Below are 93363 nucleotides of genomic sequence, written 5' to 3'. Positions count from 1 at the left end.
CGTGGGGGGGGGGGGGGGTGGTGCGCGGGGCGGGGGGGCCCCCGGGGGGGGGGGGGGGGGGGGGGGGGGGGGCCCCCCCCCCCCCCCCCCCCCCCCCCGGCCGCCGTCGTTCGTACCGTCGTCGCCCGCCCGTCATCCGGCGCCGGGGAGCCGGGCCTCCAGGTGGCCGGCGAGCACCCGGGTCTCGAACACGGGCTGCCGGGCGGTGGCGGGCCCGCACACGACCTCGCCGTCCCGCAGCCGGAACCGGCTGCCGTGCCAGGGGCAGCGCAGGGACCCGTCGACCACCGAGCCCTGGGAGAGCGGACCGGAGAGGTGGGCGCAGCGCTCGGCGAGCACCGCGAACGAGTCGCCGGTCCGGACCACCACGACGGCCAGCTCGCCGACCGTCCGGCAGGCCGGAACGCCTTCGGTGTAGCCGTCCACCGGCCCGAGGTCGAACCAGTCGGGCGGAGCCAGCCGGTTTACCGCGGCCGTACGGTTCGGTCCGGCCGCCTGGTGGTAGGCGAGGTGGCCGCCGAGCGCCGCGGCGGCGGAGACGGCGGTCAGCCCGGCCCAGCCGAGCAGCCGGCCGCTCTGCGGGTGCCCCCGGCAGCGGCACGCCAGCGACCCCGCGTACAGCAGCACGCCGGCGATGTTCGCCGTGGCGTGGACGAGGCCCGTCCGGCGGCGCGGTGGGTCGAGCTCGGCCCAGTCGGTCCAGCCGGCCAGTGCGGCGGGGCCGACGGTGACCAGACCGGCCGCGACCAGCGTGCCGGCCGCCCGCCGGTGGCAGGTCGCGTCGAGCAGTCCGGCCGACACCCAGCAGCCGAGCGGCAGCTGGGCGAGCGCGGGGTGGAGCGGGTGCCCGAGCGGGACGCCGTGCAGGATGTCGCGGTACCGGCCCAGCGGTAGCGCCTCGAAGACGTTGCGCAGGGACCCTGCGGGTGCGTCCAGGAAGTCCCAGTCGGACGGCGCGTCCAGGGCGTCGCGCAGCCGTCGGGACCGGAGGGGGATGTGCGCGATGGTGTCCATGCCTGGCGACTAGCCCCAGCCCGCACACTCAAACATCGGCTCGCCGCCTTCCCGGCCCCGCCGCAGGAGAGGCGGTCGCGGTCACGGTCGCGGCGCGACCCGGGCCGCCGCCGCCCGGACCGCCGCCACGTGCGGGTCGGTGCGCGGGTCGTAGCGCCAGAGGGCCGGCAGCGCGGCCGCGAGCACGCCGGTGGAGGCGACGCAGAGCAGGCCGCCCGAGCGGAGTGCCGCGCGCACGCCGTAGCGGGCGGCCAGGCTCCCGGCGCGGACGTCGCCGAGGGCGGGCCCGGCGGACCCGGTCAGCAGCTCCAGGCCGGCCGCACGGCCGCGCAGCTCGTCCGGGATGGACTGGTTCCAGATCGCGGTGCGGAAGGTGTCGCCGACCCAGTTGGCGGCGCCCGCGACCGCCAGGCAGACCAGCACCGACCGGATGCCGCCGGGGCAGACGGCGGCCGCGGCGGTGGCGGCGCCGACCAGCGCGGCGGAGAGCAGGACCAGCCGCCCGTGCCGGTGCACGCGCTCGGTCCACCCGCCGGTGGCCGCGGCGAGCAGGCTGCCCGCGGCCGCGGCCGAGTAGAGCAGCCCGAGCGCCCAGAGCGCGTCCGACTCGGCGGCCAGGAACGGGAACAGCACCGTGGGCAGGGCGAAGACGGTGGCGGCCAGGTCGGCCAGGTAGGTCCCGGCCAGCTCGGGCCGCCGCAGGACGTAGCGGACGCCCACGGCGAGCTCGCGCAGCTGCGGTGCCTCGGCGTCCCGCTCCGAGGGGAGGGGCCGGACCTGGGCGAGCAGCGCGATCGAGACCAGGAAGGTGGCGAGGTCGACCAGGTAGGCGGCCGGGACGCCGGCGGTGGCGATGACCAGCCCGGCGGTGGCCGGCGCCGCGACCCCGGCCACGCTCCACCGCAGCGACAGCAGCGCACCGGCCGCGACCAGCTGGTCGTGCGGCACCAGCCGCGGGATCATCGCCTCCACCGACGGCTGCTGCAGCCCTTGCAGCGCGGCCGCGCACCCGGCCGCCGCGTAGAGCGGCCAGAGCGCCGGCGTACCGAGCACTGCGTTGACCAGCAGTAATGCGCTCAGGACGGCCAGTGCCGCCTCCGTGGCCAGGGCGACGGTACGCCGGTCGGCGCGGTCGGCCAGCACCCCGCCGTAGAGGCCCAGCAGGACGGTCGGCACCAGCTCGACCGCCCCGACCGCTCCCACCGCGAGCGGCGATCCGGTCAGGTCGGCGACCTGCAGCGGGATCGCGGTCATGGTGAAGACCGAGCCGAGCAGGGTGACCGTGCCCGAGGTCCAGGTCAGCCGGAAGTCGCGGGAGGACCGCCACGGTGCGGTGTTCGGCAGCAGCCGGGACCACGGACGGCCCGTTCGGGCGCTCATGGGTGGCATCGCCTCCGTCCTTATCGCTGATAAATTCCAGTGCCGGAACTTATCAGCGATAAGGTTGGGCGCCAAGCGATTAGGACCGGACAGGGCCTGACGATGGAAACGGACGGACGCGGACAGGAGGCCGGGAGGCATGGCGCTGCAACGCGACGAGGTGGTCCGAACGGCGCTGAGGCTGCTCGACGAGGTCGGCATCGACGGGCTGACCACCCGCCGCCTCGCGCGTGAACTCGGTGTCCAGTCACCCGCGTTGTACTGGCACTTCAAGAGCAAGCGCGAGCTGCTCGACCTGATGGCCGAGGCCATGCTCGCCGAGGCCCTGCCGCCCGACCGTGAGCCCTCGCCCGAGGACTGGCCCGGCTGGCTCGCCGAGGACGCCCGGGCCAAGCGCCGCGCCCTGCTCGCCTACCGTGACGGCGCCCGCGTGCACGCCGGCACCCTGCCCACGGTGGCCGAACTCCCTGCCGTGGAGGCCCAGGTGGCCGCCCTCTGCCGGGCCGGCCTGCGTCCGCGCACCGCCCTGCGGCTGCTGCTCACCGTCGACCGCTACGTGATGGGCTGGGTCGCCGAGGAGCAGGCCTGGCGGCAGGACGCCGACGCGCGGCCCCGACCGGCCTTCCCCGACGAGGCGTTGGCCGACCTCCCACTGCTGCGCGAGGCCGCCGACGTCCTGCGGATGACCGATCACGACGCCGACTTCGAGTACGGGCTGCGCGTCCTGATCGAGGGCTTCCGGAGCGCGATCGAGCAGGAGTCACGGGAGAACCCGGTCGGCGAGGACGGCGCGGACGGTTAGGCCGGCCAGGGCCCAGCGCGGCCGTGTAGCCCGGCGCGCCCATCGGGGCGACAGCCCCACCGGCGCGGGTGCCCAGGCGCGGCCACCAGCAGTGCACCTTCGAGGCCAGGTGGGCGACCTCGAAGGGTTTCTGACGTCCTGCTAGGGTCCGAGTCCGTGACGGACAGGGCGACGAAGCAGTACGAGACCATGCAGGCGCACTTCCGGCGGGCCGCCGAGCAGCGCGGCTTCGTCGTGGATCCGGCGCAGCGGCCGGCCGTGGAGCGGTTGTCGCGGCTGGCCGGGGAGCTCGCCCGGGTGGGCCTGCTCCACCGTCGCCCGCCGCGACACGTCTACCTGTGGGGCCCGGTGGGCCGGGGCAAGAGCTGGTTGGTCGACACCTTCCTCGACGGGCTCGCCACCCCCCACGCGCGGCGGCTGCACTTCCACGACTTCTTCCGCCGCCTGCACGAGGGCGTCGCCCAGCACACCGCCGACCCGCACCGGGATGCGGCCGGCGAGCGGGTGGCCGCGGTCGACCGGGCCGTGGACGAGCTGCTCGGTGACTGCCGGGTCCTGGTCTTCGACGAGTTCCACGCCCACGACGCCGGGGACGCGATGCTGGTGGCCCGGCTCTTCCGCACTCTGCTGGACCGGCGGATCACCCTGGTCACCACGTCCAACTACCCGCCCGCCGGGCTGATGCCCAACCCGCTGTACCACCACCTCTTCGAGCCGACGATCCGGCTGATCGAGGAGCGGATGGACGTGGTGGAGATCGCGGGCCCGGTGGACTTCCGGCGGGAGCGGCGGTCGTCGGCGGACGGCGGTCAGCAGCGCTTCACGCAGGGCGCACGGCTGCGGCCCGGTGACGACAGCGGCCTCGGCGCGCTCGGTCTCGGCGCGCCGACCGCCGGCGAGGCGGCCGAGGTGGTGGTGCACGGCCGTCCGCTGCGAGCGGAGGCGGTCCGCGACGGGGAGGTGTGGTTCGGCTTCGCCGAGCTGTGCGAGGGACTGACCTCGGCCGCCGACCAGTTGGCGCTCGCAGAACGCTTCCCCACCTTGGTGCTCACCGGCGTGCCGGCGCTGGAGGACGCGACCGCGGACGGGCGTCGGCGCTTCGCCGACCTGGTGGACGTCTGCTGCGACCGGGACGTCCGCCTGGTGCTGATCGGCGCCGATCCGATCGCCGGCCCGGCTCCCGACGAGAGCCTCTTCCGCGACCTGGACCGGACGGCCAGCCGGCTCGCCCTGCTCAGGTCCACCTGACGCACCGAGGCCCTACCCGCAGGGCAGGCGCCCCGCAGGACAGGCGCCCCGCAGGGCAGGCCCTACCCCGGGCCGTCGCCGTGGCCGAGGGGGTCGGGGACGGGGGCGAGCAGGTCGGCGCCGTTGTTGCGGACGCTGTTGACGGTGGTGGAGACCGGCCGCAGGAGCAGTTCGCCGCCGGCCGGCGTGTGGAGCAGGCCGCGCAGCCCGGCCGGGTCCGTGTGCTCGGGGTCGAGCCAGGCGTCCAGGTCGTCCGGGCCGATGGTGAGCGGCATGCGGTCGTGGACGCGGCCGGCCGCGTCGGTGGCATCGGTGGTGATGATCGTGGCCGTGGTCAGCCAGGCGGCCGGGTCGTCCTCGGGTACCGAACGGTCGCGCCAGAACTCGTAGAGCCCGGCCATCACCATCGGCCCGCCCTCCGCAGGGTGGAGGAAGTACGGCTGCTTGTACGCCTTGCGGCCGTCGCCGGCGGGCACCTGCACCCACTCGTAGTAGCCGTCGGCGGGCAGGACGCAGCGCCGCTTGGCGAAGGCAGAGCGGAAGGCGGGCTTCTCGTGCACCGTCTCGGACCGGGCGTTGATCATGCGGGCGCCGCCGTTCGGGTCCTTCGACCAGGACGGGACGAGGCCCCAGCGCACCGGGCGGAGCTGTCGGGCGAGCTCGCCGGTGTCGTGGTCGACCCGTTCCAGCACCGTCCAGACCGGGTCGGTGGGCGCCACGTTCCAGCTCGGGGCCAGGGTCTCGACCGGGGTCCACCTGGTCACCCCGAGCAGCTCGACCAGGTCCTGCGGGGTCGTGGTGGAGACAAAGCGTCCGCACATGCCCACCACTCTGCCACCCGCGGCGGGCCGATCGCCCGCAGGACCGCCCGGGTCGGCTCCGGCCCGCGCGGTGCGGCCGGCTCGAACGGCGGGTTCGGGCGCGGCTTCGGCGGGTTCAGCCGTTGCGCTCCGCAGTCGCCGACAGGTGCCGCTCCGCGGGCTGGTGATGCGAGCCGGCGGACAGCATCGGCGCGGTGTGCCGCTCCGGCCGGTGCGCGGCAGGCTCGGCGATGCGGCTGCGTGGCGTGGTCTCCTCGTCGGGGATCAGCGGCACCAGCCGGCGCGCGGCCAGGTGCCCGACCCAGTGCCGGTGGCACTCGGGGCAGGCCTGCGCGCCGTCGGGGGAGTAGGGGGACGCGACCGGGATGCCGTTGAGGGAGAAGTACTCCCAGTCGGTGCCGTCCTCGTCCCGGACGTGCTGGAGGTCGAAGTCCGCGCTCCACTGGTGCCAGCAGTGACCGCAGATGAACTCGACCCGCTCCACGGCCAGTTCGGTGATCATCTCCTGCTCCTCTCCGGTCTCGCGGTTCCGGGGCCTGCGGCAGGACGCCGTGCGGGGCCGGCCGCAGCCGGATCCCACCCACTGCTTCGTATACGCCTGTGCGCCTCCGATGGCAAGGGGGGGCCGGTGGCGAGGGGGTGCGGTGGCGGGCCCGGCGTGTGCCGGCGGGGGCGTCAGCGCTTCGGCGGCGCCGATTCCAGTGCCTCGCGCAGCCGCCCGTCCGAGGCGGCGAGGAGCGCGGCCGCCGCCGGCGCGTCCACCCCGGCGAGGACGACCAGGACGGCGTCCTTGGCCCGGCCGCCGGTCGCCGCCAGCGCGGCGCGCACGGTGGCCCCGTCCGCGCCGGTCGCCTCGGCGACGATCCGCTGCGCCCGGTCGCGCAGCTTCTCGTTGACCGCTCTCAGGTCGACCATCAGATTGCCGTACGTCTTCCCGAGCCGGACCATGACGGCCGTCGAGAGCAGGTTCAGCACCAGCTTCTGCGCCGTCCCGGCCTTGAGACGCGTCGAGCCCGCCACCACCTCGGGGCCGACCTCCACCTCGATCGCCAGCTCGGCCGCGGCCGCCAGTGTCGAGCCCCGGGCGCAGGCCAGCCCCACGGTCAGCGCCCCGGCGGCGCGTGCCCGGCGGACGGCGGCCACCGTGTACGGCGTCCGGCCGGAGGCCGAGATGCACACCAGCGTGTCGGTCGGTGTGAGCGCCAGCGCCGCCAGATCGGCGGCGGCGAGGTCGGGCCGGTCCTCGGCGCCCTCGACGGCGCTCACCAGGGCCGCCGGCCCGCCCGCGATCACGCCCAGCACCTGGTCGGGGCCGGTACCGAAGGTCGGGGGGCACTCGCTCGCGTCCAGCACCCCGAGCCGCCCCGCCGTCCCCGCGCCCGCGTAGACCAGCCGGCCGCCCGCGCCCATCCGGGCCGCGACGGCGTCGACCACGGCCGCGATCGGCTCCAGCTGGGCGGCGACCGCCTCGGCGACGGTGCGGTCCTCGGCGTTCATCAGCCGGAGCAGGTCGATCGTCGGCAGCAGGTCGATCCCGGACCATTCCGGCCGTACCGCCTCGGTCACCGCGGGCCCGGCCGCCGGGGCGGGCGGGCCATGGGGCGCCGGGGGCCCCGGGGGCTCAGGGGGCGCCGTCGGGGCCGGTTCGGTCGGCTGCTCGCTCTTCACGAGGCTTCTTCTCCCCATGGCGGGGCGGAGCCAACCAGCTCGGCTCCGCCGGGGCGGGCCCTGCGGCGGGCGCACGCATGGGCGGAGCAGATCGGGGCAGGTGCCGGGAGAGGGAGGCCTGCAATGAACCGGGACCGGACCGTCGCCGCCCTGATGGAGCAGTACGGGCGGACCTACGCCGACGAGGCGGGGATCACGCTGCGCGACACCCCTGCACCGCTCTACCAACTGCTCGTGCTGACGGCGCTCTGCTCGATCCGGATCAGCGCCGCCACGGCCGTCGCCGCCGCCCGGGAGCTCTTCGCGGACGGGCTGCGGACGCCGCGCGCCATGACCGGATCGACCTGGCAGGCGCGGGTGGACGCGCTCGGGCGCGCCCACTACGTGCGGTACGACGAGAGCACCGCGACCGCCCTCGGCCGCGGCGCCGATCTGCTGCTCGACCGCTGGCACGGCGACCTCCGGCGGCTGCGGGACGAGGCCGGCGGATCACCCGAACGGGTGCACGGCCTGCTCCAGGAGTTCCCGCGGATCGGTCCCGTCGGGGCGGGGATCTTCTGCCGCGAGGCCCAGGAGGTCTGGCCCGAGCTGCGGCCCTTCTTCGACGACCGGGTGCGCCGCGTCGCCGCGGACCTCGGCCTGCCGCACTCGGCCGAGGGCCTGGCGGAGCTGGTCGGGGACGGTGAACTTGCCCGGCTGGCCGCCGCGCTGACCCGGGTCGGTCTGGCGCACGGGGAGCCGAGCGAGCTGCTGGAGGCCTCGGCGGCCGGGGCACACCGCTGACCGGGCCGATCCGTGCCCGGCCCCACACCCGTCGGCTCGGGCCGCCCGCCGGCTCAGGCCATCCAGAAGAAGACCGCCGTCATCCGCCGCTCCTCCAGCGTGACGCCCGCGTACGCGGTGGCGCTGTGGATCAGGTTGGCGTGGTACAGCAGGAGCCGGTTGTACCGGTTGGGGACGCGGACGTCCTCGGTGAACGCGTCCCCGGGGACGTGCCGGGTGCCCAGGGCCTCGACCAGGTTGGTGTGGGGCGCGTTGACCAGGTTGCCGCCGAGCCGGCCGCCCGGGAACTGCTGGCGGTAGAAGCTGGTGCCGGCGTCCTTGGGGGCGTCGGGGGAGAGGTAGAGCACCGCGGCGTAGCGGCAGAGCGCCCGCGAGTCGGTGTGCGGGCGCGAGTCCGACTCGCCGGCGCCGACGAGCTGGACGCAGTTGTGGTTGAGCGTGCCGCCGCCGGGCGTGCTCTGCACCCAGAGCCCGGAGGCGCCGGTCGACTTGCGGACCAGGCCCTCCACCCGGGCCAGCTCGTCCGGCTCCAGGCCGGGCATGGTCCGCAGGCCGGGCCAGGCCTCGGGCCGGTAGGGGTAGCCCTGGGTCCAGTCGCCGCGGGCCAGCACCCGCTCGCGGACGGCGTCGGGGTCCGGCAGGACGTTGTCCAGGACCCAGTAGTCCCGGCCGGGAGTGGGCTTGCGGTAGGGCAGGACGGGCAGCGCCGTCCGCCCGGGAGGCTGTGGGGGCATGCGCCGACCATAGGGGTGGAGATCGCCAACGTTCTGCCGTGAGCAGGTCAACCTTTCGTCAACTGCCCGGAGCCCGTGGTTCTGGGGAGCAGACCCGGCCCGGATCCAGGGGTGCGCGGCTTCGGGAACCTTTCCGAGGGTGAAATCGTCCGGTCCGGATACATGTGTGTTTCTTGATCACAAGGGGTGGGACATGCCCGTCACGCTGGGCGAAGAGATCATGCTGCTGTCGCTGGACGACGAGAGCGGCCAGGCGAAGGACCGGTGGGCGGCCGGCTGGACCGTCACCAGCGGTCTGCTGCTGGAGCTGGCACTGGCCGAACGCGTCCGGGTCGACGGCGGAGCCCTGGAGGTGGTCGATTCCTCGCCGACCGGCAGCACGCTGCTCGACAGCGTTCTGGAGCGGATCGAGGCCTGGACCCGGACCGGCAAGTCGCCCACCGTGGAGGGCTGGCTGAGGAAGGATCAGGGCAAGAGCGTCGAGGCGAGCCTGGCGAGCCTGTGCGAGCAGGGCATCGTCACCGAGGAACGGCACCGGGTGCTCGGGCTCTTCCCGGTCCGCCGCTACCCGGAGGCGGACGGCACCGTCGAGCGGGAGCTGCGCAGCCGGCTCGCCGCGGTGGTGCTGGAGGGCGCGGAGCCGGACGACCGTACGAGCGGACTGATCGCGCTGCTCCACGGCGCGCGACTGCACCGGCTGGCCTTCCCGGACCTGCCTCGGGGCAAGGTGGAGCCGAGGATGGCCGAGATCGCCGACGGCCAGTGGGCCGGGGACGTCGTCCGGGACGGCATCCGTGCCACCCAGGCCGCGCTGGGGGTCCTCGCCGCGACTGCAGCGGTCGCAGCGGTCTCCTGACGCCGGCCCGGTCCGAATCCCCGCCGCGCCGCTGCGCCACCGCGCCGCCGCGCCGATGCACCGCCGCGCCGATGCACCGCCGCGCCATCCCTCACCGGCCGGCGCCCGGCGCACCCCGCAGAGCCCGGCCGGCGTCGGTCAGCCGAGTGCCGGCCGCTTCAGCACTGGCCGTCGGCGAGGACGAAGTAGCCGGGGGCGGTCTGCCGCAGGGTGTGGGTGGTGAAGGTGTTCCACAGGCCCATGGACTGGCCGGAGCCGAGTGCGTAGGTGAGGCCGCCGTTCTGGGTGGCGCGGCCGGCCTTCACCTGGTTGTAGTTGTTGTCGGTGAAGCAGAGCTGCGCACCCCCGGCGGTGGTCGCGGTCACCGCTGCCGAGCGCTCGCCCTCGGTGCCCGTGGCGTCCACGGCGGCGACGCGGTAGCTGTACGACGTGCCCGCGCTCAGGCCGGTGTCCGTGTACGAGGTGGTCGTCGGGCCGGCCACCTCGGCGCCGTCCCGGTACACCGCGTACGAGGCCGCTCCGGTGACGGCCTGCCAGGTGAGCGCCACCGAGCCGGTCCCCGCGGCGGTCGCGGTGAGGGCGGCGGGCGCGGGCAGCGAGGGGGTGGTGGTGCCGCCGCCGTCCAGGCCCCAGAACAGCGCGGTGTAGTAGCTGGAGCAGATCGTGTTGAGGAAGTAGCTGCCGGTGGCCCCGCACTGGTCGGTGCCGGTGCCCGGGTTGACCGCGAGTCCGTGTCCCATCCCGGCGATCGAGTAGAGCGCCACGGCGGGCCGGCCGTACGGGTCGTGGTAGACCGATTCGGTGGTGCCGCCGGGCAGGCTCCGGGTGGCGGACGTGCTCTGACCGATGCCCCACACGTCCGTCCACTGGTCGCGCAGTTCGGTGGCGTTCACCGGCTTCACGGTGGTGTCGGCGCTGCCCTGCCAGATCGCCACCCGCGGCCACGGCCCGCCGTACCCCGGGTACGCCCGGCGGACCTTGTCCCCCCACTGGGCGGGGGTGAGCCGCTGGTCGGAGTTCTGGCAGCCGGACGCGGCGCTCTGGGTGGTGGCACAGTGGGCGGGCAGTCCCGAGTCGATCGCCCCGCCGGCGAACACGTCCGGGTAGTCGGCCAGCAGGTCCGCGGCCATGCCGCCGCCCGCCGAGAGTCCGGTGACGAACACCCGGTGGCTGTCCGAGCCGTACAGGGACTCGGCCTTGGTGACCATCTCGACCACCGACTTCGCCTCACCCGAGCCCCGGCTGTCCTTGGCGGCGTCGAACCAGCTGAAGCAGGAGAGGCTGTTGTTGGTGGAGTTGGTCTGCGGGAAGACCACCGCGAAGCCGTAGAGGTCGGCGAACTTGGTCCAACCGGAGTTCCGGTAGTAGTCGTTGGCGGTCTGGACGCAGCCGTGCATCGCGACCACCAGTGGGGCACCGGCCGGAAGGCCCGCCGGAACGTAGCTGTACATGGCCAGGTTGCCCGGGTTGGTGCCGAAGCCGGTGATCTGCTGGAACGTCCCGCTCGCAGCGGCATTCGCGGCATTCGCGGCATTCGCGGCGGAGCCGGCGGCGAGCGCGGCCGCCGCCAGCACGGCGGCGGCCGCACAGCGGGCGAGCCGACCGCCCCGCCTCCCCGGTGCGGCGGACGAGCGGACAGCGGGACGGCGGGCGGGAGGGGGAGCGGGCAGCGCGGCCATGGGGTGACTCCTGGGTGGGGGAAGGAGCGCGGGTGGGATGCCCAGCAGCGTGGCGCGTCGGACCGCCTTGAGGTATGGGACGGTCAGACGGCCTCCCGTGGCCCGTCATGGCGGGCGGCGCCATGGCAGCGCAACCACCCACCGCCGTCCGGTTCGGACCCCGGCCGTCGACGCGGCGGGGTGAACGCGTAGGGCCCCGGCCGCCTACGCGGCCGGGGCCCGATGGCCGGGGGAGGACGGTGGATCAGAGGGCGGCGAGCAGTCCGCAGAGCGCGAGGAAGCCGCAGATCCCGAAGTTGACCAGCTTGTGGGAGAGGAAGACCGCCGCGAATTCGCGGATCGTCGCACTCGGCCAGTAGTACGCGGCGGTCGGCGAGCCGAACACCTGCCCGTTGACACCGGTCTTCCGGGCCATCAGTGCGGCCCGGAAGGCGTGGAAGTTGTTGGTGACGATGACGCAGCGGTAGCCGGGCTTGGCCTGCTCCATGATCACCTTGCTGAACTGCAGGTTCTCCTCGGTGGTCCGGGAGCGGTCCTCGCGGGTGATCCGCTCCTCCGGGAACCCCTGCGCGACCAGGAAGTCGGCCATCGCGTGGGACTCCGGCAGCTTCTCGTCCGGCCCCTGGCCGCCCGAGGTGATCAGCACCGGCGGGTTGCCGCGCGCGGCCTGCTTCTCGTAGACCTCGCGGCCGCGGTTCAGCCGGCTGGCCAGCAGCGGCGGCACCCGCTCGCCGCCGATCAGACCGGAGCCGAGCACCACGACGAAGTCCACGTCCCCGCGCGGCCGGTGGCGGCCGTACAGGAAGGCGTAGCCGACGAAGCAGACGAACAGGAAGGAGATGTAGCCGACCACCAGGGTGGCGGTGCCCGCGATGATGCCCAGCCGCAGCGAGTCGGTCACCGCGGCGGCGACGAGCAGGGCGATCACCCCGAGGATGCCGAGGCCGGCGAGCAGCGAGAGCAGGTTGGCGGGCCGCAGGCCCTCCTTCCGGATCATGGTCAGGCCGTTGGAGATCAGGAAGCCGATCAGGGCCAGCGTGCCGATCGCGGGCAGCAGGATGATCGCGGCGGCCGCCAGCTCCACCACCAGGGTCGGCGCCTTGCGCAGCTCGGCGAGCAGGGCCACGGCGAGCAGGGAGACGGCGATGCCGAGCAGCACGGCATTGCTGAACCGGCGGCGGTCGCGCAGGACCCCGATCCCGCACAGGACGAAGAACAGGGCCGCTGGGGCGTAGGCGATCATGCCCGTATCGTAGGTTGTTCAGATGTACGGTCCGCCGTGGTCGCGGAACCCCAGCGTCGGTGGCCCGGCGTCACGGCGGATGCGGGGGCGGGCACTTCGGCGGGCGGACCGGCTCCGTGCCCACCCGCTGGTCCGATCCCGCACGGGGCATTCCGGCGCTCTGCCGGTCCAGCGGCCCAGCGGTCCGGCGATCGGCGGTCAACGGCCGTCTCCTGTCAGCAGCTCCGCCACCCGCCGCCCCGTCCGCTGCCCGGCCCGTTGCCGGATGAGCCCCTCCTTCGCCGCCGCCCGCAGGTGGACGAGCGTGCTGCCGGGGTCCGGCTCCGGCTCGGACTCGGTGCCGCCCACGGTGGTGAGGCGGACCGTCACCAGGACCGGGTTCAGCCCCCAGGCCCCTCCGCCGGCCATCACCCGGAACGTCCGCGTGCCCCGCGACACCGGAGGGACCCGCCGGCCGAGGCCGCGCAGCACGGCTCTCACCCGGGCCACGGCCTCGGCGTACGGCAGCGGCAGTTCCAGCTCCTCCTCGTGGACGTCCTTCGGCAGCCGGCGCGCCACCCACTCCACGCCGCGCCGGCCACTCACGGCCCAGGCGCCGATCGCCTGGGCGAGCAGCGCGTCCTCGTCGTCCCGGCCCATGTGCCCGCGCCTCCCTTCCCTCGCCGAGCATGCCACCCGCCTACGACAACGCGCCCTGCCGGAGAAGGAGGTGACGCCCGGCAGGGCGCGGTGCCAGCGGCGGCGACCGCCGTCCAGGAGGCCTAGGAGCCGCCGGCAGCGGCCTTCGCGGGCGTGGCCGAGGTGGCGGTCGTGCCCGCCTTGTCCGCCTCTTCCGCTGCCTCCGCCTCCGCCTCTGCCACGCGTCCGATCCGGCGCACGCCGGGTACCAGCGCCGTGCCGGCGCAGCTCACCCCGACCAGGGCGGCGGTGACCAGCAGGGGCGCGGGGGCGCCCCAGGCGTCGGCCGCCGCCGGGGCGAGCGCGTAGCCGAGCGGTGCGGCCGCCAGGGAGAACAGCCAGTCGTAGGAGGTGACCCGGGCCAGGACGTGGGCGGGGAACTCCTGCTGGACGACGGTCTGCCAGACCGGGCTGAGGTAGCCGACCCCGGCCATGGCCAGCCCGTACACGGGGACGGTGACCGGCGCCGGGAGCGGACCGGCGAGGGCGAGCAGGGGCAGCGCGAGGAGTGCGAGGCCGAGGTTGGCGGCGAGCACCGGGCGGCGCGGACGGAGGCGTCCGGCGAGCAGCGAGCCTGCCAGGACCCCGACCGCGCCGGCCTGGGTCATGGCCACCCAGACGCCTTCGCCGCCCAGGTCGCGGGTGGCGATCAGCGGGCCGAGGGTGAGTAGCACCGCGCTGGCGCCGTTCCACATGCCGTGCGCGATCAGGCTGGTCCAGTACCAGTCGCGCGAGCGCACCTCGGTCCAGCCCTTGGTGAGATCGGCGAGGAGGGCGCGGCGCGGGGCGGGGGTGGGCCGGACGGTGAGGTTGGCGAGCAGGGCGGCGGAGACGAGGAAGGAGAGGCCGTCCAGGACGAAGGCCGAGCCGGCGTCCGTCGTGTACACCAGCAGGCCGGCCAGTGCGGGGCCGCCGAGCCGGGCCGCGTTGGCGGTGGAGGCCAGCAGTGCGTTGGCCTGCATGCGCTGCGGGCCGTCGACGGTCGCGGCGACGAGGGGCGTGGCGGTGGGCATGGCGAAGGCGGAGGCGGCGCCGCCGATCGCCTCGGCCACCGCGACGGCGGCCAGGTGCGGTTCCCCGCCGAGCAGTTCGACGCCGACGGCCACCTGTGCGGCGGCCCGGACCAGGTCGGTCACCAGGGCGGCGGTCCGCGGGTTGAAGCGGTCCCCGACGACGCCGCCGAGGGGGAGGAGCAGCAGCCGGGGCACCATCGCGCAGCCGAGGACGAGGGCGAGGGCGCCGGACGAGCCGGTCGCCTGGGTGATGGCGATGGCCAGGGCGGTGGGGACGACGGCGTCGCCGAGGGTGGAGACGGTCCGCCCGATGTAGAGCAGCCGGAAGCCGGGAAGTCTCAGAGGATGGGTCACGGGCCGGACTATATTTCGGCGCCGAAGTTTCGGCAACGAAATATTCGGCGAGTTGATCGACTCCACCTAGACTCGTGCCATGGACCACGCCGCGCGACGATCCGACCCGCCGGGCGACCGGCCGCCCCGCCAGCCGGTGGGCGGCCCGCGCGGCTGCCCCGGCGACCGGCCGGGCGACTGGACGGACGGGCACGTCGAGCGCTGGCAGCCGGTCCTGCCGGAGCTCGACCCGGACATCGAGGGCGCCGTCACGCGGATGAACAAGCTCACCAAGCACCTGGGCCGGGTGCGCGAGCAGGGCGTCGCCGACTACGGACTGCAGAAGCACGAGTTCGACACCCTGCACGAGCTCGCCGGCCGCGGCGGCCGGGCCACCCCCTCCGAGCTGCGCGCCGACCTCAACCTCGCCCCGGCCTCGGTGACTGGCCGCCTGGAGACCCTGGAACGCCGGGGCTTCATCGTCCGCACCCCCTCCAACGAGGACCGCCGCCGGGTCGACGTCGAACTGACCGATGCCGGCCGGGAGGCCTGGCACGAGGCGCTGGACGTGGTCGGCCGGGAGGAGCGCCGCGTGCTCGGCGTCCTGGCACCGGACGAGCGGCGCCTGCTCTCCGACCTGCTGCGCCGCGTCCTCCTGGCCGTCGAGACCCCCGCCGCCCCGGAGCGCCGGCCGTCCGAGCAGGTTTGATCGAACGCCGGGCCGGCGGCGGAGGAGCGGCGAGGAGGTCCGGTGCGCTCCGCCGTCAGCGCTTCTCTGCGGGCAGGAGGGCGGCCAGGCCGTCGAGGATGCGCTCGACGCCGAAGGTGAAGCGGGTGTCGAGGTCGGGCTCGGTGAGGTCGCCCGCGAGCGCCGTGAGATTGGGGAACTCCTCCGGCGGCAGTGCGCGCAGCTGGTCGGCGGCCGCGTCGACGGCCTCGCGCCGGCTGGCCCCCATGGCCTCCGAGGCCGAGAGGGGCGACTGCTCCTGGAGGACGAAGCCCTGGACGTAGGTGCCGAGCAGGTAGGTGACCATGGCGGCGTCGGCGTCGGCGAAGCCGGCCTCGCGCAGCCGGTCGAGCTGCTCCTCCTGGAGGCGCAGCAGGTTCGGGCCGGGGGCCAGGCGACCGGCGACCACCTTGGCGGCATCGCGCCGGCCGAGCAGGTGGCGGCGGTGGCGGTGGCAGTACTCGCGGAGCTGGCTGCGCCAGTCGCCGACCCGCGGCGGGGCCTCGGCGCCCGCCATGATCGCGTCGTTGAGGAGATCGAGCAGCTCCTCCTTGTTGCGCACGTGCCAGTAGAGCGAAGCCGCTTTGACGCCGACCTCGGCGGCGACCTTGCGCATCGAGAGGCCGGCGAGGCCGTCCCGTTCAAGTACCCGCAGCGCGGCCAGGCCGAGGGCCTCCCTGGTGAGCGGGGGCTGAGTGTCGTCGTCGTTCGGCATGGGCCTCGCCTCTGTCGGGTCGGTGGGTCGCGTCCGGCCGGTACCGGTCGGCTCCGGATCCGGGGAATCCGACTTGCCGTCTAACAGTGTTAGGGGCATTCTATCCGTGCCAGGCGATCCCTAACACCGTTAGGGGCATGGATCGGGGTTGTGGAACGGAGGCCTCCCGATGGGGGAGACAGGGGTGCCGAGCGCTCGGCACAAGCGGCTCGCACTGGTGACGCTCTGCGTCACGATGTTCATGTCGATGCTCGACAACGTCATTGTCGGCAACGCGCTGCCCCGGATCGGGCAGGACCTGCAGGCCGGCATCACCGGCCTGCAGTGGGTGGCCGAGGGGTACAGCCTGGTCTACGCCGCCCTGTTGCTCACCGGCGGCACGCTCGGCGACCGGTTCGGCCGCACCCGGGTCTTCCGGCTCGGCCTCGGCCTGTTCACCGCGGGCTCGGCCGCCGCCGGGCTCGCCGGCACCACCGGCTGGCTGATCGCCGCACGGATGCTCCAGGGCGTCGGTGCTGCGCTGCTCACGCCGGGGAGCCTGGCGATCCTGCGGCACGTCTTCACCGACGAGCGCGAGCGCGCCCGGGCGATCGGCCTCTGGTCGGGCGTCTCGGCGCTCGGCCTCTCCGTCGGACCAGTGATCGGCGGGCCCATGGTCGAGACCTTCGGTTGGTCGAGCGTGTTCTGGATCAACGTCCCGATCGGGCTGGGCGGCCTGCTGCTGGCCGGCCGGGTGCTGCCGGCCATCGCCCCGCGCGCCCGTCGGATCGACCTCGCCGGGCTCGCGCTCTCGGCCGCGGGCCTCGGCGGGCTCGTCTACGCGCTGGTCGAGGGGCCGTCCCGGGGCTGGAGCGACGGGCTGGTGCTCGGCTGCGCGGGCGCGGCGGTGCTGCTGCTCACCGCGTTCGTCCTGCTCGAATTGCGCATACCGGAGCCGATGCTGGACCTCCGGCTGTTCCGTGACGGCGTCCTCGGCGGTGCCCTGCTCGGCGGGTTCATGATCAGCTTCGGGATGTTCGGTGCGCTGTTCTTCCTGCCGCTGCTGATGCAGGGCGTCCTGGACTGGTCGCCGACCGCGGCCGGGCTCGCCGGGCTGCCGATGACCGCGACGATCGTCGTGGCGGGCCCGATCTCAGCCCGGCTGGCCGGCCGTCACGGCCCGGGACTGCCGGTGGTGCTGGGGCTGGCGCTCTGCGCGGCCGGACTCGGCGGCCTCTCCTGCTACGGCCAGGACGCCCGGTACCCGGCGTACGTGTGGACGCTGCTCACACTGGGCCTCGGGATGGGGTTGACCTTCGCGCCGGTCTCCATTGCGGTGCTCCAGCGGGTCGCTCCGGCCCGGACCGGGATGGCCTCGGCGACCGTCAACACCCTGCGCGAGCTCGGCGGTGTGATCGGCATCGCCGTCCTCGGCGCCGTCCTGACCCACCGGATGACCGAGAGCCTGACCGGCTCCTTGACGCGGCTCGGCCTCCCGGACGGGACGGTCGGGCAAGTCACCGACTCGGCGACCGGTTCGCTCTCCGGGCTCGGTGGCGGCCGGGCCGTGGACGCACCGCTCCCGGTGCTGACCGCCGTGGAGGGCGCCTTCACCGACGGCGTACAGCTCGCGCTGCGCTGCGGCTCCGGCGCCCTGGCCGTCACGGCGGTGGTGGTGGCCGTGCTGATGCGGTCCGTGGGCAGTACGCCACTGACCGCCGGGGCGACGGGTCCGGGTGCCGGGCCCTCGGCCGACGCGGGCACGCCCGTCGGGCCCACGGCGCGCCCGGAGACCCTGGTCGACGCCCGGACGGAGTGACGACCGCGACCGGCCGCCGACCGCGACCGGCCGCCGACCGCGGCCGGGGCCGCCGACCGCGGCCGGGGCCGCCGACCGCGACCGCGGCCGGGGCCGCCGGAGACCGTCAGGTCCGTCGAAGACCGCCGGTGCCGGCCGGCGGCTCACCGACCGTTCAGCGCACGCCCTCGACGGCGGCCTGCGCGGCGCGCGCCAGCTCCCGGCGCGGGCCCCGGCGAGTGGCGTGCGAGGTTGGGACAGGGGCCGGGATCGCGGGCAGGAAGGTCAGCTCGGCGACCAGCCCGCGTACCGCGACCACCCGGGAGAGCGAGGCGAGCAGGCCGTCCTCGCCGACGAAGGCGGCCGCGCTGGTCGCCCGGCCGTCCGCCAGCCGGTAGCGGATCGTCACCGGCTGGACGGGGGCCCCGGCCTGGACGGCGGCCTCGAACAGCGCCGGGCGGAACCGCCCGCTCTCCCGCCCGCACCAGGTCGACCCCTCCGGGAAGACGATCATCGGCCGGCCCGCCCGGAGCTGGGCAGCGACGGCGCAGACCGTGTCCGGGAGGGTGCGGAGCCGGTCGCGGTCCAGGTAGACCGTGCCGCCCCAGGCCGTGATCGGTCCGAGCACGGGCCAGTGCCGCACCTCGGTCTTGGCGATCGAGCGGCCGGGCAGCGCGGTCGCGATCAGCGGGATGTCCAGCCAGGACACGTGGTTGGCGACGACCAGGACTCCGGGCTCCCGTTCGCCGGTCGGACGGCCCGCGGCGGCGCCCGCCGCGCGCTCGGCAGTGCCGCCCGCCGCACCGGCGGTGGGGGGCGGCGTGGAGTGGACGGTCACGCCCAGCGCCCCGAGCAGGGTGCGGGTCCAGAACCGGACCAGCCGGGTGCGCGCCCCGCCGGGAAGGGCGCGCACCGGCAGGGTGAGGGCGATCCCGACCAGCAGGACCGTCAGACAGGCGGTCAGCCGGAGGACCCGCTGGGGCAGGGCCACCACCGGGGCCCGCTCGGTCAGGCAGGCCTCCGGTGTGCAGGTCGCCGTCGGCAGCCAGACGCTCATGCCGACAGTTCCCGTGAGGCTGCGGCCGCCGGGGCGCCCGCGACGGTCCCGTCGCCGCCACCCGTGGCTCCACCGCCGCCCGGGACGGCGCTCATCCCGGAGAGGAAGTGCCGCAGGTAGCGCGGGTCGGTGCGCTCCAGGGAGAGCAGCACGTACAGGTCGGCGGTGGCGAAGTCCGGGTCGTGCGCCGGGGCGCCGCAGACCCAGGCGCCGAGCCGCAGGTAGCCGCGGAGCAGGGCCGGCAGCGGGGCGCGGTCGGCCCGCTGCACGCCGGTGGCGTCCCAGAGCCGGTGCGGGGTGACCCGGTACTCCTCGGGGGCGAGGTGCTTGGCGCTGACGGTGTCCCAGACGCGGGCGGCGGTGGCGCCGCCGTCGTCCAGCGGGATGGAGCAGCAGCCGCCCACCCAGGTGTTGCCGGTGTCGGCGAGGTAGCGGGCGATGCCGCCCCACATCAGGTTGATCACGGCGCCGTTGCCCCGGTGGTCGGGGTGGATGCAGGAGCGGCCCAGCTCGACCAGGCCGTCGCGCAGCGGGGTCAGGTTCCTCAGGTCGAACTCGCCGTCGGAGTAGAGCCGGCCGGCCCGCCGCGCGGCTTCCGGCGGGAGCAGCCGGTAGGTGCCGACCACCGGGCCGTCCTCGCCCTCGCGGACCAGCAGGTGGTCGCAGTACTCGTCGAACGGGTCGACGTCCAGGCCCGCCGTCGGGCTGTGCAGGACGGCGCCGAGTTCGGCGGCGAACACCTCGTGGCGCAGCCGCTGGGCGGCGCGGACGTCGTCCTCGTCGCGGGCCAGCGCCACCGTGTACGCCGGGGCGGGCGCGACGGCGGGCTGGACGGCGGGCGCGGCGGCGAGCCGGGAGGCGGGGCTCTGGGCGGGCTGGGCGGTGAACGCCGACCGGGCCGTGCGCGGGGCGGGGACCGCGGCGGCGTGGTCGGGGGCGACTGCGGGAGGAGTGTACGTGGGGACGATGGTCATGGCGGACCCTCCAGGGCAGCACGGACGACGGCGGCCACGTGGGCCGTGGCACCGACCGGTCCGCTCGGTCGTGGGTGCGAACCGGTCACCGTATGTTTTTCCGAGCCGGCTGGCGTCCACGTTGTCGTTCGGTGGAGTGCAGATGTGCACCTGCTGAATGGGGCCACTCGGTGTCTGCCGTCCACCTGCCGGGTGCCGGGGCGCCGCCGGATGCTCCGCTCCCGGGGGTGGAAGCCACGGCCGAGCCACCCACTGCACCGGCGCACGCCGGGCGTGCGCAGCGGCCCTCCGAGTACCCGGGCGGACGGCCTGAACACCCCGGCAACGCCCCGGCCAAAGCACCGGCCCCCGGCGTCGAAACGCCGGGGGCCGGTTCTGTCGTCGGGACGACCGCGTCGTGAGGCCGGGTGGGGGGCGGCGGGGTGGGGCGCCGGGCGCCCGGGGCGTCAGAAGGCCCGCCACCCCTGTGGGTCGATCCCGCCGGGGACGGCGTTCGCCGGTCCGTACGGCTCGCGGGTGAGGACGAAGGAGTTGAGGTCGAGGTGGCTGACCGAGCCGTCGGCGGCCCGCACCACCTGCAGCGTCTCGCCCGCGTAGTAGTTGTCCAGCCCCGTCCAGGTACCGTCCGGCTCAGCGCGGAACCGGGAGGCGCGCGTACCGGCGGCCAGCGGGGCCAACTCCAGGCCGCGGTCGGCCCTCAGCCGCAGGACGTGGGCCGTGGCGCCCCAGTACCAGGGGCCGGTGAGCGCCAACAGCTCCTCGTCGACGGACGGCGCCGGGCGCCAGGGCTCGGGCAGCCGCGGCTCGTGTTCGGCGGTGATGGCGATCAGGTCCGCGGCGACGAGCGGGGTGTTGGGGCCGCTGGTCGCGTTGGAGAGGGCGACGGCGGCCAGGCCGTCCTCCGCGCTGATCCAGAGCCCGGCGGTGAAGCCTGGCATCGAACCGCTGTGCCCGAATAGCACGCGGCCGTCGCGGCGCAGCAGTTGGAGGCCGAGCCCGTAGGCGCCGGACCAGTCGGCGTTGTCCGGGCCGACGGCCGGGCGGCGCATCTCGGCGAGCGTCTCGGCGGCGAGCAGCTTCTCGTCGCCGTGGGCCAGGAAGGCTGCCCAGCGGGCCAGGTCGGCGGTGGTCGACCAGAGCTGGCCGGCCGGGCCCATCAGCCCGGTGTCGGTGAGCGGCTCCGGCAGCATGACATCGGCCCACGGGTGGACGGCGAAGCCGCCGGCGTGCGGGTGCTGCGGGAGCAGGGTGGTGCGGTCCATCCCGAGCGGCTCCAGCAGCTCGCGGCGGAGCACCTCGCCCCACGGCTCACCGCGCAGCCGCTCGACCAGGGCGCCGAGCAGCGCGTAGCCGGGGTTGGAGTAGTGGTAGCGGCGACCGGCGGGGTGCCGGAGCGGGCGGTCGTCCTCCAGGATGTCGGCGAGCTCCGGCCGCAGCGCCCCCTCGGTCCGCTCCCACCAGGGCCCCGGCGTCTCGGCGGTCAGCCCGGACGCGTGGGAGAGCAGCTGGGCGACGGTGGATTCGTCGGCCGGGGTGCCGGGCAGGTGGCGCCCGACCGGGTCGGCCAGGTCGAGCAGGCCCTCGTCGCGCAGCCGGAGCACCAGGACGGCGACGAAGGTCTTGGTGAGCGAACCGATCCGGTACTGCACGTCGACGGTGGGCGCGTGGTCGTCGATCATGCTGCGGGCGCCGCTCCAGACCACCTTTCCGTCCCGCACCACCGCGGCGACGAACGAGGGGGTGCGGCCCTCGGCCTGGGCGACCGCGACACGGTGCAGCAGGGCGCGGCGGGTGGCGGGGAGGAGCTCGTCGTGCAGGTCGGGCATCTGATCCTCTGGAGAGTCGGACGGCTCGGACGCACCCGCGGTCGGGCGGGCGGCGCGCTCAACCTAGCCCGGGCGTTCGCCGGGATCCACTCGATATAACGGGTCCGTGTCGGATCGTCAGCGCGAAGACAGTGCACAGAGGACCGGTGGAGCAGGATCAGTCGGACCGCCTGAGGTTGTCCATCAGTGCGGCGATGACGGCGTGCTCTCGCTCCGGATCGCCGAACGAACACATCGTCCACGTGGCCGGGTCGCGTCTCGTCGTGGATGCCTGGCGAGCTTGGTGCGTGGACAGTAGGCGGGTCATCATGGCCTCGACGACCGGATAGTCCTCCACCTCGTCGATCCCGGGGCAGTGATCGCTGACGAATGCGAGCAACTCATTGACCGCGATGCCGCGCCAGACGTCACCGATGGCCTCGGAATCCACAGCGATCCGATGGAGTTCCTCCAAGGCCAGTTCCACGAGGCGTTCGAGGAGTTCGTCGTCCCTCGCATCGGCCAGGCCACAGGGCAGGTCGACCAGGTGCTGGTAGCACGTGATGGCCAGCTCGGTGAACTCGCCCTCTAGGTAGTCGGCCAGGTTGTGGCGGAGGGACTCGGCGACCTTCGTACCGAAAGCGTGCGCGCACGTCCGCGGTGTCAGCGGGCTGTGGTGGAGCGCCACGACCAGGCTCAGCAGCATCCACTCCTCACTTCCACGGACGAGGCTGTCGTCGAGTTGTTCGCCGACGATCGCCGCGAGCAATGCGGAGTTCAGCGACTCGGCGGTCTCCAGGATCCATTGGAGATGTCCCGCTCGCGTTTGGGCCCCGTCATCGAGGCGCGACCGGGGGCCGGGGATGGTCCCGAGCGTGTTGCGGACCGCGTTGGCGAGCTCGATGGGAGCCGCCTTGAGGGCCTCGGTGATCCCGCGGCCGTCAGCCAGACGACTTGCCGCGACCAACCGGCGCAGCTGGTCGGCATGATTGGCCACGGTGAGCAATGCGCTGATGTCGCCGCGGCCGGCAGAGAGATGGAATCGGAGGTAGTCGGCGATCGACGGATTGTGGAACGCGACCGTCCTGCCGTTGACGGCCAACATCGTTCCGTCGAGGATCTGCACCGCCCGCCGGAAGAGCCGTCCGTCGGAGTCTCGGCCGTGCTTCTGACGATATCCCGACCACGCCGCCCTCACAGCGTTCAGTTCCGCATCCCCCAGGAGGAAGAGCACTTCGAGCAGGTGGACAGCCTCGTCGGTGAGCTCGTGCTCGACGATCCGCTCCCAGATCCGCTGCGGATCGTCGAGGTTCGCCAGCACGGCCGCGGGGACGTCCTGCTCCCGCCGGGCGGCCAGTCGCAGCGTCTCCTCGATCAGCCGGGGATTGAAGTTCCGGTGCGTGACGACCGGCTGCCAGACCGCCCGGTCGGCGAAGCGGTGCTTCTGTACCGCGGGCACCGCCGAATTGTGGACGTGGTTGTAGAGGATCTGCCCGCGGATCCGCGGCCCCAGGTCGTTCAGGCGGATCACGCTCAGGGCCTCGGTGACGTCCGGCGCTGCCAGGCGGTCGTGCCGCAGCCGGGCGTGTTCCAGGATGTAGTCGCGGGTGGTCAGGACGAGGGCCTTGCCGGGCGTCTCCCGGATCTGGCGGACGACGGCGAGCAGCCGGGAGTCCTCGTTCTTGTTGAGCTGCGACTCCAGCGTCGTCTGGCCGAGGAAGTCGTCGTACAGGAAGACCTGCGGGGTGTCGTCGAGCCAGAGCCCGCCGACCTCGTCGATGTCCTGCGAGACTTCGTGCAGCTCGTAGCCGTTGCCCATGAGCCACGCCGAGAGCATGAGCGCGACCGTGGTCTTCCCCACCCCCGGGATGCCGGCGACGACGCAGACCCGCTGCTCGTCCAGGACCAGCTTCGCCCGCTCGAAGCCCTCGTGCGGGACGAACGTCTCCGCGACCCGGGGCAGCCGCTTGCGGAGCCAGGAGGACCGCAGGTGCCGCTCCTGGTGGAGGACCGTCCGGAGCACGGTGGTGCTGCTCAGCCAGAGCCGGAAGTGCCGCCGGACCAGCTCCGGCCGGCCGCGCAGCTCCGCGACGATCTCGTCCACCCCGTGGATGTCTCCGGTGCTCCGGACGAAGGGGGCGAAGGCGTCGCGGAGCCGCTCCTTGCCGTCGACGGTCAGGCCCACCGTGGTGGCGATGACGTACCGGTCGGGCCTGAGCTGCGCGACCTTCGGCAGTTCCTCCCGGACCAGGCGCCGGATCAGCCCGTTCTGGTCGCCGCGCGGCCAGTGCTTGCACTGCACGACGGTGGACGCGCCGGCGGCGTCGGTGTGCCGGAGGTCGATCCCGCGGTCCCGGCCGCGCGGGAAGAGCTCCAGCGGAACGCCGAGGAGTTCGCCGAAGAGATCGCGGCAGACCACCTCGAAGTCGTGGTCCGTCAGCCGCCCCAGATCGAAGGAGTCCATCCACCGCCTCCCGCAGAGCCACCGCCGGGACGGGGTCGTCCCGGCGGTGGCATTCTCCCGCAGGGGTCGGACAGCCGGGGACGGCTCAGAGAACCGGCGGCCGCAGCGAGGACGGGAACGCGGGCAGCATCGGGTCGTGCAGCCAGGCGGCGAACAGGCCGTCCAGCGGGCCTCCCGCGTACCGGGCGCAGTGCGCGCGGAAGTCCGCCGTGGAGACCACGCCGTGCCGGTTGAGGACGGTCCAGTCCTTGAGCAGACGGAAGAAGGCCCGGTCCCCGACCGCGCAGCGCAGCGCGTGGACGGTGAGGCCGCCGCGCTGGTAGAGGCGGTCGTCGAACATCAGCTTGCGGCCCGGGTCGCCGAGCCGGAGGTCCTGCGGGAGCCCGGCCAGCAGGGTGTGGGCGGCGGCGGCGCGCTTCGCGGCGGTCGGGCCGCCGCTGTACTCGGACCAGAGCCACTCGGCGTACTTGGCGAGGCCCTCGTTGAGCCAGATGTGGCTCCAGTCGGCGATCGACAGGCTGTTGCCGAACCACTGGTGGGCCAGCTCGTGGGCGATCAGGCGCTCGCGCTCCCAGCCGCCGCCCAGGTGGTTGGCGCCGAAGGTCGCGACGCCCTGGGCCTCCACCGGGACGTCCAGCTCCTCGTCCGCCACCACCACCGTGTACTCGCCGAACGGGTACGGCCCGAAGGCCTCCTCGAAGAAGGTCATCATCTGCGGCTGCCGCCCGAAGTCCACGGCGAAGCCGCCGGCCAGCCGCTCCGGCACGTAGCCGGTCTGCGGCACCGCCGGGCGCTCGGCGAGCTGCACCGGCTGGTACTGGCCGATCGAGACGGTCACCAGGTACGTGGAGGTCGGCGCGCTCTGCTCGTACACCCAGGTCGTGCTGGACGCCCGGGTGGTGCGGGTGAGCAGCCGGCCGCCGATCGCCACCGTGTACGGCGACGGCGTGGTCACGGCTATCTGGTAGGTGGCCTTGTCGGCCGGCCGGTCGTTGCACGGGAACCAGGACGGCGCGCCCACCGGCTGGCTGGCCACCAGCGCGCCGTCGGTGAGCTCCTCCCAGCCGAGGCCGCCCCACGGGCTGCGCACCGGGCGCGGGTTCCCGGTGTAGTGCACCTCGACGGTGAAGGCGGCGCCCGCGGCGAGTGCCTTGGCCGGGCGCACCCGCAGCTTGCCGCCCCGGTGGGTGTACCGGGCGGCCTTGCCGTCCACCAGCACCCGGCCGATCCGGAACTCGGCCAGGTCGAGCGCGAACTCCGGCAGCGCCGTGCCCGCGACGGCGCTCAGCCGCGCCGTCCCGCCGAGCCGGTTGGGCCCCGGCCGGTAGTCGAGCGCGAGCTCGTAGCGGTGCACCCGGTAGCGGGGGTCGCCGCTGTTCGGGAAGTACGGGTCCGGGCCGGCGATGGGGGACGCCGGGCTGTGCTGGTGGTTCACCGGGCGGGATTTCACCGGGTCGTGCGCTCCCTGCGAGTACGAGCTGGGGGACAGGCGGGACGTGGCAGGCGTGGCGTGGCTGGTGGATGCGGACGGGACGGATCCGGCGGGTGCCGGGGCGGCCGGGCCGGTCACGAGGTGGTCTGCCACACCTCGATCGGATTGCCCAGCCACCGGGTGTCCGCGGGAACGGACTCGGCGCGCATCACCAGCGAGGCCGGGCCCAGCGTGCTGCGTGCGCCCACCGTACTGCCAGGCAGCACGATGCCGCCCGGGCCCAGGGTGGCGCCCTCGCGGAGGACCACAGTATCCATCCGCATGATCCGGTCGTGGAAGAGGTGGGTCTGCACCACACAGCCCCGGTTGATGCTCACCCCGTCGCCGAGGGTGACCAGGTCGGCCTCGGGCAGCCAGTAGCTCTCGCACCAGACGCCCCGGCCGACGCCGGCGCCGAGCGCCCGCAGCCAGAGGTTGAGCACCGGGGTGCCCGGCACCGCGCCGACCAGCCACGGCACCGCCAGCACCTCGACGAAGGTGTCGGCTAGCTCGTTGCGCCAGACGAAGCCGCTCCACAGCGGGTGCTCGACCGCCCGGAACCTGCCGACCAGCAGCCACTTCGCGGCCACCGCGACCAGGCAGGCCGCACCGCCGGCGGCCAGCAGCACGAGGCCGGAGAGCAGCACCGCCGCCACCGGCGACCAGGCCGTCGTCAGCCAGGAGAGCGCCGCGAGGGTCAGCGCGCCGAGCGCACCCGAGGCCAGCACCGGCAGCAGCCGGCCGAGCTCCACCAGCCCGCGGGCCCAGAGCAGCCGCGCCGGCGGCTCGTAGGTGAGGCTCTGGTCGGCCTCGTCGGCCGCCCGCGGCAGCTTCATCGGCGGCATGCCCAGGTAGGAGCTGCCCTTCTTGGCCTTCGCCGGCGTCGCGGAGAGCACGCCGACCAGGCCGCGCTTGGGCACCGCCCGGCCCGGCGCGGTCATCCCGGAGTTGCCGAGAAAGGCCCGCTCGCCGACCTTCGCCTCGCCGAGGCGCACCCAGCCGCCGCCCAGCTCGTACGGGGCGATCAGGGTGTCGTCGGCCAGGAAGGCGTGGTCGCCGACGGTGGTCAGGCTCGGCAGCGCCAGCACCGTGGAGACCTCGGCGCCGCGGCCGACCTTCATGCCGAGCGCCCGTAGCCACAGCGGCGTGACCAGACCGGCGTACAGCGGGAACAGGACCTCGCGGGCCTGGTCCATCAGCTGCGTCACCGTCCAGGCCTGCCAGCCGATCCGCCCGTGCAGCGGGTGCGTCCCCGGCGCCAGCCCGATGCTCAGCAGCCGGACGGCCGCGACGAGCTGCGCCGAGTAGACCGCGCCGTAGGCCAGGGTGGCCGGCAGCAGGCCGAGCAGGGCGCCGCCGAGCGCGGCGGCGAGCCCCTCGCCGGGGTGGACGAAGCGGCTCAGCACGGCCAGCCCGGCGATCGCCGGGAGCATCGGCAGCAGGCTCAGCACGGTGCCGCTGGCGCCGTAGAGCGCGGCCCAGCGGGCCCGGCGGTGCGGGCGGTCCTTGGGCCAGGTGCGCTCGGCGCGGCCCAGCTTGACGGCGGGCGCGCCGCCCCAGCGCTGGCCGGTCGGGACGTGCCCGGTGACGCTGGAGCCGGCCACCACCTGGGCCCGCTTGCCGATCCGGGCGCCGGGAAGCAGCGTCGACCGGGTGCCGACCAGGGCGCCGGAGCCGACCTTGACCTGGCCGACCTCCAGCCGGTCGCCGTCCAGCCAGTAGCCGCAGAGGTCGACCTCGGCCTCCACTGCGCAGCCCCGGCCGAGCTTGAGCATGCCGGTCACCGGCGGCAGGGAGTGCAGGTCCACCTCCGGGCCGACCTTGGCGCCGAGCGCCCGCGCGTAGCGGGTCAGCCACGCGCCGGAGAGCGACGTGGCCCCACTGGCCTCGGCGAGCCGCTCGGCCGCCCAGAGCCGCAGGTGGGTGGAGCCGCCGCGCGGGTAGCTGCCGGGGCGCAGGCCGCGCAGCAGCAGCCGGGCGCCGCCGGCCCCGATCGCGAGGCGGCCCGCCGGGGTGAAGAGCGCCAGCGCGCCCGCGCCGACCGCCCACCAGGAGGCGGTGGGCGCCCACGGGTAGTCGCCGAACCAGGAGAGCACGTTGCCGAGCGCCAGCAGCGCGACGCTCCACCGCAGTCCGACCACGGTGAAGAGCGGGACCAGGAGGAGCAGCTGGAGCAGCTTGGCCCGGGTGGGCACCGGCGCGACCGTACGCGCCTCGCCGCCCTGCGCGGCGGTGCGCTCCAGGTGGCGGGCCAGCTTGCGCAGCGTCGGCTGCTGGTAGAGGTCCAGCACGGCGACGTTCGGGTAGCGGGTGCGCAGCAGGGTGGTGAGCCGGGCGGCCGCCAGGCTGCCGCCGCCGATGGCGAAGAAGTCCTCGCGCGGCCCGCTCACCGGCACCCCGAGGATTTCGGTCCACTGCTCGGCCAGCCAGGCCTCGGTGCCATAGAGCTGCTCGGTCGGGCCGGCGGTGTCCAGATCGGGCAGCGGCCAGGGCAGGGCGTTGCGGTCGACCTTGCCGGAGGTGCGGGTGGGCAGCGAGTCGACCGGGGCGAGCAGCGGCACCAGGGCGGCGGGCAGCTCGGCGCGCAGCTGCGCGACGGCGGCCTCGCGGTCCCAGCCGTCCTTGGTGACCAGGTAGCCGACCAGCAGCTGGTTGCCGCCGCGCGCCGTCCGGACGGCGGCGGCCGCGCCGGCGACGCCGGGCAGCGCCTGCAGGGCGGCGTCGACCTCGCCGAGCTCGATCCGGCGCCCGCCGAGCTTGATCTGCTCGTCGGCGCGCCCGAGGAAGAGCAGGCCGGCCGGGTCGGCCTGGACGAGGTCGCCGCTGCGGTAGGCGCGCTCCCAGCCGAGCGAGGGCAGCGGGGCGTACTTCTCGGCGTCCTTCTCCGGGTCCAGGTAGCGGGCCAGGCCGACGCCGCCGATCACCAGCTGGCCGGTGGCGCCCGCGGCGACCGGCTCGCCGGCCTCGTCGACCACTGCGAGGTCCCAGCCGTCCAACGGCAGACCGATCCGCACCGGGCCGTCGCCGGTCAGCAGCGCTGCGCAGGCGACCACAGTGGCCTCGGTCGGCCCGTAGGTGTTCCAGACCTCGCGGCCCTCGGTGACCAGGCGCTGCACCAGCTCGGGCGGGCAGGCCTCGCCGCCGAAGATCAGCAGCCGGACCTCGTTCAGCGCCTCGGCCGGCCAGAGCGCGGCCAGCGTGGGCACGGTGGAGACGACGGTGATCTCCTGCTCGGCCAGCCACGGGCCGAGGTCGGCGCCGCTGCGCACCTGGGAGCGGGGGACGGGCACCAGGCAGGCGCCGTAGCGCCAGGCCAGCCACATCTCCTCGCAGGAGGCGTCGAAGGCGACGGAGAGGCCGGCCATGACGCGGTCGCCGGGGCCGATCGGCTCGTCCTGGAGGAAGAGCGCGGCCTCGGCGTCGACGAAGGCGGCCGCGTTGCGGTGGGTGACGGCGACGCCCTTGGGGCGGCCGGTGGAGCCGGAGGTGAAGATGATCCAGGCGTCGTCCGCCGGGGCCGGCCGGCCGGCGGTGGCGGCGGGGCGGGACTCGCCGGTGACGGTGAGCGCGCGGTCGGCGCCGAGCACGGCGGCGACGGCGGCCTCCTCGAAGACCAGCTGGGCGCGCTCGTCCGGGTCCTCGGCGTCCACCGGGACGTAGGCCGCGCCGGCGGCCAGCACGGCGAGGATGGCCACGTAGAGGTCGTTGGTGCCGGAGGGGACGCGGATGCCGACCCGGTCGCCGCTGCCGATCCCGGCGGCGGCGAGCCGGCGGCGCAGCTGCTCGACCTCGGCGGCGAGCGCCCGGTAGCTGAGCACGGTGCGGCCGTCGTCCAGCGCCGCCTCGTGGGGGTGGCTGCGGACGGTGGCGTCCAGGATGTCGACCAGGGTGCGCGGGCCGGGGGCCTGCCGGCCGGGGAACAGCGCCCGCGCGGGCTCGGCGGGCGCCTCGGCCCCGGCCGGGGCCGCGCCTGCCGGGGGTGCCGCCGACTCCGCCGGGGCCGCGGCCGGCCCGGCGTCGGGGGCCTGCGGTGCCAGTTCCGTTTGGCTCGGTTCAGCTGTCATGGCAGCCCGTGTGCTCCTCGTCCTGGCCCCTTGGTTCCGACCGGTTTCGGGTCCGACCGGTTTCCGGCCCTTGGGGGCGGTGGGAGCACTCGCCTGGTTCACCTGGTCGGGTGGTCCCACTCCGGGGCCGGAGCAGACAACCCAACCGATGGTACCTCGGGGCGGTGAACCGGGAAGTGCCCGACACTCCGCTCAACTCGCCCAAGGATGGCCGAATCTGACGACACGTCAGGTAACAACTGAGCTTTCGTGAGTCGATGGTGACGGAGTGTCAGTTGTTTTGACGGATCGTCAGATGCGATTTCCGATTGTGGTCCACGCCACACCGGATCGGTACTCCGTCCGGGTGGCGGCCGCCCGGATCGGCCCGGTTTCGGGGCCTCCGGGCGGCTGCCGGCGCGCCGCTGCGGATCAGCGGAAACGCGCGAGGTGCTCGCGCAGGAATGCTTCCAGGGTACGCGGAGCGCGTCCGAGGAGTCGGGTGGCCGAGTCGTCGGGGCGCTCCGGGCGCTCCACCGCGAGCTGCTGGATCTCCACCACGTGGGCGGCCAGCCATTCGGGCATCCCGGCCCGGTGGACCAGGTGCGCGTGCAGTTCCGCGGGCGGCAGGTCGACGTACCGGACCGGCCGCCCGAGCAGCGAGCCCAGCAGTGCGGCGAGCTCCGGGTAGCTGTACGCACGCCCGCCGGTCAGCTCGTACGTCCGGCCGGCGTGCTCGGGCCTGGTCAGGACGGCGGCCGCGGCGTCGCCGATGTCCCGGCAGTCGATGTAGTTGCAGGGTGCGGTGCCCATCGCGCCGTGGATCAGCCCGGCCACGGCGATCCCCGGGGCGAGCAGCAGGAGCTTCTGCATGAACGCGTACGGCCGCAGCACGGTCGCGGTGACGCCCGAGGCGCGCAGGTGCTGCTCGACCAGGTGGTGGCCGCGCGAGACGGCGACCGGCGAGTCCGGCTCGGCCGCCGGTGCGGAGATCTTGGCGATGTGCTCGACGCCGGCGGCCACCGCCGCGTCGATGGCTCGCAGCTCGTGTTCGACCTGCTGCGGACCGTTGGCCATGGTGAGGAGGAGCCCGCGGGCGCCGCGGAAGGCCGCCCGCAGCGAGTCCGGGTCGCCGGCGTCGGCGTACATCGGCTCGACCAGGGTGCGGGTGTGCTCGTCGAGCCCGGCCAGGAGCCGGTCGGGATCGCGGCTGAGGGCGCGGGCCGGGACGCCGAGCCGGGTCAGGCTGCTGAGGGTGGCACCGCCGGTGGCGCCGCCGGCGCCCATGATGACGATCATGTCGTCTGCCTTTCTGGTTCTGGTTCTGTTCTGGCTTGCTGGTGGGTGGGTCTGTGGGTCTGGTAGGTGGGTCTCGTGGGTGGTGGACGGGCTCTGTTCGTCGGATCCGGGGGTGGGGGTTGGGGTCGGTCGGGTCAGTGCTGGCGGTGGCGGCGGGGGCGGCTGCCGCGCCAGCGCCAGGTGGTCACGGTGGCGGCGATGGCCGCGGAGACCGGGAGGTCGATCCGAAGCCGGGCGGGCCACGGGCTGTCCGCCAGGGTCGGTATCCGCGGGAGCCAGTGCGCGCCGGACCAGCCGGCCAGCAGTGCGAGGGCGGCGGCGGTGATGCCGAACCCGGCGGCCAGCAGGGCGCGCGGCGGCCGGAGCGTCCAGGAGCGGTCCGGGCGACGGAGCAGCCGGGCGCCGAGCAGCGTGGCGACCACGGCGGAGGTGCCGCCGATGGTGGTGGCCGCCGCGATCATCAGCTCGGACTGCCCGGTCGCGGCGCCGCCGATGCCGGCCATGACGGCGGGCATCGCATAGGCGACCAGGACCTCGCGCCAGAGCACGAACGGCGGCGGCTTGGCGGGAGAGGCGGTCTTCCTGGGCATGGTGGCTCCTTCTGCGACTTTTGATTAGGTGGCTAAGTATTAATGCTTAGCTGGCTAACTATGTGGGTGTGGTGAACGGCGCGGGAGGTCGATCGGGTCGCCGGTGCGATGGAGAGCGGGGGTCCGGTGGCGGGTCGGGCTCGGGGGCCGGCGGTGGGCTCGGTCGGTCAGTCGGCGGTGAGGGCGGACATGCCCTCGACCAGCCGGGCCAGCAGGTCCAGGAACACCGTGCGCTCCTCGACCGTGAGGCCGCCGACCATGGCCTCCATACGGGCGAAGTGCTCGGGCGCCAGCTCGCGCAGGCGCTCGGCACCGACTGCGGTCAGGACGACCACGTTGCCGCGACCGTCCTCGGCGGACGGCCGCCGGGCGACGAGGCCCTCGCGTTCGAGTCCGTCGACCAGGCCGGTCACGGTCGCCCGCGACACGCCGAGGCTCGCGGCCAGCTGGGACGGCGACTTCTCGCCGCCGTGGTCCTCCAGGTCGGCCAGCAGTCGGTAGCGGCCGGTGGAGAGTCCGAAGCGGGCGAAGTGCGCCTCCCCGGCCTGCCCGAGCCGTGCGCCGGCCGCCATCAGTCGCGCAGCGACCAGGACGGCCTGCGGGTCGGCCGAGAGGCCGTACCGGTTGAGCTGGCGGCGGGCCTGGTCGAGCGTGGGTGCGCCGTGGTCGGCGCCCTGGGCGGAGTCGTGCACGGGGCGGTGCCGGGTCATGAAAGTAATATGGCGGCTAATCACTTCGCTCGTCAAGCGCGGCGATCCCGGCCGCGGCCCCGGCCGGCCCCCGCCTGGGGTCGGTCGGCGCCGGCAGCGCCGGGATTGGGTCGCGCCGGTCGGCGAAGCACCGGTGCAGCTCGGCCGGCGGATCCCGGTGGCCTGCGCGGTGGAGAGCGTGCGCGCCCCGGAGCTTCGCGAGAGCCCCGTCCCGGGGAGAACGCCGGCCGGGCCGTCGTCCGCGCCTTCGTCGCCGGCCGGGGCGTGCCGGACCCGGAGGGGCGCACCCTCACTCCGCTGGCCGGTATCGACGGGCTGGTCTTCGACCGCCTGGTCTGCGGGGGCAGCGTCCGGCAGGACGAGACCGAAGGGCTGGTCGCCGCGGCCGTGCGCGACCCTGCGCGGCCCGGGCGTCGGCGCTCCGGAGCCGCCGTCCAGGGGCGTCCGTCTGCGGGGCGCCCGTCTGCGGGGCGACCGGGGGCGTGAGCGCGGACGCCGGAGTCGACGGGTGCCACGGCTGGTGCTGTGACCGCATAGGTACACCGGGTTCGGCCTTGCCCTAGGATCCGATGGCTATGGGGGGATCTGTTCGTGGCCGCTGGCGCCCGACTCGTACCGTCGCTGTAGCGTCGGCCGCACTTGCCGTGCTCGCCGTGCTGGCGGTTGTGCTGCTGATCCTTCCGGGTCTGGTGGTCGACCACGACCTCTCGGGTGCCCAGCTCGCTGCAGCTGACCGGCTGAACGCGGTGAACAACGTGCGAACCACACTGCTGCAAGCGGTCGGTGGCGCGGTCGTCCTGTTCGGCGCCTACGCCACCTGGCGGCAACTGCGCGTCAGCCAGGACGGGCTGAACGCAACCCGGGAGGGGCACGTCACCGATCGCTTCAGCCGGGCCGTGGACCAGCTCGGCAGCGACAAACTGGACGTGCGGATCGGCGGCCTCTACGCACTCTGGCGGATCGCGGATCATTCCGCTCGTGACCGCGAGGCGGTCATATCGATCATGGCTGCGTATCTGCGGACCCACCTTCCCTGGCCGCCGCAAGAGCCGGAAGCCCCGGCGGCGGAGGTGTCCATCAACATGGTGCGCCCGCTCGAATCCCGAGCCGCGGACGCTCAGGTGGCGCTCACCGGGCTCGGCGTCCTGGGGCAGGAACGCCGACCTGAGTGGCTCAACGTCAGCTTCACCGACCTGCGTCGGGCCGACTGTGACGGACTGTGGCTGAACGGGGTCAATCTCGATGGCGCGTGCCTGGAAGCGGCAAGCGTGTACCAGGTCAACCTGAGCGGGGCGTCACTGATCGCGGCCAACCTGCGGCATGCCGAACTCGGCACCTCGATTCTTCGCCAGGTCCGCTGTACCGAAGCCGACCTGCGCGGCGCACGTCTGGTCAGGGCCGACCTGCGCGAGGCGGACTTCTCCGGTGCGGACCTGCGGGAAGCGAATCTACGTAAGGCCCGTGCCCATCGCACCGTGTTCACCGGCGCGGACCTGCGGATGGCCGACCTCCGGGGCTGCGACCTCAGCGGCGCCGACCTGCGGCAGACGAAACTGGAAAGCGCCTTGGCGAGCGACCTCACGATCTGGCCGACAGGCTTCGACGCTCGGACGGCTGGTGTCGTCGTCACTGAGGACCCTGGCGCGGAACCGGACAATCTGTTGCCGGCCGCCGCGATCACGCGGCAAGCCCCGCCTCTGCGGTCGACCTGATGTCCGGTCCGAAGTGCGCCTCGATCGGGTTCGCCCAGGAGACGTTGGTCGGCGTGAAGCGCAGGTGGACGTCGTAGCGCTCGGCGGCGCATTCCGCGATGCCATTTCGGAAAGGGCGTACAGTCACATTACTTCGTGCAGGGAGTGCTTTCCCGGGTGGCTCGGAAGGCCCGTGCTAGCGTGCGGCTGCCAGCTTCTCCGTGCCGACGAAGTGGGTTCTGACCATGCGCCATGAATTCTCCCGACGCGGATTTCTCGGTACCGCCGGAATGGCGGCCGCCGGGGTGTCCGCCGGGTCCGCGGGCCTGGCCGCCGGTGCGGGTCCGGCGCGGGCCGAGCCGGCCGCCGTGCCGGAGGGGCAGTTCGTGCTCCCGGGCGATTCGCGCTACCAGACGCTCAGTCAGGGCTTCAACCAGCGGTGGTCGAGCACGCCGGCCTACATCCGGCTGGTGGGGAACGAGGCCGACGCGGTGGCCGGGCTGAAGACCGCCCTCGACAAGGGGCTGCGGCCGACGATCCGGGCCGGCGGGCACTGCTACGAGGGCTTCGTCGACAACGACAAGGGCGTCATCCTCGACCTCAGTACCATGCGCGGGGTCCGCACGGCGACGGACAAGTACGGCGCGACCACCTACGCCGTGGACGGCGGCGCCACCAACTGGGACGTCTACACGACGCTCTTCCGCCGGTTCGGCGTGACGATCCCGGCCGGCTCCTGCTACTCGGTCGGCGCCGGCGGGCACATCTGCGGCGGCGGGTACGGGCTGCTCTCCCGGCGGCACGGGCTGACGGTGGACCACCTGGCGCAGGTCGACGTGGCGACCGTCCGCGGCGGCCGGGTCGAGGTCACCCGGGCCCACCGCGACGACCCCGAGGGCTCGCCGGAGCGGGACCTCTTCTGGGCGCACACCGGCGGAGGCGGCGGGAACTTCGGCGTCGTGCTGCGCTACCACTTCCGCAAGGACATTCCGAAGCCGCCGCCGCGGGTCTGGCTGAGCAGCATCGCCTGGCCGTGGGCCGACCTGATCAAGGAGCCCGAGGACTTCCGCCGCCTGGTGGACAACTTCGCGGCCTTCTTCGCCCAGCACAGCAGCGCCACGGAGACCGCCTACCAGGGTCTGTTCGCCATTCTCAAGCTGACCCACCACACGAACGGGAACGTCGTCCTGGTCAGCCAGTGGGACCAGGACGACCCGACGCCCCTGGAGGAGTTCCTGGCCGCCGTCGAGGCCGGGATGAAGACCCCCTCCACCGTCCAGACGTACAGCGCCGGCGGCCTGTTCCTGCCGTACCCGGACAAGAGCCGGCAGATGCCGTGGTTCCAGGCGACGATGACGCTCAACCCCTCGGGGGACAACCAGCGCGGCAAGTACAAGTCGGCCTACCACCGCACGCCGTTCACCAAGGCGCACGTCGACGCCTTCTGGGCGTGGCTGACCAAGGACGTGCCCGACGTCGACCTCACCCAGACGCTGGTCCAGATCGACTCGTACGGCTGCCGGATCAACGCGCACAGGCCCGCGGAGACGGCCGTCCCGCAGCGCGACTCGATCATGAAGCTGCAGTACCAGACCTACTGGACCGACCCGGCCGAGGACGCGGCCCACCTCGCCTACCTCTCCGGCCTGTACCGCGACGTCTACCGGGCGACCGGCGGCATCCCGGAGATCGACACCGACACCGACGGCGCCTACGTCAACTACCCGGACACCGACCTCGGCGTGGCCGGCCAGCCCCACCCGCCGTACCAGCGGCTGTACTACAAGCAGAACTACAGCCGCCTGCAGAGGGCCAAGAAGACCTGGGACCCCAAGAACGTCTTCCACCATGCCCAGTCGATCACGTTGCCGTCCTGACCGGGCACACAGGGCCACGACCACCATCCGGTAAACGGATGATATCGGGGCGAATAGTGCGAGTAAAGAGGTTGGCGGGGCGTACTGGCCCGGTCCCGGGCGGGCTGCCGGACCTCCTCGCAGGGACAGCGAAGGTTCGACACACTGTGGGCCGAGCTCTCAGGTGTGCACGTATCTGTGCGGGTGTACTCGGACTGATGCTGACTTTTGCTGACCTGAGCTGACGGAACGTCATGCCTGCTGGCTGGGGGTGGCTGCTGCTCGCACAGTAGGCGGCCCGAGGGGTCGTCGGATCGGATGGGCGCTCCGGCTTGCCTCTGCATGACCACGTGCGGACGCGGCCTGGCCGCTGATCGACACCCGGCTTGGCGTGCGAGGGGCGGCTGTCCCTCGCACGTGCTGAGAGGAGCCGTCACGTCGTCACCTAGGCACGCCAGAGGAAGGACAGTGCGCCACGCCAGACGAAGTCCAACACGAACAGCAGGCGCTGTTCGTCCATCGACTCGAAGCCGTGGTGCCGCCCCGTGGAGACGACCACGCGGTCGCCGACCGTGACCTCGCGGACGGCCCCGCCGGTCTCGCGGACCAGGCCCATCGCCGCCTCGGGCCCAGGATGTCGCCCTTCTCCAGGAATGCGTCGAGGACCTCGTAGAGGTGCAGGTCGGATCCGCAGAGGCCGGTGGTGGTGACCTCGACGGGGATCTCGGTGGGCTCCCGGATCACCGGGGCGGGGGCGGAGTCGACGCGGACGTCACGGCGCCCGTGCCAGGCCACGGCTTTCACGGCTTCTCCTTGCAGACGGCACACAGGTCCTGGTGCGGTTGGGTCTGGTCAGCCTCGCCACCCCTTGGGCCTGGAACACGCCGAATTCGCCCGCGGCAGGCATGCCGCCCGCCGGGGGAGCTCTCTGTCAACCCCGCGACACGAAGCGTCCCCAGCAGGCGGATCGTGGCCCATGCGCGACTACGCTGAGGTATGACCGCAGGCGGGCCACTGATCGGAATCCGCGCGCTGCGGGATGTGGACGCGGTGCTCTCCTGCCTGCCCGCCGACTCCCTTGACCAGGAGGTCGTCGGTGCGCGGGATGCGCTCTGTTGGGCGCTCGGCCGACAGCACCACGCACCCGTCACAAACGCGGAATCCTTGAGTCCGCAGCCGACTCGCGTCCAGCTGGACGGCGAACGAGGGGCTGCCTGGGAAATCGTGGAGGATTTCTCCGCCGACCGGCGTAGCCGACGTCGGGCCCTGGGTGCCGCCCGCGCCCTCACCTGGCTTCTAGAGAAGGCCGCCACCCCGCCGTAGAACCGCCAGGGCGGCTCCGAAGGTGGGCCGGCGGCCTGCCGGACAGCGTCGGGGTATGCCGGTTCCACGATCCGGGGCCGTGCCTACCGAACGGCGGTGTTCTCGCCTTCCAGGTGATCCAGGAGTTGCGCCCGGTGCAGGGCGGCGACCGGGTCGAGCAGATCGGGGTGGCGCAGGAGGGGGCCGCCTGCAGTTCGTGCTCCCCGGGGCGGACGAGGCCGCTTTACAAGGATCGGCGTCGGTCACTCGGGCTGACCCGCGGATGGCCAGGCCTGGGCATTCTAGGGCTCCCCACCGTTGTCGACGGCGCGTATACCGCCCGATCTGGCACGGCTGTGGCACGCTCGCGACCCGTTGCTTCAGGCTGCGGGGGCAGCGTCGCGCCGCTCCCCCGCGAGCAGTGGCGCGCTGCCACTGTCGACTACCTGAACCGCCAGGTGGAGCTGCGCGACCACCGGGAAGTGCTCCACCAGGCGGGATTCGGGGAGGTCCGCCGACTGCTCCTGCCGCGGATCGTCCAGGCCGACGCCGTCGACGAGGGTCACGGTCTGGCTGTGAGCCTCACCGGTGAGCTGTCCGCCGTAGTCGTGTTGCGCATAGACGGGGACGTGTCGGCTGCCGTACAACCGGGCCAGTTTCGGTCCTGGGGCGTCTCCGAGGACGAGGTGTGGGCCGCGGCCCTTGCCAACCTGCGCGAAGAACCCGTCACGCTGGACAATGACGGCAAGTCGAACCCCCATCGTGTCCGTCGAGAGCGAGTCCGGCTTCACCTGTACTCACCTTCTGCGGGCAGCCGGGGTGCTCGGCCGCCCTGCACCCCTCGGCATCCTCGCCATGATCCCGTTCGAGGGCTTCTTCTACCTCCAGGCGGTGGACGGCCCCGAACTCCACCACCAACTCATCGGCTACTCCTCGGTGGTCCGGGACAACTGGGAGAAGGCCCGGGCCGAACAGCGACTGAGTTGACGGGTGCTTTGGGTCCACGAGGGCGAGATTAAATCCGTCGGCGTGGAACCCGCCCCGCCAGGCAGCAGTCGCCCCGGCGTCATCAGCCGCACCGAACGCTTCCTCACCATGCTCGCCACGTTCCGACCGCCGGACCCCGAGTGTTGATTCCCCGCAGTTGCGGCCGTTCATTGTGCCTGGTGGCCACGTATGCCGGTATCGCATTATGGCGGACATGTCTGCTTCAAGCCGGGGAGACGTGGCGCCGCATGGGACGCCACGTCTCGTGGACCGGCTGAGGGCCTGGGTGGGGCGGTGGCTCGCCGCTCGGTCAACGACGCGATGATGAGGGAGCTCGGTAGTCCGCCGGATCCCGGCGTGGCTCCGGCCTGGGTGGGACTCCGCCCCGCCCAGCCCGGGTGATTACGTGCGGCCGGGGAGCGCGAGGCGTTCGATGCGGGTGGCCAGGTCGGGGTCGCTCTCGGTGCGGCCGAGCCGGCACGTGGTGGTGGTGCGGACCGTGGCGGCCTTGACGCCGCGCATGCTCATGCACAGGTGCTCGCCGACGGTGAAGACGGCGACGTCGTCGGTGCCGACGGCCTTGGCGAGGTCGTGGGCGACGTCGTGGGTGATGCGTTCCTGGATTTGGAGGGCGTGGGTGTGGACCTCCAGGTGCCGCACCAGCTTGGACAGGCCGAGGACGGCGGTGTCCGGGACGTAGGCGATGGAGACGTCGAGGCGGAAGGGGAGCAGGTGGTGCTCGCAGACGCTCCACGCTTCGATGCCGGTCAGCAGGACGAAGTCGCCGTACTGGCTCGCCTCGAAGCTGGTGTCGAGTCTGTCGGGCTCGTGGTCGAGGAACTCGCCCCACCAGTCGGCGAACCGGCGGGGCGTGTCCTTGAGACCGTCGCGGTCGGGGTCTTCTCCGAGGGCGAGCAGGAGCTGGCGGGTGAGTGCTTCGACTCGCGGACGGTCGACGGGGCGGCGCCGGGATCGCATGGGTATGGACGTCATGATCATCCCCTTGGGGTGAGTTGACGCTGGATGGGCTGCGGAAAGCAGCGCGTCAGAGGTGGGTGGCGCCGGGCAGGCAGCCGAGGATCGGCACGGCGGTGAACGCCTCCGCGTACCGGGTGCCGATGCGGGCGCCCCAGAGCCGGCCGAGGGCTTCGGCCATGGGGCCGAAGTGCTGCTCGATCGGCTGGCTCGCGTGCTCGCGCAGCGCGGACATCTTGGTGTCGAAGGTCGCGGTGGCGTCCACGATCACGTCGGCGCGGACCGGTCCGTCGAGGGCGAGGGAGTTGTAGGTGTCGCAGCTGTAGAAGCGGTTCGGACGGCCGGTGGCGATCCGAGGCTCGGGGACGGCCGCGAGCACGGTGGCGGCGACGGCCCGGTGCTCGGGGTGGACGTCGTTGAGCGGGTGGGTGATGACGATCTCCGGACGCTTCTCCAGCAGCAGCCGTTGCAGCAGAGCATGGTCGAGTCTGGGAACCTGGTGTAGGTCGGCGCCGAGGACTGCGGCGCCCCTGCGTGCCTCGTCGTCGCGGACGTTGTCGCGGTGCGGGACCGCGAGGGTGACGGTGGAGTGCCTGGCGTGGAGTGCGAGGGTGGCGCCGGCCCACAGTTCGCCGTCGTCGGGGTGCGCGAAGACGGCCAGGACCGAGCCCGGTGCCGGACCGGTCACCACAGTCCCAGCTTCTCGACGACGTCGGCGGGCTTCGGCAGCTGGGGGCTGGCCAGGCCGCTGAGGGCGACGGGCACGTCCAGGTCGCGGCGTACCGTGATCATCGCCTCCCAGCGGAGCACGTCGGCCCAGGCGGTGGTGATCGCCGTGCCCTTGGCGCCGGTCAGCCTCTCGGAACCGGCCAGCTCGCGCAGCTGCATGCCGTCGCGCAGAAGGGCGGCGGCGACCTTCGGGCCAACACCCCGCACCCCGGGGATGTTGTCGGACTTGTCCCCGGTCAGCGCGCGGAAGGCCGGCCACTGGTCGGGGGTGACGCCGAACCGGGCGACGACCTCGTCGGCGGTGATGATTCGTTGGGACGACTTCCGGGAGCGGTTGAGGATGCGGACGCGTCCGCCGAGGAGCTGGTAGTAGTCCATGTCCCGCGACATGATCAGGACCGGTCGGGAGGCCGAGGCCCGGGTGGCGAGGGTGGCGATGACGTCGTCGGCTTCGGCGTCGTCGACCTCGACCCACCGGATCCCGTGCGCGTCCAGTCCGTCCTTGACCGCCGTGAGGAACTGCAGCGGCTTGAGAGCCTCCGGCGTCGCCTCGCGGTTCGCCTTGTACTCCTGATCGGTGGCAGCGCGGTCGGCGGAGCCGTGTTCGCCGTCGAAGACGACCAGGACCTCGGGCTCCACGACGTCGAGGTCGTCACGGATCGCGGCGCGCAGCAGGGCGAAGAACGCGAACAGCCCGGTCAACTCGCGGGTCTTGTCGCGGGAGTGGATCGGCGCGGGGAACCCGAAGGTGCCTGCCCACAGAAGGTTGAACCCGTCGACGAGCAGCAACGGCGCAGGGGCTGCTGTGGTTTCGGGCATCACGACACCGCCTCCAAGAAGAAGTCAGCGATTCGGCGGGACTCGAACGCGGTCGCCCGCCGATACACGGTCTGTGTAGTCGCGGCGTACAGTATGTCATCTTCCAGAAGGGTTTGTGCCGCCTTGTGGAGGGCGGCCGGGCCCTCGTCGTGGTCGACGAGCAGGTGGTCGCCGTGGCCCGTCGGGCCGATCAGCTCCGGCAGGTTGCCGACACGATAGGCGACGACCGGAGTGCCGATGCTCATCGCCTCCAGCGCCACCAGACCGAAGGTCTCCTTGTGGCTGGGGACGATCACGACGGCGGCCCCGGCGAGCCAGGGCAACACCTCGTCCCAGGCCAGCGCCCCCCGCAGGTGGACGCCCGGGGTGCGGGCCGCCACCTCGCGGCAGCGGTCGAGGAGCTCGGACTGCGAGCCCTCGCCAGCCTCGAACCCGGCTTCGGCGAGCGCCACCTCGACCGGTCGGTCCCAGTCGGAGGCGGCCTCCAGGAGGTCGAGCACGCCCTTCTCCGGCCCGAGCCGGGCGAGGACGCGCACCGGGCCGCTGCAGCGCAGGCGTTCGCGGCGGGACGGCGGGGGCGGGACCACCAGGGTGCCGGGAAGCAGCGCGTTGGGGACGACGCGGATTTTGCGCGGGCCCCAGTCGGTCAGCTCGCCGCGGACGACGGGGGAGGGCACGAGCACGCGGGTGGCGCGGGCGAACGCCGGCCCGGCGTCGAGGGCGTGCGGCTTGACGTGGGCGGCGAGCGCGCGGCGGACATGGCCGGGGATGTCGCCGCGCAGGCGGCCGAGCCCCCACAGCGCGTCGGTGAACACGACGGTGTCGATGCGGTGCTGGGTGATCAGGTCCCGGATCTGCTGGGTGAGCCCGGCGTCCTGGTGGGTGATGGCACGCCGCAGCGCGTCGTCGCCGCATGGGAAGTTCACGTCGTCGAGGCGCAGGCGGGCGATCGGAACGCCGGGAAGGCCGGGGCCGTCGGGCTGGGGAGCGGCGGTGGCGATGACGGGCCGGTGGCCGTTTTTGGCCAGACCGACGGCCAGGGCGGCCGTCGCACGTTCGATGCCGGCGGGCGCGTCACGGGTCCAGGACACGAGGACCAGCAGGACACCGCGGGAGACGAGGCTGGTGGTCACGGGGCGCTCACCCGCCGAAGGGGCGGAAGCGGCTGGGTCAGGCCGTGGTGCGGACGCTCCCAGGGGAATACGACCCAGTCGTCGACGGTCCAGGCCCACCGGTCCGGCGGGCGCGCGCATCCCCGGTTGCGGAACAGTGCCGCCGACATGATCGCGGCACCGTCGTCGAGTCGACCGGTCAGCGCGGCGGTGACGGCGGAGAACGTCGCCCCGGTGCCGGCGATGTCGTCGACCAGGAGTACCGTCCCGCCGAAGCGGTCGGGCAGGGTGTCGTCGACCAGGACCTCGACGTCGCCGGTGGCCTGCTGCCACGGAGCGTCGCACCTGTTGTGCTTGGCGGTGACGGAGTGGAAGGGTGCCTTGAGGTAGTCGGCCATGGGGCGGGCCGGTTCGATCCCGCCGGAGGCGATGCCGATCACGCAGGAGACCTCCGGCTCGGACCCGAGGACGGACTCGGCGATCAGCCTTGCCGCGTCGAAGCACTGGGAGCGCGTGGGCGCGAACGGTACGTGCTGGGCGAAGAGCCGGCTCGCGGCGTCCGGGGTGCTGGTCATGAGGCGCTCCCGGAGGCGGGCAGGCGCAGGTCGGCCGGGCCGGTGACGGAGGTGAACGCCGAGATGCCGGTGGCGCCCCGGGTGTTGCGCCAGGCGTAGCCGTCGGCGCGCAGGACGGTGAATTCGCTCGCGCTGCGTCGGGTGCGCAGGCGGACCCGCACATCGTCGGGGACGGTGAGCGGTGCGACGGTTTCCTGGGCCTGCTCGTCGGTGAGCATCTGCTCGGCGGCGAGTGCGGCACCGGAGCCGATGGGGAGCATCTGGAGGAAGGTCACCCCGCCGGCGCCGAGGCGGGCGGCGAGGTCCAGCAGCGCCTGGGCCTCGTGCTTGTTGGATTGCATGAGGACCATCTGGAGCTGGACGAACAGGCCTGCGTCCACGGCGGCGCGGATGCCCGTGATGGCACGGCGGTGACTGTCCTCACCGCGCCAGGTGTCGTGGGTGGCTCCGGTGGCACCGTCGAGCGAGACCCGGACCGCGTCGAGGGCGTCGGCGAGTTCCCCTGCGCGGCGGGCGAGGTGCCAGCCGTTGGTGGTGCAGCTGACCACACTGGTGCCCTGGAGGCGGATCGCGCGGGCGAGTTCGGGCAGGTCACGCAGCAGAAGTGGCTCGCCGCCGGAGATGTCGACGCCCAGAACGCCGGACGCTGCGATGTGGCCGGCGAGGATGCGCCGCTCGGCCGCGGTGGACTCGCGCACGCTCTTGTCGTCGAGGCAGTGCGGGCAGTCCAGGTTGCAGCGCACGATCGGGGACCAGCACATGCTCAGCGGGTAGTCGAGCGCCAGGTCGGCCGGGTCGGGCTGGGGCCAGGCTGCGACCTGCTGGTCGTCGAGAGCGACGCAGCCGGCGGGAAGCGGTTGGGGCGGAAGGTGGTTGGTGCCGACGGCCGGGTCGTGCACGACGGTGGTGCTACCGATCGCGGCGGCGGCGAACGTACGGATCATCGGGTGATCACCTCGGCGTTGGTCAGGTGCCTGTCAGCAGTGGTGACGAAGGTGTGGCTGCGCCCGGAGGGCGCGGGCAAGGACAGCAGGTGGCGATAGTGGGCGAGCGTCGCTGGCCAGGTGGCGAGCTTGGTCCGCCACTGGGCGGCGGCGTCCGGGGGGTCGAGGTGGTAGCCGACGGCCTGCCGCAGCGGGATGACCAGGCAACCGGCGGCAATCAGGGCCGCGCCGAGATGGGTGTCTTCCATGCCCCAGCCCAGCACCCCGAACTCCTCGTCGAAGCCGCCGACGTCCAGCAGTTGCTCGCGCGGAACGGAGAGCAACGCGGTGACGGCCATCCTGGGCAGGTCCCAGTCGTAGTAGGACCGCCCGCACCCGAGGTTCTGGAAGTCGTCGGTGGCGTCGAGCGGGCGTCCGTCCAGCTCGTCGGTGAGGGTGATGCCCGAGTACGGCAGGACCTTGCCCACCGGGGGCTTCCAGGTGACGCGGTGGTCGGCAGTGAGGCACGGTGGGCTGTCGGGAAGCACCGGCCCGCCGCCGGGCGACGCCTGATAGGTGACGTTGTGCCGGAAGCCGGTCAGCACCGTGTCGGCCGCGGCACGGGTGACGACGTCGGCGAACACGTGCGAGGACAGCACCATGTCGGCGTCGACGAACAGCACGGTCGGGGACTGGGCGAGACGGGCACCGACGTTGCGGGCCGTGGCCGAGCCGCGCCGCTCGGCGAGGCGCACCGCGGTGGTGAGCGCCGGGTGCCGACGGGCGATGTCGAACGTCGCGTCCGTGGAGGCGTCGTCGACCAGGATCACCTCCACATCGGCGGCGTGCTGCTGGGCGATGAGCGCGTCCAGTACCGCCGGCAGGGCGTAGGCGGTGTTGCGGGCCGGGATCACGACCGACAGCGCATGGCCGCCGCCGGCGCCCGCCGGGGTGGGCTGGTGCCAGCCGAGACCGGTGCGCTCGGTGAACCCCGTCGTGAAGTACCGGTGGGTGTTGGGCTGGGACTTGAGCGTGTCCGCGAGGCTGGTGTGCATCACGGCCACCTCCATTCGTCGAGCACGGCGGCGGCCTGGGGCCAGCCGTGCGGGTCGGAGATCCAGTGCAGAACCGGTCGTTCCGGCAGAGCCAGGAGATCGGTGAGCAGAACCAGGTAGTCGGGTTCGAGGACCAGCAGCACCCGCCGCGGGGCGCCGTTGGCGGCGAAGTCGCGCCGCAGCTGCCCGTTCACGATCAGGCGCAGCCCCTCGGCCCGGTCGGCGTCGAGCCGCTGGTCGTACGCGGCGATCAAGTGGTCCGCACCCACCAGGCCGTAGGCCGCGGACAGGAAGCGGATCCGGCTGCGGGCGTGCGGGACGTCGGCGAAGCGGGCCCGCAGCTGTGGGGCGATGCCTCCGGCATACCGCTCCAGGGCGGGCAGGAGACCGGTCTCGGGCGCCTTGCGGTGCGAGCAGCCCGCGATCACGAGGTCGCCGATCACGCCGGTCTCACCACCCGGAAGCCGATGCCCGCCGAGGAAGACTCGGCCGGCGCGGCGTTCAGGAACGTGCACCTGGCGTACAGCGGGAGGGAGTTGTAGGAGCCGCCGCGGATGACGAAGCCGCCGCCGATCGTCTTCGACGCGGTCCACTCCCAGCAGTTGCCCGCCATGTCCCACAGCCCGCTCGGCGTCCGCCCGCGCGGATGCGAGTCGACAAGGGTCAGCCGTCCGCAGATGTCGCGCAGATTCGCCCGGCTCTCGTCCGGCTCCTCGTCGCCCCACGGGTACGGACGGCGCTCGGCTCCCGAGGCCGCCCACTCCCACTCCTTCGACAGCGGCAGCCGTCCGCCCAGATCGGCCGCGATCCGGGCCGCCTGTATCTGGTCCAACCCGACCAGCGGCCGGTGGTCCGGGCCGAGGCCGAGCTGAGCGGGCGTGACCGGAGTCGCCGTCCACTCCAGGTCGGCCACCCGCAGCGGCCTCTGCCGGTCGCCGAACAGGCACACGCCGCCCGGTACCGGCACCCAGGTGAGCGGGAGTCCGGCCAGGTTCGTCGTCATCGCTCCCCCTTTCATCCGGCGATCAGGAACAGGTCTTCGGCGTTCGCCCCGGCCCAGACCTTCGACTTGGCCAAGTTGGGTCGCAGCCCGCAGCGGGCCAACGCCTTGGTGACGGCTTCGAGGGCCTCGCCGGCCTGCTCGGCGCCGTCGCAGAAGACGCAGTAGTTGTCCGCGAACCGCACCGCGCGGTGCCCCGCGAGCCGGGCGTCGACACGCGACAAGCGCAGGTTGATCAGCAGGGGCGCCAGCGCCGTGCCCGGGACCAGCGGAAACGGCAAGGCCTCCAGGGCCCGTTCGAACAGGCGGAGGAACGAGCCGTCCGCCACGTGCTCGGCCAGCCAGTCGGTGACCTCGGTCGCGTTCGACCCCTCCGACACCCTCCGCACGTCCACGTCCGCCACCCACCGGTACCCCTTCCGCAGGTGCCGGTCGGAGTCGCGCAGAGCGGTGATCCGGTTCCGCCCGGCCCGGTAGCCCGAGACCCAGTCGGCGAACGCCCGTTGCTCCAGCACCGGTTCGATCGCGCTTCGCATCGCCCGCTGGACGACCCGGTCGCTCACTGTCGGGATCACCGAGGGGAAGGTCTTGCCGGTGTAGGCGGTGATCCCCACCTCGCGCAGCGGACCGGGGGTCCAGGAGCCCGTCCGCAGTTGCTCGGCCAGGACCTCCAGCCGGCCGTCCATGCCCTGCCGGAACTGCGCCCAGCTCATCCCGTCGGCACCCGGCGCTCCGGCCCGGCGCATGCAGGCCCGCGCGGCCGCCTTGAGATGCCGAGGATCGACGAGGAACGACATCAGCGAATGGGCGCGCGGAGGGCGGGAGTTGGTTATAGTGGGTAATGCCTGAACGGCATGCAGGATCCCGCTCCCCTCCACACCGATTGCTTGGCCGCTACCCAACACGCGCGGCCTCGGGGAGTCGGAACGACCGCGCCGTTCAGGCACTTTGCTGTCCTCACCGGCCACGCTCGTCCTCCCAGAGCAGCGTGTGCAGCCGCGGCGTGAGGTTCCAGCCCCGGCCCAGGACCTCATCGGCCAACCCCCGCATCCCACTGAGGACCGCTCCGCTGCTCGTTCCCTCCGGCATGACCCAGACCTCGGGAAGCGAGAACCTCTCCACCAGGGAAGCGACCTCGTCGAGCTGGGCGGCTTCCTGGACGACGAACTTGAACCGGGCCCTGCCGCAGGCCGCGAACGCCGACAGCGCCTCCGAGACGATCCGCCGGTCCCTGGGGCCCGCGAAGGCCTGCAGCTTCGGCGATACGTTGAACGCAGTGACCGACTCGATCAGCTCCGGCTGCGGGACGACGGTGCCGTTGGTCTCCACCTCCACACGCCGCCCCGACAGCAGCCGGACCAGGTCGACGAGCGGGGACTGCTGGAGCAGCGGCTCACCACCGGTGACCACCACCAGCCTGGGCGCGCGGGCCATCACCCACGCCGCCAGGTCCTCGACGCTGTGCCGCGTGGACACCTCGCGCGGGTTGAACCGGGACCAGTCCCAGGTCTGCGGGGTGTCACATCCCGGGCAGTGGAGGTTGCACCGCGAAAGCCGGACGAACAAGGACTGCTGCCCGGCGCTCGGTCCCTCGCCCTGGAACGTCGGGCCAAAGCACTCCGCCACCAGCAGGCCCCTGTCGGCGCCAGCATCACCTCCCAACAGGCTCACCGCTCCTCCAGCACGAACTCGGCCCAACTGCTCTGCGTCTCCGAGACCCGCACCGACACGAGCCGCCCCGGCAACGGCGGCTCGACGTGCTCCACGAACCAGCCGGCCAGCCACGCGGCGACGTTCTCCGACGTCGGCGCGACCGGCAGGACGTCGTTCAGCACCCGGTGGTCGAGCGCGCTGTCGATCAGCTGCTTCACCGGGGCGAGATCGCCGAAGTCCGTGACGAACCCCGGCGGCACCAACCGATCGGCGGTGAGGACGAACTCCACGGCGTAGGAGTGGCCGTGCATCCGCGCGCACTGGTGGCCCGCCGACAGGCCGGGCAGGAAGTGGGCCGCCTCGAACCGGAACGACTTCCCGATCCGGAACCGGCCGGACACGCTGGTGCCGTTCATCGGGCCGCCCCGGTGGCCGTGGTGGCGTACTCGGTGGGGTCCTCGACCTCGGCGAGTACGAACGCCTCGATCCGCTCGGTGCACGTCCCGCAGGTGCCGCAGTGCAGCTCGCCGCCGCGGTAGCAGGACCAGGTGTCCGCGAACGGCACGCCGACTTGCCGGCCGACCGCGACGATGTCGGCCTTCGTCTGGTCGATGAACGGCGCCAGCAGCCGGAAGCCCTCGGGGATCAACCCCTCGTTGCCGACCCGCGCCGTCTCGGCGAAGAGGTCGAAGAACCCGGTGCGGCAGTCCGGGTAGACGGCGTGGTCGCCGGCGTGGGCGCCGAACGCCACCGCGTCCGCCCCTGCCGCGACCGCCACGGCTACGGCGATCGAGAGCATGATCGCGTTGCGGTTGGGCACCACCGTGCTGCGCATGCTCTCGGCGGTGCAGTGGCCGTCGGGCACCGCGATCGCCGGGTCCGTCAGCGCGGAGCCCGACAGCAGGCGGCCGAGCCCGCTCAGGTCGACGATCTCGTGGCGCGCGCCGAGGAGGTCGGCGCTCCGTCGCGCGTAGTCGAGTTCCTTCCGGTGCCGCTGTCCGTAGTCGAAGGAGAGCAGCGTGAGTCGGCTGCCGCTGTTGGCGAGCCAGTAGGCGACGGTGGTGCTGTCGAGCCCACCGGAGGCGATCACCACCGCGTGCTGCGGGGGCGTGTGTTCGGTCATCTCCATACGTCTTCCTCGTAGTCCTCCGCTGCCGGAGGCTGGAGTGAGTCCGGTCGTCGTACGTCCGGGATGGGCCCGGTAGGTGGGCCGGCAGCGTGCGGACGGACTTCGGCCGGTGTGGATGTGAGAACCTCGCGCCTAACGACCCGAGGCGGAGCTGCCGTTGGGCGGGTGGGGCAGAGGAGCCGATTTGCTGCGGATGCGAAGCATGCGCGAAAGGGACTGTCGTTCTCGTGTCCGGCGGCCGCGTGGCTAGGTGTCCCCGGCGTCGGGCACGGATCGGGTGGGGGCCTGCCCGAGCGCGACGTCCTGGTGGTCGAGCTCCTGGCTGACGAGTACTCCCAGGAGGGCGATCACGAGGACGTGGCCCATCAGCCAGAGCGTCCACATCAGCGCCTCCACAGGATCGCCGGCCTCTGTGGTCCGGGCTCCCGTGCGGGGCGGCGGTCGGTGCGAGTTCGGGGCCGGTACGTGGGCGGCAGGGCGCGCGCCGGCCAAGCCGGCGGCGCCGGGAACAGGGCTGATGCTGGGGACGGCGGCGAAGTGGTCCGCCGGTGTCCGCAGCGGTGAGGCGGGTGGGGGAGCAGGTGTGGGATCGGCCGGGGGCGCGAGGATCGTGGCCATCGGTCTCCTTGTCTGGACAGGTGCTGGGCCTGGTCGGCCGTAGGGCCGGACACGTCGGGAACGCGATGCCAAAGGACGTCCGTCTGCACGGCGGGCCCGATCCGAGGTGAGAAATCCTCGGAGGTCATACGGAACACCTGCCAAGCTCGTTGTGACAGTGCAGACTTGTTGCACCGCTTGGCAGTGATGTTGAAAATCCACCGGTGACCTGCGCAGTTGTGGACCGAGGAAAGTCCGGGGTGAACGCGATGACGCGATGGGGACGGCTTGCAGCGCAGCGCAGGGCCGCCGGCTACACCCAGGAGCAGCTGGCGGAGCTGATGGCCGTCGACCGCACCACAGTCCATCGTTGGGAGAAGGGCACAGCGACGCCGCAGCCCTGGCAGATGCCGAAGCTCGCCAGGTTGCTGAAGGTCTCTGCGGCCGAGCTGTCTTCCCTTCTCCCCGGAAATCCGGATGTCGTTGATGCTTCGGCAGTCGCGGAAAGGGATGGTGGATGCCGATCGGAGACGTTGCACCAGGGCCGGCAGGGCGAGCAGGTGACGGAGCCCGTAGCGTCATCGTTGGCGCAGCTGGGCGGTCTCGTCACAGACTGGCTGTCGGTCAGGTCGGCCACCAGCAGCATCGCGGCATCGCTCCCGGTGACAGAAGCCGACATCGGCGCTGCCGAGGGAATGCTCGACCTGTTCCGTCAGCTCGACCACACGCACGGCGCTCGGCAGTACCGTCGGCAGGTCAGCTCCTACATCGACAATGAACTCGAAGCCCTTCTCCGTCGCCCAGCCTCGGACGAGCGGGTCGCTCGTCGACGGGCGAGACTCACGGCCGGGTTCTGCGAACTCGCCGGGTACCAGGCTGTCGACACCGGCAACCCGGACGAGGCCCAGGCGTACTACCAGCGCGCCCTCACCCTGACGGCGGTGAACAACGACCAGGCGTACAGCGCCTACCTCGTGGCGGTGAACCTCGGCCACCTCGCGCTGCACTGCGGAGAGCCGGAGACCGCCCTGCGGTGGGCGGCCTCGGCCAAGGCAGTGGCCGGCACTGTGGTGAGCCCGGCGACCCGGGCGGCCATCACCGCGGTTGTGGCCCGCGCCAACGCCAGGCTGCGCAGGGAGAGCGAGGCAACAAAGCTGATCATCCAGGCCGAGAAGCTGCTCGACGCTGCCGACCACCAGGACGAACCCACCTGGATCCGCTACTTCAATCAGGCCTATCTCGCCGACGAGGTCGCCCACTGCCTCCATGACCTCGGTCGGGCCCCGGCAGCAAGGAGTCAGCTCGTCGAGGCCCTCAGCGGGGTGGGCGAGGACAGGGTTCGCAGACGCGCGATCGACGCGGCGCTGCTCGCCGCGACCTGGCTGCGCAGCGGAGAGGTCGACCAGGCGTGCGCGGCCGGCCGGGACGCCGTGGCCTACGCCGCCAGGACCGGGTCAGGTCGGTGCATCGAGCGGGTAGCCGGCGTCCTGGCGGACCTGCGGGCCCATGCCGACTATGCCCCGGCCCGGGAGCTGCGCGAGTTCGCCCGGGCGGTGCTGCCGGAAGCCGACGGCGTGGCTGTCACACTGTCGAGCGGCTCATGATGCTCTGGTAGAAGTCGAGTTCGGCGCGGAGCGCCTGCTCCCGGTCCGCAGGTGCTGACAGGTAGTGGTCGCCGTCCTCCAGGAGGACGCTGTCGTGGCCGTCTCCCAGCGCGGCCAGCTCCTGGGCGAAATGCATGGCCTCCTTGGCGGACGTGATGGTGTCGGCGGTCCCGTGGATCACCAGCACGGGGCAACGGATCCGTTCGGGTGCCACCGCGCCGGCAGACCCCCGCAGCACGGCCGCGTGGGGCCGCTGGAACTCGGGTACGGACAGCTCCCACCGCGTGGGGTCGATGATCGCCGAGGTGGCCGTCGCGCCGGCGAACGGTCCCTGGCGAGTTGCCGCCTGCAACGCCGTGTACCCTCCGGCACTCGCGCCGGTGATGAACATCGCGTCGGACAGCGCCACACCGGTCGAGCGCAGGTGCTCGGCCACCGCCGAGCAGTCGTCGACGTCGTAATCGCCCCAGTGACCGTGCAGCGCTTGGCGGAATGTCCGGCCCTGGCCCGTGCTGCCCCGGTAGAGGACCTCGGCGACGGCGAAGCCGTGACTGACGAAGAACTGGGTCGTCCAGTCCAGCCGCAGTGGAACGTCGTCCGTCGGACCGGGGTGTGCCCGCACGACCAGCGGCACCGGCCCCGCTGCCGCTGGTGGCCGGTGCAGTAGGAAGCGGACCCTCCCGCCGGGACCCGGCGCGGTTTCGACCGACGGCGGGACGGGCGTCCAGAAGAGAGCCGAATCGGCTGTCGCACTCACCGGGAGAGCCGGGGCACCCGAGCCCGCGGCCAGATCGACCGACCAGACGCTCGGAGCGGACGACGGAGTGGAGCCGATCACGGCGAGCCGCCCGTTCTCGACGGCGATGTAGGGCTTCACGGAGGTGAGGTTCGGGCCGAGGCGACGTCGGTTCCCTAGGGCATCGACGGCCACGAGTTCGGCGGAGAACCCGTTCAGGACGGTCAGGACGACGGTGCCGTCGGGGGCGAACCCGTACGACTGGTAGCCCCCTTCCCACGGGGCCGGCGCGCAGTCAGCGTCGATCGGCGCGACGGCCTTCGTCGCGCCGTCCCGGAGTCGGTACAGGTTCCACCAACCCGTGCGGTCGGACATGAAGTACAACGACCCGCCCGGTCCCCAGGACGGCTGGACCACCGCCTCCGAGGGGCCGCCCGCCACCGGCCGACCCGGCCGGAGTTTGCCGGAACGGAGGTCGGCCAGCAGAAGACGGCAACCGTCCCAGGGCATCTGGTACCGGCTCCACTCCAAATAGGCCAGGGTGTCACCCGCGAGCCTCGGGCAGCCGAGGAACTCGGACGAGCGGACCAGCACCTGAACGGCTCCGGCCGGAGAAACCGCGACGACCTCGTCCGCGGCGCCGTCGCCGCGGACCGCGAGCACACCACCATCCGGGCCCGGAACGAGGTCCCCGAACTGCTCGGAGCCACGGATGGGCAGGATCCTGTCCGGTGGGCAGCCGAAGCGTTGGTGGAAGAGGGAACCGTCATTGCCGGTGAACCACACCCCATCCCGCACCACGGCGAAGCTGCCGCCACCGTAGGCGTGGAACTGGCTGCCGATCGAGCAGTCGGAAGGTGTCACCGGGAGGGCCGTACCAGCGCGATCCGAACACATCACCCGCCGAACCCCACCGTGATCGGGATCGGACTGCAGCCACCACAGCGAGCCTGCCGCTGCCTGGAGTTCGTCGTAGGTGACGACCTTCCGCGCAACCCACGCGGGTGACAGCCCGCTGTCCTGAGACCTCATGGAACGGATCCTGCCGAATCGCGCGGGTAAGTGCCACTACCGAAGGACGGGCTCATACTCGGGCGGTGCGTGCTCGGTCCGGCATCGGTGGACGCCGATGCGCTCGTGTGGGTTGCGGCGCTGTCGCCCGGTATCGGGCACGGCGGCAGCGCCGAGCCTTCTCAACTGCTACGGGCTAAAGGGCGGCCGAGAGCGGGCTGGTGGTCAGTTCGCTGATGCTCTCGGCGGCCTTGAGCGTGTGGAAGATCAGGGGGCGCAGGTCGGGCGGCATCTCGGTGGAGCGCTTGAGGAGGAGGACGGCGCCCATGATGGAGTCGTGCCACAGGACGGGTGCGGCGACGGAGTCCCAGCCGGGCATGCACTCCTGGCGGCCGACCCCGAAGCCGAGCTGTCGGATCTCGACGAGGGTCTCGGTGAGCGCGTCATTGTCGCGGATGACACCCGGGCCGGCGGTCGGCGGTACCTCTTCAGCGAGGACGAGGTCCTGGATGGTCTGGGGCAGGTAGGCGAGGATGACCCGTCCGGAGGCGCCGGTGCGCAGGGAACGGGACACCGAGACGACATCCTCGGCGGACATGCCGACTTCGGCCGGGTCCATGTCGCCGATGACGTAGTCGGTACAAAGTCGCTTCGCGCCGCCGAAGGGGGAGAGGACGTAGAGCAGAGCGAGGCCGCCAGTGGCCTGGTGGAGGCGTTCGAGGATGCCGTGGGTCGAGGCAGCTCCGGGGGAGTGGGCCACGGCCTGGACGCCGGCCCGGGCGGTGCCGGTGCCGAGGCGGTAGCGGCCCCGGCCGACCTGCTCGAAGACGCCGTCACCGACGCCGGTCTGCAGGATGCGGTGGGTGGTGGCGTCGTCGAGGCCGGCGGCGCCTGCGATCGCGCGCAGCGAGTGCACGTCGCCGGGCAGGCGGGTGAAGGCCTGCTGGACGGCGAAGGCGCGGGCGGCGAGCGATGAGGGCGGCTTGATCGGAGCGCCCTTCTGTCGTTGCTCGAGGACGGTCCTGGCTGGTGGCGCGGTGGTGATCTTCATGAGGGGTCCGGGAGATTCGTCGCGCCGTTCGGCGTCATGAGGGTGGTGTTCCGCGATAGCCCATCAGGCGGGGCACGCGTAAAGGGTGGGCGGGCGAACGGTCAGCGGCCGACGTCAAGGACGACCTTGCCGGTAGTGAGGCGGGCGGCGAGGTCGTGGTGGGCTTGGCGGGCTTGGCCGAGCTTGTAGACCGGGCCGTTGAGCGGCTTGAGCCAGCCGTCGGAGACCGCCGCGAACAGCGCGGACATCGAGTCCTTGAGGTGGGTGCGCGAGGGGTAGAGGTTGGGGAGCCAGAAGCCGCTGACGGCCTTCGACCCGGCGAGCAGGCTGGTGATGGGCACGAGGCCCTCAACCCCGGTGACGGCACCGAAGACGGACATCCGGCCGCGGGGGGTGAGCGCGGCGAGCGTGGCGTGGAAGACGTCGCCGCCGGTCATTTCCAGCGCGGCGGACACCGGTCCGCCTGCGGCGTCGAGGATCCTTTCGGTGAGGCCATCGGTGGTGGAGGAGTCGACGGTGACGTCCGCGCCCAGCTCCAGGGCGGAGCGGCGCTTCTCCTCACTGGAGGCCATGGCGACGACCTTCGCCCCGGCGTGCTTGGCGAGCTGGACGGCGAGGGAACCGACGCCGCCCGCGGCGGCTGGGACCAGGACAGTGTCCTCGCAAGTCACACGGAGGTCGGTGAAGAGCAGGTGCCATGCGGTGTTGCCCTGGAGGGTGAGGGCGACCGCGTCGTGATCGGCGACCCCGTCCGGTACCTCGAAGGCGAGCTTCCGGTGGACGACCGTGGTCTCGGCGTAGCCGCCTCCGCGGCTGAGCGCGACATAGCGGCGCCCGTCGTCGGTGAGGCCCAGGACCTCGTTCCCCGGGATGAACGGGGCGGGCATGGGGGCCGGGTAGGTGCCTTCGCGAAGGTGGATGTCGGCGTAGTTGACGCCGGCCAGGCGGGTACGGAGTCGAAGGTGGCCGGGGCGGCCGTCCGGCTCGGGCATCTCGGTCGGCTCCAGAACCTCGGGGCCGCCGAACTCCCGCACGGCTATTGCGCGCATCATGTTCAACCCTAAATATTTCTTGCTTGCGTCTGAGTGAGGCGTTTTTGTCAGCCCTCGGGCAGCGAATATACCTGCCGCGAGAATGCCGGTTTCAGCCGTGCATATAGGGGTGCGACTGCGGCGGACGATGGCGAGTGGTATCGGTCACGTCACGCTGAGTTGTTGAAATCGCTTGATCGCTCACGGTGAGAAGTCGAGGTGGCGGGCCTGTCGGGCTGGGGTGGCGCACTTGCGGAGCGTCGCACGCTCCGCTTGGAAGATCGTTTCTCAGTCTCCGAAAAGGAGTCGCATCTACTCGCGTAGATGCCTTGATTCTGTTGACCGATATCAAGGTCGATCTTTAATGTCATCCTCGCGGAACAAACCTCGGAAGTCCGCTTGATGGGGAATCACATAATGAGGATTCAGTCGAATTGGAACCCGGTCGGAAGCTGGTCGGCCAGGCCTTGCCAGGGCGGACGGGGGTCACCCTGAGTGAGAGCACGCTCGCTCTCGTGCCCGCGACATCCATGGTTGCGGAGGGGGCTGGATCTGTGAGCCGCGGTGGCCCTATGGTGCTGCTCCCGCCACGAAGATCGCCGGCGGACGGAAGGGGCAGGCGGCACGACGACTGGTCGTCCGAGCCCTGAAATGAGACCGGCGTCCTGGAGCTACCAACTCCGGACGCCGGGCCCGACGCCCCGGAAGGCGTCGATTCACTACCACGCGCGCAGTGGGACTTCTTCGCACGAGGACCGCCGCGCGCGCCTACGAAGCACGGAGTATTGCATGCCCGCCATACCCAGCGGAACCCTGGCCTGCCCGGATACGGGCGTACGGCTCCGCCTTGCCGCCAAGCTCGCGGACATGATCCCGGGGGCCGCCGCGATCACCGTCGGCTTCACGGACCCGGCGTCGCCGTGGCCCCACGCGCACGCCCGTGCGACCGATGACGGCGGCCGCCCAATCCGGCTGAGCCCCGTGGCCAGAAGGGTTGTCGCGCGGTGGGTCGTCCGTGCCCACCCCGACGCTGACTGGGCGCGACCGCACACCCTCGACCTGGCCGACGGGCACCTTGCCGTCCGTCCGGACGCTGCGGCCCGGGGCCGCTGACATGGCGCGAATCCGCTCCGTTAAGCCGGAGACCTGGGTGAGCGAGACGCTCTCCGAGGTCTCCATCCCGGCGATGGTCACCTTCCTCGGGATGACCAACCACGCCGACGACCACGGCCGTCACCGAGACGTCGCGGCGATCGTCTACGGCCTCGTGTGGCCGATGCGCGAGGAGATCACCCGCGCCGACGTCGAGGACCACCTCCAGCAGCTCGCCGCTGCTGGAGCGATCTGCCGGTACACCGGCTGCGACGGCCGCCGGTACTTCCACTACCCGACTTGGCGTAACCACCAGAAGATCGACAAGCCCTCGCTCAGCCGCCTTCCCGCCTGCCCGCACTGCGAGCCCGATCGGTGTGGCGTCTGCAAGGGCCCGTGCATCCAGCGGTCCGCCCTCGCGGCCGCAGCGGGCTCCCACTCCGAGGACAGCGCGAGCGCTCCCGGAGTGTTCGCCGAAACCTCGGCGAACGCTCCGGTGGCTGTCGACCAGCAGCCGGAGCCCTCGGCGCCGGCGGCCAAGGCGGGCATCGGTATCGCCTCCCCGCAGGCTGGACCTGGCCATGTGCCGAGTCCGGCAGGAAAGAAAGCCGCAGGTCAGGCGGCATTCACCGAAGACTCCCCGAAGGCTCGCCGACACCTCCCGGAGCCCTCGGCGCCTGGATCTAGGATCTTGGATCCTGGATCTTCTTTCCCTACGGGGCGCCAGGCGCCCGACGCGGACACCGTCTCGGCCAACCAGCTGATCGGCGAGTACGTCACCGCCTGCGCCGAGCGCCCACCGGGCAGCGTGATCGGCCACCTCGGCAAGGTCACCAAGGCGCTGCTCGCCGAGGGCATCGCGCCGGAGCACGTCCGGGCCGGGCTGCGGCGGTTCGCCGAGATCCAGGGTCATCCGTCCCGGCTGCCGAGCCTGGTCAACGACGCCATGAACGCAGGAAGCGCCAGGTTGGCGCAGCCGGGATTCCGGCCTACCGTGCCCGCTCATCAAGCGTGGACCAACCCGGTCGACGCCGTCGCCGCCTACGCCGAGGAGCTGTGATGCGCACCCACCGCGACCCGCAGGCCCTCGCCGACGGCCCGTCGGTGCTCGACCGGATGGCCCGGATCCTTGCCGCCCGGGGCATCGACCGCGCGATGGTCGACGCCCTCCCGGACGAGGCGGAGCCCTTCTCCGCGGAACAGGCCCTCTCTGTCGGGATGCCGCCGCGCTACCGCGACGCGGTGGCCGGGCATCAGCTGGTCCTGGCCTGGACCCGGCAGGTCGCCGCCCAGGCCGTCGCCCCGAGCACGGGCGCCCGACGGCAGGTGGCCACCGGCCCCAGCCTGCTGATGGCCGGAGTCACCGGTGCGGGCAAGACCCACGAGGCCTACGGCGCGGTGCGGGTACTGGTACAGGCCGGCATCGGCGTGCGCTGGCGCGCTACCACCGCGGCCGACCTCTACGCCGAGCTGCGGCCGCGTTCCGGCACCGACCCCGAGCGGGTGCTCGCCGCCTACAGCCGGGTACCGCTGTTGCTCCTCGACGACCTCGGCGCCGCCAAGAGCTCCGAGTTCGTCGAGGAGCAGACGTACCGGCTGATCAACCGCCGCTACAACCACTGCCTGCCGACCCTGATCACCACGAACCTGCAGATCAGAGACCTCAAGGCCTACCTCGGTGACCGCGTCACCTCCCGGCTCGCCGAGATGACCACCCGGGTCGAGTTCGAGCCGGTCGACCGCAGACGCTTCCAGCGCGCTGCCTGAGCCGCCGCTGCCCGGCCGCGCCGTCGACGCGCCGCCTCGCCCTTCACCGACCCAGCGCACCCTCTCCGCCGACGCCGCCCCGCGCGGAGAGCGATCGGAGCAACCCCCATGACCACCACGACCACCCCTGAGCGCCACCGCTCGCTCGGCGACCACACCTGGCAGGACCAGGCCGTCTGCCACCCGAGCGAGTGCAACCCCGTCGATCCCGAGGTGTTCTTCCCCGGGCCCGACGAGACCGAGAAGATCACCACTGCCCTGTCGCTGTGCGGCCAGTGCCCGGTCCGCCTCGCCTGCCTCGATGCCGCACTGGAAGGCGGAGAGACCCACGGCATACGCGGAGGCCTGACCCAGGAGGAGCGCGCACCCCTGCACGAGAAGATCGCCAAGCGCCTGGACTACGCCCGCGTCAACGCCACCCTGGCCGGACGCGACATCCACCTCACATCGGCCGAGCGCCGCGCCGTCGTCCTCGCCGGGTACCGGCAGGGCGTCACAGTCGAGCGCCTGGCATGGCTGCTGAAGATCACCGAGGAGCACGCGCTGAAGCTGTATCGCGAGACCCGCCGCGCCATCCGCAACCGGGACCTGCAGCAGTCAGCGCGCACCGGGCAGACGTCCGGCGCGGTCGGGGACCGCCTGGAGCGCATCGACTTCGGGACGGCGGCATGAGCACCGCCACCGTCACCGCACCGACCACCGTTCACGTCACGGGCTGGGACCGGGGCGTCGTGATCGCCCTCGGCGCCGCCGGCTGCGCCCTCAGCTACGACGCACTTCAGCAGATGGCCGTCGCGATCCACGTCCGCGGATTTCTCACCTACCTGTTCCCGCTGGTCATCGACGGGTTCATCGCCTACGGGGTGCGGGCCCTGCTGGTGATGCGCGACGCCCCGTATCGGGCACGGGCCTACTGCTGGACGCTCTTCGGTGCGGCGACCACCGCCAGCCTGTGGGCGAACGCCCTCCACGCGGTCAGGCTGAACCAGCAGAGCACGGCCGCCGATGGCCTTCGCCTGGGCGACACGGTGGTGGCGGTCCTGTCCACCATCGCTCCGCTCGCTCTGGCCGGCGCCGTCCACCTCTACATCCTCATTGCCCGGGGATCGGACACCCCGGCAGACCGGAACAGCCGAGCTGGCCGGAACGGCTCCGGCGACCTCGGTCAGGCCACCGCAGCCGCTGACCGAAGCGAGCGGGTGACCGCGCTGACCGGCGGGGCGGACAGCAATCAGGTGACCGCCGGTCACCTCGGTGCCGGTCGGTCGGTCGGCCGTCCGATGACTGACCGGGCTGACCGGCCGAGGCTGACCTCGGCCGGGCCGGTCACGGCGACCGACCGGGCTGACCTGGGCGGTCAGCCGGACAACGCTCGGTCGGTCAGTGACCGACCGACCGAGGACGCCCTTGCCACCGCTGCATCGGTCAGCCCGGTCACTGCGTCGTCGGTCACCGACCGCGCTGCCCGGGAGGTCGGAGACCGATCGGCTGACCGAGACACCGAGGAGCTGCTGAAGATCGCGAACAAGGCGGTCGAAGCCGCGAACAACAAGTTGACCCGCCAGATAGTCGCCCAGGCGATACGCGGTGAGAAGCGCACGCTGTCCAGCGACACGCTGACCCAGCTGATGGCACAGCTCCGCGAACAGCAGCGCCAGCGCCAGCTCGCCCCCGCCAGCCGGGACTGACCGCAGCCGAGCGGCCGGGGTAACCGGGCCGGTCACCCCGGCCGGTCACCTGACCACCTTGACACCGCACTCCACCGAAAGGGAGCACACGCCATGCGTACCACCCCCGCGACCTGGACCGAGGCGGACTCCTGGCTGACCGTCCTGCACCAACGCGGACATCTCCTCCGCGTCGAGACCGGCCCCGACGACACCCGGACCCTCCAACGAGGCCGGCACTCCCGCCCCTGGACACTCCACCACCCCGTCCTGGCCATCGACTGGATCGAGGGCCTCGTCCGCGAGATCCGCTGGCGTGACACCGAGGTCAGCCGGTGACCGCTACCCATCGGAACGGCACCACCCCAGGAGCGGGAAGTGACCGTGATCAGGCTCCTGGCGGAGCAAGTTGTGGGGTAAGGAGTCCTTACCCCACCCCGGCCCCGAAGGGGGTGGAGGCTCCCCGGTCGTCGGCAGACCCAGGGGGGCCAACCGACGACCGGGGAGTCGGCCCGGGGGTGCCGACGAAGGGGGAGGAGCAGCAGAACCCGCCGCCCGTCGATGCCGTCCGCGCCGCGACCCGCCGTCGCCTGCGCAGGAGCGTGCCGCGCACCAACCGCGTCTGCCCCCGCTTCAGCGACTCCGAGTGGTCCGTCCTCCAGCACGCCGCGGAGCAGGCCGGCCTCGCCCCCGGCGGCTACACAGCCGCCGCTGCTCTCGCCGCCGCCGCGAGCACCGACCCGAACGCCGCTGTCGCCGACTACCGCCGCGGCATCCAGGAACTCATGGAGTCCAACCGCCAGCTCGGCGCCGTCGGCAACAACCTCAACCAGGTCGCCCATTTCCTCAACGCGGGCGGCCAGCCCGTCGCCGATCTGCGCCAGCTCCTGCAGCGCGTCGAAGCCTCCATCGGCGCGGTCGACGACGCGGTCGCCCGGATGGTCCGCCGGTGATCCCGAAGATCCGAACCGGCACGGGAGGCACGTACGGCCTGGTCCGGTACCTGTTCGGGCCAGGCCAGCGCGACGAGCACACCGACCAGCACGTCGTCGCCTCGTGGAACGACTTCGCCCCCGACCCCGGCCGCAACCCCCACCACGCCATTGCCCAGCTCGCCGCCCAGCTCGACCAGCCCGTCAAGGCCATCGGCGATCGTGCTCCGGCCACCACCATTTGGCACTGCTCGGTGCGTGCCGACCCCGGCGACCGCCACCTCGCCGACAACGACTGGGCGAACATCGCCCGCCGCATCGTCCACGCCACCGGCATCGCCCCCGAAGGCGACACCACCGCCTGCCGCTGGGTCGCCGTCCGCCACGCCGACGACCACATCCACATCGCCGCCACTCTGGTCCGCCAGGACGGCCGCCTCGCCGGCCTCTCCTTCGACCGCCGGAAGGCCCAGGCCGAGGCCCGCCGCATAGAAAAGGACTACGGCCTGCGCCAGCTCACGCCCGGCGACGGCACCGCCGCCAAGACCCCTACCAGTCAGGAACGGTGGAAGACCGAGCGAACCGGCCGCACCGAGACCCCGCGCGAGACCCTGCGTGAAGCCGTCCGCCAAGCCGTGGCCGGAGCCGCGAGCGAGGAGGAGTTCTTCACCCGGCTGCGCGAAGCCGGCCTCCGCGTGAAGCTCCGCCACGCCCCCAGCGGCGACGTCCTCGGCTACAACGTCGCCCTCCCCGGCGACCGCAACCGGGACAGTGAGCCCATCTGGTTCGCCGGCAGCACCCTCGCCCCCGACCTCTCCCTGCCGCGCATCCGCCGCCGCCTCGACGCCGGACCTGCTACCGACACCGCCCAGAAGCCAGACAGGGGGCTGGCGTGGCCCGGCAGGTCTGCACCGGCACGCTGCCGCAGGGACGCCGCCCGCATCACCGAGCGCTCCGTCGACCTCCTCGACCAGGACGACGACGAAGCCGCCGCCCAGCTCGTCGGAGCCGGCGAACTTCTCGATGCCCTCGCCCAGACCTCCCCGGCCGCCGGCCGGGCCGAACTACGAGACGCTGCCCGTGCCTTCGAGCGCGCCACCCGCAGCCGTGTCCGCGCCGAGAACGCCGACATCCGCGCCCTGCGCTCCGCCGCCCGCGGAATCGTCCACGCCGGCGGCGCACTCGGCCGAGGCGAAGACGGCGGCGCCACCGCCATGGTCCTGTCCACCCTTGTCCTCGTCACCCTGGCCGCCGCCCGCTGGCACTCCGCCCGAGGCCACGCCCAGCAGGCCGCCGCCTCCCGCCAGGCGGCCGACCACCTGCGCGCCGCCTACCGGCAGGCCGCCGCCACCTCGATGCGCACGATGCGAGAAGCAGGCCGTGCCCTGCCGGAGACCGACCGCCGCCGCCACGACACCACCATCCGCACCGTCCTCGGCAGCCACCAGCCGCCACCGTCGGCACCGGCTCCCGAACTCGATGCCCTTGCCGCGGTCCTGGCCGAAGCCGAGAAGGTCGGCCACGACCCACGGGCCCTCCTGGAAGAAGCCTCGTCCTGGCGCGAACTCGACACCGCCCGCAACCGCGATGACGTCCTGGTCTGGCGCATCCGCTGCCTCGCCGACCTGCCGGCCAACCCCCAACCGCCACGCACCACAGCGGCGCCGTCCACTCGCACCAGCACCACGCCGGAACGAACCGCACCGCGCGTCACGCCGCCGGCACCGACGGAGCCGGCGACCGAGCCACACCGCTCCGCCCCGCGCCGATGACCTACTGGCCCGGCGCGCACAAACCGGCTCGCCGGGCGGCGCGGCCCCAACCCCCTCGAGACCCGTCCCACCACGTGTTGCGCAGAGACGCTCGCCCGCAGGACCCATGACCAGAACCGACGGACGCACCATCCGGACCACGCCGCCCCCGGCCAAAACCCCCGCTCCGGCGCCGTCTGTCCCGCGCGTAGCAGTCCGACGACCAGGAGCGCGTGACTGGAGCCTGGCCGTCATCGGGATCGGTGGTGTGTCGCCAGCCGGTCACGATCCTTCGCGCGGGCGGCGACACGGCAGTGGAGATCGACGGCTTGGCCATGGCCCTCGGGCAGCGTCTCCAGGCAGCGGAGCCCATGGTTGATCACGTTTTCCTCGCGGGCCTGCTTGCGCTCCACGACCACGGGGAACCGTCCTCGTCCAGCTCCAGTGCGTTGATCCGGCTCGTGTGCACTGGTCGGAGGTGCCTCCCTCACGTGTTCGTCGGCAGGTCGCCGCCGTACCGCGCCCGTGGCTGTCCGAATCACCCGGACGAGCGAGTATCTGCCGTGGGTGCACCGATATCCCGGCGGCATGGTTGACGCTACTGTTCGTGATCTCTACTGAGCATTTGAAAGACCGTGCCGTCCGACAGTTCGTCGAGGCCCTCAACGCCCGGGACGAGCGGGCGTTCGCCAAGGCCGTCGTGGACGACTTCACGTACACCTGCGGCGAGGAAACTGGGGGTGCCGCCGACTTCTTCACGGGTCACACCGAGTTCGTAGCGGCCGAGGAGAGCCGCGAAGGGGACACGCTCACCGGATTCGTGATCCGGTCCGGCAGGGGCGACAAGGTGCAGTGGGCGTTCCGAGCGATGCCGGGAATCGGGGTGATCAAGCTGGACGTCACCACAGGCGTGGAGATCCCGGCAGACTCCTTCAGCCGCATCATGAGGCAGCTCGGCACCGACCGGCGCCGGCCCCCCGAGGGCACCCTTCGCCGCCTGGAACTGGGAGACCACTACTTCGTGCACAAGTGGGAGCGGGGACTGGGCGACACCTACGACTGGATCAACACCGGGGAGAAAGCGGTCGACCCGGATGTCTACCGGACGTTCGACAGCCCCGCGAAGGGTGATCAGGACGACTGCAGCCGCAACAAGGTCAGCAGGGTGACCTCACGACTGACGGTGCAGGTGGGCTGGGGCGACACCTACCAGAAGGCAACCGTCCGCTTCCACGCCAAGCCGTACTACGCGGAACCGCTCGTCTGGCGCGAGGAACACATGCGCTTGGTCGACGAGTCCGTCCCGACACTCGCCGCGACGCTGACGCTGACCGCGCCGCCCACGCTGACCGCGCCCGAGCCGAAAGTGGTCAGCACCGAGGAGATCAAGGTCATCGGCACCAAGCCGCCGTACCCGCTCGATTTCACCCGCGAGTTCACCTTCACCGACCTGCCGCTCGGCACCTACACGCTCGCCCTGACCGATGCCCGCAAGAACGGCGGCTACTGGAGCAGTTCGCGGGACACCACCGTCATGATCGAGGACCGCGCCCTCACCTTCACCATCGGCGACTGATCACCTCCCTGCCCGGGGCCGCGGCCGGCTGCACCGCCTTTCCTCCTCAGGAGCCGCCGCGGCACGGCAAGGACATCGCCCGAGCACCCACAGTCCCGTGGAGCGGAACAAGACGCGATGCCGCGGGTTCATATCGGAGTGCTTTCACCCGTACGTGGGGCGGCGGGTCCATAGGGGAGTGAGCTACCGGCCCGGGATGACTAGCGTGCGTCGTGGCAGTGCAGTCGGCATGTCCGCAGATTCCGCAGAGGGGTTCCGGCGCGCCCAGGTACGAACCCGTCCGGAAGCTGGTGGCCGACGGAGCTGTTCCCGGCAGCCCTACGGGCCCGGGACAGGGTGCTGGCGAGGCCGGTCGACGCGGTCGGCCCGGACGGGGCAGTGCGTTCCCCGTGCCACAGCCGGATCCTGGAGTCGGTGCTGGCGCTGCGGTTGCTCGATGCCACCGGCACGGCGCCGCACGCCGCCCGCCGCGTGCTGGAGTTCCTGGCGAGCAGCGCGGGGGCAGCGGCCGGGCCGGATCGCTTGCTGGCCGCTGCTGCGCTCGGCGGCCGTCCTGTCGGCGAAACGATCCTCCCCGCCCAGATCGCCTCCCTGGCGCCGGGGTTCACCGGTACTCGTAAGCGCGCCCTGGTCCACGCTCTGGCGGTGATCGTCGACGGCACCGATGTGTCGGCCGCCGGAGGCTGGGAGGAGGCTGCGTTCGACCTGTCCGGGTTGCACAGCTGGGCGCGGGTCCAGGTCACCGCGGTCAAGGTGGTCCTCGCCCATGCTGGCGGACGGGCGGAGGCGGTGGGCGACGAGGACGTGCGGCTGCTGCAGGACACCCAACAGGCCGCGCACGTGTGGGAGGGCAACGTCCTGATCCACCTGTGCGTCCTGCACGCCCTGGACCGCCTGCCCGGTACGGGCACCGTGGTCGAAGCCGGCGTGCGGAGAGCCCTGGCGCTGCAACGCGAGGACGGCGGTTGGCCGTTCGTGACCGACACCGACACCTGGTGCACCGTCACCGCCGGCCTCGCCCTCGCCGCCAACCGGGCACCCACCAACGTGCTGGAGCGCGTCGTCGGCCACGTCAGCCGCAGCCAGCAACCCGGCGGCGGCTGGTCCTACACCGATCTGGCCCACCAGACCGATGCCGACGACACCTCCGTCGCCGTCCAATTCCTCCACCTCACCGACCCTGAGCGCCATGCCGCCGCGATCGACCGCGGCCTGCACTCCCTGCGCACTATCGCCTGCCCGGACGGCGGCTTCCCCACCTACCTTGCCGGCGCACCCACCGAGGCGTGCATGACCGCTGCCGCCATCGACGCACTCACCCTGTGCGCGGCCGCACACCAGTCGCTGATCGACAGTGCCCTGCGTCACCTGGCCGACCAGCAGGCCGACGACGGCTCGTTCCCGCCGGACTGGAGCAGTAGCCGCCTGCACACCCTCTTCCGGGCGCTGCTCGCCGCCACCCGCTCCGGCCACTCCCCGCACACGGCTCGTCTGATCGCCCGCGCCACCCACCTGCTGCGCCAGGCGCAGAACGGGGACGGCGGGTTCGGCCAGCAGCCTGGTGACGCCAGCGACCCAATCAGCACTGCCTACGGCCTCATTGCCCTGTGCCAAGGAGACGATCCCGCACCCGCGGCCCGGGCCGCCGCCCACCTCGCGGCTGCCGTCCGCGACGACGGCACCGTCCCTTCCCGCCCCGACTCCATCGGGCCGCGTCCATTCGTCTTCACCGTCCCCGCTCTCGCCGAGATCTTCACCCTCCTCGCCTTCGGCCACCTCACCCAGCGCCTCACCAGCCCCGAACCCAGGGCCGCCCATGACCCGTCCGTGTCCTCGGCGCACGCCCGATGAAGCCTGCCGTGCCATCTGCAGCCGGTGTGCGCGTCGCCGCCCTCGACGTCGACGGCACCCTCGTCGAGGGCACCCTCGGCTGGGCCCTGCCCCACGACCTCGTCGCCGCCGGCGTCGTCACCGCCGACCGGCTGCGTCCCTTCCTCACCTACCTCGACCACGTCGGCCGCGGTGGTCTGGAGGACCACGCCGCGGCCGAACGTGCCTGGCACCTCTACGCCACGGCCATGGCCGGTGTCCCCGCCGCGGAGGTCGACGCCGTCACCCGACACACCTGGATGAACAAGCAGGGCGACATCCACCCCTTCGCCTGCCCGCTCCTGACCATGCTGCGCGAGGCCGGCCTGCGACCGGTCCTCGTCTCCTTGGGCCCGCACGACCTGCTCGGCCACATCGCCGACCATCTCGGCATCACCCACTACAGCGGAACCGTCCTGGAACAGAACCAAGGCACCTACACCGGCCGGTACACCGGAGTCCCGGTCTTCGGGAAGCCGGCTGCCGTCCACGCCGCGGTCGGCGGACCCGCCGTCGACTGGGCCGGGTCCCTTGCGATGGGCAACTCCCTGCTCGACCTCGGGCTCCTTCAACGCGTCGCCTGGCCCGTCGCGTTCGAACCAACCCCGGGCCTGCGACGTCATGCCGCACACCACGGCTGGGTTACCACCGACCGCCACACCGTCCTGCGTCGGATGGCACGACATCCTCGGCCCACGGCATGAGACCGAGGCCACGGTGATGCGGAGGAGCGATTGCGGCCCCGCCATTAGTGGCGCGTCGCCGTGCGACTGTTTCGTCCACGGTGTGCAGCGCCGCGGGTCGGTCCGATCCTGACTCGGTGCTACAGCCCTGACCTCACCGGCGCGGAGTGGGTCTTGATCCGGTGCCCCTGCCTCTGAGCAGGCGGTTACGCCCAGGTGTGTGACGTAGTACGCGGCCGTTCACTCGATGTGGCGAACGGGCGTGTGCGATGTCTTCGCAGGCGAACTTCATGGCGAGGATGGGGCACTGGAGCGCCGAATCCTGCTCCTCTGTCATGCCGTCAGGCGGGCCGGCTGCGTGTCCGGAAGCCCTGGACCCGGTGTCTCGCCATGCCCGGACGGATTCTCGAACTCGAAGGTGAGGAAGCGTTGTCTGCTGACACGTCCCGTACCAAGGTCTACAGCGACCGCAGGTACCTGCACACCACGCTGGTGCGCCACGCGGGCACCACGGTGGCGCTGGCGCTGGCGGCGGACCGCCGGATCTACTACAGCGTCCTGGATCTGGACGGCAGGCCCGCCGCTGCCGTCAACGGGATGACGGACCCGAGGGCCGCGCCGAGTCAACTCGACGTGCTGCGATGGGCGGACGACCCCAGCGAACTGCGCTTCCCGAGCGAGATCGCCCGGGTCGGATTCGCCGTGCTCGGCGCCACCCGGCTGCCGGCGGTACGCCGGGGCACTCGGACGGAGGCTCCGGCGGACGAGCTGCTGGGCGAGGCGGAGACGGACACCTTCCTCTCCAGCACCGCCCGCCTCACCGCCGAGGCGCCGTTCCAGGCGCTCTCTGATGGCAGGTACCTCTACGTCTTCCGCCAGTCGGTGGGGTTCCGGCACCAAGACGCGCTGCTGCGCACCAGCGACGGGACGTACACCGCAGATCCGGAGAGCCCCCGACTCCAGCTGGTGAACGGCCAGAAGGTCACCTTGGCGGCCGACGCGCTGCTCTGCGACCGGTTTATCGTGGCTGGCCCGCAGCTGCTGCCGGTGCCCGAGGTGCGGTACCGGCGCAGCCGCCACCGCACGATGCCGGACTCCGCCAAGGACAGCCTGGGCACCAGTGACATGGACGGGCGAGCCTTCCACGAGCCCACGCTCGAGCTGGGGTTCCTCGGCAAGGTGACCGACGGCCGGTTCGCCACGGTGCTGCTGCCGACCGAGGTCGGTGACTTGCGTCGCTGGCAGTTCTTCGTCGACAAGCCCGAAGCCGGGGTGATCGACGCGGTCAACGTCGAGCAGGGCACCGACGGGCTCTTCCACACCCAGGGCTCCCGGCTCTACACCAGTCCCGACGCCACGTACCGCAACGCGGTGCTGGAGCGCTCGCCCGGCAAGTGCCCTTTCACGGGCCAGGACCTGGTCCCCGCCGAGCGCGGGGACGGGTTCGCCGAGACGGCGCTCTCCTTCGACGGCGAGGACGGTCTGTTCGCGGTGGACGCCAAGGCGCCGCTGCCGCTCGGCGCGGGCCCGTACACCGTGGAGCTGTGGCTCAGCCCGCAGGCCTGGGGAGGCACGCTGCTGTCCGCCTCGGGCACGACGGGTACCGCGTACGGGCGCTGGCGGCTGGAGCTGACGGCCGAGGGCAAGGTGGCCGTGCAGCACGACGCGGACGGCGCGGAGACGGCGGTGACCTCCACGGTCGAGGTTCCGACGGGCGACGGGGTCTACACCCACGTGGCCGTGGTGTACGACGGAACCAGCGCCACGGTGTACGTGAACGGCCTGCCGGGCAAGGCGGCCAAGCTCCCACTCGGCGAGGGTGCGCGGACACGGTTGGTGGCCGGCGCGGAGGAGGCCTGCGGCGAGGCATCAGGCTGCTACCACGGGGTGATCGACGAGATCCGGATCTGGGACCGCGCCCGCACGGCGGCCGAACTGACCGAGGACCGCTCCTACCGGCTGGTCGGGGACGAGCCTGGCCTCGCCGCCTACTACCGCTTCGACGCGGGCTCGGGCAGCCGGGTGTTCGACGCGACCCAGCGGGCTGCGCACGGCGCGCTGACCGGCGGGGTGAGCTGGGTGACCTCCGAGGCGCCGATCGGCGACCACCCGGGAATGCGGCGGGAGAGCTTTGCGCTGTCCGGTCGTACCGTCGCCTCCGGGCTCTCCGCGCTGCTCTACCACCAGCAGGAGGACGTGCCCACCGGGCACGCCCAGCAGCCCGCGCCCGCGAAGAAGCAGGCCCGGGTGCTGGTGGCCTGGGCAGCCACCCAGGACGGCAAGTCGGCCCCCGCGGTGGCCACCTTGGACCTCGCCGTGGCCCGGGACGGGCGCCTCGCTCAACTTCCCGATGCCCTGGAGCTCGTGGAACTCGGCATCGCTGCCAAGCCCGTGGATGCCCAGCAGGTCAACATCCTGACGGCCGAGGCCTCCGAGCTGAGGAAGGCGGAGAAGCAGGAGAAGGCCAAGCTGCGCCGGTTCCAGACGGACAAGGGCAATGAGAAGAAGCTGACAGCGGAGGCGGTCGCGGCGGACAAGGCCTGGTGGGCGGTGAAGGAGCAGATTGCGCGGGCGCAAAAGCTCGGTCCTGCAGCCGACGGCGGCCGTTTCCTGATCCGCTTCGCCTCGGACAGCGACAAGGACGGCACCACACTGGGAAGCCTCGTCGCAGCCGCGCCGATCCCCAGGGAGACACGGGGGGCGACTTTCGCCGCTGGGAAGACCGATGAGACCGCCCAGTGGGAGCTCGTGCCGTCGAGCGAATCGGCTGACGGAACCCGGCTCGCCGGAAAGCTGAAGCACGTGGGCACTCAGCTGTGGGTCAGGCTGGACAGGGTCTGGAAGTCGGTGAGTGACTACCTCACCGTATCCCTGGTGGCCGAAAAGGACTCGGCCACGCCTCTGGCTCTCGCGTGGGAGAACGACGCGTACTCCCTGTTTACCTCCGAGGGGCGGACGGCAGGCATCTCGCCGGAGGCGAAGGCGGGCGACCGCGTGAATCTGCGCATTGACTCGGACACGTCGCTCACCGTCGTCAAAGCCGTGCCTGTGGTCGACCTGGCCAAAAGGAGGAATGAGTACCACGCCAAGGTCATGACCCTGAACAACCGCATCCTCGCGGCCCGAGACCAGAGCAAGGAGGCGGCGCTCCGAGGCGCCCACGACGAGGCCAAGCGCAGGCTGGACGCCAAGGAGGCCGAGCTCGGTGAGGCCACCGGTGGCGCCTCAGGCCGCAGCACGCTCAGCCTGGCGATGCCGGGCCTGGGCCGCGACCGGTTCGGTCTCGGCCGGGCGGGCGCCCTGCTGGCCTTCGCCACCACCACGGTCACGCCGCACCTGCTGGACAGTGGTTCCGGGCAGATCGGGCTCTACTTCCGTGACGGCGACGGCAAGTTCACCGCCGCCTACTACGACACCTCGGTGGGCCGCGCGGTCAAGCAGCTGGCAGCCGGCGACACCGGGCAACTGCTCCTGGCGGCCGCTGACCCGAGCACCGACCTGGCCCGGGTGACCGCCACGGTGGAGGCCACCAGCGACCCGGACCGGTGCAGGCTCACCCTGATCGAGACCGCTGCCGACGGCACCACGGTGACCGACAAGGAGATCTGGGATCTGCTGCCACGGGACGTGAACCGGGCCGCCGACGCGCTCAACGGTGTGCGGGAGGTTCCGCGGGCCGTCGGTTCGGTCCAGACGCTGGAGGGTGGCACGCTGACCCTGACGGACGGAGCGAAGCGGGAGTTGGCCGCGGGCGCCCTGTTGCTGGTCGGCCGTCGGCCGTACCTGGTGACCGAGCCGGCGGAGGCCGGAGCCACCGAGATCACCGTCGGGTACGGCGTGAAGGACGCCCCGGACGCGGCCGGGCGGGCCGTCACGACGGTGAGTCACACGCCCGAGCTGGTCACACTCAGTCGGGCCGGGGCGCCCAAGGCCTTCGGCTCCCGGCTGGTGGACGCCGCACCGACCGGCCGCACCGGCTCGCTGGCGGACGGCACCGCGACCGACCTGGTGGGCGTCAAGCCCAGCCGCTGGTGGGGCGACACCCCGGGTCGGGCCTGGGAGTTCAAGACCGGGGCCGAGCCGCTGGACTGCCCGCACTACCTGGTGGCGGGAGCCGCCGCGGCGGACGACCTCACCCTGGAGGCCTGGGTCAAGCCCACCGTGACCACGGAACTGGCCCGGGTCATCAACTTCCGCCACCCGAGCTTCGGCTCGTACGCACTGGCGCTCGGCAAGAGCACCGGCGGCCGCCGCCCGGTGCTGGTCGGCGTCGGCAAGCAGTCGGTGGTCACCGAGGAGACGGTGCAAGACGGCCAGTGGACGCACCTCGCCGCCGGCTTCGAGCAGTCCTGGGCGCTCCGCTTTGCCGGGCACTCCTCGGCACTGGCCGAGCACGGTGACGCGCTCAACCTCACGGGCGACTGCACGATCGAGGCGCACGTCCAGGTCGACAGCTTCTCGGGCTACCAGGGCCTGGTCTCCAAGGGTCGGCTGAAGAGCGGCAGGCATCCCGGCGTGCCCTTCCAGCTCGGGATCGACGGGGACGGTCACCTGGTGCACTCCGTCGAGCTCGCCGACGGCACCGTGCGCACCCACGTCTCCACCGGCACCCTCACCAAGGGCACGGCGCACCGCGTCACGGTGATCCGCAAGGCCGGGCAGCAACTCGTGGAGAGCAAGGGCAAGAAGACCATCACCTACACCGAGGACGGCCAGCAGGTCAGCCGCGAGGTCGACGTGGTCGACTCGATGCTGCTGGACAAGTGGTACGACATCGCCTTCTTCATCGACGGCGAGGCGGCCGGCGAGCTTCGCGACCACGATCTGGTGCCGGCCAAGTCCAGCGCCCCGCTGGAGCTCGGCTGCGGCTGGTCGGGCGCCGATCCGCGCCACCTGACCGGCACGGTCGGTGAGGTGCGGCTGTGGAACCTGGCCCGGGACAGGGCCCGGCTCGGCAGCGGCACGCGTGGTGACGAGGGCCTGGTCGCGCACTGGCGGTTCGAGGAGAACGAGGGCAACACCGCTGCCGACGAGACCGGCTCGCACCCGTTGCGCCTGCACGGCGCGTCCTGGACGAAGAACCCCGACCCGCTGGGATCGACCTTCCGCGTCTACCTGAACGGCCGCCCGGTGGTGGCGAACCGGCGCGCGGCGGACCCGGAAGGGCTCTGGAACTACGGCGACTCGCTGCAGTTCTGCCTCGGAGGCCGCTTCCCTCAGAAGGACGGCACGTGGCTGGCCCCCGAGCAGCTGTACCAGGGCGAGCTGGAGGAGGTACGGGTCTGGCGCACCGTTCGGACGGAGGAGAACATCCTCGACAACCTCTACGGACGGCTGTCCGGCGGGCGCGGGGACCTGATCGCGGCGTACTCCTTCGACGACGCCTCCACCGAGGCAGACGCCCCGCGGATCACCGACAGCGGTCCGCGGGGCCTGCACCTCAAGCTCGCCAAGGACCCCGCCAAGCACCCCACCCCCGTGCTCTCCACCGCGCCCGTCTCCAGCGACGTCGCCGAGGTGCAGCCGGTCTTCGTGAAGACGCCCAGCTCCTACGTGGCCACCATCGAGTCCACCCCCGCCGTGCAGGAGTACGCCGACCTCCAGCGGGACCACTACGGACGCAGCAGCGGCGCACTCAAGCGGGTGTACGGCTACGTCAAGGACGGCGCCTGGCACCTGGTGACCGGGTACAAGGTCGGCGACCTGGTCTCGGAATGGGTCTCCCAGGTGCAGTTCGACCCGCAGATCACCGGGTACATCGAGGGCGCGCCGCCGGTGCCCTCGGAGAACCTGATCGCCACCAAGAGCCCCAAGATGTTCAGCTACATCGACGCCACCAAGGTGGAGTTCGAGCGGACCGACAGCGTCGTCAACACGCTCTCCTCCAGCCGCGAGCGCAGCGCCGGCGCGGCGCTGGAGCTGGCGGTGACCAACGAGGTCTCCGCCGACATGCTGCTGATCCAGGCACCGCTGGGCTTCGGCATCGCCAAACCGATCTCCGAGGGCGGCATCGACTGGGGTGTCCGCGCGAAGACGGAGTTCGCCAACGCCTGGGGCGACGAGACGGAGGTCTCCCAGGGCTGGCAGACCGGGCGGCTGACCGCCGTCGGCCTGTCCGGCGGCTGGGAAGCCGATAAGTCCAAATTCCAGCTGAACTCCCACAACGGGCGCCGCTTCGCGCCCTCCAACACCGGCTACGCCCTCGTCCAGTCCGAGACCGCCGATGTCTTCGCGCTGCGGCTCGCGCACAGCCGGGCGCTGGTCTGCTACCGGATGGTGCCCAACCCCGACATCCCCCGTGACTGGAACCTCATCCCCTTCCCGATCAACCCCCGCTACACCAAGCAGGGCAGCCTCGACGGCTCGGTCGGCCAGGACGAGAACGGCAACCGGGTGATGGAGGAGGAGTACCGGGGGCTGGCATCCGGCGGAGAGCTGAGCTACTTCAAGCCGCGCGAGGCGTACGCGCTCAAGCGGCGGATCATCGAGGACCAGCAGCGCCTGCAGACCTTCTACGACGCCGTCTCCACCGAGACCCTGGCGGCCGACCCGACGGCCGAGCGGGCCCGGCAGGTCCTGTCCGGCTTCGTCGGCCCGATTAAGGACCCGGCGCGGCGGGACGGTGCCAAGCCGACCGCCGCCCAGGCCAAGCGCAGCCTGGTCAACACCTACGTCTGGTCGGCCGACGGAGGATTCTTCGCCGAGACCACCGAGACCATGGACTCCGTCACCGAGGTCACCGCCGGCAGCTACCAGCTCTCCGGCTCGCTGAGCGGCTCGGTCGGCGGCGGGGTGAAGATCTTCGGCATCGGGGCCGGCGTGCAGTTCGACGCCTCGATCGGCGGCAGCATGGCGGTGACCCGCTCACGGGGCAAGGAGTCGACCCGCTCGTTCAGCCTCAACATCACCTGCGACGTGCCGGGTGACCTGCAGAAGTACAACGAAAATGACAACCCGGTCTTCGACGAGGGCGTGGCGGTCGAGGTACCGGGAAGGGTGGACGCCTACCGGTTCATGACCTTCTACCTGGACGCCGACACCCAGAACTTCGAGGACTTCTACGGCAAGGTGGTGGACCCGGGCTGGCTCCGCGGTGACAGCGCGCATGCTGCCGCGCTTCGCCAGGCCCAGCAGTCCGACAAGCGGCCGCCGTGCTGGCGGGTGCTGCACCGCGTCACCTACATCAGCCGCAAACTGGCCACCGAACCCGGCGAAGGGGCTCCTGCCCTGGACAAGTCCATGGCCAAGGAGAAGATCTCCAGCAACTACGAGCTGATCCGCCGGATCGACCCGTACGTCCGCGACCACACCGCCGACCGGGGTGAGCTGTCGATCGCCGTCAAGGAGGCGCTGGCCGGCCAGCTGCCCGGGCTGCTACCGCACGCCGAGCAGGTGGCGGACTACTTCGCCCTCTACTACGGGCTGGACCAGTGACCGCCGCTACGGCCGGAAGCATGGAGGTAGCCGCGAACGGCAGCACCGCGGCGTGACGCCGGACCGCTGATCCCCTGCGTGCCGGGGCCCACTACGGGTCCCGGCACGCAGGGTGAAACTCGCGAGCGTGTGTGGGAGTCGAGGCTCACCGAGTCGCTCTCCGGACTGGCACGGGTGGGTCATCATCGGGCCTTTTGCGCAGGCGGGTTCGGGGTACAGCCGGGGGACGCGGTGGTGTAGGCGGCGCCGGTGACCGCTGCCGCTGCCGGGCGGGTGGAGCGGTCATGGGCGGCGCGCACCCGGGAGTCCTCGGCGGAGCCGGGGCTGTCCGGGAGGTTGGGGCCTGTGCGGCACAGGCGGTTCTGGGCGGAGCGGTAGACCGCGTAGTCCAGCCGCGGGCCGGCGGCGACGAGGTAAACCTCGCGTGCGTGCCGCGCGTCGGGCTGGGCGTCGCGGAACTGCACGACGGGGCGGTGGCTGGCCCACTGGTCGCCCGCGCCGAGGTAGATCTTGTGACAGCCCTCCAGCCGGCCGTCGAGGCGCTTCGCGACGCGCTCGCCGTGTACGAGGTCCTGCAAGTGCATCAGCGCCTGGTCGCGGATGGTATCGGGGAGTTGGCGCAGGTCGGCGATGGCCTCGGGGTGGGCGGAGAAGCCGAACTTCGCGCGGCTCACCGCGACCGCCCCCGATCGGGCCGGGCGACGGCAGCAGCGGCGGGAGCGGAGGCCAGGACGGCGGCGGCGCTTATGGACGGGGCTGTGCTTCGGGCGAGGGCAGCGCGGGTCCACCGCCACGTCGATCCCCCGTCGGGGAAGGCGCCCTCGCGAAGCGTGTAGGTGCCGCGGTCGGGCTGGACCTCTTCGAGGAACAGGCGCACCGGCAGTTCGGCGGCGGTCCGGTCGACAGCGATCGTCCATGCGTCGGTGGCTTCGCTGTCCATGGCCAGCTGGTCGACGGCCTCGTAGCGGTCGCCGGAGCGGTGGATTCGCTCCTCGACGCGCGCCGTCAGCTCGTCGCCGGGCCGCATCCAGGATAGTTGGAGGGCGTCGGACGGGCACCCCCGCTCGATCAGCCACTTGCGCGCGAACGCCAGGTTCGAATGCTGCGACGTGTGCAGGCTGAACGACTCCTGGCCCCGGTAGCGGACGGCGTCGAAGGCGGCCAGATTCGGCTCGCCGTAGAGCGAGCCCCAGGTTGCCGTTGTGTCGAAGGCCAGAATGAGGGAGCGTTCGCCGACATCGTGCCGGGCCAGGACCTTGAACTCGTCCTCGTGCATTCCGTCGTAGAGATCGGCGGCTTTCTCATCGGCGGGGCGCAGGCCGTCGACCTGGAGGTCAAGCGTGGGGGTCATGCGGCGCGTCCCGGTTGGTCGGGGGTGGACAGGACGCGGTGGTTGGGCCGGGCCGGGCTGGTGGTGCACGCGGCGAACGGGCCGTCCGGGGCACGGAGCTGGAGGAGCGTGTGGTCTAGATGGTCGCGGTGCCACGTCGCGGGCCCGGTCAGGCCGGCTTCTGCGTCGGTCAGCTGCTGCCAGGCGAGCCACAGCCCGTGGAGCCGGGCCACGGCTTCCTGGTGCTCGTACCAGCGCGAGCACCAGGGGCGGGTGGAGCTGATCTCCCGGCCGTAGGTCGGCAGGAGTACGTGGGTGACCCAGTTGCCGAGGGCGGCCAGTTCGGCGGCGTACTCCGCGCCGCCCATGGCGAGGATGAACACCGACGTCGGGCCGTCGAGTTCGGGCCTGGCGGAGTCCGTCTCCGATTCCTCGACGCTGGGGACGGCGGGGGCATCGGGGTCGGTGCCGAGCCGGTCGAGGATGACGCCGTGCTGGCGGACCTCCGCGATGGTGCGCGCGAGGGTGCTGGCGAGGTCGTCGAGGTCCTCGTCGGGGATACGGATCGGCTCGGGCGCGGGGGTGCCCGTGATCGGATCGGACATGGCGCATCCAGGTGGTTCGGGAGGATGGGGCGGCAGGGGCGGGGCGTGGTCTTCTTCGGCGGTTCATCGGTGCGCTCCAGAAGTGCGGATGGGAAGAGGATCCGCAGATTCGGCGGTTTGGCAGGGCCGCCAACTCGGGCTAGACAGAGGCCGGGTGGGCGGCTCGGGCGGTGATCCGCGACCCGAGCGCGACGGCGTCGGCGAGGCTCTCGGCGAGGGGGTGGCCGGCGGCGGCGAGCTTGGCCGGGTGGTGGAGCCCGCCGGTGTGGAGAACCGCGTGTGCGCCGTTGGCGTGGGCGGCGTCCGCGTCGTCGACGGCGTCGCCGATCAGCAGCACCCGGTGGCCCTGGCCGGTGAGGCCGAGGGCATCGAGGTGGGCGGCCAGCGGGGCGGCCTTGGTGCCGCCGGACGCGCCCGTTCGGCCCTCGATACGGTCGAAGAAGTGCCCGATCCCGGCCTCGTCGACCTCGCGCACCAGGGTGTCGTGCGGGCAGAGTGACAGCAGCGACTGGGTGTGCCCGGCCTCGTGCAGCGCCGTCATCAGCTCGACGACGCCCTTCCGGATCCGGACGGGCTGGGCGCCCAGGTGCTGCAGGAACGCTCCGTCGCTGGCCAGCCACTCCTGCTCGGTGATCTCGCGGCCGAGCAGGCGGGCGTAGAAGTTCGGGATGGGCACGGTGTGCTTGGCCCGGTAGGTCTGCCGGTCGACCAGGTCACCGCCGAGTGCGGGCAGCGTCGCGTTCAGCGCGTTGACGTGGTCGTCGAGGTCGTCCTTGACCGTCCCGTTCCAGTCCCACACAACATGCATGGCAGAGAAGGAAGTTGCGGGGGCACAGGTGGTGTTCATGGTGGTTCTTTCAGCTGAAGACAGGTGTGGTCAGGCGGAGAAGCGGTCGTCGAAGCGTCGAAGGAGCCAGAGCGCGGCGCAGGCCCCGGCGAGCGGGACGAGAGCGACGAGCAGTGGTCCGGCCGGGCTCGCGAGGGAGGCGAGAGCGGTGCCGGCAGCCTGGCCGACGCCGATGCAGGCGATGAGCCAGGCGAACGCCTCGGTGCTCTCGCCCATGGGTGCGAGGCGGCCGACGGTCAGGAAGGCGGCGGTCAGCAGCGGGGCGAGGAACGTGCCGGGCAGAACGGCGCCCAGGACGGCGATGGCCGGCACCGGGTCGGGCAGCAGCGGCATCCACCCGGCGGCGAACCCGATCGAGGCGGCCACCAGGTGCCGAGTTGGGGCGCCAGGCCAGGCACGGCGGCCGTAGGCCAGGCCGCCGAGCATGCTGCCGACGGACAGTGCGGCAGGCATCACCCCGGCCAGCCACCCGGCGTGATGACGTTCGGCGGCTGAGAGGGCGAGCACGTTCATTGCGCCGAGGGCGACGCCGGTCCCGGCGAGTGCGGCGACCAGGACCCGCAGGCCCGGCACTCGCAGCGGGCCGAGCCAGTGCATCGGCTTCGCAGCGGCACTCGGCAGCCAGGTGCGCGACGGTGCGGCGGAGGTGATCATCCCGGAGCCGAGCAGGCCGGCCGCCGCGGTCGCCACGAGGGCGCCGTGCGGGCCGATGACCGCCGAGACCCCGGTGGCCAGCAGTGGACCGGCGACGAAGACCAGGCCTTGGGAACTGCTGTCCAGAGCCAGTGCGGCGCGCCGGCGTTCGGGGTCCGGCAGCAGGACTGGCCATAGTGCCCGCAGGCCGGCCTCCAGCGGCGGCGTCGCCAGCCCGGCGACCAGCACGGTCAGCGCGGCGAGCACCGGGTGGGGCACCGGGCCAGTGGACGGCAGCAACAGGAACGCGGTGCTGGCGATCACCGTGGAGGTGATCAGGACCCAGGTCTGGCCCCGGCGGTCGACCAGGCGCCCGAGCAGCGGCTGGCCGATCGCGGAAGCGAGCCCGTAGAGGGCACCGAGCAGTCCGGCCAGGGCGAGGGAGCCGTGCTCGGCCCGCACCAGCAGCAGGATCGCGATCGGCGCCATGCCGGTGGGTAGACGTCCGACGAGGGTGCCGGCCAGCAGGCGGGCCACGTGCGGCGAGCCCAGGGCAGCCCGGTAGCTGCTGTCCTGGGCCGGGCCGCAGACGGCAGAGGTGGTGCTCAAGGGAAGGGTCCTTCGGTCGGTCGGCGGTCGGCGGTGCGCGGGCAAGGCGCCAGCGGGCCGGGGCATGCGCAGGCATGACAGCCCTCTCGGTTCGTGCGGCTGCCGGGGAGAAGAGTCCGGAGAATCCGCGGTTTGGCACGGCCGGAATAAGCAGGTAGAAGCCCCCTGCCGGGGAGGCAGCGTGGAGGCCCATTGCAGGACCTATTCGTTGCCGAGGGTGGTGAGCTGTGCCGGGTGGCTGCGGCTGGGGGCGGTCACCCGGCTCGCCGGCAACCCCTTGGACATGGGGCTGCTCACGGGGTGCTCCGGAGGCGGCGGGAGGGTGATGTGCGGCTGAGCGACGTGGTCGCTGTACCGGGCTGGGCGAGGGGAGCGGCTGGCGGGGTGGACTTCGGGGTGGACTGCCGAGGGGCACTTCGGGACAGTGCTGCGTGCACCCGGGCCGCAGGTTCGGAGCGCGCCGTGGGATCGGCCCTCTCGGGTGCCGAGGATGGGTGGCCGATGGCCGTACGCCAGCGGGCGCGCACCTCGTCCAGCGGGCCAAGGGCGTGCAGGGCCTGGCCGATGAGACGGCCGGGCGCCAGGGCCTCGTCCTCGGCCAGTGCCTTGATCGTGGTGGCGGCCCCGGCGGCGGCGCGGACGACGGAGGAACGAATGACCCGGTCGCCCAGCCACTCGGCAGAGCCGGCGCCTGGCCCGCCGAAGACACCGTCGAGGTGCTCCCGCGAAAGCGTGCCGTCGACCAGCAGTCCGCGCCGCTGGACCTCCCACAGGGCAGTCACCTCGTCGATCGGCTCGCCCCGATGGTGGAGGGCGCCCAGGCAGCGGTAGAGCTCGCCATGGCCGGCGCCCGCGAAGTCGTCTGGCCGCAGCCAGCCGTAGACCTCGCCCATCGCTGCGGGCTGGCCGACGAGGAGGGCTAGCAGGAACCGCTCGTCCTCGGTCTGCTCCGGCCCGACCGGCGTTGCCAGCGCGCTCGGTCCCGATTCGGGGGGCGGGACCGGCCGGGGCTCGGTGCCCCAGCGGCGGGACAGGTCTCCGAGTGCGCCCGCCAGAACATCGGCGTGGTGCAAAACGCTCTCCACCTGATGCTGATCGGCGTCGATCCGGGCGATCTGTTCGAGCCGGACGGCGTGCTCCGTCACCTTCCGGTGGATGGACCCTTCGAGGACCATTCGCCCGTAGACGGGGGCGTTCTGCGGGCGCGGGCACGCGGCGATCAGGGTGTGTGCGTACGGGGCGTTCAGCCCGCGTACGTGGCGACGGGCCTCGGTAACGGTATCGGTCACCCAGGACAGCGGCACCGTTCCGTTGGCGTCGAGGGCCGGGCGCCCGTCGGTGCTGAGGGTTCGCATCGCGGCGAACAGGGATTGGTGGGCGGGCCGGTAGAAGTCGGCGGGCGTCAGCCAGGCCATCGCTTCGAGCTGGGCCGGGTCGAGGAGGACCGCGCCGAGCACGGCCTGCTCGCCCTTGAGCAGCGCGTCCATCATCACCTGTCATTCCGGGCGACTGCCCGCTCGTCCCGCAACCGGGCCACCTCGCGGTCAGCGACGGCCATCGCGGCGGCGAAGCGGTCCAGTTCACCGGTGAAGGCCGGGTCGGTGGCTAGGATCGAACCGGTACTGGTGACCAGCCACCACTGGCTGCCCCGGCGGACGACGGGGGAGCCCGCCAGCCGCTCGGGGCGCGGCACATGGGATGAGGAGGCGCGTTCGGACATGGGTAACTCCTGTAAGTCGTAGAAGGGTTCAGGCGCCGAGGGTGAGATCCGGGGCCGCGGGGGCGCCGGACCGGCACGCCCACGGGGAACAGCGGTCCGTGCGCTGGTCGCGACGGCCCGGACCTGCTCGTTGTGCTTGTGCAGGGAGGCGAGCAGGCCCATGTGCCGGTCGCGGAAGTAGATCTGCTCGCGCAGCACCGACTCGTACGCGGCGGTGAGCAGTTCCAGGTTGGAGAAGCCAGCGCTGGGGTTGTCGTGGCGCTGTGCTTGTTCGCGCAGGGCAGCGAAGCGGTCGGCGGTGGGGTGTTCCAGTTGCTTACGACGCCGGCTCGAAGCCGTCGCGGTCAACGGCCTTGGCGAGGGCGCGCTCCGTGATGGCCTTGGTGGCGCGGGCGGAGGCCGGGCCGATCGTCTTCGCCGACGGTTCCTTGTACCAGGGCTTGAGGTCGAGCATCGCCACCCGCATGCCGGTGGCGAACAGCAGGATCTTCCCCTTAGGCAGGGCGCGGATGGCGTCCGGCGGCAGGATGCGCTCGGTGCGCATCGACACGGACGTGGACCTGCCGCCGTCGGAGGTGGAGACGGAGATGGTCTGCACGTCGTGCTCGCCGATCTGCCGGGACAGCTTGTCCGCGAAGTCGGCGTCGTCGATTCCGCTGCCGATCACCTTGACGGTGGCTGCGGACCAGAGCGCGTCCATGCCGGCTTCGCCCCAGCAGCGCTGCCCCTGTCGGTAGCTCTGCAGGATGGTCATCGGGATGACGCCCCGGCTGCCCAGGTGCGAGTACAGATCCGGCAAGTCCGAGATACGACAGACGTTGGCGGCCTCGTCGAGGACACACAGCGCGGGCGGGTCGAGCCGTCCGCCGGAGCGCTCGGCCACGATCACGGCCGCCCGCATCACGGCGTCGGCCGCCGCAGCGATGATCGCGCTGGCCGAGCCGCCGCCGTCCTTGCTGAGCAGGTACAGCGTGTCGCGGGAGGTGGCGAAGTCGAACGGCCTGAACTCCGGGAGGCCCTTCGTCGGGATGACCCACGCGGCGATCTCCGGGTCCAGCAGGCAGCTCGCGTACTGCCGCGCTGTCTCGTAGATGCCGTCCCTGGTTTCCGTGGCACCCGAGACGGTGCCCTGGAGCTGGGCGGCTACAGCGTGGTGGCCGGCGTCGGTGAGCAGGTCGACGGGCGTGCGGTCGGCCGGGGAGGCGAGCCAGGTGAGGACGTCGGTGATAGGGCGCCGGTGGCCGGCGGCAGCCAGGAACAGGGCGCCGAGCGTGTTGCTCGCCGCGGTCGACCAGAAGTCCGAGCCGCTGGATTCATCGACGCTGGCGGCGACGAAGTGGCCGGCGAGCCGTTTCGCGCCGGCGAGGTCGCGGGCGTCGGCGAGGATGTCCCACCACAGCTCGCGCGGGTGGTGGGCGATCTGCTGCGGGTCGAGCGTCCAGATGGTGCCCACCTTCGACCGCGCGTCGACCGTGGTGGTGTAGGCGTCGTTGGCCGCCTTGTTGCTGGTGAGCAGGACAGGACCGGGGGCGGCGAGGATCGCGGGGATCGCCAGGCCGCTGGTCTTTCCGGAGCGTGGCGCCATGATGGCGACGAGGACGTCCTCCCAGGAGGCACGGACGTCGGCTTTGCCGGGGGAGAGCGTGCCGACCAAGATGCCCCGGTCGTTGGGTATGACCTCTTTTGCACTCCCGGCTGTTCAGGCTGGGGCGCAGGCTGCGGGCCTTCGCGGTAACTTCCTTGTCCAGCAGCGGCGCGAGATCGGCCTTTCGGGCGAGGCCGGTCCTGGTGTCGCCGCGCCAGCGCATCCACAACACCAGGCCGGTGGTGGTCAGGGCCAGGGTGAGCAGGCCAGGCACGACACGGGCACCCACCAGCAGCGCGGTGGCGCTCAGGTTCGGCCACAGTACGTCGGCATGCAGCAGGGCGTCGGTGGCACGGAATGGGGCCCATGCTCCACTGCCGACAAGGCCGTTGGCGAGGTTGCCGGTCAGCCAGGCGAGGGAGCCGAAGGCGAGGGCGGCGCCGAGGACGCCGAAGAGGAGGTAGAGGAGCGCGTCGGACCCGGTGGTGGTCGATGGCGCGCTGGTGCGTGGGGAGGGCAAGGCGGTTCCTGGTGGGTGCGAGCGGGCGGGGGCGGGGCGCGCTCGGTGGCTCTCGTGCGATTCACGGGGTCTGCTCCTCGGCGTCTGGGAGAGACGTTCAGCGGCTGAGGCCGGCAGGGCGGCCGGGGGCGGGTACTGCGGGCGCCGGGGCGGTGGCGGGGGCCTTGGCAGCGGTTGAGCGCCGGCGGGCAGCAGCGAGGCGCGCGCGGGAGGCGACGTCGGTGTTGCCGATGTAGCCGACGACCAGCTCCGGAGCGATGGCTGCCTGGTACCCGAAGTCGGAGAGCAGGCTGGCGGCGGTTGAGGCAGCGCACTGCCGGTCGGTGTAGCCCATGTGGTCCGGGAGACGGAGGGAATCGGGGGTGGGTCGGGCGGGTTCGAAGCCGCACCCGCGCAGGACCTCGGTGGCCTGGTGAGGGATGCCGGTGCGGCAGTCGGCCCAGACGAGGCCGTCGGCGCCCCGGTAGATCTCGACGTCGGTGCCGTAGGTGTCGGCGAGGTTGCCCATGGAGGGGTTCCTTCCGGAGAGAGGGCGGTGGCGACGGGAGTCCCGCCGGTCAGCGGGCGCGGCCTGTCGGCCGGGGGCCCGCCGCCGTCGGGGATACGGAGGCGGGCGGCGCGCCAGCGGTGACGCCGCGGGCGGTGACGGCGGGTGAGGTGGCGCGGGCCGCGTCGGTGGCGGCAGCGGAGTAGCGTGAGGTGGCCAGGGCGGTGTGGGCGGGTGCCTGGGGGGATCGGGCGCGCTGCACCTCGTCGAGTGCCCCGCCCAGCTCGCCCAGGGCGGCGGAGATGGAGTCGCCCGCGAAGCCGAAGCGGTCGGAGAGCTCGAACTGCTCGGGGTCGAGATCGGTGATCTGCTCGGACACGGCCTCCATCGCTTCGTGAACCCGGGCGAGCACCCCGTAGTCCGGGTCGACCAACTGGTCGAGAACCTCGGCGACCTCCCCGAAGTCGGTGGCGCCGCGGATCTGATCGGTGAGCTGGAGGATCTTCCCACCAGGGGTGGCGAGCCCGTGCCGGTCGGTGCGGCCGGTGAGCAGATCGGTGTCGAGCCTGGGGTCGAGGTCGACGCCGTAGCGAGCGGCCCGCAGCATCTCGGCGGAGTGCGTGGCGATGGCGGCACGGTCGGCCGGAGCCGTGGTGATGGGCAGCCGGTGCCGGCGGCCGTACCAGCCCGCCTTCTCCTGGAAGCCCGCGTGCTTGAGCAGGGCAGCGGACAGGTCGTCGCTGGAGCCCTTGGCGACGACGCTTCCGCTCGGCTCGATGCCGATGGTGATCACGGGGGCGGGCATACGGTAGTCCTTGGCGGTGGTGACGGAAGGGACGGACCGGGTGAGGTGACCGAGGGCGGCGGCGATGCGGTTGCACTCGGCCTGCGCGTGGAAGGCGTCCCGGTAGGTGCCGTGGACCCCGCCGTCCTCGCGGACGACTGTGGCGACGATGTGCACCGAGCGGTCGAGATTGCGGATCGCGGCCCACCGGCAGCCGTCCGGGTCGCCTTCGGGGGCGAGCCCGGTCGCGGTGACGAGGCGTCGGGCAACGTCGGCCCATTGGGCGTCGGACAGGTCCGGGTGGCGGGGATCGGAGCGCACCGAACACATCCGCATCGGCCGTTCGGGCGCCCGGGAGTCGATCCGTGCTGCCGGGGCGTCGAGGACGCCGCCGCCGAGGACCTCCTACGGGTCGCCGAAGCGGGGGAGTTGCTTGCTGGCACCTCGGTAGTCGGTGCCGATCAACCGCGGCCGCATCCGGTAGCGGGGGTCGTCCTGTCCGTAGAGGGCGGGAATCAGCGCGGCCGTGGTGGTGGCGCGCTGCAGGTGGGCGATCACGGCGTCCCCTCTTGGGCGGGCGGCGGGCCAGGCGGGCGGGCTGGCAGGGAGAGGATCCGCAGATTCGGCGGGTTGGCCCGGCCGGAGGTCGGTGGTAGACACTGGGCGGCCGGGCCCGGAGATCGGACGGGCGTCAGCACAGCGAAGGATCACAGCGGCGGCTGGACTTCTCGCGGGCGAAGTGTCCGCCATCGGCGAGGGCGGTGATGGCCTCTCTGGGAAGGCACCTCATACTCGGGATTCGCCGGAAGCCGGTCCGGTGCCCTGCCCCGGGGCAGGGCATCGGGCTGTCACGCGAAGGGATTCTCGGTCGGCCGGTCCGTGTCCGCGGCGGCCTCCAGTAGCTCCTCCAAGTCGCCGGGTTCGGAGGAGCGCTGATCGATCCACCAGCCGGCGCGGGTGACCGTGCGGGCCTGGTCCTCGACCTGCTCCCAGGCGGCCTCGGACATGCCGCCGTCCAGAACGAGGCTGGTGTAGGCGGCGGCCAGGAGTTGGTGGCGGCAGCGCACGCCCCAGGCGACGCCCCGCTCGGTTCCCTCCAGCGGCGGCATCCGGTACTTCTCGGACCAGGCATCCGACTCCGCCTGCTCAGCGGCGCGCTTGGCCTCCAGCCACGCTGCCTTGTCCCTCTCGTCGCCGTCCTTCGCGGCTCGCCAGCAGTCGGTGCAGTCCTGCTTGGCGAGCCAGTCGGCGAACCCGGCGCGGCGGTCGGCGGGGCGGTCACCGAGGTCCCTCTGGCTCTCGTGGCTACACGAGTGGGTGATCGTCCAGACCTTCTTCACGGACATCGAATCTGCTCCTTGGTCATAGGGGTGGTGGTCATCGGGCGCGCGCGAACGCGACGCGCGGGTCGACCGCTGCGGTTGGTGGCCCGGCGGTGAGAATGGCCTTCGTGGTGGAAGTCGGCCGGGCTGCGGGGCTCTTGGCAAGGGAGGCCTCGTCGACGCGGAACTTGTGGGTGGTGAAGGCCTGGTGAAGCGGCGCGCGGTTGGCGGCGACGGCTTCGGCGAGTTCGGGCTGCATCGCCACCTGGTAGTGGCCGCGCCGCAATGACAGGGTGCTGCGGGCCACCGCGTCGAGGGCTTCCGCCCGGTTGGTGACCGGGGGCGGAAGGTAGATGTCCAGGTCGCGGTTCCAGCGCCAGCCGTCGACCTCCAGGAAGACGGCCGGGCTGAGTGGCTGGTGTCCGCCGACGGCGGCGACGACTCCCAATCGCGGATGCTCGGCGAAGGCCACGTCGGGACCTGGATCGGGTTCCTGGCCGCGCGGCGAGGGCGCGCCGGCCCGAGCCCGTGCCTGTTCAACAGCGGCCGAGGGGGCCAGGGCCGCGTCGGCGTCGACTCGGTAGCCGGCACCGTTGAGCAGCTTGATGGCCCACGCGGCGCGCTCCGGTGCCTCGCGCTGCTGGTCGGTCAGTGCATACAGGCTCGGGTGGCCGGGGATGCGCTGGAACTCGAGCCGCTCCAGCATCCATTGGGCGGCGGCCGACTGTGTGGGCAGGGCGGCGACGATGCCGTGATCGGGGTGGCGCCCGATGGCGACGTCGGGCAGGGCAGAGGGGGTTTCGGCAGGCACGGCGGGGCTCCGCTTCGAGGTACGGACGGTGGGGCGTCGGCGAGGCGGGGTCTGTTCGGGAGGGGCATGGCAGGCTTCCTTCCGGGGGCGAGCGGTCATCGGCGTGGTCCGGTCGGGTGTACGGGTGCGGCAACTGCGGTCAGGGCGACTTCGGCGGGAGGGCCGGGCTAAGTAATCTGCACTCATTGACAGTTGGCGGCCATACGGAAGTCGGTGTCGTAGAGTCGGCGTTCGCGTAGGTGCAGGAGGTGCTGCACGACGAAGCTGAGCCCCGCGACCTTCCACAGGCCCCGGCCGCGAGGGAGTGCGGCTATCGCCTGGGCTTCGACGCCGGTAAGGCCGAGCAGGACCATGGACGCCGCGATCTGGTCCGGCTCCTGCCGGTAGATGATCCGTGTGCTGCAGTCGGCGAGGAGGCCCTCGGCGAGTACGCGACCGCGCGATCCGGCGTCGCCTGCGGACAGCAGGTCGGAAAGCCGGTGCAGGATCAGGAGGTTGGCGATGCCAAGGCCCCGGGAGAGCTTCCACTGCTGCTGCATGCGCTCCAACAGGCCGACGTGTCGCATGATCCGCCACGCCTCGTCGTAGACCACCCACCTGCGGCCGCCGCTGGGGTCGGCGAGCGCGGACTCCATCCACGCGCTCGCGCAGGTCATGGCCAGCACGAGGGCCGTGTCATCGCCGCTGCTACCCAGACGGGACAGGTCGATCGACAGCATCGGCGCGTCCGGGTCGAACGTCGCCGTCGACGGTGCGTCGAACATCCCTGAGAGGTCGCCGTGCACGAGGCGGCGCAGGGCGTGGGCGAGGTCGTCGACCGCGTGGCCGAGGCTGCCGGCCTCCGCCCCGAGTACGGCGTCCAGGCGCTCGGGGCGGCTGAGGACGTGGGCGATATCGCCCAGCAGCGGCACTGTGCCTGCAGCCTCGGCCTCGGCGACGACCAGATCCAGGGCGACGTCGAGGCCGGTGTGCTCCATCGGCAGCAGATCGCGCTTGAGCACGGTGGCCGCGAGACTCGCCAGCAGCAGGAGACGCCGCTTGCGGACCTCGCCGGTCCAGTCGTCCTCGCTCACCCCGTCCGGACGTGTGGGTGCGTCCAGCGGGTTCAACTTTCCTGGCAGACCGGGGCCGAGCGCGATCGTCTGCCCGCCGAGCGCCTCGGCGAGAGCGGACCACTCGCCCTTCGGGTCCGACGGAATGTAGATCTTGTAGCCGTGGGCGATGGACCTGGTGGCGATGGACTTGGCCAACGCTGACTTGCCCATGCCGATCACGCCGCACAGCACCGCGTTCGGATTCGTGAAGCCCTCGATCCGGCCGGAGTTGTAGAGGGCGAACGGGTCGAAGCAGAAGGAGCCCTCGGCGTGGAGGTCCCGGCCGACGAAGATGCCCTCGGCGCCGAGGCCGGCCTCGGCCAGGAACGGGTAGGCCCCGCCCGCGACGGCGGTGGTCATCCGGTGCTTGGGCAGACGGAGCCTTCCTCCGCGGGCGGACGCCGCGCCGGGCCGGCCCGAGGCGGGGTAAGTGGCCTGCAGCTCGGGGTCGAGGCCCTCGAACTCGCGCCGCTTATCCGGGGCCTGGGCGCGGCGGGCCTTGGTGCGGGCCTGGGCGAACTCGGCCCTGGCGGCGCGCTGCTGGGCGCGGGAGGTCTTGCGGGGGACGAACAGGGGGCTGGCGGTGGCGCGGTTCCTGGGCATGATCACGGATTCCGGGGGTCAGCGGCGGACGAGGCCGGTAAAGGGGGAGTGCAGGTCAGCGGGGGTGGTCCGGCGGCGGACCAGTTGGGCGGCGTCCTGGTGGCGACGGCAGATGGTCAGCTCCGGCGCGCCCTCGGGCCGGCGGGCGCGACAGGCTTCGGCGTCGGGGACCTCACCGCTGCCCGGCCGGGGAGAGGCGTGGTAGGCGGCGTGGAGGTGCTCGGCCGCCTGCCACAGGCGGGTGCGGGTGGCCTTCAGATGGTCGCCCTCGACCGGCAGCAGCGGGGAGGTGCGCTGGGCGTGGGCGTCCAGGAGGCCGTGCAGCGCGACCAGGTGCTCGTGGAGGGAGTCCAGCTCGGCCCGGGAGGCGACGAGCGGACCTGCGGGGACGTTCAGCGTGCGGTGGAAGTCGATCGCGGCGGTCGCGTAGGGGACGAAGTCCTGCGCGGTGGCGGTGGTGGCCGGCATGGGGGTGCTCTTTCGGCAGAGGTGGTGGCCGGCATCAGGCGGCGAGGGCGAACGGCAGGGCGGAGGCGGTGAACGCCTCGGCCTGCTGCCAGGTGAGCGGGCGCAGGTCGAGCTGGGCTCCGACGGCGGCGGTCTCCACCACCGCACAGGCGGAGCGCAGCTCCTCCTCGGTGTCGGCGGAGACGGTCAGCAGGCCGGTCAGGGCGACATCGGCGTGGCCGGCGATCAGCTGGCGCTCGCGGTTCTGAATGTCCTGGTACTCCACCGAGTCGGCCTCGGAGGCGACCTGGCCCTTGCGGGCACGCTCGGCCGAGTCGGCGATCACGCTGGCCTTCTTCCGCTGGACATCGCGCATCGCGGAGTCCAGGTCCTTCGGCTCGTAGGCGAGGGAGATGGTGCGGCGCACTCCAGAGGCGAACATCACCTGGTGCAGGAACCCGGGGCTGGTCTCGGTGCGGGGCCAGTTCTCCACCCAGTACGTCGAGTGGTGCGCGGAGTCGGTCGAGATGTGGTCGGCCTTCTCCACCACGACCACCGGGCCCGCTGCCGCCGGATCGGCGGCAGGGTGGCCGTCTTCGGACCAGCGGTCCAGTGCGGCGAGGGACTTGGGGTCGTAGGCGGTGCGGGCGACGGCGGCGATCTCGGTGGCTGACAGCCAGCCGTTCGGGTTGAGGCCGGCGCTGCGGGCCGACTGCTCGAACGCCGAGGTCAGCTGGGCGAGGACCGAGAAGCCACCGGTGAGCCCGCCGCCCGCCTGGTTGATCAGGCGCCGGGCGGCCCTGAAGTCCAGTGCGATGGCGACGTATGACTCGTGCGGGGCGGCTGCCGGACCGGCGTTCTGGATCAGCTCGCCGTAGAGGGCGCCGGCCAGCGGGGTATCCGGCTGGCCGTGCTCCTCCCAGTACCGGCGAAGCGCGTCACCGGAGTCGGGGACGGTCCGCTCGATCACCTGGATGCGGGCGACGTGCCCGGTGCGGGCGAGCGCCGCCAGAGCGCGACCCCAGCCGCCCACGTTGGCGTTCTGGGTACCGGGGTCGAGCAGGGCGTACGCGCGGCTGCTGACCTTCACGATGGCGGTGAGGGTGCCGGCGTGCGGGTCGTGGACGGCGCCGTAGCGGCGGTCCGGGGCGGTGACCACGCGCAGGCTGGCCGCACTGCCGGGCAGGTGCAGCAGTCCTTCGCGTACCGGGCGGCGGGACGGGCGGGCGAGCCAGACGAGCTGGCCACGGCACCGGCGCAGCGCGTACCGGGTGGCGATCGGCGCCCAGTCGGCCAGGGTGCGGCCCCGGTGGCGGATGAAGACGAACGCGGCGACCCCGGCCCACACGGGCAGGAGCTGGAGGGCGCCGACGACGCCGCGGGTGACGAGGACGGCGAGCAGGAGCAAGCCGGTGGCCGAGACGGTGATCAGCTGCGAGGCGCTGAGGCCGAGGAGGATGCCGCGCTTCGAGCGATGGGGGAATTTGACGGACGCAGGTGTGGCTTCGGGCGTTGGTATGGAGGAGGGCATCGGGTGATCCAGGGGGTGAGCGTGCAGGCGGGGGTTGGGGGCGCGGCGCTCTTCTGGGCGTCATGGCCGGACTCCTTCGGTGCTGGAGAAAGAGTGGTGGGGACCGGGCCGGGCCGCAGGCGGCGGCCCGACCCGGGGGGTGGTCCGGTCAAGAGGAGCCGGACGAGGGCGGCTGGTTCGGGTAGACGAACCGGACCGGATCCGGTGCGGACGTCCCGGCCGGGGACGGCCCGCCGACCGACGGCCCGTTCGGCGCCGGAGCCGGGGCCGGAGTCGAGGGGGAACGTGCAGCCAAGGGCGCGGGCGTACCCGTGCTCGGCGGCGCGACCGTACCGCCCGTGTGGAACGCTCGGGTGCTCGGGGCAGCCGATGCGTCCTGTGCCCCGCCGGTGGCCTGCGGCTGCCCGCCATTGCTGGGGGAGGAACGGGTGACCAGGGCCGGGAGGCCGGGCCGGGTGACCAGAGCGCGTCCACGATCGCCGGGCGCGCTCGGGTCCTCGCCGAAGCGGAACTTCGTCGGCTGCTGCGCGGGGCCGGCGTCGATGCCCTCCTTGCTGATGCGCCCGATCGGGTCGATGCCACCGGTACCGCCCCCGTCCACGCCGGGAACCTGGCTCGGCCCCTGCGGTGCCGGGGTGCCGGTGCCCATCTGCATGGCGAGGCTGCCTGCGGTCTTCGCCGCGTCGGCTGCGACCGCCATGCCGGCCACGCCGGTGCGGTGGAGGTCGTCGTGGCCGCCGCCGTCGGTGGCCCAGTGGACGAACTTGTAGACGGCGTAGGGGCACAGCAGGACCAGGACCATGATCACGATTCCGGCCATGGCGTCGGACAGCGCGCCGAGCCCGTCCTTGGCGTCGGTCTTGCCGATCGCTGAGACGCCGACGAGGAAGACCACGGTCATCAGCAGTTTGCTGACCACCAGGGTGGCGGTGGCCTCGATCCAGCCGCGTCGCCAGCGCTTGGCGACCTCCCAGCCGCCTCCGGCACCCGCGAACGCGGCGAGCGCCACCAGAACCAGGACGCCGACCTTGCGGGCGACCATCACGCCCCAATACAGGAACGCGCCGATCGCGCAGCCGACCGCGACGAGGGCTGGGATCGCCCAGCCGAGGGGGAACATCGCCCCCAGCTCGGACACCTTCACCAGACGGCGGACCGCGTCGTCCACCGATGTGTTCGCGGCTTTGAACAGCCCGGCGGATAGCGCGTCCACCACGGTGACGGCCACGGCGGTGAAACTGATCGCGCCGAAGGAGAACAAGACACCCGTCATGGTGCCCCAGACGGCCTGGGCGAGAGCGCGCTCGTCGCGGCGCCAGGCGGCCAGGATGAGCTGCGCACAGAACGTGCCGACTGTCAGGATCAGGCCGATGGGCAGGATCAGCTGGTAGTTGTCCCGGAACCACGGGGCGCTCAGGTCGATGGCGGTGGTCTGGTCGACCGCCCGCGCGGCGAGATCGGTGGCGCTGGCCGCCAGCTCGCCCATGCTCTTGGCGATCCACGCGCCGATGCCGTCGGTGATGGACTTGCCGGGGTTGGCCACGAAGCTGACCGCGTCGACCACGGTGCAGACTTGGCTCATCAGGGGGATGTCGCAGACGCCCACGAAGGGCACCTCCTCCGTGGTGTCAGGGCGCGACGGACGACATCACGCCGACCAGGGCACAGGGACGGTCAGGACGGCACTGAACGGCGAGAGTGGCCGAGCGGTCCTCGGCTCCGCCCTGGGGCGAGCCGTTCCAGGCGATCGACTGCTTGCCGGAGACGGTGACGGCGTAGACGTACGCCTGAGTGATCGCCCCCGGATCGGCCTGCAGGGCCCGGGTGAAGGACTCCGGGAAGTGCGCCTCGATCGCGGTCGCGGTGGCGAACTGACCGGAGTCGGCCATCCGCCCCCACAACAGTGGCGAGGCCACCTGGCGCTCGACCGAGTCGGCGTCGACGTACTGCCCCTCGGTCGTCAGCCACCGATGGAGCGAGGCCACCAGCGCGTGCTGCGAGTAGGCCCGGGTGTCGTACGACCACAGGGCCACCGCCGCAGCCTTCCCGAACGCGATCGGGTCGTGGGTGTCCGGCGGAGCCGTCAGAGCAGCAGCCCGGCCTTCCGGCGTGGCCGCTGGCAGGGAGTGAGTCGGGGACGAGGAGGAACTCGACTCCGCGGGAGGGTGGTTGGACACTCGATTGTCGCGGGTGAGGTAGGAGAACAGGCCGGCCAGGGCGACGAGCGCCACCAGGACCACGGTGCCCAGCAGCGCCCGGCGGCGCATGAGGGCGCCGCCGGAGATGCCGCTGCGGGAAGCAGAGGCGAGGGAACGTTTCTTCATGATCACTTGACCTGGCTGCCGAGCGCGCTGAAGAAGGCCACGACACCGTTGGCCGCGCCGAGGAGCAGCGCGGCGCCCGCGCTGACGAGCACGCCCTTCTTGCCGTTGGCCTCGGCCTGGTGGCCGCCGGAGTGGTGGCCCCAGGCCCACACGCCGGCGCTCACCGCGAGCGCGCCGACGACCGCGATGATGCCGAACAGGTTGAGGCTGCCCATGACCTGCTTGAGGACGGAGAGGCCGGGCAGGCCACCCTCGTTGGGGGTGATGCCCGGGTCGTAGGCGAGCTGAGTGACCGCGTCGGCAAGGTACGACATGACGAACTCCGGGGGGAAGGCGGGCACACGAGGGTGCACCGAAGAGAACGGGGGAAGGGGAGCGAAGAACGCCGGTCAGAGCACTCGGCGGGCAGCGAGGATGTCCGGCTGCCAGGAGGCGAGGGTCGAAACCTTGACCACGTCACCGGTCTTGGGCGCATGCACGACGAGCCCGCCGCCGATGAACATCCCGACGTGCTCGGGCCGCAGCGCGGTACCTCGGGTGAACAGCAGATCGCCCGGCCTCAGGGCGCTGGCGGAGACGGCGGTGCCCTCTGCGACCTGGGTGTAGGTCGTCCGGGTGAGCGTGATCCCGGCGGCTTTGTAGGCCATCTGCATGAGCGAGGAGCAGTCACAGCGACCCATCGGGTCGGTGCCGTGCGCGTCGACGCAGGTGCCGCCCCACTGGTAGGGCGTGCCAAGCTGGCCGAGCGCCCAACGGATTGCGGTCTGTACCTGCGGCGGTGCGTCGGCCGGGACCGCGTACTCCTCGGGGAGGGTGCCGGGCGGGATCGACCCGAAGTTGGTCCCGTCGCCGCCCGGGGTTGAGCAGCCACCGGCAGCTGGCGGGCTCGCGGTGGAGGGGGTGGACGATGACGGACTCGTGCTCGGCCCCGGTGCCGGGGTCGAGCCGGTGCCGGGGGTGGTCAGCAGCGGGGCGATGGCCTGGTGGAGCGCCGTCGCCAGCGGCTCCCACTTGGCGTAGGCGTCCGGGTAGCCGGAGCGCTGGACCGCCTGGGCGGCCTGGGTGATCGTCATCGACTCCCAGCCGGAGACCTGCTTGAGTCCCTCGAAGAACTTCGTCGAGGCGTACACCGGCTGCATGATCTGCTCGGCCGTGCCCCAGCCCTGCGAAGGACGCTGCTGGAACAGCCCGAGGCTGTCCCGGTCGCCGTAGTTGATGTTGCGCAGCCCGCTCTCCTGGAGCGCGGTCGCCAGAGCGACGACCTGCCCGCGTACAGGGATGTGCATCGCGACACCGGTGGCCTGGATGACTTTGGCGTTGGGGATCTGCTCGTCCGGCTTTTCCAGTCCGGAGACACCCGGAGCGCTGAGCGGGCTGGAGCCGTTGAGGATCGCCTTGACCTGGGCAGCGACGGCAGCAGTATCCACAGCTCGTTCCTCGCCGCCGGGAACACAGGTGGCCGAGGCGCTCCCGGCCGCCGCAACCACGATCGGCAGGGCCAGAATCAGGGGGCCGACGGCGACGAGGCTGACCAGGGCACCTGCGGACTTCTTCATCGTCGCCGCTCGGCGTGGTGGGCGGCTGGGACGACCGGGGTCGGCGGATCAAGACATGGCTGTGCCAGGGCATGCTGCATCACAGCGGCTCCTCGGGGGTTTGTAGGAGACGCGGCGCCGGCCCCTCGTGCGAAGAGTTCGCCGGCACCGCGCCGGTGGTGGCATCGCCGCTCAGGGCGGGCCCGGGTCAGGGGAGTTGGTAGCTCCCGGACGCCGGTCTCGGGTCACGCGCGGCAGCCGGCCGCACTCGTAATCTCAGCCGGAACACGAGGTCTCCTGGAAGGACGGGAAGGGGATGGGCGCAGGTCCGACCACTGCCCCGTTGGACGAGCATCACGGACCAACACCAGCCACGCCGAGCTGAGTTGTCCTCCTACCCGGTTGGCATGGCGAGACAGTAGGCGCGAAATCCGGCCGCACCAAACAGCCCTTCCACCAGGTCGAACGACGCTCGCGACGCCGTTAGGTTCGGCCGGAAATCGCGGCTACCGTCCTGGCCATCCCCGCTCCCGGCGCCAGCCGCCGGGCGCTACCGGGAGCGGGTCCACCCCTGCCCCGAGAGAGGCCCCATGAGCAGCTTCACCCTCCACCGAGGCGATGCCCTCACCGTCCTCAAGTCCCTGCCCGACGAGAGCGTCAACGCGGTCATCACCGACCCTCCGTACAACAGCGGTGGGCGAACGTCCTCCGAGCGCACCAGCCGCGACGCCCGCGCCAAATACGTGACGTCCAACTCCGTCCACGACCTGAAGACCTTCCCCGGCGAGAACCGCGACCAGCGCTCCTACCGCTCCTGGCTCACCGAACTGCTCACCGAGGCGTACCGGGCAAGCACCGAGCACTCCGTCGCGATGGTCTTCTCGGATTGGAGGCAGGAGCCCACCACCAGCGACTCGCTGCAGATGGCCGGCTGGACCTGGCAGGGCACCATCCCGTGGATCAAGCCGGCCAGCCGACCGAGGAAGGGCGGTTTCAAGCAGTCCGCCGAGTTCATCACCTGGGGCGTCAAGGGCACCCTCGACAACAGCCGCACGATCTACCTGCCCGGCCACTTCATCGCCAGCCAGCCCCGCAAGGGCCGGGTCCACATCACACAGAAGCCACTGGAGATCATGCAGCAGCTCGTCCAGATCTGCCCCGAGGGCGGTGTTGTCCTCGACCCCTTTGCCGGCAGCGGCGCCACTGGCGTCGCCGCCCTGCGCGAAGGCCGGCGCTTCGTCGGCGTCGAACTCTCCCCGCACTACGCCGAGATCGCCGACCAGCGGCTGCGGGCAGAGCAGGCCCAGGACGGCTTCGTCCTCGCAGGACCGGAGGCGTGAGATGAGAGCCAGCAGGCCGGTCGGCCGCAGATGCGAAAGGGCGGCCGGCGCACGAAGCTCCAGCCGCCCTTTCTTGCTCCGTCAGGACTGGTCGACCGCCCGCCGGATCAACGGCACCGCCTTCTTCACGTCCGCCGACGAGGCGATCCGCACCTTCAGATCACCCGTCCCCAGGTGCCCGATGCCGCGCACGCTGCGGGTGAAGCCCTCCTCCAGCTCCACCGTGTCCGGATCCAGCCGCAGATACAGCAGGATCGTCCGGTGCGAAGCCGATGGCCGGAAGATCACGCTCGCCACGATCTGCAGGCGTCGGTAGGCGATGTAGTACCGGAGAGGAACTATCTCGACCGAGCCCGACGCGGTGAGCACCTCGTCCAGCTCACCGTGCAGATCCCGGAGGTACTCCGGGACCTCGCTGAAGACCGAGACATCCCCCGGTTCGGCCGTGATCGACGGCGCCACGGCCGTGTTCGACCGGCGGACGGTCGCCTGACTGACGGTACCCGAGACTGGCTCGACGAGCTGAAGGCTCAGCGGCCGTCGAAGATCCGGTAGCGCACCAGCTCGATCGGCCAGTTCCGGCCACGGCCGCCGACCTCCACCCGAATGCACAGCACCCGCGGGTCAGGGGCATTGCATGTTCGAGATCGGGTCTCCGGTTCGCCGGTCTTGTGGCGTGTTGTGACGTCATGTCTCGTTCTGGGAATGGTTGTTCCCCGGAACGCAGTGCAGGCACGGTGCCGGT

82 protein-coding genes and 3 pseudogenes are annotated in these 93363 nt (G+C 72.3%); 23 read left to right on the top strand and 62 right to left on the bottom strand.

Annotated elements, in window-relative coordinates:
- Positions 1 to 132 precede the first annotated feature (132 nt).
- Complete coding sequence (locus ACIPSC_RS23270) at positions 133 to 1014, bottom strand: Rieske 2Fe-2S domain-containing protein (RefSeq protein ID WP_400827996.1); 882 nt, start codon at positions 1012 to 1014, stop codon at positions 133 to 135.
- 81 nt (positions 1015 to 1095) lie between these two features.
- A complete protein-coding gene (locus tag ACIPSC_RS23265; RefSeq protein ID WP_400827995.1) occupies positions 1096 to 2394 on the bottom strand; it encodes an MFS transporter in 1299 nt (432 codons plus the stop codon).
- Positions 2395 to 2533: 139 nt separating this feature from the next.
- On the opposite strand from ACIPSC_RS23265, the gene ACIPSC_RS23260 reads away from it, so the two are divergent.
- Positions 2534 to 3196 carry a TetR/AcrR family transcriptional regulator C-terminal domain-containing protein gene (locus tag ACIPSC_RS23260; RefSeq protein ID WP_400827993.1) on the top strand — a complete coding sequence of 221 codons (663 nt, stop codon included), beginning with the start codon at positions 2534 to 2536 and terminating at the stop codon, positions 3194 to 3196.
- 156 nt (positions 3197 to 3352) lie between these two features.
- Entirely contained in the window at positions 3353 to 4444 is a 1092-nt protein-coding gene (zapE, locus tag ACIPSC_RS23255) for a cell division protein ZapE (protein WP_400827991.1), read from the top strand.
- 62 nt (positions 4445 to 4506) lie between these two features.
- Here zapE and ACIPSC_RS23250 read toward each other — a convergent pair whose 3' ends face one another.
- The 3 genes from ACIPSC_RS23250 to murQ all read right to left on the bottom strand — a co-directional run bounded on the left by ACIPSC_RS23250 (position 4507) and on the right by murQ (position 6951).
- A complete protein-coding gene (locus ACIPSC_RS23250; protein WP_400827990.1) occupies positions 4507 to 5265 on the bottom strand; it encodes an SOS response-associated peptidase in 759 nt (252 codons plus the stop codon).
- Positions 5266 to 5380: 115 nt separating this feature from the next.
- Entirely contained in the window at positions 5381 to 5767 is a 387-nt protein-coding gene (locus ACIPSC_RS23245; RefSeq protein ID WP_400827988.1) for a hypothetical protein, read from the bottom strand.
- A gap of 173 nt (positions 5768 to 5940) precedes the next feature.
- Positions 5941 to 6951, bottom strand: a complete 1011-nt coding sequence (gene murQ / locus ACIPSC_RS23240) for an N-acetylmuramic acid 6-phosphate etherase (RefSeq protein WP_400827987.1) — start codon at positions 6949 to 6951, stop codon at positions 5941 to 5943.
- Between the two features lie 105 nt (positions 6952 to 7056).
- Here murQ and ACIPSC_RS23235 point away from each other — a divergent pair, with 105 nt between their 5' ends.
- Positions 7057 to 7716, top strand: a complete 660-nt coding sequence (locus ACIPSC_RS23235; protein WP_400827986.1) for an endonuclease — start codon at positions 7057 to 7059, stop codon at positions 7714 to 7716.
- A gap of 53 nt (positions 7717 to 7769) precedes the next feature.
- On the opposite strand, the gene ACIPSC_RS23230 is transcribed toward ACIPSC_RS23235, so the two are convergent.
- On the bottom strand, positions 7770 to 8450 hold the full coding sequence (locus ACIPSC_RS23230) for a DUF6445 family protein (protein ID WP_400827985.1): 681 nt from the start codon (positions 8448 to 8450) through the stop codon (positions 7770 to 7772).
- A gap of 193 nt (positions 8451 to 8643) precedes the next feature.
- Between ACIPSC_RS23230 and ACIPSC_RS23225 the strand changes: the two genes are divergently transcribed.
- The gene (locus ACIPSC_RS23225; RefSeq protein WP_400827984.1) at positions 8644 to 9306 is read left to right on the top strand and encodes a GPP34 family phosphoprotein; all 663 of its coding nucleotides are present in this window, start codon (positions 8644 to 8646) and stop codon (positions 9304 to 9306) included.
- A 158-nt stretch (positions 9307 to 9464) separates the two neighbouring features.
- On the opposite strand, the gene ACIPSC_RS23220 is transcribed toward ACIPSC_RS23225, so the two are convergent.
- The 4 genes from ACIPSC_RS23220 to ACIPSC_RS23205 form a co-directional block, all read right to left on the bottom strand.
- Positions 9465 to 10985: a PHB depolymerase family esterase gene (locus ACIPSC_RS23220; protein ID WP_400827983.1), complete on the bottom strand. Its 1521-nt coding sequence runs from the start codon at positions 10983 to 10985 to the stop codon at positions 9465 to 9467.
- A gap of 244 nt (positions 10986 to 11229) precedes the next feature.
- Positions 11230 to 12228 carry a YdcF family protein gene (locus ACIPSC_RS23215; RefSeq protein WP_400827982.1) on the bottom strand — a complete coding sequence of 333 codons (999 nt, stop codon included), beginning with the start codon at positions 12226 to 12228 and terminating at the stop codon, positions 11230 to 11232.
- Between the two features lie 198 nt (positions 12229 to 12426).
- The gene (locus ACIPSC_RS23210) at positions 12427 to 12867 is read right to left on the bottom strand and encodes a hypothetical protein (RefSeq protein WP_400827981.1); all 441 of its coding nucleotides are present in this window, start codon (positions 12865 to 12867) and stop codon (positions 12427 to 12429) included.
- A 122-nt stretch (positions 12868 to 12989) separates the two neighbouring features.
- Entirely contained in the window at positions 12990 to 14273 is a 1284-nt protein-coding gene (locus tag ACIPSC_RS23205) for an MFS transporter (protein WP_400827980.1), read from the bottom strand.
- Between the two features lie 79 nt (positions 14274 to 14352).
- Here ACIPSC_RS23205 and ACIPSC_RS23200 point away from each other — a divergent pair, with 79 nt between their 5' ends.
- A complete protein-coding gene (locus tag ACIPSC_RS23200; RefSeq protein WP_400827979.1) occupies positions 14353 to 14961 on the top strand; it encodes a MarR family winged helix-turn-helix transcriptional regulator in 609 nt (202 codons plus the stop codon).
- 55 nt (positions 14962 to 15016) lie between these two features.
- Here ACIPSC_RS23200 and ACIPSC_RS23195 read toward each other — a convergent pair whose 3' ends face one another.
- Entirely contained in the window at positions 15017 to 15694 is a 678-nt protein-coding gene (locus ACIPSC_RS23195; protein WP_400827978.1) for a TetR/AcrR family transcriptional regulator, read from the bottom strand.
- A 169-nt stretch (positions 15695 to 15863) separates the two neighbouring features.
- On the opposite strand from ACIPSC_RS23195, the gene ACIPSC_RS23190 reads away from it, so the two are divergent.
- A complete protein-coding gene (locus ACIPSC_RS23190) occupies positions 15864 to 17492 on the top strand; it encodes an MFS transporter (RefSeq protein ID WP_400827977.1) in 1629 nt (542 codons plus the stop codon).
- Positions 17493 to 17646: 154 nt separating this feature from the next.
- On the opposite strand, the gene ACIPSC_RS23185 is transcribed toward ACIPSC_RS23190, so the two are convergent.
- From ACIPSC_RS23185 to ACIPSC_RS23145, 9 genes are all read right to left on the bottom strand, one after another.
- Positions 17647 to 18528, bottom strand: a complete 882-nt coding sequence (locus tag ACIPSC_RS23185) for a lysophospholipid acyltransferase family protein (RefSeq protein ID WP_400827976.1) — start codon at positions 18526 to 18528, stop codon at positions 17647 to 17649.
- A complete protein-coding gene (locus tag ACIPSC_RS23180; protein WP_400827975.1) occupies positions 18525 to 19502 on the bottom strand; it encodes a GNAT family N-acetyltransferase in 978 nt (325 codons plus the stop codon). The genes ACIPSC_RS23185 and ACIPSC_RS23180 overlap by 4 nt, the downstream gene beginning before the upstream one ends.
- A gap of 446 nt (positions 19503 to 19948) precedes the next feature.
- Positions 19949 to 21328, bottom strand: coding sequence for a serine hydrolase domain-containing protein (locus tag ACIPSC_RS23175; protein WP_400827974.1), 1380 nt, complete (start codon positions 21326 to 21328; stop codon positions 19949 to 19951).
- Between the two features lie 157 nt (positions 21329 to 21485).
- Positions 21486 to 23771 carry a restriction endonuclease gene (locus tag ACIPSC_RS23170; RefSeq protein WP_400827973.1) on the bottom strand — a complete coding sequence of 762 codons (2286 nt, stop codon included), beginning with the start codon at positions 23769 to 23771 and terminating at the stop codon, positions 21486 to 21488.
- An 85-nt stretch (positions 23772 to 23856) separates the two neighbouring features.
- Positions 23857 to 25206: a M1 family metallopeptidase gene (locus tag ACIPSC_RS23165; protein ID WP_400827972.1), complete on the bottom strand. Its 1350-nt coding sequence runs from the start codon at positions 25204 to 25206 to the stop codon at positions 23857 to 23859.
- Between the two features lie 131 nt (positions 25207 to 25337).
- Positions 25338 to 29306 (bottom strand): Pls/PosA family non-ribosomal peptide synthetase, encoded by a 3969-nt coding sequence (locus ACIPSC_RS23160; RefSeq protein ID WP_400827971.1) that lies wholly within the window; start codon positions 29304 to 29306, stop codon positions 25338 to 25340.
- Positions 29307 to 29717: 411 nt separating this feature from the next.
- Positions 29718 to 30584, bottom strand: coding sequence for an NmrA family NAD(P)-binding protein (locus ACIPSC_RS23155; protein ID WP_400827970.1), 867 nt, complete (start codon positions 30582 to 30584; stop codon positions 29718 to 29720).
- Positions 30585 to 30718: 134 nt separating this feature from the next.
- Positions 30719 to 31174, bottom strand: a complete 456-nt coding sequence (locus ACIPSC_RS23150) for a hypothetical protein (protein WP_400827969.1) — start codon at positions 31172 to 31174, stop codon at positions 30719 to 30721.
- A gap of 167 nt (positions 31175 to 31341) precedes the next feature.
- Positions 31342 to 31884, bottom strand: coding sequence for a MarR family winged helix-turn-helix transcriptional regulator (locus tag ACIPSC_RS23145; RefSeq protein ID WP_400827967.1), 543 nt, complete (start codon positions 31882 to 31884; stop codon positions 31342 to 31344).
- A gap of 160 nt (positions 31885 to 32044) precedes the next feature.
- On the opposite strand from ACIPSC_RS23145, the pseudogene ACIPSC_RS23140 reads away from it, so the two are divergent.
- The 3 genes and pseudogenes from ACIPSC_RS23140 to ACIPSC_RS23130 all read left to right on the top strand — a co-directional run.
- Positions 32045 to 32370, top strand: a pseudogene (locus tag ACIPSC_RS23140) (hypothetical protein); the annotation flags it as partial.
- A 158-nt stretch (positions 32371 to 32528) separates the two neighbouring features.
- Positions 32529 to 33596 (top strand): pentapeptide repeat-containing protein, encoded by a 1068-nt coding sequence (locus tag ACIPSC_RS23135; RefSeq protein ID WP_400827965.1) that lies wholly within the window; start codon positions 32529 to 32531, stop codon positions 33594 to 33596.
- Positions 33597 to 33880: 284 nt separating this feature from the next.
- Positions 33881 to 35452, top strand: coding sequence for an FAD-binding oxidoreductase (locus tag ACIPSC_RS23130; protein WP_400827963.1), 1572 nt, complete (start codon positions 33881 to 33883; stop codon positions 35450 to 35452).
- 529 nt (positions 35453 to 35981) lie between these two features.
- Here ACIPSC_RS23130 and ACIPSC_RS23125 read toward each other — a convergent pair.
- Together ACIPSC_RS23125 and ACIPSC_RS23120 are read right to left on the bottom strand one after the other, a co-directional pair.
- A pseudogene (locus tag ACIPSC_RS23125) lies at positions 35982 to 36235 on the bottom strand (alcohol dehydrogenase catalytic domain-containing protein); the annotation flags it as partial.
- Positions 36236 to 37113: 878 nt separating this feature from the next.
- Positions 37114 to 37380, bottom strand: coding sequence for a hypothetical protein (locus tag ACIPSC_RS23120; RefSeq protein ID WP_400827962.1), 267 nt, complete (start codon positions 37378 to 37380; stop codon positions 37114 to 37116).
- Positions 37381 to 37495: 115 nt separating this feature from the next.
- Between ACIPSC_RS23120 and ACIPSC_RS23115 the strand changes: the two genes are divergently transcribed.
- The gene (locus tag ACIPSC_RS23115; RefSeq protein WP_400827961.1) at positions 37496 to 37720 is read left to right on the top strand and encodes a hypothetical protein; all 225 of its coding nucleotides are present in this window, start codon (positions 37496 to 37498) and stop codon (positions 37718 to 37720) included.
- A gap of 402 nt (positions 37721 to 38122) precedes the next feature.
- Here ACIPSC_RS23115 and folE read toward each other — a convergent pair whose 3' ends face one another.
- The 14 genes from folE to ACIPSC_RS23045 all read right to left on the bottom strand — a co-directional run bounded on the left by folE (position 38123) and on the right by ACIPSC_RS23045 (position 48308).
- Positions 38123 to 38713, bottom strand: a complete 591-nt coding sequence (folE, locus tag ACIPSC_RS23110) for a GTP cyclohydrolase I (RefSeq protein ID WP_400827960.1) — start codon at positions 38711 to 38713, stop codon at positions 38123 to 38125.
- Positions 38714 to 38765: 52 nt separating this feature from the next.
- Positions 38766 to 39383 (bottom strand): PIG-L deacetylase family protein, encoded by a 618-nt coding sequence (locus ACIPSC_RS23105; RefSeq protein WP_400827959.1) that lies wholly within the window; start codon positions 39381 to 39383, stop codon positions 38766 to 38768.
- Positions 39380 to 40243, bottom strand: a complete 864-nt coding sequence (locus ACIPSC_RS23100; RefSeq protein ID WP_400827958.1) for a 5'-3' exonuclease H3TH domain-containing protein — start codon at positions 40241 to 40243, stop codon at positions 39380 to 39382. Before ACIPSC_RS23100 ends, ACIPSC_RS23105 begins: the two co-directional genes overlap by 4 nt.
- The gene (locus tag ACIPSC_RS23095) at positions 40243 to 41376 is read right to left on the bottom strand and encodes a glycosyltransferase family 4 protein (protein WP_400827957.1); all 1134 of its coding nucleotides are present in this window, start codon (positions 41374 to 41376) and stop codon (positions 40243 to 40245) included. The genes ACIPSC_RS23100 and ACIPSC_RS23095 overlap by 1 nt, the downstream gene beginning before the upstream one ends.
- Complete coding sequence (locus ACIPSC_RS23090; RefSeq protein WP_400827956.1) at positions 41373 to 41930, bottom strand: phosphoribosyltransferase; 558 nt, start codon at positions 41928 to 41930, stop codon at positions 41373 to 41375. The genes ACIPSC_RS23095 and ACIPSC_RS23090 overlap by 4 nt, the downstream gene beginning before the upstream one ends.
- Positions 41927 to 42874 carry a radical SAM protein gene (locus ACIPSC_RS23085; RefSeq protein WP_400827955.1) on the bottom strand — a complete coding sequence of 316 codons (948 nt, stop codon included), beginning with the start codon at positions 42872 to 42874 and terminating at the stop codon, positions 41927 to 41929. Before ACIPSC_RS23085 ends, ACIPSC_RS23090 begins: the two co-directional genes overlap by 4 nt.
- Positions 42871 to 43908 carry a glycosyltransferase family 2 protein gene (locus ACIPSC_RS23080; RefSeq protein ID WP_400828127.1) on the bottom strand — a complete coding sequence of 346 codons (1038 nt, stop codon included), beginning with the start codon at positions 43906 to 43908 and terminating at the stop codon, positions 42871 to 42873. The genes ACIPSC_RS23085 and ACIPSC_RS23080 overlap by 4 nt, the downstream gene beginning before the upstream one ends.
- Complete coding sequence (locus tag ACIPSC_RS23075; RefSeq protein WP_400827954.1) at positions 43908 to 44351, bottom strand: hypothetical protein; 444 nt, start codon at positions 44349 to 44351, stop codon at positions 43908 to 43910. Before ACIPSC_RS23075 ends, ACIPSC_RS23080 begins: the two co-directional genes overlap by 1 nt.
- Positions 44348 to 44911 (bottom strand): formylglycine-generating enzyme family protein, encoded by a 564-nt coding sequence (locus ACIPSC_RS23070; RefSeq protein WP_400827952.1) that lies wholly within the window; start codon positions 44909 to 44911, stop codon positions 44348 to 44350. Before ACIPSC_RS23070 ends, ACIPSC_RS23075 begins: the two co-directional genes overlap by 4 nt.
- An 11-nt stretch (positions 44912 to 44922) precedes the next feature.
- Positions 44923 to 45705 carry a reverse transcriptase domain-containing protein gene (locus tag ACIPSC_RS23065; RefSeq protein WP_400827951.1) on the bottom strand — a complete coding sequence of 261 codons (783 nt, stop codon included), beginning with the start codon at positions 45703 to 45705 and terminating at the stop codon, positions 44923 to 44925.
- Between the two features lie 160 nt (positions 45706 to 45865).
- Positions 45866 to 46570 carry a 7-carboxy-7-deazaguanine synthase QueE gene (locus ACIPSC_RS23060; RefSeq protein ID WP_400827949.1) on the bottom strand — a complete coding sequence of 235 codons (705 nt, stop codon included), beginning with the start codon at positions 46568 to 46570 and terminating at the stop codon, positions 45866 to 45868.
- A 5-nt stretch (positions 46571 to 46575) separates the two neighbouring features.
- On the bottom strand, positions 46576 to 46977 hold the full coding sequence (locus ACIPSC_RS23055; RefSeq protein WP_400827947.1) for a 6-pyruvoyl trahydropterin synthase family protein: 402 nt from the start codon (positions 46975 to 46977) through the stop codon (positions 46576 to 46578).
- Positions 46974 to 47690, bottom strand: coding sequence for a 7-cyano-7-deazaguanine synthase QueC (gene queC, locus ACIPSC_RS23050; protein WP_400827946.1), 717 nt, complete (start codon positions 47688 to 47690; stop codon positions 46974 to 46976). The genes ACIPSC_RS23055 and queC overlap by 4 nt, the downstream gene beginning before the upstream one ends.
- Positions 47691 to 47936: 246 nt before the next feature.
- Positions 47937 to 48308 carry a hypothetical protein gene (locus tag ACIPSC_RS23045; RefSeq protein WP_400827945.1) on the bottom strand — a complete coding sequence of 124 codons (372 nt, stop codon included), beginning with the start codon at positions 48306 to 48308 and terminating at the stop codon, positions 47937 to 47939.
- Between the two features lie 248 nt (positions 48309 to 48556).
- Here ACIPSC_RS23045 and ACIPSC_RS23040 point away from each other — a divergent pair, with 248 nt between their 5' ends.
- The gene (locus tag ACIPSC_RS23040; protein ID WP_400828126.1) at positions 48557 to 49891 is read left to right on the top strand and encodes a helix-turn-helix transcriptional regulator; all 1335 of its coding nucleotides are present in this window, start codon (positions 48557 to 48559) and stop codon (positions 49889 to 49891) included.
- On the opposite strand, the gene ACIPSC_RS23035 is transcribed toward ACIPSC_RS23040, so the two are convergent.
- From ACIPSC_RS23035 to ACIPSC_RS23025, 3 genes are all read right to left on the bottom strand, one after another.
- Complete coding sequence (locus ACIPSC_RS23035; RefSeq protein WP_400827944.1) at positions 49869 to 51659, bottom strand: prolyl oligopeptidase family serine peptidase; 1791 nt, start codon at positions 51657 to 51659, stop codon at positions 49869 to 49871. The genes ACIPSC_RS23040 and ACIPSC_RS23035 overlap by 23 nt on opposite strands.
- A 175-nt stretch (positions 51660 to 51834) precedes the next feature.
- The gene (locus tag ACIPSC_RS23030; RefSeq protein WP_400827942.1) at positions 51835 to 52689 is read right to left on the bottom strand and encodes an IclR family transcriptional regulator; all 855 of its coding nucleotides are present in this window, start codon (positions 52687 to 52689) and stop codon (positions 51835 to 51837) included.
- Between the two features lie 101 nt (positions 52690 to 52790).
- A complete protein-coding gene (locus ACIPSC_RS23025; RefSeq protein ID WP_400827941.1) occupies positions 52791 to 53741 on the bottom strand; it encodes a zinc-binding alcohol dehydrogenase family protein in 951 nt (316 codons plus the stop codon).
- A gap of 1093 nt (positions 53742 to 54834) precedes the next feature.
- On the opposite strand from ACIPSC_RS23025, the gene ACIPSC_RS23020 reads away from it, so the two are divergent.
- From ACIPSC_RS23020 to ACIPSC_RS22990, 7 genes are all read left to right on the top strand, one after another.
- On the top strand, positions 54835 to 55872 hold the full coding sequence (locus ACIPSC_RS23020; protein ID WP_400827940.1) for a hypothetical protein: 1038 nt from the start codon (positions 54835 to 54837) through the stop codon (positions 55870 to 55872).
- Positions 55872 to 56579, top strand: a complete 708-nt coding sequence (locus ACIPSC_RS23015; protein ID WP_400827939.1) for an ATP-binding protein — start codon at positions 55872 to 55874, stop codon at positions 56577 to 56579. Before ACIPSC_RS23020 ends, ACIPSC_RS23015 begins: the two co-directional genes overlap by 1 nt.
- Before the next feature lie 108 nt (positions 56580 to 56687).
- The gene (locus ACIPSC_RS23010; protein ID WP_400827938.1) at positions 56688 to 57251 is read left to right on the top strand and encodes a WhiB family transcriptional regulator; all 564 of its coding nucleotides are present in this window, start codon (positions 56688 to 56690) and stop codon (positions 57249 to 57251) included.
- Positions 57248 to 58267: a DUF2637 domain-containing protein gene (locus ACIPSC_RS23005; protein WP_400827937.1), complete on the top strand. Its 1020-nt coding sequence runs from the start codon at positions 57248 to 57250 to the stop codon at positions 58265 to 58267. Before ACIPSC_RS23010 ends, ACIPSC_RS23005 begins: the two co-directional genes overlap by 4 nt.
- A 93-nt stretch (positions 58268 to 58360) precedes the next feature.
- On the top strand, positions 58361 to 58585 hold the full coding sequence (locus ACIPSC_RS23000) for a hypothetical protein (protein WP_400827936.1): 225 nt from the start codon (positions 58361 to 58363) through the stop codon (positions 58583 to 58585).
- 179 nt (positions 58586 to 58764) lie between these two features.
- Complete coding sequence (locus ACIPSC_RS22995; protein WP_400827935.1) at positions 58765 to 59199, top strand: MobC family plasmid mobilization relaxosome protein; 435 nt, start codon at positions 58765 to 58767, stop codon at positions 59197 to 59199.
- The gene (locus ACIPSC_RS22990; RefSeq protein WP_400827934.1) at positions 59196 to 60950 is read left to right on the top strand and encodes a relaxase/mobilization nuclease domain-containing protein; all 1755 of its coding nucleotides are present in this window, start codon (positions 59196 to 59198) and stop codon (positions 60948 to 60950) included. The genes ACIPSC_RS22995 and ACIPSC_RS22990 overlap by 4 nt, the downstream gene beginning before the upstream one ends.
- A 230-nt stretch (positions 60951 to 61180) precedes the next feature.
- Here ACIPSC_RS22990 and ACIPSC_RS22985 read toward each other — a convergent pair whose 3' ends face one another.
- Positions 61181 to 61342, bottom strand: a complete 162-nt coding sequence (locus ACIPSC_RS22985; RefSeq protein ID WP_400827933.1) for a hypothetical protein — start codon at positions 61340 to 61342, stop codon at positions 61181 to 61183.
- Positions 61343 to 61536: 194 nt separating this feature from the next.
- Here ACIPSC_RS22985 and ACIPSC_RS22980 point away from each other — a divergent pair, with 194 nt between their 5' ends.
- The 4 genes from ACIPSC_RS22980 to ACIPSC_RS22965 all read left to right on the top strand — a co-directional run bounded on the left by ACIPSC_RS22980 (position 61537) and on the right by ACIPSC_RS22965 (position 72491).
- Positions 61537 to 62505, top strand: a complete 969-nt coding sequence (locus tag ACIPSC_RS22980; protein ID WP_400827932.1) for a hypothetical protein — start codon at positions 61537 to 61539, stop codon at positions 62503 to 62505.
- 378 nt (positions 62506 to 62883) lie between these two features.
- Complete coding sequence (locus ACIPSC_RS22975) at positions 62884 to 64356, top strand: hypothetical protein (protein ID WP_400827930.1); 1473 nt, start codon at positions 62884 to 62886, stop codon at positions 64354 to 64356.
- A gap of 8 nt (positions 64357 to 64364) precedes the next feature.
- Positions 64365 to 65078 (top strand): HAD family hydrolase, encoded by a 714-nt coding sequence (locus ACIPSC_RS22970; protein ID WP_400827929.1) that lies wholly within the window; start codon positions 64365 to 64367, stop codon positions 65076 to 65078.
- A gap of 408 nt (positions 65079 to 65486) precedes the next feature.
- Entirely contained in the window at positions 65487 to 72491 is a 7005-nt protein-coding gene (locus ACIPSC_RS22965; RefSeq protein WP_400827927.1) for a LamG-like jellyroll fold domain-containing protein, read from the top strand.
- Between the two features lie 182 nt (positions 72492 to 72673).
- Here ACIPSC_RS22965 and ACIPSC_RS22960 read toward each other — a convergent pair whose 3' ends face one another.
- The 20 genes and pseudogenes from ACIPSC_RS22960 to ACIPSC_RS22865 all read right to left on the bottom strand — a co-directional run bounded on the left by ACIPSC_RS22960 (position 72674) and on the right by ACIPSC_RS22865 (position 91299).
- Positions 72674 to 73165, bottom strand: coding sequence for a type II toxin-antitoxin system RelE/ParE family toxin (locus ACIPSC_RS22960; RefSeq protein WP_400827925.1), 492 nt, complete (start codon positions 73163 to 73165; stop codon positions 72674 to 72676).
- On the bottom strand, positions 73162 to 73842 hold the full coding sequence (locus ACIPSC_RS22955) for a hypothetical protein (protein WP_400827924.1): 681 nt from the start codon (positions 73840 to 73842) through the stop codon (positions 73162 to 73164). Before ACIPSC_RS22955 ends, ACIPSC_RS22960 begins: the two co-directional genes overlap by 4 nt.
- Entirely contained in the window at positions 73839 to 74426 is a 588-nt protein-coding gene (locus ACIPSC_RS22950) for a DUF4913 domain-containing protein (protein ID WP_400827923.1), read from the bottom strand. The genes ACIPSC_RS22955 and ACIPSC_RS22950 overlap by 4 nt, the downstream gene beginning before the upstream one ends.
- Positions 74427 to 74565: 139 nt before the next feature.
- Positions 74566 to 75234 (bottom strand): HAD family hydrolase, encoded by a 669-nt coding sequence (locus tag ACIPSC_RS22945; protein WP_400827922.1) that lies wholly within the window; start codon positions 75232 to 75234, stop codon positions 74566 to 74568.
- 69 nt (positions 75235 to 75303) lie between these two features.
- Complete coding sequence (locus ACIPSC_RS22940) at positions 75304 to 76515, bottom strand: MFS transporter (protein ID WP_400827921.1); 1212 nt, start codon at positions 76513 to 76515, stop codon at positions 75304 to 75306.
- A 293-nt stretch (positions 76516 to 76808) separates the two neighbouring features.
- The gene (locus tag ACIPSC_RS22935) at positions 76809 to 78005 is read right to left on the bottom strand and encodes a DnaB-like helicase N-terminal domain-containing protein (protein WP_400827919.1); all 1197 of its coding nucleotides are present in this window, start codon (positions 78003 to 78005) and stop codon (positions 76809 to 76811) included.
- On the bottom strand, positions 78005 to 78583 hold the full coding sequence (locus tag ACIPSC_RS22930; protein WP_400827918.1) for a hypothetical protein: 579 nt from the start codon (positions 78581 to 78583) through the stop codon (positions 78005 to 78007). Before ACIPSC_RS22930 ends, ACIPSC_RS22935 begins: the two co-directional genes overlap by 1 nt.
- Positions 78552 to 80340 (bottom strand): annotated as a pseudogene (locus ACIPSC_RS22925) (type IV secretory system conjugative DNA transfer family protein). Before ACIPSC_RS22925 ends, ACIPSC_RS22930 begins: the two are co-directional and overlap by 32 nt.
- 97 nt (positions 80341 to 80437) lie before the next feature.
- Entirely contained in the window at positions 80438 to 80848 is a 411-nt protein-coding gene (locus tag ACIPSC_RS22920) for a hypothetical protein (RefSeq protein WP_400827917.1), read from the bottom strand.
- Positions 80849 to 80897: 49 nt separating this feature from the next.
- Positions 80898 to 81932, bottom strand: a complete 1035-nt coding sequence (locus ACIPSC_RS22915; protein WP_400827916.1) for a hypothetical protein — start codon at positions 81930 to 81932, stop codon at positions 80898 to 80900.
- Between the two features lie 84 nt (positions 81933 to 82016).
- The gene (locus tag ACIPSC_RS22910) at positions 82017 to 82169 is read right to left on the bottom strand and encodes a hypothetical protein (protein WP_400827915.1); all 153 of its coding nucleotides are present in this window, start codon (positions 82167 to 82169) and stop codon (positions 82017 to 82019) included.
- Positions 82170 to 82459: 290 nt separating this feature from the next.
- A complete protein-coding gene (locus tag ACIPSC_RS22905; RefSeq protein ID WP_400827914.1) occupies positions 82460 to 82957 on the bottom strand; it encodes a hypothetical protein in 498 nt (165 codons plus the stop codon).
- A gap of 31 nt (positions 82958 to 82988) precedes the next feature.
- On the bottom strand, positions 82989 to 83744 hold the full coding sequence (locus tag ACIPSC_RS22900) for a hypothetical protein (protein ID WP_400827913.1): 756 nt from the start codon (positions 83742 to 83744) through the stop codon (positions 82989 to 82991).
- Positions 83745 to 83926: 182 nt separating this feature from the next.
- The gene (locus ACIPSC_RS22895; protein ID WP_400827912.1) at positions 83927 to 85441 is read right to left on the bottom strand and encodes an ATP-binding protein; all 1515 of its coding nucleotides are present in this window, start codon (positions 85439 to 85441) and stop codon (positions 83927 to 83929) included.
- Between the two features lie 18 nt (positions 85442 to 85459).
- The gene (locus tag ACIPSC_RS22890; RefSeq protein WP_400827911.1) at positions 85460 to 85909 is read right to left on the bottom strand and encodes a DUF6238 family protein; all 450 of its coding nucleotides are present in this window, start codon (positions 85907 to 85909) and stop codon (positions 85460 to 85462) included.
- Between the two features lie 34 nt (positions 85910 to 85943).
- Positions 85944 to 87419 carry an SCO6880 family protein gene (locus ACIPSC_RS22885; RefSeq protein ID WP_400827910.1) on the bottom strand — a complete coding sequence of 492 codons (1476 nt, stop codon included), beginning with the start codon at positions 87417 to 87419 and terminating at the stop codon, positions 85944 to 85946.
- Positions 87420 to 87567: 148 nt separating this feature from the next.
- Positions 87568 to 89001 (bottom strand): ATP-binding protein, encoded by a 1434-nt coding sequence (locus ACIPSC_RS22880; RefSeq protein WP_400827909.1) that lies wholly within the window; start codon positions 88999 to 89001, stop codon positions 87568 to 87570.
- A 46-nt stretch (positions 89002 to 89047) separates the two neighbouring features.
- A complete protein-coding gene (locus tag ACIPSC_RS22875) occupies positions 89048 to 89743 on the bottom strand; it encodes a hypothetical protein (protein WP_400827908.1) in 696 nt (231 codons plus the stop codon).
- A gap of 2 nt (positions 89744 to 89745) precedes the next feature.
- Positions 89746 to 90057 carry a DUF6112 family protein gene (locus ACIPSC_RS22870; RefSeq protein ID WP_363556435.1) on the bottom strand — a complete coding sequence of 104 codons (312 nt, stop codon included), beginning with the start codon at positions 90055 to 90057 and terminating at the stop codon, positions 89746 to 89748.
- 75 nt (positions 90058 to 90132) lie between these two features.
- Entirely contained in the window at positions 90133 to 91299 is a 1167-nt protein-coding gene (locus tag ACIPSC_RS22865) for a C40 family peptidase (RefSeq protein ID WP_400827907.1), read from the bottom strand.
- A gap of 569 nt (positions 91300 to 91868) precedes the next feature.
- Here ACIPSC_RS22865 and ACIPSC_RS22860 point away from each other — a divergent pair.
- A complete protein-coding gene (locus tag ACIPSC_RS22860; RefSeq protein ID WP_400827906.1) occupies positions 91869 to 92618 on the top strand; it encodes a DNA-methyltransferase in 750 nt (249 codons plus the stop codon).
- 81 nt (positions 92619 to 92699) lie between these two features.
- Here ACIPSC_RS22860 and ACIPSC_RS22855 read toward each other — a convergent pair whose 3' ends face one another.
- Both ACIPSC_RS22855 and ACIPSC_RS22850 read right to left on the bottom strand, forming a co-directional pair.
- A complete protein-coding gene (locus ACIPSC_RS22855; RefSeq protein ID WP_400827905.1) occupies positions 92700 to 93080 on the bottom strand; it encodes a DUF5655 domain-containing protein in 381 nt (126 codons plus the stop codon).
- Positions 93081 to 93148: 68 nt separating this feature from the next.
- Positions 93149 to 93363, bottom strand: a 215-nt coding sequence (locus ACIPSC_RS22850; protein ID WP_400827904.1) for a hypothetical protein, incomplete at its 5' end; no start/stop codon positions are given.

Origin of the sequence: Kitasatospora sp. NPDC090091, assembly GCF_044747365.1 — a bacterium.
In the GTDB taxonomy this organism is placed as follows: Bacteria; Actinomycetota; Actinomycetes; order Streptomycetales; family Streptomycetaceae; genus Kitasatospora.
Note: the sequence above shows the minus strand (reverse complement) of the source record. Positions and strands in the feature narration are given on the sequence as shown.

What these genes read in the sequence shown, in the direction of transcription:
- ACIPSC_RS23270 (WP_400827996.1), bottom strand. Translation starts at nt 1,014, where the DNA reads ATGGACACCATCGCGCACATCCCCCTCCGGTCCCGACGGCTGCGCGAC.
- ACIPSC_RS23265 (WP_400827995.1), bottom strand. Translation starts at nt 2,394, where the DNA reads ATGAGCGCCCGAACGGGCCGTCCGTGGTCCCGGCTGCTGCCGAACACC.
- ACIPSC_RS23260 (WP_400827993.1), top strand. Translation starts at nt 2,534, where the DNA reads ATGGCGCTGCAACGCGACGAGGTGGTCCGAACGGCGCTGAGGCTGCTC.
- ACIPSC_RS23250 (WP_400827990.1), bottom strand. Translation starts at nt 5,265, where the DNA reads ATGTGCGGACGCTTTGTCTCCACCACGACCCCGCAGGACCTGGTCGAG.
- ACIPSC_RS23245 (WP_400827988.1), bottom strand. Translation starts at nt 5,767, where the DNA reads ATGATCACCGAACTGGCCGTGGAGCGGGTCGAGTTCATCTGCGGTCAC.
- murQ (WP_400827987.1), bottom strand. Translation starts at nt 6,951, where the DNA reads ATGGGGAGAAGAAGCCTCGTGAAGAGCGAGCAGCCGACCGAACCGGCC.
- ACIPSC_RS23235 (WP_400827986.1), top strand. Translation starts at nt 7,057, where the DNA reads ATGAACCGGGACCGGACCGTCGCCGCCCTGATGGAGCAGTACGGGCGG.
- ACIPSC_RS23230 (WP_400827985.1), bottom strand. Translation starts at nt 8,450, where the DNA reads ATGCCCCCACAGCCTCCCGGGCGGACGGCGCTGCCCGTCCTGCCCTAC.
- ACIPSC_RS23225 (WP_400827984.1), top strand. Translation starts at nt 8,644, where the DNA reads ATGCCCGTCACGCTGGGCGAAGAGATCATGCTGCTGTCGCTGGACGAC.
- ACIPSC_RS23220 (WP_400827983.1), bottom strand. Translation starts at nt 10,985, where the DNA reads ATGGCCGCGCTGCCCGCTCCCCCTCCCGCCCGCCGTCCCGCTGTCCGC.
- ACIPSC_RS23215 (WP_400827982.1), bottom strand. Translation starts at nt 12,228, where the DNA reads ATGATCGCCTACGCCCCAGCGGCCCTGTTCTTCGTCCTGTGCGGGATC.
- ACIPSC_RS23210 (WP_400827981.1), bottom strand. Translation starts at nt 12,867, where the DNA reads ATGGGCCGGGACGACGAGGACGCGCTGCTCGCCCAGGCGATCGGCGCC.
- ACIPSC_RS23200 (WP_400827979.1), top strand. Translation starts at nt 14,353, where the DNA reads ATGGACCACGCCGCGCGACGATCCGACCCGCCGGGCGACCGGCCGCCC.
- ACIPSC_RS23195 (WP_400827978.1), bottom strand. Translation starts at nt 15,694, where the DNA reads ATGCCGAACGACGACGACACTCAGCCCCCGCTCACCAGGGAGGCCCTC.
- ACIPSC_RS23190 (WP_400827977.1), top strand. Translation starts at nt 15,864, where the DNA reads ATGGGGGAGACAGGGGTGCCGAGCGCTCGGCACAAGCGGCTCGCACTG.
- ACIPSC_RS23185 (WP_400827976.1), bottom strand. Translation starts at nt 18,528, where the DNA reads ATGAGCGTCTGGCTGCCGACGGCGACCTGCACACCGGAGGCCTGCCTG.
- ACIPSC_RS23180 (WP_400827975.1), bottom strand. Translation starts at nt 19,502, where the DNA reads ATGACCATCGTCCCCACGTACACTCCTCCCGCAGTCGCCCCCGACCAC.
- ACIPSC_RS23175 (WP_400827974.1), bottom strand. Translation starts at nt 21,328, where the DNA reads ATGCCCGACCTGCACGACGAGCTCCTCCCCGCCACCCGCCGCGCCCTG.
- ACIPSC_RS23170 (WP_400827973.1), bottom strand. Translation starts at nt 23,771, where the DNA reads ATGGACTCCTTCGATCTGGGGCGGCTGACGGACCACGACTTCGAGGTG.
- ACIPSC_RS23160 (WP_400827971.1), bottom strand. Translation starts at nt 29,306, where the DNA reads ATGACAGCTGAACCGAGCCAAACGGAACTGGCACCGCAGGCCCCCGAC.
- ACIPSC_RS23155 (WP_400827970.1), bottom strand. Translation starts at nt 30,584, where the DNA reads ATGATCGTCATCATGGGCGCCGGCGGCGCCACCGGCGGTGCCACCCTC.
- ACIPSC_RS23150 (WP_400827969.1), bottom strand. Translation starts at nt 31,174, where the DNA reads ATGCCCAGGAAGACCGCCTCTCCCGCCAAGCCGCCGCCGTTCGTGCTC.
- ACIPSC_RS23145 (WP_400827967.1), bottom strand. Translation starts at nt 31,884, where the DNA reads ATGACCCGGCACCGCCCCGTGCACGACTCCGCCCAGGGCGCCGACCAC.
- folE (WP_400827960.1), bottom strand. Translation starts at nt 38,713, where the DNA reads ATGACGTCCATACCCATGCGATCCCGGCGCCGCCCCGTCGACCGTCCG.
- ACIPSC_RS23100 (WP_400827958.1), bottom strand. Translation starts at nt 40,243, where the DNA reads ATGCCCGAAACCACAGCAGCCCCTGCGCCGTTGCTGCTCGTCGACGGG.
- ACIPSC_RS23090 (WP_400827956.1), bottom strand. Translation starts at nt 41,930, where the DNA reads ATGACCAGCACCCCGGACGCCGCGAGCCGGCTCTTCGCCCAGCACGTA.
- ACIPSC_RS23085 (WP_400827955.1), bottom strand. Translation starts at nt 42,874, where the DNA reads ATGATCCGTACGTTCGCCGCCGCCGCGATCGGTAGCACCACCGTCGTG.
- ACIPSC_RS23080 (WP_400828127.1), bottom strand. Translation starts at nt 43,908, where the DNA reads ATGCACACCAGCCTCGCGGACACGCTCAAGTCCCAGCCCAACACCCAC.
- ACIPSC_RS23070 (WP_400827952.1), bottom strand. Translation starts at nt 44,911, where the DNA reads ATGACGACGAACCTGGCCGGACTCCCGCTCACCTGGGTGCCGGTACCG.
- ACIPSC_RS23065 (WP_400827951.1), bottom strand. Translation starts at nt 45,705, where the DNA reads ATGTCGTTCCTCGTCGATCCTCGGCATCTCAAGGCGGCCGCGCGGGCC.
- ACIPSC_RS23055 (WP_400827947.1), bottom strand. Translation starts at nt 46,977, where the DNA reads ATGAACGGCACCAGCGTGTCCGGCCGGTTCCGGATCGGGAAGTCGTTC.
- queC (WP_400827946.1), bottom strand. Translation starts at nt 47,690, where the DNA reads ATGGAGATGACCGAACACACGCCCCCGCAGCACGCGGTGGTGATCGCC.
- ACIPSC_RS23045 (WP_400827945.1), bottom strand. Translation starts at nt 48,308, where the DNA reads ATGGCCACGATCCTCGCGCCCCCGGCCGATCCCACACCTGCTCCCCCA.
- ACIPSC_RS23040 (WP_400828126.1), top strand. Translation starts at nt 48,557, where the DNA reads ATGACGCGATGGGGACGGCTTGCAGCGCAGCGCAGGGCCGCCGGCTAC.
- ACIPSC_RS23035 (WP_400827944.1), bottom strand. Translation starts at nt 51,659, where the DNA reads ATGAGGTCTCAGGACAGCGGGCTGTCACCCGCGTGGGTTGCGCGGAAG.
- ACIPSC_RS23030 (WP_400827942.1), bottom strand. Translation starts at nt 52,689, where the DNA reads ATGAAGATCACCACCGCGCCACCAGCCAGGACCGTCCTCGAGCAACGA.
- ACIPSC_RS23025 (WP_400827941.1), bottom strand. Translation starts at nt 53,741, where the DNA reads ATGATGCGCGCAATAGCCGTGCGGGAGTTCGGCGGCCCCGAGGTTCTG.
- ACIPSC_RS23020 (WP_400827940.1), top strand. Translation starts at nt 54,835, where the DNA reads ATGGCGCGAATCCGCTCCGTTAAGCCGGAGACCTGGGTGAGCGAGACG.
- ACIPSC_RS23015 (WP_400827939.1), top strand. Translation starts at nt 55,872, where the DNA reads ATGCGCACCCACCGCGACCCGCAGGCCCTCGCCGACGGCCCGTCGGTG.
- ACIPSC_RS23010 (WP_400827938.1), top strand. Translation starts at nt 56,688, where the DNA reads ATGACCACCACGACCACCCCTGAGCGCCACCGCTCGCTCGGCGACCAC.
- ACIPSC_RS23005 (WP_400827937.1), top strand. Translation starts at nt 57,248, where the DNA reads ATGAGCACCGCCACCGTCACCGCACCGACCACCGTTCACGTCACGGGC.
- ACIPSC_RS23000 (WP_400827936.1), top strand. Translation starts at nt 58,361, where the DNA reads ATGCGTACCACCCCCGCGACCTGGACCGAGGCGGACTCCTGGCTGACC.
- ACIPSC_RS22955 (WP_400827924.1), bottom strand. Translation starts at nt 73,842, where the DNA reads ATGACCCCCACGCTTGACCTCCAGGTCGACGGCCTGCGCCCCGCCGAT.
- ACIPSC_RS22950 (WP_400827923.1), bottom strand. Translation starts at nt 74,426, where the DNA reads ATGTCCGATCCGATCACGGGCACCCCCGCGCCCGAGCCGATCCGTATC.
- ACIPSC_RS22945 (WP_400827922.1), bottom strand. Translation starts at nt 75,234, where the DNA reads ATGCATGTTGTGTGGGACTGGAACGGGACGGTCAAGGACGACCTCGAC.
- ACIPSC_RS22935 (WP_400827919.1), bottom strand. Translation starts at nt 78,005, where the DNA reads ATGATGGACGCGCTGCTCAAGGGCGAGCAGGCCGTGCTCGGCGCGGTC.
- ACIPSC_RS22920 (WP_400827917.1), bottom strand. Translation starts at nt 80,848, where the DNA reads ATGGGCAACCTCGCCGACACCTACGGCACCGACGTCGAGATCTACCGG.
- ACIPSC_RS22905 (WP_400827914.1), bottom strand. Translation starts at nt 82,957, where the DNA reads ATGTCCGTGAAGAAGGTCTGGACGATCACCCACTCGTGTAGCCACGAG.
- ACIPSC_RS22895 (WP_400827912.1), bottom strand. Translation starts at nt 85,441, where the DNA reads ATGCCCAGGAACCGCGCCACCGCCAGCCCCCTGTTCGTCCCCCGCAAG.
- ACIPSC_RS22890 (WP_400827911.1), bottom strand. Translation starts at nt 85,909, where the DNA reads ATGCCGGCCACCACCGCCACCGCGCAGGACTTCGTCCCCTACGCGACC.
- ACIPSC_RS22885 (WP_400827910.1), bottom strand. Translation starts at nt 87,419, where the DNA reads ATGCCCTCCTCCATACCAACGCCCGAAGCCACACCTGCGTCCGTCAAA.
- ACIPSC_RS22880 (WP_400827909.1), bottom strand. Translation starts at nt 89,001, where the DNA reads ATGAGCCAAGTCTGCACCGTGGTCGACGCGGTCAGCTTCGTGGCCAAC.
- ACIPSC_RS22875 (WP_400827908.1), bottom strand. Translation starts at nt 89,743, where the DNA reads ATGAAGAAACGTTCCCTCGCCTCTGCTTCCCGCAGCGGCATCTCCGGC.
- ACIPSC_RS22870 (WP_363556435.1), bottom strand. Translation starts at nt 90,057, where the DNA reads ATGTCGTACCTTGCCGACGCGGTCACTCAGCTCGCCTACGACCCGGGC.
- ACIPSC_RS22865 (WP_400827907.1), bottom strand. Translation starts at nt 91,299, where the DNA reads ATGAAGAAGTCCGCAGGTGCCCTGGTCAGCCTCGTCGCCGTCGGCCCC.
- ACIPSC_RS22860 (WP_400827906.1), top strand. Translation starts at nt 91,869, where the DNA reads ATGAGCAGCTTCACCCTCCACCGAGGCGATGCCCTCACCGTCCTCAAG.